Raw genomic sequence first — 112,054 nt, 5'->3', positions numbered from 1 at the left:
GGCAGCAGCCGGCGACGCGGCGGAGGTGGGGGGCATGGCATCAAGTCTACGGTGGCCGGATGTCGCGGTAGGTCGGCGTGATCGCGCTGGGCGCAGGCGGCCCGCCGGCCGGACGATCGAGGCATGAGCAGAGCACTTCTCGTCATCGACGTCCAGGAGTCGTTCCGGCAGCGCCCACTCTGGGAGCTGATCTCCGACCCGGACGTGGCCGGCAAGGTCGCCCGGCTGGTCGAGCACGCCCGCGACCAGGGCGACCTCGTCGTCTGGGTGCTGCACACCGAGCCGGGCAGCGGCGGCGCCTTCGACCCGGAGCTGGGGCACGTCCGGCTGCTGCCCGGCCTGGACCCAAGGCCCGGTGAGCCGGTGCTGACGAAGACGTCGCACAACGCGTTCACGACGACCGGCCTGCAGCAGCTGCTGACCGAGCGCGGTGTCAGCGAGGTGGTGGTCAGCGGCCTGCGCACCGAGCAGTGCTGCGAGACGACGGCCCGGCTGGCGTCCGACCTGGGCTACCGGGTGACGTTCGTCATCGACGCGACGGCGACGAACCCGATCGAGCACCCGGAGGCGCCGGCCGGGCGGAGCAACGCGGAGATCCTGGCCGACCCGCGCACGCTCGGCGTCGACGAGATCCTGACCCGGACGGAGTACGCGCTGGCCCGCCGGTTCGCCACCGTGGTGCGCGTCGACGAGGTGGTGGGGGCGCCGACGCTGGCAGGCTAGGGGCATGGACAGTGCTCGGGTCACAGCCTGGATCGAGTCCTACGAGCGCGCCTGGCGCACGCCGGGCGTCGAGTCGCTCGACGAGGTGTTCGCCGCCGGCGCGACCTACCAGCAGAGTCCCTACCAGGACCCGGTCGTCGGCCTGACGGCCATCGAGCGGATGTGGGAGGCCCAGCGCGACGGCCCGGACGAGGTGTTCCGCATGGTCACCGAGGTCGTCGCGGTCGACGGCGACACCGCGGTCGTGCGGGCCGAGGTCTGGTACGGCGACCCGGTCACCGAGGAGTTCCGCGACCTGTGGGTCGTCCGCCTCGACGACGACGGGCGCTGCACCTGGTTCGAGGAGTGGCCGTTCGCCCCACCCGGCCGGCGGGCCATGGCCTAGCCGTCGGCCTCGGGCTCGGGCTCGGCCTGGACCGGGCGGAAGATCTCGCGCACGTCGCGCGGCTCGAACGTCTCGTGCGTCGGCTGCGCGGCGGAGACGTGGTCGAGCTGGAACCAGCGGCCGGCGTCGGCCTCGCGGCTCCAGGCCAGCACGAACCAGGCGCCGCGCGAGTGCGCGAACCCGAGCGGCTCGACCTGCTCGGTCAGCGTCTCGGTGGTGGCGGCGGGCGTGTGGTCGAGGAGGACGACGCGGTGGTCGCGGATGGCGTCGGTGAGGACGGGGCGGACGGCGTCGTCGTGCGGCGGCTCGGGCTCGCCGGGGCGGATCCAGATGCGCTCGGCGACGGCGGTGACGTCGGCGCGGCGGTCGGGCGCGACCGCGCGCAGCACCTTGGCCGCGGCGGCCGAAGCGGCGGCGGCGAACGGCTGGTCGGGCACTGACTGCAGCCCGACGACGATGGCCAGCGCCTCGTCGGGGGTGAGGCTGAGCGTGCGCTGCCCGGCCTGGTCGATGACGTAGCCGCCCTGCGGGCCGCTGGACGCGCGGATCGGGATGCCGGCCTGCTGCAGCGCGATGACGTCGCGCTTCACCGTGCGGGCGGAGACGCCCAGCCGCTCGGCCAGCCACGACGACGTGCGGCCCTGGCGGCCGGCGGCGTGCAGCTCGCGGGCCAGGCTGTCGAGGCGGGTGCTGCGGCTGGCCCGGCCGGTGGCGTCGCCGGAGCCGGGCCGGACGTCGCCGCCGGACGGCCGCGGGCCACCGGGCGCGCGCCGGGGCGCCGACGGGGTGTCCGCCGGCCGGCGCATGCGCGGCAGCCGGGTCGGTGCGTCGGTGGTCTCGTGCTGAGCCGTCGCCTGGCCCTGGCTGCCCATCGCCGGTCCTCCCCGAGCCGGACTCCTTCGGCCCGGCCGCACCCCCATGATCGATCGTGTTGTCATAGCAAAGCACGCTGCGGCCCCGCAGGCGTGGCGCTCGCCCGGCGTGGCTCGGGAATGCCTCGCCGGGGTCCGGTCGGTTACCGTCTACCTGTGGATGCGAGGCCGGCCGAACTCACCCACATCGGCCCGTACCGGGTGGTCCGTCAGCTCGGTGAGGGCGGCATGGGGGTCGTGTACCTGGCGACCGCTCCTGACGGCCGCCCGGTCGCGGTGAAGACCCTGCGCCCGTGGCTGGTCGGCGGCACCGACGGCCGCCGCCGGTTCGAGCGCGAGGTCGCCACGCTGGTCCGGGTGCGCGGCGACCGCGTGGCCGAGGTGCTCGACGCCGACGTGTCCGCGGAGCCGCCGTACATCGTCACCCGGTTCGTCGACGGCGTCCCGCTGAGCGCGTGGGTGGCCGAGCACGGCCCGCTGGCCGCCGCCGATCTGCGCATCCTGGCGCGCGGTCTGCTCGAGGCGCTGACCTCCGTGCACGCCGCCGGGGTCGTGCACCGCGACATCAAGCCGGGCAACGTCATGCTGGCTGCCGGCGGGCCGGTGCTCATCGACTTCGGCATCGCGCACGCCACCGACGACACCCGGCTCACCGCCACCGGCCTCATCTCCGGCACGCCGGGCTACTTCGCGCCCGAGACCGTCCTCGGCCGCGACCCGACGCCGGCCACCGACGTGCACGCCTGGGCGGCGACGCTGACCTACGCCGCGGCCGGCCGGGCTCCGTACGGCGGCGGCCCCGACCTCGCCGTCGTCGACCGCATCCGGCGCGGCGAGCACGACCTCTCCGGCGTCGAGCCGTGGCTCGCGACGGTGCTCGACGCCGCGCTGCACCCCGACCCCGCCCGCCGCCCCGGCGTCCCGGCCCTGGTGCACGCGCTCGGCTCGGCCGAGCCGCCCACTGTCGCCGTCCCACCGCCGGCGCTCGACGACACCGCGGTCATCGCGCCGGTGCCGGCGCCGCCCCCGCTGCCGGTCACGCCCGCGCCGCCGCCGTACGTCCCGCCGACCCAGGTGCAGCCGCCGCCGCTGCCGGTCCACGACCGGCGCCAGCAGCGCCCCCAGCAGCCGCCGCCGAAGCCGTCGCCGCTGGCCGTCCCGCCGCCGCGGCCGGGCGGTGAGTCGCTGGCGCCGGGCAGTTGGCGGTCCCGGCTGGCCATCGGCCTGGGCGGGCTGCTGCTGGTGTTCCTCATCGCGGCCGCGCCGTGGGCCGGCGGTGCCGCGGCGCTGCTGATCCTGCTGACCGGCCGCATCGTCTGGCGCATCCAGCGGCGGCTGTTCGAGCGGCGCGAGGTGCGCGGCGCCCAGCGCAACGACTCCGTGGTGGCGGCGCTGGCCGCGCCGTGGGACGTCGTGGCCGCGGCGGTGCCGTGCCTGGCCCAGCTGCTGGTGGCGGCGCTCGGCGCACTGCTGGTCGGCGGCCTGCTGGACCTCATGGACGTCGGCGGCACGCGCACGCCGTCCATCGCGGCCGCCGTGGTGGCGACGTGGCTGGTGTGGCGCGGCCCCGGCACGGTGCGCAGCCGGCACGGCATCCGGGCGATCCTGGCGCCGCTGGACCGGTCCCGCGACCTCGCGTGGGTGGTGCTCGGCGCGCTGTTCCTCCTGGCCTGCGGAGCGGTGCTGATCTTCGACTCGTTCGGCGGCGGCTGGTGGCCGGGCGACCTCTCGTTGAACGACCTCAATCGGTGGACCGACTGAAGATCCACAGGTGAACAGCGGGGACGTGTGACACGTCACAGACTGTTCACCGTTTAGCATTCCACCGTTCGCCTCCGTCCGACAGAGGAGTTTCGTGCGCTTATCCCCACGAGACAACGCCTTCTTCGACCTGTTCGCCGCCTCCGCTCGTAACCTGCGCGAAGGCGTGCGGCTGCTGTCCGAGGCGCTCGCGTCCGACGCCGACCGGGCCGGCCTCGCCGTCCGCCTCAAGGAGGTCGAGCACCAGGGCGACGAGCACACCCACGAGATCGTCCGACGGGTCAACTCCACGTTCGTCACGCCGTTCGACCGCGAGGACATCTACCGGCTGGCCGGCGCGCTCGACGACGTGCTCGACGACGTCGAGGCGGCGCTGGACCTCATGGTCCTGTACCGGGTGGGCGACCTGCCGCACGGCGTGGGCGACCTCGTCGACGTCTTGGACCGCGCGGCCGAGCTGACCGCCGACGCGATGCCGCGGCTGCGGACCCCGTCGGAGCTCGCCGACTACTGGATCGAGGTCAACCGGCTGGAGAACCAGGCCGACCAGGACTACCGGCGGCTGCTGGCGCGCATCTTCTCCGGCGAGTACGACGCCCTGACGGTGCACAAGCTCAAGGACGTCGTCGACACGCTGGAGTCGGCGGTCGACGGGTTCGAGACCGTCGCCAACATCATCGAGCAGATCGCCGTCAAGGAGTCGTGAGCGGGTGGAGCTCGCCCTGATCCTGACGGTGATCGTCGTCGCGTTGTCGTTCGACTACACCAACGGGTTCCACGACGCGGCGAACGCCATCGCCACGTCGGTCTCGACCCGGGCGCTGACCCCTCGCGTCGCCCTCATGCTGGCCGCGTCGATGAACCTGGTCGGCGCGTTCCTCGGTACCGGCGTCGCGCAGACCGTCGGCTCCGGCATCATCGCGCCGCCCGACGGCGACAGCGGCCTGCTGGTCGTGCTGGCCGCGCTCGTCGGCGCGATCGTCTGGAACATCCTCACCTGGTGGCTCGGACTGCCGTCGTCGTCGACGCACGCGCTCATCGGCGGGCTGGTCGGCGCGGCCATCGCGTCGGCCAACACCGTGCACTGGTCCGGCGTGTTCGAGAGCGTCGTCATCCCGATGGTGGTGTCGCCGCTGGTCGGGTTCGGGCTGGCGTTCCTCGTGATGACGGCGATCCAGTGGATCTTCCGCCGGGCCCATCCGGGCCGGGTGAACCGCGGCTTCCGGATGGCCCAGACGCTCAGCGCGGCCGCCATGGCGCTCGGCCACGGCCTGCAGGACGCGCAGAAGACCATGGGCGTCATCACGCTGGCGCTGGTGGTCGGCGAGTACCAGTCGGGCTTCGAGGTGCAGTGGTGGGTGATCGTGCTGGCCGCGACGGCGCTCGCGGCGGGCACGTACGCCGGCGGCTGGCGGATCATGCGGACGCTGGGCCGCCGGATCGTGCACCTCGACCCGCCGATGGGCTTCGCCGCGGAGTCGGTGGCGGCCAGCGTGCTCTACACGACGGCGTTCGCCTACCACGCCCCGATCTCGACCACCCAGACCATCACGTCCGCCGTCATCGGTGTCGGCTCGACCAAGCGGCTGTCGGCGGTCCGCTGGGGCGTCGCCGGCAACATCCTCAGCGCCTGGGTGCTGACGATTCCGATGGCCGGTCTCGCGGCCGCCCTCAGCTACGGCGTCCTCCACCTCCTGCCGGGCCTCCGCTCACTCTGACGCCCGCCCCATGATCATGGGGCGGGGCTTGACAGCACTGGGCCGGCACCGACACTCTTGTCGCGGTAAGCGCTTTCCGATCGTCCTGACCCCCGCATGGACGGAGTCCCGAATGCGCCGATCCAGCCTGCTCTCAGCCCTGTCCGCCGTTGTTCTGACGGCCGCTCTCGCCGGCGCGCCGCCGACGGCGGCCGCACCCGATCCGCCACCCGCCGTGGACGCGGACCCGCAGTTCCGCGCCCTCGTGTTCTCCAAGGTGACCGGTGAGCCGCACGCGTCGGTCGCCGCGGGTGCGGCGCTCATCCAGGAGCTCGGGGCGGAGCACGACTTCGAGGTGGTCGTCGACGACTCCACCACGCTGTTCACCGACGCTGACCTGGCCGGGTTCGACGTCGTCGTCTTCAACAACACCTCGTCGACGGCCGACGCCGCGCTGCTCGACGAGGAGGAGCGGGCCGCGTTCACCCGCTACATCCAGAACGGCGGCGGCTACGTCGGCCTGCACGCCGCGGCCGAGTCCGAGCCGGACTGGGAGTGGTACGGCGGCCTCGTCGGCGCCCGCGTCTCCGGCCACCCCGACCTCGGCGCGGCCGGCGAGACGCTGCCCGGCCGCATCGAGGTGCTGGACCGGGTGCACCCGTCGACCAGCGAGCTGCCGCAGCTGTGGGAGCGCTCGGAGGGCTGGGTCAACCTCGACGCCGACCCGACCGGTGACGTGCACGTGCTGGCCGAGCTGAAGCTGCGCGACGGCATCCCGGGCCTGGACTCCGGGCTGAACCATCCGTTCTCGTGGTGCCAGGTCTACGACGGCGGCCGGTCCTGGTACACCGCCGGCGGGCACGACGCCGCCGCGTTCGCCGAACCGGAGTTCGCCGGGCACCTGCTCGGCGGCCTCACCTGGGCGGCCGGCGCGGTGCCGGGCGACTGCGGCGCCACCGACGCCGAGAGCTTCGCCGTCACGCAGCTCACCGACGAGCTCGCCGACCCGTTCGAGATCGAGGTACTGCCCGATCGCCGGGTGATGTACATCCAGCGCACCGGGCAGTTCAAGCTGATCGACCAGACGACGCTCGAGGTCACGACCGTCGGCGACCTGGAGCTCGGCCTCAGCACCGCCCGGCACTCCGACGGGCTGACCGGCTTCGCGCTGGACCCGGACTTCGGCGAGAACGGCTGGGTCTACGCGATGTACTCCGACCCGGAGGTCGCGCGGATCAACATCTCGCGGTTCACCTTCGACTTCGAGACGTCGCTGCTGGACATCGAGTCCGAGAGCCGGCTGCTGGACTTCCCGACCTGGCGCGACATCGGCCTGGCCAACGTGCACATGGGCGGCGCGGTCGAGTTCGGGCCGGACGGCAGCCTCTATGCCTCGATGGGTGACAACACCGACTTCTCGCAGTCGAACAACTACGCGCCGATCGACGAGCGGCCCGACCGCGCCGCCTGGGACGCGCAGGCGACGTCGGCCAACACCAACGACCTGCGCGGCAAGGTGATCCGGATCGTCCCGACCGACGACGGCGGCTACAGCATCCCGGAGGGCAACCTGTTCCCGCCGGGCACGGATCGGACGCGGCCGGAGATCTACGCGATGGGCTTCCGCAACCCGTTCCGGATGACCGTCGACCAGCAGACCGGCGACGTGCTGGTGGCTGACTACGGGCCGGACGCCACCCAGGCCAACCCGGCGCGCGGGCCCGAGGGCCTGGTGGAGTGGAACGTCGTCAGCGAGGCCGGCAACTACGGCTGGCCGCACTGCGTCGGGAACAACATCCCCTACATCGACTTCGACTTCGCCACCGGCACGTCCGGCGAGCCGTTCGACTGCGCCGGCGGCCCGGTCAACGACTCGCCGCACAACACCGGGCTGCAGCAGCTGCCGCCCGTGCAGGAGGCGTTCGTCTGGTACGGCTACGGCACATCGCCGAACTTCCCCGAACTGGGCAGCGGCGGCGCGGCACCGATGAGCGGCCCGGTCTACGACTACGACCCGGACCTGGAGTCGGACACCAAGTTCCCCGAGTACTACGACGGCAAGTGGTTCGTGTTCGAGTACGCCCGGAACTGGTACAAGACCATCACCAGGGTCGACGCGGACCAGTCGTTCGAGGACGAGCGGTTCGACCCGGTGGCGGCCGGCGACCTGATGTCGATCAACCCGGTGTTCGGCGACACCACGTTCCGGGGACCGTTCGACGCGACGTTCGGGCCGGACGGCTCGCTGTACGTCGTCGACTTCGGCTCCGGCAGCGGCGCCGGGCGCGGCGACGTCAACGAGGGCGCCGGCATCTACCGCATCGACTACGTGGGCGGCGACCGGCCGCCGACCCCGAAGGCGTCCGGCACCCCGACCTCGGGGCAGCTGCCGCTCACCGTGCAGTTCTCCAGCGAGGGCACCGAGCACTCCGCCGGCCTGCCGATGACCTTCCACTGGTCGTTCGGCGACGGCGCCACCTCGGACGAGCCGAACCCGTCGCACACCTACACCGAGGCGGGCAACTACACCGCGCTGCTCACCGTCACCGACAGCCGGGACCGCAGCTCGGTGGCCGCGGTGCGGATCTCCGCCGGCAACACCCGGCCGGAGGTCGGATTCAGCTGGCCACCGCACGGCGGCTTTTTCGACTGGGGTGACGAGGTCGCCTACGACGTGGCGGTCGCCGACGTCGAGGACGGCAGCATCGCCGGCGGCGAGATCGAGTGCGACGCGGTGACCGTCGGGGCGCTGCTCGGCCACGACCAGCACGCGCACCCGCTGGACAACTATCCGCACTGCACCGGGACGATCCCGACCATCACCGACGGCGGGCACGGCCAGGAGACCAACCTGTACTACGTGCTGGAGGCCAGCTTCACCGACGCGGGCGCACCGGGCGTCGAGCCGCTCACCGGCGGCGACGCGGTCAGGCTCAACCCGAAGCGGCGCGAGGCCGAGCACTACGCCGCGAGCGAGGGCGTCCAGATCTTCGAACGGCCACTGGCCAGCGCGCGGGCGCGGGTCGGCAGCATCTCGCACGGCGACTGGATCAGGTTCGACACGGTGAACCTGACCAACATCGAGTCGCTCACCGTCGGCGCCTCGTCGGCCGCGCACGGCGGCACCATCGAGGTGCGCCGCGACGCGCCCGACGGCGAGCTGCTGGGCTCGGTGGACGTGCCGGTGACCGGTGGCGTCGACACCGTCGTCGAGCGGACCACCGACCTGGCCGACCCGGGCGAGACGTTCGACGTCTACCTGGTCTTCCGCAACGACGACGTCGGGGCCGGCGGGCCGGACCTGATGGCGTTCGACTGGCTGCGGTTCAACGGCGACGGCGTCAGCGTCCCGGCGCCGCCGTGCGAGGACGGCGGGGTGGACGAGTTCGACGGCGACGCGCTGGACCTGTCCTGCTGGCCGTCGATCGTCCGCCACCACCCGGACGACTACCACGTCGCCGACGGGCACCTCGTGCTGCCGACGGCGCACGGCGAGCTGACCGCCGCCCAGTCCGACGCGACCAACCTGGTCATGCGGCCGGCGCCGGACGGCGGCTGGACCGCCACCACCCGGGTCACCGCCGACGTCAGCACCGCGTTCCAGCAGGCCGGTCTGCTGTTGCACGCCGGCGACGACGACTTCGCCAAGGCGGTCGTCATGGCAAGGCCGGACGGTAGCCGGCGGATGTCGTTCTTCACCGTCGCCGGCGGGCAGGAGCGCAACACCGCCGCCGACTACGTCGCGCTACCGGCCGACTTCCCCGACACGTTCGAGCTGCGGCTGGTCAGCGACGGGCTGGAGGTGACGGCGCAGTACTCGGCCGACGGCGGGCAGTGGCTGCCGGTGGGCCGTCCGTACGGCCTGGGCACGGCGTCGTCGTGGAACGTCGGCGTGGCGGCGCTGTCCGGCGGCAACGGCGACCCGAACATCCCGGTGGTCGACGTCGCGTTCGACCGGTTCGAGCTGACCGAGACCGAGCCGCAGGTGTGCCCGGACCCGGAGCCCGACGCGGGCTTCACCGCCCTCTGGGACGGCGAGACGCTGGACGGCTGGGAGATGGTGGGCAACGGGTCGTTCACCGTCACGTCGGACTGCACGCTGCTCAGCCGCGGCTCCGGCGGCCTGCTGTGGTACACGCCGCAGGCCTTCGGCGACTTCCACCTGCGGCTGCAGTACAAGATGAACAACCCGGCCGACAACTCCGGGGTGTTCATGCGCTTCCCGGCGCCGCTGGACTGGGAGGGCCCGTGGGTCCGTCAGCCCGACGACAGCGTGCGGGGCTACGAGGCGCAGCTGCACGACGACCCGGGTGGCGGCGACCCGCAGAAGACCGGGTCGATCTACAACTTCGCCACCATCACCGACCTGCTGGCGAACCCGATCGGCGAGTGGAACACCTACGAGATCCGGGCCGTCGGGCAGACCTACACGGTCTGGCTGAACGGCGAGCTGGTGAACACCTATACCGGCGACGGCAGCCGGGCGCTCGAGGGCCATATCGGGTTCCAGAACCACCACGACGGCTCCGACGTCGAGATCCGCGACGTGTGGATCGCGCCGGTGGAGGCGGCCTGCCCGCAGCCGGACCCGCGGGCGACGGTCGTCGTCGGGGCGGTGGACAGCGGGGTGGCGAACCGCGCGGCCGCCGACGGGTGCACCGTCAACGACCTCATCGAGGAGGACCGGGACTGGGGTTCGACCGGCGCGTTCCTCCGTCACGTCGGTGAGGTGCTGGACCGGCTGGAGGCCGAGGGGGTCGTCGACGCCCGGGAGGCCGCCGCGATCCGCCTGGCCGCGATGCAGTCAGGCGTCGGGCGGGCAGGAGCGGTCGCCATGCGCTGACGCCCTGCCGACGCGAGCCGCGCCCGCCACGGAACCTCGTGGCGGGCGCGGTCTGCTGTGCCGGAGAGTCAGCCGAAGCGGCCGGAGACGTAGTCCTCGGTGGCCTTCACGCTCGGGTTGGTGAAGATCTTCGTGGTCTCGTCCATCTCGATCAGCTTGCCGGGCTTGCCGGTGCCGGCGATGTTGAAGAACGCCGTGCGGTCGCTGACCCGGGCAGCCTGCTGCATGTTGTGGGTGACGATGACGATCGTGTAGCTCTGCTTCAGCTCGGCGATGAGGTCCTCGATGGCCAGCGTCGAGATCGGGTCGAGCGCGGAGCAGGGCTCGTCCATCAGCAGCACGTCGGGCTGCACGGCGATGGCCCGGGCGATGCACAGCCGCTGCTGCTGACCGCCGGACAGGCCGGAGCCGGGCTTGTCAAGGCGGTCCTTGACCTCGTTCCACAGGTTCGCGCCCTGCAGCGACCGCTCGACGACCTCGTTCGCCGTGGACTTGCTCATGCGGTTGCTGTTGAGCTTCATGCCGGCCAGGACGTTGTCGCGGATGGACATCGTCGGGAACGGGTTGGGCCGCTGGAAGACCATGCCGACCTGGCGGCGGACGGTGACGGGGTCGACGCTGGAGCCGTAGAGGTCCTCACCGTCGAGCAGCACCTTGCCCTGCACCCGCGCGCCGGGGATGACCTCGTGCATGCGGTTGAGGGTGCGGATGAAGGTGGACTTCCCGCAGCCGGACGGGCCGATGAAGGCCGTGACCGAGCGGGGCTCGATGGCCATCGAGACACCCTCGACGGCCAGGAAGCTGCTGTAGTAGACGTTCAGATCGCCGACGTCGATGCGCTTGGACATGGTGGCGGTTCCCTTGCTCTAGCGGCCGGTCTTCGGGGCGAACAGGCGGGCGATGAGTCGGGCGACCAGGTTGAGCAGCATGACGATCAGGATGAGCGTCAGCGCCGCGGCCCAGGCCCGGTCGAAGCTCGGCTGTGGCGACGAACCCGACAGCGGACGCATCGCTTGACTGTAAACGTATGCGGGTAGCGACATCATCCAGTCGGAGAACGGGTTGCTGTTGATCGACGCCGTGAAGCCTGCGGTGACGATCAGCGGCGCGGTCTCGCCGACGACGCGGGCGATGGCCAGCGTGACGCCGGACGCGATGCCGGAGATCGCCGTCGGGATGACCACCCGGACGATGGTGCGCCACTTCGGCACGCCTAGGGCGTAGGCCGCCTCGCGCAGCTCGTTCGGGACGATCTTCAGCATCTCTTCGCTGGACCGCACGACCACCGGGATCATCAGCACCGACAGCGCGACGGCGCCGGCGAACCCGTTGCGGGTGCCGACGCCGAACAGCACCGCGAACAGCGCGGCGGCGAACAGGCCGGCCACGATGGACGGGATGCCGGTCATGACGTCGACGAAGAACGTGATGGACCGGGCCAGCCGGCCGCGGCCGTACTCGACCAGGTAGACCGAGGTCATCAGGCCGATCGGCACGGAGATGATGGTGGCAAGGCCGGTGATGAGGAAGGTGCCGAGGATGGCGTGGTACGCGCCGCCGATGAACGGCGCGGTGCCCTCGAGCGCCTCCTGGTCGTTGAGGCCGGTGACGTTGCGCATGGACGTCGTCAGGAAGTCGATGCTGAACCGGTCGAGGCCGTTGTCGAGGACCGACCAGATGACCGAGATCAGCGGGACCAGGGCGATGCCGAACGCGGTGTAGACGAGGCTGGTGACCAGCTTGTCGACGGCCTTGCGGCGGCCCTCGACCACGGCGGACAGCACCGCGTTGACGACCACGAAGACCAGCACCGACAGGACGGCGAACGACACGACCGAGAACCCGCCCCACAGGGCGGACAGGCCGGCGCCGACCGCGATGGAGGCGACCAGCACGATCTGCGTGGTGAAGCGCGGCAGCTGGTTCTGGGCCAGGGTGCTCGGGGCCGGGCTGCCGGCCGGCGGCAAGGTGTCGACGGACATCAGTTGGCCCCCGAGAACTCACTGCGGCGCGAGACGATCCACCGGGCGAACATGTTGACGGCCAGCGTGATGGCGAACAGCACCAGTCCGGCGGCGATGAGCGTGTTGGTCTTGAGCCCCGACGAGTCGGGAAAGTCCAGCGCGATCTCCGCGGCGATGGTGCTGTTGCCGCTGGTGACCATCGACCAGGTGAAGCCGCCGGTGGAGAGCACCATGGCGACGGCCATCGTCTCGCCCAGCGCGCGGCCGAGGCCGAGCATGATGCCGGAGATGATGCCGGGCCGGCCGAACGGGATGACCGCCATGCGGATCATCTCCCAGCGCGTGGCGCCCAGCGCCAGCGCGGCCTCCTCGTGCAGCGTCGGCGTCTGCAGGAACACCTCGCGGGAGATCGCGGTGATGATCGGCAGGACCATGACGGCGAGCACCAGGCCGGCGGTCATCATCGTGCGGCCGGTGGCCGACGCGGGGCCGGAGAAGATCGGGATGAAGCCGAGGTTGTCGGCCAGCCACGTCCAGGCCGGCTGCACCTGCGGCGCCAGCCACTGGATGCCCCACAGGCCGAAGACGACGCTGGGGATGGCGGCGAGCAGGTCGACGATGTAGCCGAGACCCTGCGCCAGGCGGCGCGGCGCGTAGTGCGAGATGAACAGTGCGATGCCCAGCGCCAGCGGCGTCGCCACGACCAGGGCGATGATCGCCGCGGCGAGCGTGCCGAAGACCAGCGGCCAGACGTAGGAGAAGAAGCCCTCGCCGCCGTCGATCTCGGACGGGTCGGCGGAGAACGTCGGCGCGGCCTCGACGACCAGGAACGCGGCGACCCCGGCCAGGATGACCAGGATGAGGATGCCGGCGAGCTGCGCGGACCTGGAGAAGATGCGGTCGCCGGGGCGAGCCTTCGCCCGCGGCGTGACTGGTGCGGGTGGGGTCGGCGGCGGTTTCGCGGTGGTGGTCACGGGGTCAGCTCCGGCTCGTGGAGGTCTCGCGGGTCAACCGGCGGGTCGTGCGGACGCCGGGCGGTCCGTCCTGATGGGGACGAGCCGCCCGGCGACGTGGAACTTCGTGCACAGGATAGGACTCAGCCGACCTCGATGGCCTCGACCACGGCCTGGACCTCGGCCTGCAGGTCCGGCGAGATCGGCGCGGAGCCCGCGGCGTCGGCCGCGGCCTGCTGGCCCTCGCTGCTGGCGACGTAGCCGACGTAGGCCTTCACCAGGTCGCCGACCGCCGCGTCGGAGTACGCGGTGCAGACGATGGTGTACGAGACCAGCACGATCGGGTAGGAGCCCGACTCGGTGGTGTCGCGGGCCAGCTCGAGCGCGATGTCGTTCTCGGCCCGGCCCTCGGCGCGCGGCGAGGCGTCGACGACCGCGGCGGCGGCCTCGGCGGAGTATTCGACGAACTCGGCGCCGACGCCGATGGCGGCGGTCTGGAGCTCGCCGACCGCGGCGGCGCTGGCGTAGCCGATGGTGCCCTCGGCGGCCTGGACCGCGGCGATCAGGCCGGAGGTCTGGGCGCCCGCCTCACCACCGAGCTCGGGCGGGAAGACACCGTCGGGCTCGTACGGCCACTCCGCCGGCGCGACGGCGACCAGGTACTCGGTGAAGTTCTCCGTGGTGCCGGAGTCGTCCGAGCGGTGCACCGGCGTGATCGTGGTGTCCGGCAGCTCGGCGTCGGGGTTGTCCGCGGCGATGGCCGGGTCGTTCCACGTGGTGATGGTGCCGTTGAAGATGTTCGCCAGCGTCACCGGACCGAGCTGCAGCCCGTCGACGCCCGGCAGGTTGTACGCGACGGCGATGGGGTCGATGAACAGCGGCAGGTCGACAGCCGGGGAGCCACACGCGGTCTCGGCGGCGGCCAGCTCCTCCTCGTCGAGGGCGGCGTCGGAGCCGGCGAACGCGACCGCGCCGGAGGCGAACTGCTCGCGGCCGGCGCCGGAGCCCTCGGGCGAGTAGTTGATGGTGACGTCGGGGTTCTCCTGCTGGAACCCGGCGATCCACGCCTGAACCGCGGACTCCTGCGAGCTGGCGCCCGCGCCGTTCAGCGTGCCGGACAGGGACTCGCCACCGTCGGGCTCCTCGGAGTCCGAGCCGCTCTCGCTGCCCGAGGTCTCCTCGTCGGAGGCGTCGTCGGTGTCGGGGTCAGAGCCGCAGGCTGCCAGCACGAGGGCGGCCGCGCTGGCGACGGCTACTGGTGCCAGCGTGCGGCGCACGATGCTGAGGTTCACGTCTGGTGTCCTTCCTGGACATTTCTCGTCCTTGCGTATCGCCTCGAAGGTAGGTTTCGGAGGTGACGCCGTTCCCCGCTGAGAGTGAACGGGGAATGAACGCCTGGCGCAGAGAAGGCGTCAGATCGCTGACCTTGTGATGGCCGTCACGTGAACGGGCCGCGTGGCCGATTGCGGGACGATCACGACCCGCCGTTGAGGGCGGTCACAGGTCGATAACCGGGGCCGGACCCGCCCCGCGCGGCCGGTGCCGCTCGACCGCCACGACGTGGCCCTGATCGTGGTGCAGGACGGCGAAACCGCCCGGCTCCAGCCCGCGGCCGGGGTCGGCGCCGGCCGCCCGGAACAGGAGCGGAAGCACCAGGCGGTGCGAGCACACCATGGCGGGACCGTCACGCAGCAGCGACCGGATGATCGCCTCGGCCGGGTGGCGGTCGTGGGGCACCCGCATGCTCTCCTCGGACAGGTGCGGCTCCAGCTCGGCCACCAGCCCCTGCTTGCCGGCGAACACGCGCACGGTCTCGGCGCACCGGACGGAGTCGCTGGACAGCACGCGCCGCAGGCCGAGCGTGCCGAGCGCCTCGCCGAGCGGTTCGAGGTCGGCGGCGCCCTCGGGCGTCAGCGGCCGCTCGACGTCCGGGCCGGGCCAGGCCGCCCGCGACACCGCCTTGGCGTGGCGCAGCAGCGCCAGCGGGGTGGTGCGCAGCGGTCCGCGCAGCGCCTCGCGGACCAGTTCGGCGTCGCGCTCGTAGCTCAGCTGCCGGACCGCCTCGCCGGCCGGCAGGAAGACCACCTCGTCGACCTCGTGGTCGGGCACCCGCTCGGCCGCGTGCGGGTCGGCCTCGGCCAGCCAGTAGCGCACGATCTTGGGGCGGCCGGCGACGGTGTAGTGCTGCGGCTGCAGCGGCCGGCCGAGCGTCACCCGGTGCCCGGTCTCCTCGAACACCTCGCGCACCGCGCAGACCAGCAGCGACTCGCCGTCCTCCAGCTTGCCCTTGGGCAGCGACCAGTCGTCGTACCGGGGCCGGTGCACCAGGCAGAGCTCGACCCGGCCGTCCGGAGCGTCCGGCTGCTGGCGCCATAGGACGGCGCCGGCGGCGAGGACCGGGCCACGTCTGGACCTCACGTCTCCATCCATCGGCGCCACTTCGCCCGTCGCACATGCGGCCAGGTATCGGCGAACGCGGCCCGCGCCGCGTGCACGTACGCGCGCTCGTTGGAGGCCAGCACACCGAGCGCGAACGCGACGTCGGTGGAGGCCGGCTCGGCGTTGGCCAGCTCGCGGGCCTTCGCGGCGGCCATGGCGGCGTCCTGGTGCTCGCCCAGGATCTCGGTGACCTTCTCGACCTGCTTGGCGAACGCCTTCGCGTCGCCGCCGAGCACCGGGGCGACCGCCTCGGCGGCGTAGCGGGTGCGCTTCGCGGCCAGGCGGGCGGCGTGCCACTCGTCGTCGGGCGCGTCGTCGGTGAGGTCGTCGGCGGCGCCGTCGAGCTTCGCCCAGGCCTTCTCGACCAGCGCGGGCAGGACGTCGCGGGCCGGCCGCTCGGCGTCGGGGGCGGTCCTCGGCCTGGCGACGGCGCGGACCAGGCGGTCGTGCAGGGCGAGGTAGCGGTCGTCGTCGAGCAGCTCGCCGACCCGGGTCCGGGCGTCGGCGACCGTGCCGCCCAGCACGTCGGCGAGCAGCTGCTTCACCTCGGCGGCCGGCAGGTCCGGCGGCAGGTCGGCGCAGTGGCGGTCCAGCCGCTCGCGCAGCACGTCGCCCTCGCGCAGCTCGCCGAGCGCGCGGGCGAACCAGGCCAGCTCGGCGCGCAGCTCCTCGGCCCAGGGCCGGTCCAGCAGCGGCCGGAACGTGCGCAGCCCGCTGCGCAGCCGGCGCGCCGCCACCCGCAGCTGGTGGACGGCCTCGGGGTCGGCCGGCTCGCGGCGGAACGCGACGTCGGCCGCCCGCAGCGCCCGCACATGCAGCGACAGGTAGGCGACCAGCGTGTCGTGGGCCGGGTCCTTCGGCTTGGGCACCGGCAGCTCCGGCACCTCCGGCGGGGCCGCGGCGTTGGGCCCGAGCGCGCGGACCACCTTGGCGACGAACTCACCGCCGACCGCGCCGGCCTCGGTCAGCGCCGTGGCCACCGTGCCGATCAGCGGGCCGCCGTCGCGCTCCTCGAGCTCCAGTTCGCGAAACCGGGCGGCCACGGCGCCGTCGGAGCCGACGACGTGCACGGTGTCGTCGACCAGCTCGCCGGCGTCCTTGCCGTCGGACCGGATCAGCTGCCGGGCCCGGGTGGTGCGCAGCGTCGAGACCAGCCGCAGCGGCTGCGTCCGCGTGATCACCCGGACCAGCACCGCCAGCGCCGCCGGCGGCGCGTCGCGGTCGTCCAGCGGCAGCCGCAGCTCGTCGCGGGTGCCGACGGCGCCGGCCGGGAGCTTCAAATGCCAGCCCTCATCGTCGCCGGTGCGCCGGCGCAGCGTGATGCCCTCGCGGGCCAGCCGGAGGTCCTCGGTGTCGTAGTAGGCCGACTCGAGCTCGACGACGCCCAGGTCGTCGACGGCGGACACCCCCGCGAGTGTGGAGAGGTCGGGGATGCGGAACAGTCCGTGCACGCGGAACTTCTGCTCGACCTCACGGGCGCTGTGTGGTCGGGCGGCCTGCTCCGCACGGCTCACGTGGTGGACCTCCGGCGCTGCTTGCGTTCGATGAGCACCTGTTGCATGTCGGTCAGCGGTTCGCCGTCGGGCCCCGTGTACACGCGGTCCCACGTGCCGTCGGGGCGCAGGTGCCAGGACGCGGTGCCGGGGTCGAAGGCGAGGTCGTACAGGCCCTCGACCTCCTGCCGGTGCTCCGGCCGGCGCAGCAGCACCAGCGCCTCGACCCGGCGGTCGAGGTTGCGGTGCATGAGGTCGCCGGAGCCGATCCAGTGCTGCGCGTCGCCGCCGTTCTCGAACGAGTAGATGCGCGAGTGCTCGAGGAACCGGCCGAGGATGCTGCGCACGCGGACGTTCTCGGACAGCCCCGGCACGCCGGCCCGGATGCTGCAGATGCCGCGCACCCAGATGTCGATCGGCACGCCGGCGCCGGACGCCTCGTACAGCGCGTCGATGATCGCCTCGTCGACGATGCTGTTCATCTTGAACCGGATGCGGGCGGGGCGGCCCGCGCGGTGGTGCTCGATCTCGCTCTGGATGCGCTCGATGATGCCGGTGCGCAGCGAGTGCGGCGCCACCAGCAGCCGCCGGTAGTCGGACTCCAGCGAGTAGCCCGACAGCGTGTTGAACAGGTGGTTGAGGTCCTCGGCGACGTCGGGGTCGGCGGTGAGCAGCCCCATGTCCTCGTAGATGCGGGCCGTGCGCGGGTGGTAGTTGCCGGTGCCGATGTGGCTGTAGCGCCGGATGCCGCCGGACTCGTCGCGCACCACCAGGCACAGCTTGCAGTGCGTCTTCAGCCCGACCAGGCCGTAGACGACGTGCACGCCCGACTGCTCCAGCTTGCGCGCCCAGGAGATGTTGGCCTGCTCGTCGAACCGGGCCTTGATCTCGACGACGGCGAGTACCTGCTTGCCCGCCTCGGCGGCGTCGATGAGCGCGTCGACGATGGGGGAGTCGCCGCTGGTGCGGTACAGCGTCTGCTTGATGGCCAGCACCCGCGGGTCGGCCGCGGCCTGCTCGACGAAGCGCTGCACGCTGGTCGAGAAGGAGTCGTACGGGTGGTGCACCAGCACGTCGGCCTTGGAGATGGCGGCGAACATGTCCGCCGGCGAGGCGGACTCGACGTCGCGGAGATCGCGGTGGGTGGCCGGCAGGAACGGCCGGTAGCGCAGCTCGGCGCGATCGAGGTCGGCGATGGCGGTGAGGCCGGTGAGGTCGAGCGGGCCGGGCAGCGAGAACGTCTCGCCGTTGCTGACGCCGAGCTCGCGCTGCAGCAGGTCGAGCACGTGCGGGTCGACGGTCTCCTCGACCTCGAGCCGGACCGCCGGGCCGAACCGCCGCCGCATGAGCTCGCGCTCCATGGCGGTCAGCAGGTTCTCGGCGTCGTCCTCCTCGACCTCGACGTCCTCGTTGCGGGTGACCCGGAACATGTGGTGCTGCAGGACGTCCATGCCAGGGAACAGCTGCGACAGGTGCGCGGCGATGACGTCCTCGAGCGGCACGAACCGCTGTTCGGCGACCGGCAGGAAGCGCGGGAAGTTCGGCGGCACCTTGACCCGGGCGAAGTGCTCGGTGCCGTTGCGCGGGTTACGTACCACGACGGCGAGGTTCAGCGACAGCCCGGAGATGTACGGGAACGGGTGCGCGGGGTCGACCGCCAGCGGCGTCAGCACCGGGAAGATCCGCTCGCTGAACAGCCGCCGCAGCCGGCCGTGCTCGGCGTCGTCGAGGTCGTCCCAGCGGGCGATGTCGATGCCCTCTTTGACCAGCCCGGGCAGGACGTCGCTGCGGAAGCACTGGGTCTGCTGGGCCATCAGCTCGCGGGTGCGCTCGAGCGTGCGCTCCAGCACCTCGCGGGGCATCATGCCGCTGACGGACGGGAATGCGACGCCGGCCGCGATGCGCCGCTTCAGCCCGGCGACGCGGATCATGTAGAACTCGTCGAGGTTGCTGGAGAAGATCGCCAGGAACCGGGCCCGTTCCAGCAGCGGCACATCGGGATCCTCGGCCAGCTCGAGCACCCGGGTGTTGAAGGCGAGCCACGACAACTCGCGGTCGAGGTAGCGCTCTTCCGGCTTCGTCGGCTCCGCCATGTCCCCATGCTGACACGCGCGAGTGAACACTGGGTAGCAAGGGAGCGGCCGGGCCTGCTCGGATTCGCCGCGAGGGCGACCGCCGTCAGGACCGCAGGTAGGCGAGCACGGCGAGGACGCGGCGGTGGCCGGTGTCGCCCTGGGCCAGGCCGAGCTTGGCGAAGATGTTGCGGATGTGCTTGCTGACCGCGGTCTCGGTGACGACGAGCCGGTCGGCGATGTCGGGGTTGGCCAGGCCCTCGGCCATCAGCGCCAGTACCTCGCGCTCGCGCGGGGTGAGGGTGCGGACGGGGTCGTCGGAGCGGCGCCGGACCATGAGCTGCGACACCACTTCGGGGTCCATGACGGTGCCGCCGGCGACCACCCGGTGCAGCGCGTCGAGGAACTGCTCGACCTTGCCGACGCGCTCCTTGAGCAGGTAGCCGACGCCGTCGGCGCCGCCGGCCAGCAGCTCGGTGGCGTAGCTGTCCTCGACGTACGCGGACAGCACGAGGACGGGCAGGCCGGGCCGTTCGCGCCGGGCGGCCGCGGCCGCGGCGATGCCCTCGTCGGTGAAGCCGGGCGGCAGGCGGACGTCGACGACGGCGGCGTCGGGCCGCTCGGCGCTCACGGCGGCGAGGAAGTCGTCGGCGTTGTCGACGGCGGCAGCCACCTCGATGCCCTCGGTGCCCAGCAGCAGCACCAGACCCTCGCGGAGCAGGGTGTCGTCCTCGGCGATCACGACGCGCACGGGATCACCGCCCGCACGACCGTCGGCCCGCCGGCGGGGCTGGTCACCTCGGTGCTGCCGTCGAACGCGGCGACCCGGCGGCGGATGCCGGCCAGCCCGCTGCCGCCGGACTCGTCGGCGCCGCCGTGGCCGTCGTCGCGGACCTCGATCACCACTGCCTCCTCGTCACCCGGCTCGGGCGGTGGCCGCAGCGTCACCGTCACCTCGACCTGCTCGGCGCCGCTGTGCTTCGCGGTGTTGGTCAGCGCCTCGGCGACGACGAAGTACGCGGCGGCCTCGAGCGCCGCGGGCAGCCGGCGCAGCCCGCCGGCGCGCAGCGTGCACGGTACCGGGCAGCGGGCGGCCAACGCCGCCAGCGCGCCGTCGAGCCCCCGCTCGGCCAGCACCGGCGGGTAGATGCTGCGGACGACGTCGCGCAGCTCGCCCAGCGCGTCGGCGGCCTGGTTCTGCGCCTTGAGCAGCAGCGGGAGCGCGGACTGCGGGTCGCGGCGCAGCGCCCGCTCGGCGATGCCCAGGTGCATGATGACGCCGACCAGGCGGTTCTGGGTGCCGTCGTGCAGGTCGCGCTCGATGCGCCGCAGCTCCGCGCCGTGCGCCTCCAGCGCGGCCGCACGAGTGGCCGTCAGCTCGGTGACCCGCTCGCTCAGCCTGGCGTCGCGGGTCGGCCGCAGCAACCCGCGGGCCGCGCCGGCCTGCCACCGGGCCATCAGCGGCACCAGCAGCAGGGTCAGCACGAGCCAGCCGAGGCCGAGCGGCAGCATGCCGAGCGCGCCGAGCCAGGAGGTCACAGGGTAGGGCGACTGGACCGGCTCGTCGCTGGGCACCGCCCACCAGTACACCGGGACCACGGCGGCGTTGACCACGCTCAGCGGCAGGAGCAGCGCCAGGAGGCCGACGACCAGGCCGGTGAGACCGTGGAACGCGAGCCAGCCGAGGTCGCGCCGGGTGGCCGGCTCGGCCAGCAGCTCCCTGGCCGGGACGGCGGGCCCGCCGGGCGCGCCGTGCGCGCCGAGCGCGTCGGGTTCGGCCGGCGGGTCGTACGGCGGCGGGACCGGGCGGCCGGTGTAGCCGGCGACCCGGCGGCGCTCGCCGGCGGCCCAGCGGCGCACCGACCGCACTGTCGACGGGATGGCCAGCCAGCCCACGCCGATCATCGTGAACACGGCCACCAGCAGCACCCGGATCAGCAGGACCAGTGCCACCGCGGAGCTGGCCAGGCCGCGCAGCAGGAACGGCAATGCACGCCGGGTGTCACCGGCCGCCGCGCGCACTCTGCCGATCATCTTGGTTCCCTTGCTCGTGGGACTCTCCGCTGCCTTGGACCTCGCCGGTGGGCATTGGCCTGGCATTCAGCATGCCTGAGCGGCCGCCGCGACGCGGTATACCCAGCACCACCATCGATCCGGGAGTCAGCGGGATCGTTCCAGCGCTCCCCGCTCAATAGCGTCGTTCACAGGTCCTGATGAGGAGGAACGACGTGCACACCATGACGGCTCCCGCGATCCGGCTCGACGCCGTGACCAAGGTCTACGGCACCGGCGAGAACCGCGTGACGGCGCTGCGCGAGGTCGGGGTCGACCTCGCCACCGGCAGCTTCACCGCGGTCATGGGCCCGTCCGGGTCCGGCAAGAGCACGTTCCTGCACTGCGCGGCCGGCCTCGACCGCCCGACGTCCGGCACGGTCCGGCTGGGCGACACCGAGCTGTCCGCGCTGTCCGACGACGAGCTGACCGTCGTCCGCCGCGACCGCATCGGCTTCGTCTTCCAGGCCTACAACCTGCTGTCGTCGCTGACGGTCGAGGACAACGTGTCGCTGCCGCTGCGGCTGGCCGGTCGCGCGATCGACCGCGACTGGATCGCCCGGGTGGCCGGGTCGGTCGGGCTGGGCGAGTACCTGCAGCGCCGTCCGGCCCAGCTCTCCGGCGGTCAGCAGCAACGCGTCGCCATCGCCCGGGCGCTGGTCACGCAGCCCGACGCGGTGTTCGCCGACGAGCCCACCGGCGCGCTCGACACCCGCACCGGGCGCCAGGTGCTCGAACTGATGCGCCAGATCGTCGTCGAGGGCGGTCAGACGGTCATCATGGTCACGCACGACCCGGTCGCGGCGTCGTTCGCCGACCGCGTGCTGTTCCTGGCCGACGGCCGGCTCACCGGTGTCATGGAGGCGCCGACGGCCGAGCTGGTCGCCGAGCGCATGACGAGGCTGGGGGCGTGGTGAGCGGGCCCGCGCAGTGCGGCAGCGCGACGGGAAGTCTGCGCGACATCGCCCGCAAGACCATCAAGGGGCGCAAGGCCGGGTTCGTGGGCGCGTTCCTCGCCGTGCTGCTCGCCTCGGTGCTGGTGACGGCGCTGGGCGTGCTGGTCGAGTCCGGGGTCCGCGGCGGGCTGCCGCCGCAGCGCTACGCCGGCGCCGACGTCGTGGTCAGCGGCGTGCAGGCGCTGCCGGTCGTCGAGGACACCGACTTCGCGCTGTCCGAGCGGGTCCGGCTGCCTGGTGACGTCGTGGGTGCGGTCGCCGACGTGCCCGGGGTCGAGTCCGCGGCCGGCGACATCGGCGTGCCGGTGAGCGTGGTCGCCGACGGCGCGGTGGCCGACTCGTCGCGGCCGGTGGCCGGGCACGGCTGGTCGGCGGCGGCGCTGACGCCGTTCACGGTCGCCGAGGGCGGCGCCGCGCCGGGGCGTTCTGACGAGGTGGCGCTCGAGCAGGACCTCGCGGCCGATCTCGGCCTCGGCGCCGGCGACCACGTCGAGCTGGCCGTCGGCGGGGTCGCGGCTGACTACACGGTCACCGGCCTGGTGTCGCGGGCCGACGGCGACGACGCCCGCGAGTTGGCGGTCTTCTTGACCGACGAGCGGGCCGGCGAGCTGGCCGGGGCTCCGGACCGGTGGGACGCGGTCGGCGTGGTCGCCGCCGACGGCGAGTCCGCGTCGGCGCTGGCCGACCGCATCGCCGAGGCTGTGCCCGACCTGCGTACGTACACCGGCGACGCCCGCGGCCACGTCGAGTTCTTCGACATCGGCCAGGCCCGCGGCGAGCTGACGGTCCTGGCGGCGTCGCTGGCCGGCACGACGGTGCTGATCGCGATGTTCGTCGTGGCCGGCACCTTGGCGCTGTCCATCCAGCAGCGGCGGCGCGAGTTCGCCCTGCTGCGGGCCGTCGGCGCCACGCGCAAACAGGTCCGGCGCCTGGTCGGCGCCGAGGTCATGCTCATCTCGACGACCGCCGCGGTGCTCGGCGCCGTGCCCGGGTATTTGGCGGCGGTGGCGCTGGGCCGGGCGTTCGCCGGGTCCGGGCTGTTGCCCGCCGACTTCCAGCTGGCCATGAGCCCGGTGCCGGGTCTGGCCGCCGTCGTACTGTGCCTGGTCACTGCGCGGCTGGCGGGGTGGGTGGCGGCCAGGCGACCGGCTCGGCTCAACCCGGTCGAGGCGCTGGGCGAGAGCGCCGTCGAGGAGCCGCGGCTGGGTGCCGGCCGGGTCATCTCCGGCGTGCTGCTGATCCTGCTCGGGTTCGCGTCGTCGGGCATCCCGCTGCTGGTGCCGGGCATGGTGGGGGTGGCCGGCGCGGTCATGGGCGCCCTCCTGCTGGCCGTCGGCGTGGCGCTGCTCGGGCCGCGGGTGCTGGGCGCCGCGGCCGGGTTGCTGGGCGGGCCGGTGCGGCGGCTGTCGCCGGTGCACGGCTACCTCGCCACGGCGAACATGCGGGCCAACTCGCGCCGGCTCGCCGCCGCCGTCACCCCCATCGTGCTCGCGGTCGCGTTCGTGTCCGTCCAGGTGTTCAGCCAGAGCACGCTGGCGGCCGCGGCCGGCCGCCAGGCGGTCGACGGCGTCGTGGCCGACCACGTGGTCACCGGTCAGGACGGCGGAGTGGGCGCGGCGGTGACCGACGAGCTGCGCTCCGAGCTCGGCGACGACGCCACCGTCACGCCGGTCGTGCACAGCGAGATCGTCGTCCGCTACGACGAGCTCGGCGAGCCGACCCAGGAGGCGTACGCCGCCCAGGGGCTCGACCCCCGCGGGCTGGAGCGCACCCTCGACCTCGAGGTGCGCGAGGGCGACCTCGGCGAGCTGCGCGACGGCACGGTGGCGCTGAGCCGCACCGGCTCCGCGACGTTCGGCGCGTCCGTCGGCGAGACGGTCGACCTCGTGCTCGGCGACGGCACCGAGATCTCGCCGACGGTGGTCGCCATCTACGGCCGCGGCCTGGGCTTCGGCGACGTCACGCTGCCGCACGACCAGCTGGCGGCGCACACCACGACCGGACAGGACAGCTGGGTGCTGATCGGCGGCGGCGACGCCGACACGGTCGCGCAGGTGGCCGCGGAGCACCCGGGACTGGTCGCCGGCACCGGCGCCGACCTGAGCGCGGCCGGCTCGGCGGAGCGGGCGACGGAGTCGTCCACCACGCTGGTCGCGATCCTCGCGCTGCTCGCCTACCTGGCGGTGTCGGTGGTGAACACGCTGGTCATGGCCACGGCCGAGCGGACCCGCGAGTTCGCCCTGCTCCGCCTGGCCGGCGCCGGCCGGCGGCACGTGCTCGCGATGATGCGGGTCGAGGCGGCCGTCATCGTCGTGGTGTCGGTCGCGGTCGGCCTGCTGGTCGCACTGCCGCCGCTGGTCGGCGTCAGCATCGGCCTCACCGAGTCGCCGCTGCCGTCGATCTCGCCGGCCGGCTTCGCCGGCATCGTGCTCGGGACCGCGCTGCTCGGCTTCCTCGCCATCGGCGTCCCGGCCCGCGCCGCCATGCGCCTCCGTCCGGTCGACGCCATCGGCCTGCGCGAGTAGCCGCCCGCCGCGCGCTGGCGCGACGGCCCCATGATCATCCAGGTTTCGGGGCGTGATCACACCCCAGAACCTGGATGATCACGAGCTGGACGCAGACGCGGTCAGTCGCGGCGGTAGGCGACATCCACGGCGTGGCGGGTGAAGCCCTCGCGTTCGTACAGGCGGACCGCGGCGGTGTTGTCGCCCTCGACGTACAGGGTGACGGTCCGGACGCCGGCGACGTCGGCCAGGTATCGCAGCCCGGCGGTGGTCAATGCGCCGCCGAGCCCGCGTCCGTGCGCCGCGGGCGCGACACCGAGCACGTACACCTCGCCGAGCGGCTCGTCCGCCGAGCCGCCAGGACCATTCGACTCGCGTCCTCGACTGGAAAGCGTGTCTCGGCCGGGGTTCGGGTCGTGCGGGTGCACCTTGGTCCAGTGGAACCCGAGCACTCGGTCGTCGGCGTCGACGGCGAGCAGGAAGCCGGCCGGGTCGAAGTCGGGCGCCGCTTCCGCGGACCGGATGTCGTCGAGGGTCTGGCCGCCCTGCTCGGGGTGCCAGGAGAACGCGGCGTTGTTGACCTCGAGCCATGCCGCCTCGTCGCGGCCGGGCTGGAACGGCCGCAGCCGGACGCCGTCGGGCAGCCGCGGCTCGGGCAGCGCCCCGGGAGCGATCCGGCGGCGCAACTGGAGCAGCTCGCGAGCCCGCACCAGCCCGTGCCGCCGGGCCAGTGCCGCGGCCGCCGGATGATCGCCGTGCGACCACAGCCACAGCTCGCCGGGTGCGGCGGCCAGCAGCTCCGCCAGTAGCGCGCCGCCCAGCCCGCGCCGACGCCGGGCGGGGTCCACGACCAGCTCGGCGGCCAGCCGGTCGCCCTGCCGGGCCGCGTACGCAGCACCCGTCAACGCACCGCCACCGGAGCCTGAGTCGGCGTCGGCGTGGACGGTGAGCGCGACCGTCGTCTCGCCGGAGCGTGCGGCGGGGAACAGGTCGTCGGAGAAGGGGGCGACGCCGTCGGAGGCGCGGGCGCGGTCGGCCAGCGCCGTGACCTCGGCGATCTCGGCCGGGGTGAAGGTGGCGGCCATGTCAGCCGGCGACCAGGTCAGCCGGCGACCGGGGCGCGGCGGACCGGCGCGACCGTGGGCACCGGGTCCTTCGTGAGGAAGTCCAGTACCAGTGCGTTGACGAGCTCGGGCTTCTCCTGCGTCAGGAAGTGCGACGTGCCCGGCACGACCGCCAGCTCGGCGTTGGGCATCGCGCCGTACATCTGGACCAGGTGCGGCAGCGTGACGATGTCGTCGTCGGCGAGCATGAGCAGGGTGCGGTGCGGGACCTTCGCCACCTCGCCGACCGGCAGGTGCGGCTCGCGCTGCGCCAGCTCGCCCACCTTGGTGGCGACGACACGGAAGTGCTCGGCGCCGTCGGGGGAGATCTCGGCGTAGGCCGGGCCGAGGAACTGCTCGAGCAGGTCGACGTCCCAGGGGGCGTCGGGGACGGCTTCGCCCTCTTTGCTGAACCCGCCGCTGATCAGCACCAGCCGGTTAACCAGGTCGGGCCGCTGCAGCGCGACCTGCAGCCACACGAACGCGCCCATGCTGTGCCCGAGCACGTCGGCCGGGCCGTCGACGACCTGCTCGAGGAACGTGATCATGTCGTCGGTGAAGGCCTGGAACGTCAGCGGGCCGTCGACGTCGGCGGTGTGGCCGTGGCCACGCAGGTCGGGCGTGTAGACGGTGAACCGCTCGGCCAGCGCGTCGAGGTTGGGCTCGAACCAGCGCGCGTCGACCAGGCCGCCGTGCAGCAGCACGAGGGGAGCGCCGTCACCCCGCCGGTCGTACCAGGTGCGGGCGGGTCCTACGGTCACATAGTCGGCCATCCGCCGACCCTATCGGCTCAGTCGGACAGCGTGATGCTCATGCCGTCGCGGTCGACGACCCGGGTGGGGACGTCGGCGGGGACGTCGGCCTCAGGAAACGGAACGCTGGCCGCCGGGCGCCCCGAGCGGCCCTGCTGAGGAGGGACGAACCGATAGCCGACGTTGCGGACCGTGCCGATCAGCGACTCGTGGTCGGCGCCGAGCTTGGCCCGCAGCCGCCGCACATGGACGTCGACCGTGCGGGTACCACCGAAGTAGTCGTAACCCCAGACCTCTTGAAGGAGCTGAGCGCGGGTGAACACCCGGCCCGGATGCTGCGCGAGGAACTTGAGCAGCTCGAACTCCTTGTACGTGAGGTCGAGCGTGCGCCGGGCCACCTTCGCGGTGTACGTGGCCTCGTCGATGACGAGGTCGCCAGAGCGGATCTCGTCGGGCGCGTCGTCGCCGGCCGCGGCCAGCCGGCCCTGCGCGAGCCGCAGCCGCGCCTCGACCTCGGCCGGGCCGGCGGAGTCGAGCAGGACGTCGTCGATGCCCCACTCGGCGGTGACGGCGGCCAGCCCGCCCTCGGTGACGATCGCCATCAGCGGGACGTCGATTCCGGTGGTGCGGATGAGCCGGGTGAGGCCGCGAGCCTGGGAGAGGTCGCGGCGCGCGTCGACCGCCACGACGTCGCCGGTGGGCGCGTCGACCAGCGCGGACGCCTCAGCCGGGAGCACCCGGACGTCGTGCAGCAGGAACCCGAGGGCTGGCAGCACCTCCGCCGAGGGCTGCAGCGAGTTGGTCAGCAGGACGATGGTTGCCATGTCGCGACCTCCAGTCGGCCGGGATCCCGCGGGTCCCGCGAACGCAGAAGGGACCTGCCGGCATCATCGCCCAGGTCCCTTGGTGAGAGAGAATAGCTGATATGCCGGACCTCGACATGTCTGGGGCAGACACAGAACCCCGACCGGACGCTTCGCCGAAACGTTCCGGACACTCGCGCCGCCTGCAGGCGGCCGACGGGACGCTGCTGCATGCCCGCTACTTCCCGCGCCGCGACGGCGGCAGCGGCGACCTCGCGGTCGTCGTCGCGCACGGCTTCACCCAGAGCTCGCGCAGCCCGCAGATGAAGCGCATCTGCGGCTGGCTGAGCGAACACACGTCGGTCGTCCTGCTCGACCTGCGCGGGCACGGCCGGTCCCACGGCCACTCGACGCTGGGCTGGCGCGAGGTGCTCGACATGGACGCCGCGGTGAGCTGGGCGCGCGCCCTCGGCTACCGGCGGGTCGCGACGCTCGGGTTCTCGCTGGGCTCCGCGGTCGCGGTCCGGCACGGCGCGCTGCACCGCGGCGTCGGCGCGGTGGCCGCCGTCAGCGTCCCGGGCGAGTGGCACTACCGCGGCACGGCCGCTATGCGGACGCTGCTCAAGCTGATCCTCACCAAGCCGGGCCGCATGCTGCTGCGGCTGCTGCGCCGCACCCGGGTCTCGCCGTCCGGCTGGTCGACGCCCGACCCGATCGACGCGCGGGCGGCGGCGGCCGAGCTGGACGTCCCGCTGCTGGTGGTGCACGGCGACAAGGACGACTACTTCCCGGTGCACCACGCCTGGCAGGTGCACGCCGCCGCGCCTGAGGCGACGCTCTGGCTGGAGCGCGGTTTCGGGCACGCCGAGGCCGGCGCCACCGAAGGACTGGTGACGCGCATCGGCGCCTGGCTCGACGAGCACACTCTCGCGGTCGAGCCCGTGCGGGCATGATGTCCTGATGGCGAAGGTGACGCTGCGGTCCCCTGAAAATGGCGCCGCGATGAGGTTCTCATGGCGAAGGTGACGCTGAGGTACTGGGCCGCCATCCGCGCGGCGGCGGGCATCCCCGCGGAGGTCGTCGACGCCGGCACGCTCGCCGAAGCACTGGCGGAGGCCCGCTCGGCGCACCGCGACAGCCCCCGCTTCGCCGCCGTCCTGGACATCTGCGCCGTCGTCGTCGACGGCACCCCCGCTGGGTCGCGCGACCCCGCCACCGTCGTCCTGCGCGAGGGCGCGGCGATCGAGCTGCTCCCGCCGTTCGCCGGCGGGAGCAGCCCGCTGCCGTTCTATTCCGCGGCCGTGCGGCGGCCGCCGACCAGGTAGTACGTCTCGCCCACCGCGCCCTCCAGGACCGCTATTCCGTAGTCGCCGTCGACGGCGTCGAAGGGCTGCCGCGGCGCCTCGATCGCCGCCGCCTCGCCGCTGGCCAGGTCGATCGTCAGCGACCCGTTCTCGGTCGAGCCGAAGAACGTCTGGTCGTCGATCGCCGTGCCGTAGACGTCGAAGTCGGTCGGCACGCGCGTGACCGCTCCGGACTCGATGTCGATGACCAGCGCCAGCGTCGACCACGAGGCGAACAGGTGGCGCCCGTCAGGCGACAGCAGTGCGGTGGGGTCGGCCATGATGTCGGTCACGACGACGGTCGGCTCGGCGCCTTCGAGGTCGGCCGGGGCCGGCGTGGCGGGCGCGTGCGTGGCGGCGTCGAGCCAGCTCAGCTCGAACGCCGTGTAGTTTTCGTCGGTCGGGGTGATGGTGAGCAGATACGACCCGACGATGATGGCGAACTGGCTGGGGCCCTCGCCGAACAGGCTGTCCTCCTCGTTGGGGGTCGACGTCACCGCGTTCCATGCCTCGGCGCCGTCGGCGGTGCGGGCCAGCCAGCCGACGTAGGTCTCGCCGTCCGACGGGCCGTCGGGCAGCCAGGCGACGCCGCGGACGTAGGAGAGCAGCAGGTCGCCGGACGCCCCGGTGAAGGTCTCCTCCAGGTCGTAGTCGCCCACGAGCATCGGCTCCGGGTCGCGGTTCACCGTGGTGAACTCGCTGGCGTCCGGCGCGAGGAACTGGTCACCGGCCAGAACACCCTGGTCGGTCCAGTAGACGTCCGTCGCCGCGACCTCGGACTGAGGCGCGGTGATGTGCACCTCGGCCTCGAAGCCGGGATCCGCGCTGCCGGCGTCGCCGCCCTCGTCGCCACCCGCGTCGGCCGGCCAGGCCAGGTAGCCCCAGGCCGCCGACGCCTCGGTCAGCGCGTCGCCGGAGTCGTTCTCGGTGACCACGACGGCGACGCCGGGCGCGCCGTCGACCTCGGTGGCCCGCAGCGCCGACACCTCGCCGGGCAGCACCTCGGACTTCCACAGCCGCTCACCGGTCTCGGCGTCGAGCGCGATGATGTGGCGATCCGTCGTGGGGTCGGAGGCGTCGGGCTCGAGGGCGAACACGGTGCCGTCGATCAGCGCCGGGCGCTCCAGGTCGGGGTGGGACCAGCACGCGTCCGGGTCCAGGCCCTCGGGCAGCCGCTCGCCGAGCTCCGGCGGGCAGCTGAACTCCGGCGTGGTCTCCTCCGGGGTGGACGGTTCGTCCGTCGGCGCCTCGCTCGCAGCCTCGGTGCTGGTCTCCTCAGCCGACGGATCCGAGTCGTCGCCGCACGCCGTCAGGGCGACCGCGGCGACGGCCAGCAGCGCCGCGAGGCGGCGGCCGCGTGTGTTGCTCATATCCAAGGGTCCTCTCTATGACCTGCGCGGTGTGCCCGTTCACGTGGAACGATGTGCCATATACCGTAGGGGACGGGGCCGCGTCCAGTGGGCGAGACCGAGATCACGCCGTGCCTCGGGGTCGGCCGGACTGTTGTGGAGTTGTTGTCATTTCGGCGTGGGTGGGCGGTCCGCGTCTGCAAGCATTCAAAGGTGCCCTCCGTTCATGCCTCGCTGGCCGTCGCCGCCCTTGCCGGTGTGCTGGCGCTCGCCTCGGCATCGGGGAGCACCCTCCTGGCCGGTGGCCTCGCCCTGGTCATCGTGATCTTCACGCTCGGCGGCGTGGCCGCGGCGCGGGCCGGTGCGGCGCGCTGGTCGGCCGGAATCGCGCTGATGGCCGGGCTGGGCGCGCTCGGGTGGACGTGGTCCGAGGGCAGCTCCGACCTCACGCCCATGGCGGCGCTGCTGGGCCCGACGCTGGTGGCGTCCATCGTGGTCCAGTTGCTGCGGCGCGACGGCCGGGCCGGGCTGACGACGTCGCTGGCCCTGTCGGTCACCGCGTGCGTACTGGCGGTGCTGCCGGTCGCGTTGCTGGCGCTGCGCGAGTCCCACGACGGCGAGTACCCGGTCGGCCTGGCGCTGCTGGGCGTCGGCGCGGTCGGGCTGGCCGAGTCGCTGCCGATGTCGCGGGCGGTCGGCCGGCTCGTCGGCGTGCTGCTGGCCGCGCTGGGCGCCGGTGCGCTGGTGCTCACCACCGACTGGGTGAGCGAGGCCGTGCCCGCCGTCAGCGCCGTCGTCGTCGCCACGTTCGCCGGCCTGCTGGCGGCCGTCGCGTTCGCCGCCGTCGACCGGCTGGCCGACGAGTTCACGCCGCAGCCCGCACCGGTCGCGGTGCGCGTGGGCGGCGACCCTGCGGCCGGCCCGGGGGCCGAGGCCGGCCCAGGTGCCGGCGCCGAGCCCGCGCCGCTGCCGCGCGGCGCCAGTGCGTTCCTGCCGCTGCGGGTCAGCCTGCCGTTCGTCGCGGCCGCGCCGGTCGCCTACGTGCTGGGCCGCATCTTCGTCAGCTGAATCAGTCCGTTCCGGTGGGAATCGACCGGCGTGGCGGGCGCGTTGTCCCCGGTGTGACAGGACTGGTGGTCGTCGTCGCCGTGCTCGCGGCCGCCACGGCGTTCGGGCTGTGGCGGCGGGCCCGCGACGGCCGGGTGACGGAGGCGAGGGTGGACGACCTGCTGGGCCCCGACGAACTGGGCGCGGCGCTGGGCGAACGGGCCACGCTGGTGCAGTTCTCGACGGCGTTCTGCCAGCCGTGCCGGGCGGCCCGGGCGACGCTGAGGCACGTCGCCGCCGACACCGACGGTGTCGTCCACGTCGAGATCGACGCCGAGCACCACCTCGACCTCGTCCGCCGGCTGAACATCCTGCGCACACCCACCACACTGGTGCTCGACGGCAGCGGCCGGATCGTCCGCCGGGCCACCGGCGCGCCGCGGCTGGCCGACGTCCGTGCGGCGCTTCCTGTCTGATTTGGCCGGATCCCGAGACGGCAGATCTCGTTATTTGATACGACCGGTGACGACGGTGTTTCGTGGCCGTACGCTCGTGCCCATGTTCCGCACAGAGCTCTGGAAGCGCCGCGCCATCGACTTCGGTCGCGCCGCGTCCATGCTCTGTCTGCCCTGACGGGGAACGGTCCCGCCCGCGCGTTCGCTCGGCCGCGCCGTTCCTGACGACTCATCCCGTCTCGTCCACGTCAGGAGGACCATGCCGACTCGCATCGACCCCAGGGGTCCCCGGTTCGCGGCCGCGCTCACCACCGTCGTGCTCGCGGTCGTCCTGGTCACCGGCAGCGCCTGGCTGCTGGCCGTCCAGGGCCTGGTGTTCGCGGCCGGAGCGCTGCTCGGGCTGCCGCGGGCGCCGTACGGGCTGCTGTACGCGAAGCTCGTCCGGCCCCGGCTCGGTCCGCCCGGCGAGCTCGAAGACGCCGCGCCGCCGCGGTTCGCCCAGGCCGTCGGGCTGGTGTTCGCCGTCGCCGGCGTCATCGCCTTCGCCACCGGGCTGACCGTCGTCGCGTACGTCGCCGTCGCGGCCGCGCTGGCCGCGGCGTTCCTCAACGCCGCCTTCGGCTTCTGCCTGGGCTGCGAGATCTACCTCGCCTACCGGCGTCTGTTCCCATCCCAACCCAACACCACGGAGGTCGCGTCATGAGCCGCGAGTCCAGCCTCGTCTCGGCCGACTGGGTCGAGCAGAACCTCGACAACCCGAAGGTGGTGCTCGTCGAGGTCGACGAGGACACCGCCGCCTACGACAAGAACCACATCCGCGGTGCGGTGAAGGTCAACTGGTCGACCGACCTGCGCGACCCGGTCCGCCGTGACTTCGTGACCAAGGAGCAGTTCGAGGCGCTGCTCAGTGGCCTCGGCATCGCCAACGACGACACCGTCGTGCTGTACGGCGGCAACAACAACTGGTTCGCCGCATACGCATATTGGTACTTCAAGGTCTATGGGCACAACGACGTCCGCCTGCTCGACGGCGGCCGGAAGATCTGGGAGCTGGAGAGCCGCGAGCTCGTCGACGCCGTCCCGTCCCGCCAGGGCACGACGTACACGGCGCAGGCCCCGGACAACACGATCCGCGCCTTCCGCGACGAGGTCGTCGCCGCTATCGGCGCGCAGAACCTGGTCGACGTCCGCTCGCCCGACGAGTACGCCGGCCGGCTGCTCGCCCCGGCCCACCTGCCGCAGGAGGTGTCGCAGGTCCCGGGCCACATCCCGACCGCGGCGAACGTCCCGTGGAGCAAGGCGGCCAACGACGACGGCACCTTCCGCTCCGACGACGAGCTGCGCGCCCTGTACGGCGAGGTCGGCGTCGACTTCGGCAAGGACACCATCGCCTACTGCCGCATCGGCGAGCGCTCGTCGCACACGTGGTTCGTGCTGCGCGAGATCCTCGGCATCCAGAACGTCAAGAACTACGACGGTTCGTGGACCGAGTACGGCTCGCTGGTCGGCGTCCCGGTCGCCCTCGGTGACGAGCCCGGGAAGGTCTGAGCGGCATGTGCGGAGCCACCACTGGCGGAGTGTCGTTGGAAGGGGTCGACGTGACCAAGGAAACCGTCATCCAGGGCGTCGTCCAGCGTGACGACGCGCCGCTCGCGGGCGCCTACGTGCGGCTGCTCGACGCGACCGGCGAGTTCACCGCCGAGGTCCCGACCAGCGCCACCGGCCAGTTCCGGTTCTTCGCCGCGCCCGGCACCTGGACCCTGCGCACGCTGGCGCCGGGTGCCGCGACGGTCGACCGCTCGGTCGTCGCCGACGTCGGCATCACCGACGTCGAGGTCCACGTCGGCTGAGGAATTCAACGGTTGAATGATCACGCGCGAACGGGGCCGGCACTCGCCGGCCCCGTTTCGCTCCCTACGGGTCGCCTGCTACCTCAGCAGCGCGACGACCTGGTGCAGGGCGACACCCAGGACGGAGAACGTTCCCACGAGACCCGGCCAAAGATCCCTCAGGATCTGGCCGATGACCTCGGTGTGTTGACGCAACTGTCGAAGCCTGGCCAACGTGGTGCGTTCGTCCCTGTCAGCGCCACTCACTGGGTTACCTCTCTCTCGAGAGCCACCGGTGAGCCGCTGCTAACAGCCCGCCCGGTAGCCCACTTCGGGGCTACGCCGGGCGGGTGCCCGATGTAGTTAGCCTTTCAGGATGACAGCTGGTCAATCAGCCGTCAACGGCGGTACGCTGATTGTGGCTGGGGAAGGTGCTGCTAACACCGTCGATCCCGGCCAGACCCCGGCGCGCTTTCTCACTCACTGGGTTCCCGCGCCGGGGTTTCTGCTGCTCAGCTCTTCAGTAGACGAGGGCTTGGACGCCGTCGGCCATGATCTCCTCGACGAAGGTCGGGGCGCCGGCGATGCGCACGCCGTCGATGACGTCGTCGGGGCCGATGCCGCGGCGGGCCGCGCACTGGGTGCACAGCGTGACCGTCCCGCCGGCCAGCAGCGCGTCCAGCAGGTCGGGCAGCGGCGCGGCGTGCGGCAGCTCGAACTCGGCGGCCCGGCCGGGCAGCGCGAACCACGCCGACTCGCCGGTCAGCCACAGCGACACCGTCGCGCCCGCCGCGAGCGCCGTCGTCGCGACCGTGAAAGCCTGCGAGCACCGTTCCGGTGCGTCCGATCCGGCGGTGACCTTGACCACGAGACGTCGCTCCATGGACTCAGCCTGACATCCCGGTGGGCCGCGTCGTCGTAGGGGTATGGACACCACCGAGATCAGGGCGCTGCTGGACGACCGCTCCGAGGCCATCACGGCGAGGGACCTCGACCGGCTGCTCGCCTTCTACAGCCAGGACGTCGTCTACTTCGACCTCGTACCGCCGCTTTACTACGCCGGGATCGACGCGCTGCGGAAGCGGTTCGCCGACTGGTTCACCCGCTGGTCGAGCCCGATCGGGCAGGACGTCCGCGACGTGCACGTCGCGGCGGGCGGCGACGTCGCGGCGGCGCACATGCTGATCCGGACCAGCGGCACGCTGACGACCGGGACCGAGGTCGGCTACTGGGTCCGCGCGACCGACACCCTGCGCCGGGAGTCCGGCGCCTGGCTGATCGCCCACGAACACGTCTCGCTGCCGGTCGAGTTCCCGGCCGGAACCGCGGCAATGGACCTGCTGCCGCCGGGCTAGACTCGGCGCGTGCTTGAACTCGTCTTCACCAGCATTCTCGTCCTGGTCACGATCGCCGCCGGGCTCATGGGCGTGCTCGTGGTCTACAAGCTGTTCAAGGGTCAGGCTTGATCGAGATCCCGGACGACCTCCACCCGGCCTGCCTGCCGATCGCCTGGCTGCTGGGCCGCTGGGAGGGCGCCGGCCTCGGCGACTACCCGACGATCGAGGCGTTCCGGTTCGGCCAGGAGGTCGAGTTCAGCTACGTGCCGGACAAGCCGTTCCTGTCGTACCGCAGTCGCAGCTGGATCCTCGACGAGGACGGCAACCTGGTGAAGCCGGCGGCGCGCGAGACCGGGTACTGGCGGCCGCAGCAGGACGACGAGATCGAGGTGCTGCTCACGCACCCGACCGGGTTCGTCGAGATCTACATCGGGCAGACGGAGCCGGCCCGCGTCGAGCTGGCCACGCGCGGCGTCCTGAAGACCGAGACCGCCAAGGACTACCGCACCGGTCACCGGCTGTACGGGCTGGTCGACGGCGCGCTCATGTACGTCTACGAGATGTCGGCCATGGGCCACGAGCTGCAGCCGCACCTGTCCGCCGAGCTCAAGCGGGTCACCGGCGCCACCGAGGCGAGGGACTAGTTCGCCCGTTCGCGGTGTTGGATGGGGGTATGGACGTCTACCGCAGCCCGCTGCTGGACCGGCCGGGGGCCGTCGAGGCCACCGAGCCCGACGAGGGCGTCGCCGCGCACTACGGCGACCCGTTCCGCGAGCAGCGCCGCCTCGTCGCCGGCGAGGGCGCGGTCGACCTCTCCCACCGTGGCGTCCTGCGGGTCAGCGGCCCTGAGCGGCTCACCTGGCTGCACCAGATGCTCACCCAGCACGTCGAGCACCTCGAGCCGCACCGGGCCACGTCCGCTCTGTTCCTCGACGCGAACGGCCGGGTCGAGCACGCGCTGTACGGCGTCGACGACGGCGAGGCGTTCTGGTTCCACCTGGAGCGGTCGTCGGCCGAACCGCTGCGCGACTTCCTGGAGAAGATGAAGTTCTGGTCCCAGGTCGAGATCACCGACGTGACGGACGAGTACGCCGTCGTGTGGGAGCCGGCGACGGAGCCGGCGGCCGCGCACCTGAGCCGGGTCACCGTGCGCGGCCGCGACGTGTTCGTCCCGCGCGCCGAGCTGGCCGCGTACGTCACCGAGCCGGCCGGCGTCTGGGCCCACGAGGCGCTGCGCATCGAGGCGCGCGAGCCCCGCCAGGGCCTCGACACCGACGACCGCACCATCCCGCACGAGGTCGGCTGGATCGGCACTGCCGTCCACATGGACAAGGGCTGCTACCGCGGCCAGGAGACCGTCGCCCGGGTGCACACGCTCGGCCGGCCGCCGCGGCGGCTGGTGCTGCTGCACCTCGACGGCTCCGTCGACACGCTGCCCGAGCACGGCGCCCCCGTCGAGCTGGACGGCCGCACCGTCGGCACCGTCGGCTCGGCCGCCCGCCACCACGAGCTGGGCCCCGTCGCGCTCGCCGTCGTCAAGCGGAACACCCCGGTCGACGCCCAACTGCTGGCCGGCGGGGTCGCCGCGGCGCAGGAGGTCGTCGTCGACCCCGAGGCCGGCCTGCACGTACGGGCTCAACTGCGCTGACGCCAGCTGTACTGGGGCTCGTAGCCGAGCACGCGGCGGGCCTTGTCGATCGCCAGCAGCGTGTCGTGCTCGCCGACGTCGCGCCGCCGTTGGACGCCCGGGTAGACCTCGTCGAGCAGCTCGCCGTTCGGCCGCTCCATGACGGTGTCGGCGTTGGCGATGACGAACACGTCGGCGCCGGTCAGCGGCGCCTCCAGCGCCAGCCTGATCGCCTGCGCCGCGTCGCGGGCGTCGATGTAGCCCCACAGGTTCCACTTGCGCTTCAGCGCGTCGTCCTGGAAGGACGGGAACCGCGCGTAGTCCTCGGGGTCCATGACGTTCGACAGCCGCAGCCCGATGATCTTGCGCTCAGGGTCCCACCGGCAGAACTGCTCGGCCATCGTCTCGCCGACCAGCTTCGACAGCGAGTACGCCGACTCCGGCCGGCCCGGGTACTCCTCGTCGACCGGCACGTACGGCGGCGGGGTGTCGAACGGCAGCCCGAGCACCGTCTCGCTGGACGCCCACACGACGTTCTTGATGTCCAGCTGCCGGGCCGCTTCGAACACGTTGTAGGTGCTCAGCGTGTTGACGGAGAACGTGACGGGGTTCGGCGCCAGCCCGGGCGCGCGGATCGCGGCCAGGTGCACGATGCCCGTCACGCCGCCGATGCGGTCGTCGATGCCCGCGAACGCCGCCACCGTCTGCCCGTAGTCGGTGAGGTCGACGCGGCTGTGCCGGACCGACGGGTCGGCCGGCGGCGCGAGGTCCACCGAGGCGACGTCGTAGCCGTGTGCCGCCAGGTCGGCGACGCAGGCCCGGCCGGCTTGGCCGCTGCCACCGGTCACGATGATCATGGGGTGCCCTTCAGGTCTCGAGGATGAGTGTCACCGGGCCGTCGTTGACCAGGCTGACCTGCATGTCCGCGCCGAAGACGCCGGTCTCGACGGGCGCGCCGAGCTCGCGCAGCGCGGCGACGAACTCGTCGACGAGCGGCTCGGACACCGGTCCCGGCGCCGCCGCGCCCCACGACGGGCGGCGGCCCTTCGCGGTGTCGGCATAGAGCGTGAACTGGCTGACGACGAGGATCGGCGCGCCGGCGTCGGACGCGGACCGCTCGTCGGCGAGGATGCGCAGGCCCCACACCTTGTGGGCCAGCTTGGCGGCGCTGTCCGGGCTGTCGTCGTGGGTCACGCCGACGAGCACCAGCAGCCCCTGCCCGTCCGGTTCGATGGCGCCGACGACCTCGCCGCCGACCGAGACCGACGCCGACGTCACCCGCTGCACGACCGCTCGCATGTCCGCATCGTCGCACGCGCGTCCAGGCGCCGACGCGGCGGCCGATAGCCGCCAGCATCGCGGTCCCCGCGAGCGGACGATGGAGACATGAACACGCAGACGAGAACCGGGCTCGACGGCAGGGCGGCCATGGTCATCGGCGGTAGCAGGGGCATCGGCGCGGCGGTGGTCCGCCGGCTGGCCGAGGACGGTGCCGACGTCGCCTTCACCTATCTCGCGGACACCGCGGCCGCCGACAAGGTGGTCGCCGCGGTCGAGGAGGCCGGACGGCGCGCGCTCGCCCTGCGGGTCGACAGCGCCGACGCGGCCGCGCTGAGGGCCGCCGTCGACACCGTCGCCGACCGGTTCGGCCGGCTCGACATCCTGGTCAACAACGCCGCGCGCTACCCCGTCGGGCCGATCGAGGAGCTCGGCCTGGACGAGTTCGACCGCACCATCGCGGTGAACGTCCGGGCGCCGTTCGTCGCATCGACGGCAGCGGCCCGGCACATGACCGGCGGCGGCAGCATCGTGACCATCGGCAGCCTGGTCGCCGAGCGCACCGTCTTCCCCGGCTACGGGCTGTACTCGATGAGCAAGACCGCCCTGACCGGTCTGACGAAGGGCCTGGCGCGCGATCTCGGCAGCCGGGGGATCCGGGCCAACATCGTGCACCCCGGCCCCACCGACACCGACCTCAGTCCGGCCGACGGGCCGTACTCCGACGTCGTCCGGTCGCACACGGCGCTCGGCCGGTACGCCGACCCGGCCGAGATCGCCGCCACCGTCGCACATCTCGCCGGCGACGACAGCCGCTACATCACCGGCACGTCGGTGCTGGTGGACGGTGGTTTCACCATCTGACTGCCGGGGCGGCGCGCGGCTCGTGACAGGATCGTCGCACCCTGTTGCGCGGAGAAACGAGGAACGACATGCACGCGGGCGACGCCGTCCTGGTGGCTGAGGTGGTCCGGTCGGGGCTGGTGGAGTCGCGGCACCGTGGCTCGGTTGTCGCACTGGCGGCCGACGGGTCGGTGGCGTTCACCGCCGGCCAGGTGGACGCGCCGATGTACCCGCGCTCGTCGAACAAGCCGGCGCAGGCCGCCGCGATGCTCCGGCTGGGGCTGCCGCTGGACGGTGAGCTGCTGGCGCTCGCGGCGGCCAGCCACTCCGGCGAGCCGCTGCACGTCGACGGTGTGCGGCGCATCCTCGCGCTCGGCGGCCTGGAGGAGTCGGCGCTGCGGAACACGCCGGGCTACCCGATCGACCACACGACGATGGCCGACTATGTGCGCAAGGGCGGCGAGCCGTCGTCGCTGACCGCCGACTGCTCCGGCAAGCACGCCGCGATGCTGCTGACCTGCGTCGTCAACTCCTGGCCGACTGACGGCTATCTGGACCCGGCGCATCCGCTGCAGGTGGCGATCCGCGACACCGTCGGCTCGCTGGCCGGCGCTCCCGTCGCCCACACCGGCGTCGACGGCTGCGGCGCGCCGCTGTTCGCCGTGCCGCTGACCGGGCTGGCGCGGATGTTCCGGTCGCTCGCGCTGGCGCCGTCAGGGACGCCTGACCGGCGGGTGGTGGAGGCGATCCAGGCGCACCCCGAGTACACCAGCGGCACCACGCGCGACGAGGCGCAGCTGATCCGCGGCCTACCCGGCCTGTTCGCCAAGGGCGGCGCCGAGTCCGTCCTCGCCGCCGCCCTCGACGACGGCCGCGCCGTCGCCCTCAAGATCGACGACGGCGGCTACCGCGCCCGCATGCCCGTCCTCGTCGCCGCCCTCCGGCGCCTGGGTGTCGACGCTCCCGTGCTGGACGAGCTCGCCTCCGCCCCCGTCCTCGGCGGCGGCCACCCGGTCGGCGAGATCCGCGCCGCCATCGACTGGCCCGCCTAGCCCCGGCGGCGGAGCAGCAGCCAGCGCACCAGCATGACGGCGGCGAGGACGGCGGCGCCGGCCAGCACGGTGCGCCAGGGCAGCGACACCGCGAGCAGCACGCAGGACACCAGCCCGGCCGCGGGCAGCCAGCGCGGCCACCGGCGCTCCTCAGGCGACAGCCGCCACGACGCGGCGTTGGCGACCGCGTAGTACACGAGCACCGCGAACGCGCTCGCCGCGAGGGTCGTGGCGAGGTCGCCGATCAGCACGAACAAGACCGTCACGACGGCGGAGGCCAGTTCGGCGACGTGGGGGACGTGGCGGCGGGGGTGGACTGCTGCCAGGCGGGCCGGCAGGTCTCCCGACGACGCCATGGCGAACGCCGTCCGCCCGACCCCCGCCTGCAGGGACAGCAGCGCCCCGAGCGCCGCCACCGCCGCGCCGGCCGCCACGACCGGCTCCAGCCAGCCGGCTCCGGCCGCCGCGGCCACGTCGCGCAGCGGCTGCGACGACGCCGCGGTGCCGGACGCGCCGAGCACCAGCAGCACCGTCAGCCCGACCACCGCGTAGAGCGCCAGCGCCGCCGTCAGCGACACCACGACGGCCCGCGGGATCGACCCCGGGTCGCGGACCTCCTCGCTCAGCGTCGCGATGCGCGCGTACCCGGCGAACGCGTAGAACAGCACGGCCGCCGAGCCGAGCACGCCCAGCACCCCGCCCGACGAGGGCCCGGCCGACCACGACGGCGCCACACCTGCCCCGCCCAGCCCCGTCACGACGACCGCCGCCAGGACCGCCACGACCACGGCGACCAGCACCGCGCCCACCCGCGCCGTCTTCGTCACCCCGGCGAGGTTGACCGCCGTCACCACCACGACCGCGGCCAGCGCGACCGGCACCGACCACGACGGCCACAGGTACTCACCCACCGCCAGCGCCGCCGTCGCGCAGGACGCCGACTTCCCGAGCACGAACGCGTACCCCGCCAGCGCCCCCCACGCGTCGCCCAGCCGCAGCCGGCCGTAGTGGTAGGCGCCGCCGGCCTGCGGGTGGACGGCGGCCAGCTGGGCCGTCGACATCGCGTTGCAGAAGGCGACGAACGCGGCGACGGCCAGGCCGGCGAGCAGCCAGGCGCCCGCGGCCTCCGCCGCCGGCTGCCAGGCGACGAAGACGCCGGTGCCGATCATCGCGCCGAGTCCGACAGCGACGGCGTCGCCGGTGCCGAGGCGCCGGGAGAGCCGGGAGTCCGGTGGGGTCACCCGACCATCCTCGCCGCCCGGCCGCCGACTCGGGCGCCAACGGCGGGCGAACGCGTGGCGACCGAACCGTGACCTGGCCGGGAACGTCTGAATGGTCTGGACCACGTACGCTGGTTTCGTGCGATCGTCCCGCCGCCTCAGGTGGCGCATTGGGCTTCCGGCGGTGATCCTCATCATCGCCGCACTCAGCATGGCCCCGTCGCGCGGGACCGTCCTCCCGCTCCGGGCCGACGGCGTCACGGTCGAGCCGGGCGGCGCGGTCGCCACCGTGCCGGCCGCGTCCGGCGCCGCGTTCGTCCCCGGCACCAGCGTGCTCAGCACCGAGGACCGGTCCGACCCCGCCGTCACCGCCCGCATCGACGACGATCGGCGCTGGCTGGCCGACGGCGACATCCCCGGCCACGGCACCCGCTACCACGCGATGTCCGAGCGCGCGCTCCTCGACCTGCGCGCGCTGACGTCGCCGACCGGCGCGCTGATGGCCGCCCCGATCACCGCCTGGCGGCACGTCTGGCCCCGCGACGCCTCGTTCGCGGCCGCCGCCTACGCCGTCACCGGGCACGACGAGGAGGCGGCCGACGTGCTCGGCTTCCTCGCCCGCGTCGCGCCGGCCGACGGCCAATGGGAGGCCCGGTACCTCGCCGACGGCTCCGGCCCGCCCGACGACCGGCCGCAGCAGCTCGACAGCGCCGGCTGGGTGCTGTGGGCGGTCTGGCTGGTGTCGCGGACGGTCGAGCCCGACGTCGCCGCCGAGGTGCTCGAGGAGCTGCGTCCCGCCGTCATCGCCTCGGCCAACGCGATCGTCGACTCCCTCGGCGACGACGGCCTGCCTGAGCCGTCGTCGGACTACTGGGAGAAGGAGGAGACGGAGCTGACGCTCGGGGTGGCGGCGCCGCTCTCGCTCGGCCTGCGCTCCGCCCTGGCGCTGGCGCCGCTCATCGGCGTCGAGGACCCGTACGTCTGGACCAACGCCGCCCGCCGCCTCGACGAGGCCGTCGAGCGCGAGTTCGGCGCCCACGGCTACCCGCGCACCCTGCCCGACGGCGGTGCCGACGCCGCGGTGACCTTCCTAGCGCCCCCGTTCGCCCCGTCGACCCCGGACGTCAGCGAGGCGGTGCGGGCGACGGAACTGGCGCTGCGGGTCCCCAACGGCGGCCACCGCCCCGGCGAGGCCTGGCGCAAGGACGTCGACGTCGCCTGGACGCCCGAGACGGCGCTGCTGGCGCTCGCGCTGGCCGGCAACGGCGACCGCGAGGACGCCGACCGCCTGCTCACCTTCCTCGACAGCTACCGCACACCGCTCGGCTCACTGCCCGAGAAGGTCGACTCCGAGGCCACCCCGGCCTCCGTCGCCCCCCTCGCCTGGACGTCGTCGCTGGTCCTGCTCACGCTCGCCGAGCTGGAGAAGCCGTTGCCGGTGGTACCCGCCGCCGGCTAGCCGTGGGGTTTGCCCAGTTAGCCGTCCCCCTGCTGCCCATCGTCTTAGCCGTGAACGCGCGCCTCAAGTCCGCGCCTCTGCTGGTTGCGGTGGTCTGTGTTGGGGGCTTGGACTTGACCCGCACGTCCCCGGTCTAAGAACGGGCAGCTATCAGGGGGACGGGGGGAGTGTGGCGACGGGCGGGTCCTGGTCTGGCGTTACGTCGTGGTCTGCCGTTACGCGAAACGGCGGATTCGGCGCTCGAGGCGTGACTGGGGACCAGGACGTAACGGCAGACCAGGACCCCGGCCTTACCAACCTGGGTCTGACGCGCGTCCTGGGTGTGAGGCGCGCTTCCGGGCCCGTTTCGCCGTTTCAGCGCGACTCACACCCAGGACGCGCCTCACACCCAAGACGCCAACGCCGCAAATCGGGCGAACTGCACGAATCCGACGGGCTGTGCCCGGTTCTTCCCCGTCCCCCTGATAGCTGCCAGTTCTTAGGCCGCGGGCCCGCGGGTCAAGCGGTCATCGTCGCGCGAAGCGCCCAAATTGTCCGCTTGAGGCGCGGGTGCGCGGCTAAGACAATGGGCAGCAGGGGGACGCCCAATTAGGCAAACCCCCGGCCCACCAGCCCACTGCTAACCGCCGCTTGCAAATGCTTGCAATAGTTAGCTAACCTCGAAGGCATGACGAAGGCAGGGATCGGCGAGTTCCTCCGCGAGCAGCGGCGCACCGCGCAGCTCTCGCTCAGGCAGCTGTCCGACCTCGCCGGCGTCAGCAACCCGTACCTGAGCCAGATCGAGCGCGGCCTGCGCAAGCCGTCGGCCGAGGTGCTGCAGCAGCTGGCCAAGGCGCTGCGCATCTCCTCCGAGGCGCTCTACGTACGGGCCGGCCTGCTGGACGAACCCAGCGGCGACCACAGTGTCGAGGACGCCATACTGGCCGACCCGGGCCTCGTCGAGCAGCAGAAGCGTGCGCTGCTCGACGTGTACGCGTCGTTCCGTGCGGCCAACACCGCGCGGCGCGGCATCGAGAAAGAAGGGTGACCCCCATGCCTGAGACCACGACCGACCGCAAGCCCCTCTACGCCGCCGCCGGTGCGGCCGACGCCGCCGTGGCCGCGCTGCGCGAGCTGCCGGCCAAGGTCACCGAGGCCGTCAACGACGACAAGCTGCGGGCCGAGTTCCGCACTCGCTTCAACGACCTGCCGGCCGACGTCCGGGCGTTCCGTGACGGCCTGCCCGACCTGCTGCTGTCGGCGCAGGCGAAGGCCGCCGACCTGCCGCAGAAGGTGCGTGACCTGCTGGCCGACGCCGGTCGCGAGGCCGGCAAGGCCTACGAGGGCTTCGCCACTCGCGGCGAGGGCGTCGTGTCCAAGCTGCGCCAGGAGTACGGCCCGGCCGTCGAGACCGCCGTCGCCGGCGTGCGCGGCCGGGTGGCCGACGCCGCCGACGACGTCGCCGAGATCACCGAGAAGGCCGCCGACGACCTCAAGACCAAGCACTGACCTGGGTTGATCGGCAGCGGTTCGGCCGTTCTGGGGCCGCTGCCGATCACGTACAGTGGGATGGGTGAACATGTTCGGGGATTTCCAGTCCTGGATCCTGATCCTCTTGGGCATCGGCGCTCTGGGGCTGAAGGGGTACGCCTTCATCGACGCGCTCCGGGTCCCCACGCAGGCGTTCCCGGCCGCGGGCAAATGGTCCAAGCCGATCTGGCTGTCCATTCTCGGCGTCGCGCTGCTGGTCGAGATCGCCCTGTTCCCCACCCCGCTGTTCTTCGTGAACCTGCTGGGTGTGGTCGGTGCCGCGGTCTATCTCGTCGACGTCCGCCCGGCGGTGCGCCAGTTCGGCGGCGGCCGCCGCAACGGCAACACCCACGACGGGCCCTACGGTCCCTGGTGACCTGAGAGCAGCGCGAACGCGTCCTCGCCCAGTGCGAAGAACGCGTCGTGGTCGGCCAGCGCGACCGCGTCCGGCGCCGCCGCCTGCATGACGAAGACGTAGCGCTCGCCGTCGGCCCGCTCGGCGTACCACGACGCCGTCACCACGCCGGGCGCGCTGCCACCCTTGAAGCTGACGTACGGCCATGCGGCCTCGTCGATGGTCACGCCGCGGCTCTGCCCGAGCACGGACCGCAGCACCTCGTCCGACGGGTCCGCGTGCAGCGCCGCCTGCGCAGCGCAGACGTCCAGCGTGGACCCGAACCAGTCGATCCCGGACGTCCAGGCCGGGTCGTCGATGTCGACGCCGCTCACCCGCAGCGGCCCGCCGGGCAGCGCCGCCAGGATCCGGGTCCGCGACGTCGCGCCCGCCCGCGCCCAGTCGTCGCGCAGGTCCAGCGGCCCCCAGCCGAGGGTGAAGAACTCGCGCGTCGTGAGGAACGGACGGTTGAGGTCCGGCCGCGAGTGCCCCAGCGCCGCCATCGCGTCCTCGACGGCGGCCCGCCCGACCCGGTCCATCAGCAGCTCCGACGCGGTGTTGTCGCTGATCGCGATCATCGCCGCCGCCGCCCGCTGGACCGTCACCGGGGTGCCGTCGGGCTCGGCCTGCAGCTCACCGGACGGCAGGCTGCGCAGGCCGCCGCTGACGGTCAGCACGTCGGTCCACGACAGCGAGCCGGCGTCGACGGCGGCGGCAACGGCGCCCAGCACGTAGAGCTTGAAGATCGACGCCATCGGCCGCGGCGTCGCGGGGTCGAGTTCCGCCACCGGCTCGCAGCCGCCGTCCGCCCCGACGCGGGCCGCCACCATGCCGACGTCGGCGTCCAGCGCCTCCAGCCGGTCGCGCAGCTCGGCCCACGACCCGGCCGGCGCGGGCGCCGTCGACGGCGGGCTCGACGGCGGGCTCGACGGCGGGCTGGACGAGGTCGATGTCGGGCCGGACGACGTGGGCGGCGCCTCCGCGGCACCCGTCCCGCAGGCCGCGACCAGGGCCAGAACCGCCGCGAGAGAGACGGCGGTGCGGCGCATCCGGCCACTCTACGGAACTTCGCCCGCAGCGAACTCGGGGGTCAACAGGCTCATCGAGTGGAACATCGGGTACCCGGCGTGGTGTTCTTGCAGGCACAGTAAGTACGAAGGATCCGCCGCCATCGTCTCGTTCCAGGACCACCGCGGAGTGAGAGGCGGCCGGCGGATATAGCATCGAATGGTCAGATGTGGGGTCCCCGTCCCTACAGCCGACCGCTCGGCAAGGAGCGCCACTGATGTTCGAGAGGTTTACCGACCGCGCGAGGCGTGTTGTCGTCCTGGCCCAAGAAGAGGCCCGGATGCTCAACCACAACTACATCGGCACCGAGCACATCCTCCTCGGGCTCATCCACGAGGGTGAGGGTGTGGCGGCGAAGGCGCTCGAGAGTCTCGGCATCTCGCTCGAGGCCGTGCGTCAACAGGTCGAAGAGATCATCGGCCAGGGCCAGCAGGCGCCGAGCGGGCACATCCCGTTCACGCCGCGGGCCAAGAAGGTGCTGGAACTGAGCCTGCGCGAGGCGCTGCAGCTCGGCCACAACTACATCGGCACCGAGCACATCCTGCTCGGCCTCATCCGTGAGGGCGAGGGCGTCGCGGCCCAGGTGCTGGTGAAGCTCGGCGCCGACCTCAACCGCGTCCGCCAGCAGGTCATCCAGCTGCTGTCGGGCTACCAGGGCGGCAAAGAGGCGGCCACCGCCGGTGCCGGCCCGCAGGGTGAGGCGCCGTCCAGCTCGCTCGTTCTCGACCAGTTCGGCCGCAACCTGACCCAGGCCGCCCGCGAGGGCAAGCTCGACCCGGTCATCGGCCGCGAGAAAGAGATCGAGCGGGTCATGCAGGTGCTGTCCCGCCGCACCAAGAACAACCCGGTGCTCATCGGCGAGCCCGGCGTCGGCAAGACGGCCGTCGTCGAGGGCCTCTCGCAGGCCATCGTCAAGGGCGAGGTGCCCGAGACCCTGAAGGACCGGCACGTCTACACGCTCGACCTCGGCGCGCTGGTGGCGGGCTCCCGCTACCGCGGTGACTTCGAGGAGCGGCTGAAGAAGGTCCTGAAGGAGATCCGCACCCGCGGCGACATCATCCTGTTCATCGACGAGATCCACACCCTCGTCGGGGCGGGTGCCGCCGAGGGCGCCATCGACGCCGCGTCGATCCTGAAGCCGATGCTGGCCCGGGGCGAGCTGCAGACCATCGGCGCCACCACGCTCGACGAGTACCGCAAGTACGTCGAGAAGGACGCCGCTCTCGAGCGCCGGTTCCAGCCGATCCAGGTGCAGGAGCCCACGCTGGCCCACACCATCGAGATCCTCAAGGGTCTGCGCGACCGCTACGAGGCGCACCACCGGGTGTCCATCACCGACGGCGCGCTGGTGGCGGCCGCACAGCTGGCCGACCGCTACATCTCCGACCGGTACCTGCCCGACAAGGCGATCGACCTCATCGACGAGGCCGGCGCCCGGCTGCGCATCCGTCGCATGACGGCGCCGCCGGACCTGCGCGAGTTCGACGAGCGCATCGCCGAGGTCCGTCGCGAGAAGGAGTCCGCGATCGACTCGCAGGACTTCGAGAAGGCCGCGTCGCTGCGCGACAAGGAGAAGCAGCTCATCGCGCAGAAGATCGAGCGCGAGAAGCAGTGGAAGGCCGGCGACCTCGACGTCGTCGCCGAGGTCGACGACGAGCTGATCGCGGAGGTGCTGGCGTTCTCGACCGGCATCCCGGTGTTCAAGCTCACCGAGGAAGAGACCTCGCGCCTGCTGCACATGGAGGACGAGCTGCACAAGCGGATCATCGGCCAGGAGGACGCCATCGCGGCGCTCTCGAAGTCGATCCGCCGCACCCGCGCCGGCCTGAAGGACCCGAAGCGTCCTGGTGGCTCGTTCATCTTCGCCGGCCCGTCCGGTGTCGGTAAGACCGAGCTGTCCAAGACACTGGCCGAGTTCCTGTTCGGCGACGAGGCCGCGCTCATCCAGCTGGACATGAGCGAGTTCTCCGAGAAGCACACCGTCTCGCGGCTGTTCGGCTCCCCGCCCGGCTACGTCGGGTACGAAGAGGGCGGCCAACTGACCGAGAAGGTGCGCCGGCGTCCGTTCTCCGTCGTGCTCTTCGACGAGGTCGAGAAGGCCCACCCCGACATCTTCAACTCGCTGTTGCAGGTGCTCGAGGACGGCCGGCTCACCGACGCGCAGGGCCGGGTCGTGGACTTCAAGAACACCGTGATCATCATGACCACGAACCTGGGGACCCGCGACATCGCCAAGGGCGTCAACCTCGGCTTCTCGGCCGCGGACGACGGCGGCGGCAGCTACGACCGCATGAAGGCCAAGGTCACCGAGGAGCTCAAGCAGCACTTCCGGCCCGAGTTCCTCAACCGTGTCGACGACATCGTCGTGTTCCACCAGCTGACCCAGGACGAGGTGCTGCGCATCGTCGACCTGCGCATCGCTGAGCTGGACGTGCGGCTGAAGGACAAGGACATGGGGCTGGAGCCGACTCAGGCGGCCAAGGAGCTGCTGGCCAAGCACGGCTTCGACCCCGTGCTGGGCGCCCGGCCGCTGCGCCGGACCATCCAGCGCGAGATCGAGGACACCCTGTCCGAGAAGATCCTGTTCGGCGAGCTCAAGGCCGGCGAGATCGTCGTGGTCGACGTCGAGGGCGAGGGCCCCGAGGCGAAGTTCACCTTCACCGGCAGCCCGAAGTCCGAGCTGGACGCCGAGGTGGCCGCGCCGGTCGCCGCCGGTGCCGCCAGCGGGACGGCCGCCGCGACGAAGCGCGAGAAGACGACGTAACGACGTCACGACGTCACATGGGAACGGCCCCGGAGCACGTGCTCCGGGGCCGTTCCGCGTCAGTGCGCCGGGTGAGCGGCTCAGCTGATGTCGATGTCGCACTCGTCCTGGGCGTGCTGGCCGATGTTCTCCATCGCCGTCATCGCCGCCTCGGGGTCCTGCGCGGCCGCGGCCTCCGGGTCGTTGATGGCCTCCTGGAAGGTCTCCCAGTCGCCCCGGATGTCGTCGGGAGCGGCGTCGACGACCTCCTGGATGCGGCTGTCGAGCTCCTCCATCGCCTCCGGGTCGCTGGGGTCGGCGTCGGCGAACGAGGAGTCGTCGTCGCTGAGCAGGTCGCAGTACTCCGAGTCGCTGCCGCCACAGGCGGACAGGCTGAGGACCAGGGCGGCCGCCGCGCCGAGCATCGTGGCGGTTCGGGTGGAACGAGTCATGGCTATGTACTCCTGTGAGTGTCGTGAATTGTCAAACCCCGGCGAGATTACCCGATGTGCCCGGCCGCAGGGGTTCGCTCACGTTACACCCTAGAGTGGTGGCGTGAGCGACCGTGAGATCGAGTGCTGGCTGACCGACATGGACGGCGTCCTCGTGCACGAGGACCGCGCGATCCCTGGGGCCGCGGACTTCCTGCGCCGCCTCGTCGACCGTGAGCGCCGCTTCCTGGTGCTGACGAACAACTCCATCTACACGCAGCGCGACCTCGCCGCCCGGCTGGCGCGCTCCGGCCTCGACCTGCCGGAACAGTCGATCTGGACGTCCGCGCTGGCGACGGCGCAGTTCCTCGACGACCAGCATCCGGGCGGCACGGCGTACGTCATCGGCGAGGCCGGGCTGACCACGGCCCTGCACGAGGTCGGCTACGTGCTGACCGACACCAAGCCCGACTACGTGGTGCTGGGCGAGACCCGCACGTACTCGTTCGAGGCCATCACGAAGGCGATCCGGCTGATCGGCGAGGGCGCGCGGTTCATCGCCACCAACCCCGACGCCACCGGGCCGTCGCAGGACGGCCCGCTACCGGCCACCGGCGCGGTCGCCGCCATGATCACCCGGGCGACCGGCCGCGACCCGTACTACGTGGGCAAGCCGAACCCGATGATGTTCCGCAGCGCGATGAACGCCATCGAGGCGCACTCCGAGATGACGGCCATGGTCGGCGACCGCATGGACACCGACGTCGTCGCGGGCATGGAGGCGGGGCTGCGCACCTACCTGGTGCTCACCGGCTCCACGGCCCGCGCCGACATCGGCCGCTTCCCGTTCCAGCCGAACCACGTCATGAACTCGGTGGCCGACCTCATCGACCTGATCTGACCCAGCCGTCGGCCACGAACCGGTCCGGGTGCCGCTCGCCGTCGAACACCGGCTTGCCGCGGGTGCGCACCTTGACGTCGTCGACGTAGACGCCACGGCCCTGGTAGAGCGCGTCGGTGACGTAGCGCCAGCGCAGGATCGTGTCGCCGTCGCCGGGCAGGCCGGCGCGCACCGTCCACCACTGCCGGCCCTGGTAGCCGCTGACGACGCCGCCGGTGGCGTCGATGCGGTCCCGTCCGGCGCGGGCCGTGAACGGCACCGGCGTCCAGGTGGCGCCGTCGTCGGTGGACCGCTCGAGGGTGAGCCGGTCGGTCGTCTCGGTGTCGACGAACAGGTCGAACATCAGCGTCGAGCTGCCGGACAGCTCGACCGGCAGGCTGAGCGTGGACGTCGTCGCGTCGGCCTCGTGCGCCTGCCAGGCGTCGTCGCCGGCGCGCGGGTCGACGGCGAGCGCGTAGGCCAGCTCGTGCGCGACAGCGCGCCGGGCCGGGTTGATGGTGCCCCAGTTGCGCGACGGGTGCACCCGGTTGGTCAGCAGGATCACGAACGAGCGCGACTGCGGATCGATGACCATGCTCGTTCCGGTGAAGCCGGTGTGCCCGGCCGTGTTCGGTGCCGTCAGCGCGGCCATCAGCCAGCGCTGGTTGAGCTCGAAGCCCATGCCGTGGGCGTTGCCGGGGAACTCGGTGTTCACGTCGGTGATCAACGCCTCGACCGACTCCGGCCGCAGGATCCGCTCGCCGCCGTAGGCGCCCCCGTTGAGGATCGCCTGCGCCAGGCGGGCGAGGTCCTGCGCCGTGCCGAACAGCCCGGCGTGCCCCGCGACCCCGTTCAGCGACCAGGCGTTCTCGTCGTGCACCTCGCCGTGGACGATGCCGCGCGGCGGTGCGGACTGGAACTCCGTCGCCGCGATGCGGTCCAGCTGCTCCGCCGGCGGGTTGTACCCGGTGTCGGTCATGCCGAGCGGCTCGGTGATGCCGTCGCGGACCAGTGCGTCGAGGGCCTGACCGGTGACCTCCTCGGCGATCATCCCGGCGGTGATCATGTTGAGGTCGGAGTAGAGGTACGTGGTGCCGGGCGGCTTGGCGGGCGTCGTGGTCATGACGGCCTCGAGTCGCGCCTCCGGGGTGGGCCAGCGGCTCCACAGCGGCAGCCACGAGACCAGCCCGCTGGTGTGCGTCAGCAGCTGCTCGACGGTGATCTCGCTCTTGCCGTTCGCGGCGAACGCCGGCAGGTACTCGACGACGGGCGCGCTCAGGTCGACCCGGCCGGCCTCGACCTGCTGCATCACGACGATGGTGGTGAACAGCTTCGACACCGAGGCGAGGTCGTAGATCGTGTCGGTGCCGGCCGCGATCCACTGGTCCTGCGGCAGCTCGGCGCCGGCGCCGTCGGCGAACCGCAGCGCCCAGCCGGCCGCGTCCTCGGCGACGACCCGGCCGCCGTGCGCGGCCAGCACCGTCATGCCGGAGTAGAGCGGATGCGACGTGCCCGGCGGGGTCTCGGTGTACGACGCGGCGGCGTCGACCAGCGCCTCGATGCGGTCCGGGTCGAGGCCGACGTCGGCCGGTGCGGCCGCGCGCAGCGTCGTGCGCGGCGACATGAAGTCGTCGTGCCGGCGGTCGAAGCGGCCGGCGTCGTCGTCCGCGCTCGCCGGGACGCCCGCGCCGAGCAGAGAGGCGGCGAGCACGGACACGAGGACGATGCCGCGCGCCGTCATCGCCGGCCCCGGTAGAGCAGGTACGGCTGCCGTCGACGGTCGAACTCGGCCAGCTCGTCCTGCCACGAGGCCACGATATCGTCGGCCGACGCGCCTGCGTCGACCATGATCCGCAGCCGGTCCGAGCCGTGCAGCAGGTGGATGAAGCCGTCGCTGGTGCCGCCGCCGCGCCACGAGAACGCGGTCGGGTACAGCCGCTTCGCCGCGACGACCATCGCGACGCCGGTGCGCACCGGGTCGAACTCGTCCGGGTCGGTGACGTGCAGCTGGACGCCGCCGCAGACCTTGCCGACGTGCTTGCTGAAGGTCGGCACGAAGTACGCCTCGCGGAAGTCGACGCCCGGCAGCCCGGCCGCGTTGAGCTCATCGGACCAGTGGTAGGTGCCGTAGGGCGCGCCGATCAGCTCGAACGGCCGCGTGCTGCCCCGGCCCTCCGACGCGGCCGTGCCCTCGAACAGGCAGGTGCCCACGTAGACCTGCGCGGTGTCCGGCGTCGGCATGTTCGGGCTGGGCAGCACCCACGGCAGCCCGGTGTCGGCGTAGCGGGAGTCCGGCCGCCAGCGGCGCATCGTCACGACCTCGAGGTCCTCGACGGAGGCGCCGGCGTCGTCGGGCAGGAACTCGGTGTTGAAGAACCGGGCCAGCTCGCCGACGGTCATGCCGTGCTGCTGGACGATGTAGCGCTGCCCGATGCCCGACTCGAACCCGGGGAACAGCATCGGGCCGGACGCCGTCCCGCCGACCGGGTTGGGCCGGTCCAGCACGACGAACTTCAGGCCCATGCGGGCGGCCGCGCGCATCGCCGACCACATGGTCCAGATGTAGGTGTAGAACCGGGCTCCGACGTCCTGGATGTCGAAGACGACGACCTCGACGTCGGCCTCGGCGAACATCCGCATGAAGCCGGCCTCCTGCGCGCCGTACGCGTCGTAGACCGTGACGCCGGTGCGCGGGTCGATCGTCGTCTCCTCCGCCTCGCCGGCCTGCGCCGAGCCGCGGAACCCGTGCTCCGGGCCGAACACGCCGGCGATGTTCACGTTGCCGGAGGCGACCATGCTGTCGACGATGTGCGAGGCGTCGGGCAGGATCCCGGTCGGGTTCGAGATGACCCCGACGCGGTGGCCGGACAGCGCCGTCCAGCCGTCGTCGGCCAGCCGCTTCGCGCCGGTGAGCACGGCGCGCGCGGGGTCGCTCCCGCCCGATGCGAAGGCGACCGACGGTGCTGCGACGGCGCCTGCCGCGGCGCCGGCGGCGGCCGCTCCGGAGGCGATGAACGTGCGGCGGTCCATGGGGGCTCCTCGGGATCTGCGGGCGGGGGTCACCAGGTGAGGCCGTGGCCGATCGGGTAGAGCACGGTGCCGTCGGCGGCCGGGATGACGACCGGCAGCCGTCCTTCCGGTGCGATGGCGCCGGTGAGCACCTTCGCGACGCTGCGCATCGACACCGTCGTGGACGAGTAGGCGGCCAGGAAGCCGGCCGTCTCGGGCAGGTAGGCGACGTCGTAGGCGTTGCGCGCGGCGACCGCGACGACGGGGTCCCCGGTGGCGGCCAGCTCGGCGACCAGCCGGCGCTGCCGGCCCTGCGGATCCGTCGTGACGATGTCCCAGGCGTTCGACGTGATGACGACGGTGAGGTCATGTGCCGGCGCGGCCTGGACGGCGGCCGCGATCGCGGCGTCGCTCGGCCTGGTGCCGACGGCCTGCACGGTCGCCGTCCCGCCTTGGGCGCGCAGAGCGGCGGCGAGGTCGTTGCCGGCCGCGGTGTTCGTCGTGACGACGTTGACGCTGCTGGTGGGCGCGACCGGGAGGATGGCCGCGCCGGTGGGGTCGGTGTTGCGCAGCGCCGTGACGGTCGGGTCGGTGATCCGCTGCGAGGCGATCTGGTGGGCGCGGACGCCGACGGTCCGGGCGACCCGGTCGACGTCGACCTGCTCGTCGCCGGTGATGCCGCGCTTCCACTTCAGCTCCAAGACCCGCTCGACGCTCTGTTCCAGCCGGTCCTCGCTGATCTCGCCGTCGCGGACGGCCTGCAGCACCGCCTGGTACATGACGTCCATGTCGCCGTCCTTCGGCACCAGCAGCTGGTCGACGCCGGCCAGCAGCGCGAGGACGGGGACCCGGGCCGGGCCGAAGCCCGCGCGGACGCCCTCCATGTTCAGCGCGTCGGTGATGACGAGGCCGTCGAAGCCGAGCTCGTCACGCAGCAGCCCGGTGATGATCGGCTCGGACAGCGTCGCCGGCACCCCGGTCGGGTCCAGGCTGTCGACGACGATGTGCGCCGTCATGATCACGTCGATCCCGGCTTCGATCGCGGCCCGGAACGGCGGCGCGTCGATGGTCTCCCACTCCTGGCGGGTGTGGTCGATCTCCGGGACGCCGTAGTGGCTGTCGGTCGTGGTGTCGCCGTGGCCGGGGAAGTGCTTGGCGGCCGCCGCGACGCCCTCGCCGGCCTGGTAGCCGGCCACCTGCGCCGTCACGTAGTCCGCGGCCATCGTGGGGTCGGAGCTGAAGCTGCGCACGCCGATGACCGGGTTCTCGGCGTTGACGTTGACGTCCGCGACCGGCGCGAAGTTCTGGTTGATGCCGACGGCGCGCAGCTCGCGGGCGGTGATCCGGGCCGCTTCCCGGGCGGCGTTCGTGCTCTGGGCGGCCGCCAGGGCCTGGGCGCCGGGGAACTGCGTCGCAGGCGCGGGCATCCGGGCGACGATGCCGGTCTCCTGGTCCGCCGAGATCAGCAGCGGCGGCCCGCCGGACGCCGTCGCGGACTGTTGGAGGGCATTGGAGAGCTGCGCTATCTGCTCCGGCCGGTCGACGTTGCCCGCCCACGCGAAGTAGATGACGCCGCCGAGGTGATACTTCTCCACCACGTCGGCGGGGGTGTCGACGCCGTAGGCGGCCCGGTTGCTGGTCCGCTGCGCCGCCGTGACCGTGTGCGCGTCGGCCCCGTACACCTGGACGACGAACAGCTGGCCGACCTTCTGTTCCAGCGTCATGCCCGCCAACCGGGCGGCGACCCACTCCGCGCCCTCGTCCTCGTCCGCCGCCGCACGCGGGGCGATGAGCACGACGGCGCCGGTCGCCGCGACGGCGCGGAGAAAGCTGCGACGGCGAATCACGGGCATGTGGGCCTCCGGGGGACGGGCGGTTGCCGTTTTCAGCGAGCCAGCTTGTGGCGGAACGTAGCGAAATGATTACCGCCGGTCAAGGGTGGTCACGCCGGGCGGTGTCTTGTGGCGCTGCGCCGGCGGGGTCTGCTTGCGGGGTCGGAGGGGGCGGCGGGTGCTGCGCCGGCTCCGCTTCGCGGCGGTGAAGCATGCCGCGTGCGCTCTTGACGCCGGCTCCGCACCCGCCGTCCCCTCCTCATGGTCGTGCGCACCGGGCCGCCAGCTCCGCGCCCGCCGCACGGCCAGGGCTATCCCACTTGACCGGCGGGCGGGGGAGAGGTGGGGAGGCGGAAGAGGTCGCCGTCCAAGGGTTCGATGAGGCCGTCGGCGACGAGGGTGTCGAGGGCGCGTTCGCGTTGGGCGGGGTCGGGCCAGGTGGCCTCGAGCAGGTGTTTGGGCACGGGGGTGGTCGAGTCGCGGAGGATTGCCATCAGGCGGCCGCGGACCTGGCGGTCGGTGCCGTGCCAGGGCTGGCCGCGGCGTGGGGGACCGTCGTCGGGAGGGGAGCCGGCGAGGCGCCAGGCGCACTGGTCGGCGATGGGGCAGGCCGAGCAGCGCGGCGAGCGGGCGGTGCAGACCAGCGCGCCCAGTTCCATGACGGCGACCGCCCAGCGGGGCGCGGTGTCGCCGTCCGGCACCAGGTCCAGCGCCAGCCGCCGCTCGGCGGACGTCGGCGCGACGGGTGCGTACTGGGTCCCGGCGACGGCGCGGGCGAGCACCCGGCGGACGTTGGTGTCGAGGACGGCGTGCCGGGCGCCGAACGCGAACGACGCGACCGCCGCGGCCGTGTAGTCGCCGATGCCGGGCAGCGCGATCAGCTCGTCGTACGTCCCCGGCACGTCACCACCGTGCCGCGCGACGATCGCCCCGGCCGCCGCGTGCAGCCGCAGCGCCCGCCGCGGGTAGCCCAGCCGTCCCCACGCGCGGATCGCCTCGCCCGGCTCCTCGGCGGCGAGATCGGCCGGCCGCGGCCACCGTCGCATCCACTCGTGCCACACCGGCTCGACCCGCACGACCGGGGTCTGCTGCAGCATGATCTCGCTCACCAACACGCCCCAGGGCGTCCGGCCGGGCGCGCGCCACGGCAGATCGCGCGCGTGAGCGGAGTACCAGGACAGGACGGTGGCGTGCATCAGCGTCGAGTCTAGGCCCGGCGGCAGCGGGTCACAAAGGGCCAAAAAGGACACCGGAAAATATCCGCCGACGACGTTTCGTCATGGTCATTGACTCATGATCAGTCTCGTAGTTAGCGTCTCTGACGCGTGATCAATTCTGCACGCACGGATAAATCCGGACTTTGTCCCCATCGAGGCCGGAAAAGGGTAGTGGAGAAGGAGCAAGTATGACTCTGGAAGCGACTGACCGGCGGCGTGTGCGTCGTGGTGCGGTCAAGGTGGCAGCGGGCGTGGCCGGCGCGGCGCTGGTCTGCTCGGCCGCCGGGCTGCAGGCACAGGCCACCGAGTCCGGCACGGCCGCCGAGCCGGACCAGCGCTCCGGCGAGTTCAGGATCGCAGCGGACGGCTACTACGCCACCGCGCAGGTGAGGACCGGCGCCGAGGCGCCCCTCCCGGTGGAGGTGCCGGAGCTCGACGCGCACGTCACCGTCGGGCAGATCGAGTCCGAGGCGAACTCGGCCGGCGTCGAGGGCGAGGACGAGGGCGTCTTCTCCCGGGCGTTCGGGATCATCGCCAGCGTCGGCGGCGCGGGCGCCGAGTTCGACGTCCCGTACCTGGTCGAGCAGGTCGCGTTGCCGGAGGAGGCCGACACGGCCACCTACGGCCTGCACGGCCTCGAGGTGCCGATCCTCGGCAACCTCGACGCGATCTCCGGCGAGGTCAAGGCCAACTGGAACGACGACCTCGTCACCGAGGGCGGCGCAGGCGGCGTGCTGACGTCGCTGTACTCGGGTGTCGGCGAGGTCGACCTGATCGACATCGCGGACCTGGGTGGGGTCGCGGACATGCTGCCGATCGAGCTGCCGGCCGGTAGCCCGGTCGTCACCGTCGGCGCCGGCCAGCTGCTGCAGGAGACCGGCACGTTCCCGAAGGACGACGGCTCGCTGGGCGCCTACGCCGAGGTCAGCGGCCGGTTCGCCGACCTGAGCGTCCTGGGCGGGGCGGCCAACGGCGGCATCTCGCTCGGCCTGGCGGGCTCCGACGACGGCGAGACGCCGAACGCGTGGGGCCGGCTCGCGGCGACCGGTGAGCCGGGCGGCGCGGCGTTCGACTACGAGCTGCCGGCCCTCGAGCTGCACGTCGGTGACAACGACGTCATCCACGTCGAGCCGGGCTTCGACGAGACGTTCGACCTGGGCGGCCTGTCGGTGAACCTGAACTTCGCCGACTACCGCGACTCCGACACCGTCCTCGCCGAGGACGGCACGGTCGCGTCCGCGTCGGGCGGCGGCCTGTCGGTGCGCGTGACGGTGACCGTCCCGGTCCCGGTCGTGGGCGACGTCGAGGTGGCCAGCGCCGAGGTCGGCCTGCTGAGCTTCCCCGAGCTGAGCGTCGAGGTCCCGCAGGGCGGCATCACCGGCGAGGCCGTTCCGGCCGACGCCGCGCGCTCGCTCTGAGAGCAGCCGGGCTCCGGCCCGGCGATCGAGCACGGCGGTCCCACCCGCCGCCGTGACACGAAATGAGATGAACCTCGTGGGTCCGGCGCCTTCGCGAGAGGGCGGCGGGCCCACGAGTCATGTACGCGACAATGCGTCGGTGACGACGCTGCTGCTGGTCCACGGTGGGCTCTGGGAACCGGGCATGGACGCCGACGCCTTCTGGCGGCGGCCGGGCGTCATCGACGCGCTGGAGGGTCGCGGCTTCGACGTGCTCGCGCCGGATCGGCTGACTCGCGCGACGTCGTGGGCGGCCGAGGCAGATCACCTGGCTCGGACGCTGCCCGGGGAGCCGGTGGTCGTCATCGCCGGGTCGAACGGCTGCTCGGCGGCGGTGCGGCTGGCGCTGGCCAGGCCGGACACGGTCGCCCGCCTGCTGCTGGCCTGGCCTGCTGCCGGCGGACCCGCCGAACCCGTTCCACCAGCGCCGGGCGGTGGACGCGCTGGCCGCGCTCGTGCCGGGTGCGGTCGTGCTGCCGGGCTGCACGGAGCCGCCGCGGCCGGACTTCGCCGCGGACCTCGACCGGTTCGCCGACGCCGTCGCTGCCTTCGCCAGCTGACGAGTGCGGTGTCCGGTTCGCCCGAACTGTGCGTTCGTGTGCCTGAGTTCGGTCCCCGCCCGGTTGGGAGGGTGCCCACCCTACGGGCGGGCGCTGACAACGTTCGTTCGCACGACGTTCGTCCGCGACGACGCTGGTCAGACGTAGCGTTCGAGGATGCTGGACTCGGCCAGCCGGGACAGTCCCTCGCGGACGCTGCGGGCGCGGGACTCGCCGACGCCCTCGACGGCTTGGAGATCGTCGACGCTGGCGGCGAGGAGCTTCTGCAGGCCGCCGAAGTGCTCGACCAGGCGGTCGATGACGCTGTCGGGCAGCCGCGGCACCCGGGCCAGCAGCCGGAACCCGCGCGGGCTCACCGCGGCGTCGAGCTGCTCGCCGCCGCCGGGGAAGCCGAGCGCCCGGGCGACCGCGCCGAGGTCGAGCAGGTCGGTGCCGGACAGTGTGTCGAGCGCGCTGATGGCCTCGCCGAGGCTGCGCTTGCGGCGTCCGGACGGTGCCGGCAGGTAGTCGCGGATGACCAGCTCGCGGTCGGAGTCGACGCCGGCGACGAGCTCGTCGAGCTGCAGGCTGAGCAGCCGGCCGTCGGTGCCGAGCTCGACCACGTAGCCGTCGATCTCGACCGAGATGCGCCGCACCATCTCCAGCCGCTGCGCCACCGAGACGACGTCGCGGACGGTGACGAGGTCCTCGATCTCCAGCGCCGACAGCGTGCCGGACACTTCGTCGAGGCGCAGCTTGTAGCGCTCGAGCGTGGCCAGCGCCTGGTTGGCCCGCGACAGGATCTGCCCGGCGTCCTCGAGCACGTAGCGGATGTCGTCGACGTAGATGGCGACGATGCGCATGGACTGGCTGACCGAGATGACCGGGAAGCCGGTCTGCTTGGCCACGCGCTCGGCGGTGCGGTGCCGGGTGCCGGACTCGGTCGTCGGGATGGACGGGTCGGGCACCAGCTGGGTGGCCGCCTTGAGGATCTTCGTGCAGTCGCGGTCGACGACGATGGCGCCGTCCATCTTCGCCAGCTCGCGCAGCCGGGTGGCGCTGAACTCGACGTCGAGGCTGAAGCCGCCGGTGGACATGGCCTCGATGGTCTTGTCGTAGCCGAGCACGACCAGGGCGCCGGTGCGGCCGCGCAGGATCCGCTCCAGGCCCTCGCGCAGCGCCGTGCCGGGCGCCACAGCTGCCAGAGCCAGGCGCAGCTTCGCGTCGGCGCCGGCTCGATCGATGCCTTGCACGTGACCCCTGTCGTGACCCGAACGGCTTCTCGTTGATGAACAGTGTACGTTTGCGCGGCGCCGTCCCGGCGAGGGACAGCCGACGGCGCGGATAGAACAGTCTAGGGCGTGATGTGCCGGTGTGTGGCGTCGTTGACGTCAATACCACGCAACGATTCAGGTGCGCTGGGGCGAATCCGCCGCCAACCCGGCATTGCGACCGGCCGCCGCCAGCGCCTGGCCGACGTCGGCGACCTCGACGACGCGGATGCCGCCGGGCACGGGGCCGGGGTCGCCCGGCACCAGCGCCGTCGTGAACCCCATGCGCTCGGCTTCGGCCAGCCGCCGCTGCAGGCCGGACACGCGGCGGATCTCGCCGGCCAGCCCGACCTCGCCGAGCGCCGTCAGCCCGGCCGGCAACGGAGTGCCGGACGCCGCGCCGGCCACCGCCAGCAGCAACGCGAGGTCGGTGGACGGCTCGGACAGCTTGGCGCCGCCGACGGTGGACGTGTAGACGTCGCTGTTGCTGAGCCGGACCTGACCGCGACGCTCGAGCACGGCCAGCACCATGGCGACGCGCGAGGAGTCGAGCCCGCTGTTCGCCCGCCGCGGCGTGGCCAGCGCGGACGTCGCCACCAGCGCCTGCACCTCGCCGAGCAACGGGCGCCGCCCCTCCAGCGTGACGGTGACGCAGGTGCCCGGCACCGGTGTGGCGTGGCGCGACAGGAACAGCCCGGTGGGGTCGGCCAGCGAGCTGATGCCGGTGTCGGTGAGGTCGAAGCAGCCGACCTCGTCGGCCGGCCCGAACCGGTTCTTCACCGTGCGCACCAGCCGCAGCCGGGAGTGGCGGTCGCCCTCGAAGTGCAGCACGACGTCGACCAGGTGCTCGAGCACGCGCGGCCCGGCGATGCTGCCGTCCTTGGTGACATGGCCGACGAGGATGGTGGCGATGCCGCGGTCCTTGGCCAGGCGGATCAGCGACGCGGCCACCTCGCGCACCTGTGTGACGCCGCCGGCCGCGCCGTCGACGGCCGCGCTGGACACCGTCTGGACGGAGTCGAGCACCAGCAGCGACGGCTGGACCTCGTCGATGTGCCCGAGGACGGCGGACAGGTCGGTCTCGGCGGCGAGGTAGAGATGGTCGGCGACGGCGTCGATGCGCTCGGCCCGCAGCCGCACCTGGGCCGCGGACTCCTCACCGGTGACGTAGAGCGCCCGGCCGGCCTCGTGCGCCCACCGTGCGGTGACGTCGAGTAGGAGTGTTGACTTGCCGACGCCCGGCTCGCCGGCCAGCAGGATGACGGCGCCCTGGACCAGCCCGCCGCCCAGCGCGCGGTCGAACTCGCCGACGCCGGTGGGCCGGGAGCGGGCGGCCTCGATGGCGACCGAGCCGATCGGCTGGGCCGCCTCGGTGACCGGGCCGGCCGCCGTGACGCCGGCCTTCGCCGTGCCGGCCTGCTCGACCGTGCCCCATGCCTGGCACTCGCCGCACCGGCCGACCCACTTGGCCGTGGACCAGCCACACTCGGAGCACCGGAAGACCGGGGCCGTCGTCTTCGCCTTCGCCATGACCAGAACCGTAGACGGCCGGTCCGACAACCGTGCGTCAGAAGCGGCGCCAGAACAGGTTGACGGCGTAGTCGACGGAGGCGGCGTCGTGCTCGGTCAGGATCGCCTCGGCGTTCTCGGGGTCGAACTCGATCCGCACGACGGCTTCGAACGCGGCGCGGTCGGGCAGCTCCCAGCGCATCGTCAGCGGCTCGCGCTGCCAGCCCTGCCGGGCCCAGAACCGCTCCACCGCCTCGGCGTCGTACGACGGCAGCGCGGTGCGGAACCAGCGGCCGAACGTCGACCGGGTGGCGTCGTTGTCGATGACGAACGCGGTGCCGCCGTGTCGCAGCACCCGGCCCAGCTCGGCCAGCCCCGGCTCGCTGCCGGGTCCGAAGAAATAGGACCAGCGGGCGTGCACGACGTCGACCGACGCCGGCGGGAGCGGCAGCTGCTGCGCCTTGCCGCGCAGGACGGTGATGCGCGAGCGGACCGCGGCCGGCAGCGCCGCCACCCGCTGCTGAGCGCGTCGCACCAGCGGCGGGTGCGGCTCGACGCCGACGACGCGGCGGGCGGACGCCGCGAACCGGGGGAGATGGAACCCGGTGCCGCAGCCGACGTCGAGGAGGTCGAGCCCGGCCCAGTCGTGGATGCGCAGCATCGCGGCCTCGAGAACGCCGCCGGGGTCGACGCCGCGGTTCTCGATCTCGTAGACGTCCGGATAGTGCCAGATGTTCGGACTCGGTATGACGTCGCGGCGCACGTCCACATTATTGCAGACGCTCTTCACGAATTCGGACAGAAAGGGCTTCGAAAAGTGCTGTCGCCGGTATGTCACCTAGATGATTGACCTTTTGTAGAGTACCTTGACACCCCTGGCCAGTGGGTCGAATGTACTCCCTGGCGGGCACCCAGAAAACAGGTTGCCTGGGAAACACCTTTCGAATGATTTGAGGAGAATTGTGTTGAAGACAGTGCTGCGTGGCGCCGTTGTGGCCGGCGCTGCGCTCGCCGCCTGTTTCGCTATGAGCGTGCCGGCGGCCACGGCCGAGGAGAGCAAGGGGGTTGAGCTCCCCAACGAGATCACCAGCGTCGAGGAGGCCAACGGCCTGCTCGACACCCTCGGCCTCGGCGACATCGAGGTCGGCAACAGCCTGTGCGCACTGCCCTGGCTGTGGCAGGGACCGTTCAACATCTTCGTCGGCGGCCAGGAGGCCTTCTACGAGGCTTGCAACGGCAACACCGGCATCGCCATCGGCGACGGCATCAACGTCCTGAACAACAATGCCGACTCCTACGGCGATGGCATCAACGTCCTCAACAACGCCTGCGCGGCGCCCTGGCTCTGGCAGGGTCCGGCCAACGGCGGCGTCGAGGACCAGTCCGCCTACTACGTGGTCTGCAACACCGAAGAGACCACCTACGGCGACGGCATCAACGTGCTCAACGGTGCCTGCGCACTCCCGTGGCTCTGGCAGGGTCCGGCGAACGTGTTCGTCGAGGGCCAGGAGGCCACGTACGTCGCGTGCAACAGCGACGGCACCACCTACGGCGACGGGCTCAACGTTGGCAACAACGTCTGTGCGCTGCCGTGGCTGTGGCAGGGCCCGGTCAACGGGTTCAACGACGGTCAGTCCGCGCACTACGCCGCCTGCAACAACGACGGCACGCTGACCGGCGACGGTGTCAACCTGCTGAACAACGCCTGCGCCGCGCCGTGGCTGTGGCAGGGTCCGATCAACGCGGTGCTGGGCGAGCAGTCGGCCCACTACACCGCCTGCAGCGGCGCTGACGCGCCGTCGACGGACCTGCTGAGCAGCCTCGTCGCAGCACCTGGCGAGGACGGCGGCAGCATCGACATCCTCAACGATGCCTGTGCGCTGCCGTGGCTGTGGCAGGGTCCGCTCAACGCCCTGATCGGCAGCCAGGAGGCCTACTACCAGGCCTGCGATCGCGCCGAGGCTGAGACCGAGGTCGATGGGACCGAGGTCGAGGGCACCGAGGTCGAAGGTACCGAGGTCGAGGGCACCGAGGTCGAAGGTACCGAGGTCGAGGGCACCGAGGTCGAGGGCACCGAGGTCGAGGGCACCGAGGTCGAGGGCACCGAGGTCGAGGGCACCGAGGTCGAAGGTACCGAGGTCGAGGGCACCGAGTCGAGGGCACCGAGGTCGAGGGCACCGAGGTCGAGGGCACCGAGGTCGACGGGACCGAGGTCGACGGGACCGAGGTCGACGGCACTGACGACGGCGCCGAGGACGGCTCCGACGACGGCGCCGCTGACGGTGCCGACGACGGTTCCGGTGACGGCGAGTCGCTGCCGGACACCGGTGCGTCGAGCCAGCTGCTGTTCGTTGCCGTCGGCCTGCTGCTCGCCGGTGCGGCCGCCGCGTTCGCGGTGAACCGCCGCCAGGTCCAGCAGTAACAGCAACTCCCCTGTAGAGGCCGCCGGCCCGACCGAGAGGTTCGGGTCCGGCGGCCTCTCGCTGTCCGGTGCCGGACCCGGCCCCGCCCACCCCGCCCCGCCCCCAAGTTGATCTTGGAGTAGTTCGGCCATCAATCGGACAATTCGCCCAGTAATTGGCGAACAACTCCAAGATCAACTTGGGGTGGGCGGGGGACTCAGTCCGGCGGGTTCGCCGCCGCCGTCGCCGGGTGCACCAGCAGCGGCAGCTGGGCGGCGAGGAACGCCTCGCAGTGCTCGGCCAGCTGCTCGTAGGCCTTGTCGCCGACGAGCGCCCGCAGCTCCGGCTCGTTCGACCGGTAGACCGGCTCGCGCCCGACGTGCGCCTCGGTCGCCGTGGTGCAGTACCAGTTCATGTCGTGGCCGCCGGCGCCCCAGCCGGCGCGGTCGTACTCGCCGATCGAGATCTCGAGGTACGTCGTCCCGTCCGGCCGCTCGGCGTCGCGGTAGGACCGCCGGATCGGCAGCTGCCAGCACACGTCGGGCTTGGTCTCCAGCGGGTGCTGCCCGGACGCCAGCGCGAACGCGTGCAGCGCGCAGCCGGTGCCGCCGGCGAACCCGGGCCGGTTCAGGAACACGCACGCGCCGTCGACGACGCGGGTCTTGTGCTCGCCCTCGTCGTCGATCTCGACGACGCCGCCGCGCAGCCCCTCGTCGCGCAGCTGCCAGACCTCGGGGCCGAGCCGGCTCGCGTAGCCGCGCACGCGCTTCTCGTCGTCGTCATCGGAGAAGTGGGCGCCGTGCGTGCAGCAGCCGTCGTCGGGCCGGTCGGCGTAGATGCCGGGGCAGCCCTGCCCGAAGATGCACGTCCACCGGGACGTCAGCCAGGTCAGGTCGCAGCGCAGCACCTGGCCGTCGTCGGCCGGATCGGTGAACTCCACCCAGGCTCGCGCTCCGTGTGTCCGCAGCTCCACCCCACGAGTATCGTCTTTTTCGTGCGCATGGGTGTGCTCGACGTCGGTTCCAACACCGTCCATCTGTTGCTGGTCGACGCCCACCGGGGCGCGCGTCCGCTGCCGGCGTACAAGCAGAAGACCGATCTGAGCCTGGTCGAGCTGCTCGACGACTCCGGCTCCATTAGCGGCGAGGGCGCCGACCGGCTGGTGCAGACCTGCCGCGACGCGGTCGAGGCGGCCGAGGACAAGGGCGCCACGTCCATGCTGGCGTTCGCGACGTCGGCGCTGCGCGAGGCCGTCAACGGCACCGCCGTCCTGGACCGCGTGCGCGACGAGGCCGGCGTCGACCTGCAGATCCTGTCCGGCGAGGACGAGGCGCGGCTGACGTTCCTCGCGGTGCGCCGCTGGTACGGGTGGTCGGCGGGGCGGCTGCTCAGCGTCGACATCGGCGGCGGCTCGCTCGAGCTGGCCGCCGGCGGCGACGAGAACCCCGACGTCGCGGTGTCGCTGCCGCTCGGCGCCGCCCGGCTGACCCGCGCGTGGTTCACCGGCGACCCGCCGTCGAAGGACGAGGTGCGGGCGCTGCGGCGGCACGTCCGGGCCGAGATCGCCTCGATCATCGGCGGCGTCAACCGGTACGGCACCCACGACCGCGCGGTCGCGTCGAGCAAGACGTTCCGGTCGCTGGCCCGGGTGGCCGGCGCCGCGCCGTCCGGCGACGGCCCGTACGTCCGGCGCACGCTGAGCCGCTCTGACGTGCAGGAACTGGTGAAGAAGCTGGCCGCCATGACGACCGCCGAGCGGGCCAAGCTGCCCGGCGTGTCCTCCGGCCGGGCCGCGCAGCTGCTGGCCGGCGCGGTCGTCGCCGACGCCGTCGTCGACCTGTTCGAGGTCGACGAGATCGACATCTGCCCGTGGGCGCTGCGCGAGGGCATCATCCTGCGCCGGCTGGACCAGTTCGAAGGGGGCGAGTTCGGGGAGGCCGTCGAAGCCGGCCGCGAGGTCTGACGTCAGTCCTTATGGAAAATTGGACGAATCGGGTTAGAGTCATCTGGCCGTTATCGTCTCGTGATCTCCCGGAGGACCGCCGCTCGTGCCCAACGCTCGTCACAAGCGGCGCCACTCTGCCCGCCTCCGCCGGCTCGCTCTGCCCTTCGCGGGGGTGGGCGCGGCCGCCGGCGCCGCCGTCGGCGCCACGACGCTCACGGCCGCCCCGGCCCCGACGGCCGCCATCGCCTCGCTCTCGCCCGCCCCGTTCGACGTCGGCGAGCTGCGCGAGGACGCCGCGGCCGGCCCCGACCGCGGTGACAACGGCGCCCCGTCGCCGCTGGCCGGCAGCGTCGGCACCCCGTCCGCCACGCCGGCGCCCACCCCGTCGGCCCCGGTGACCGCCGCGCCCGCCCCGGCGCCCACGGCCGTCGCGCCGGTGCCGACGCCCACGCCGACCCCGGCCGGCTTCCCGCCGGTGGCCGGCTGCGACGCCACCATCCCCGACGACGACATCGGCAACGGCGAGCTCGGCTCCGATCACCTGTGCGGCATCGGCAGCGGCCAGCAGCTGCGCCCCGATGCCGCCGCCTCGTTCGTCGCGCTCGACGCGTTCTACCGGGCCGAGACCGGCGAGGGCCTCATCGAGTGCGTCACCGACTCGTACCGCAGCTACGAGGCTCAGGTCGACGTCGCCGACCGCAAGCCCGGCCTGGCCGCCGAGCCCGGCACCAGCCAGCACGGCTGGGGCCTCGCCGTGGACGTCGGCTGCGGCGCCAACTCCTTCGGCGGCGAGCTCTACGCCTGGCTCGACGACAACGCCGGCGACTTCGGCTGGGACAACCCCGACTGGGCCCGGCCCAGCGGCAGCACGCCGGAGCCCTGGCACTGGGAGTTCGCGCCCGAGTCGTGAGCCGAGCCCGGCGCCGGCGCGTGGCCCGGCGGCTTACCCTTGAGAGCGTGTCCGAACTGCGCCAGAGTGCCTCCGGGGTACTACGGGTCCCCGAGTCGCCCGTGGGGCTGTCCACCGCCGCCACCTACCCGCAGGGGGCCGCCACGGCGTTCGAGATGGCCGCGGAGCTCGGCTACGACGGCGTCGAGGTGATGGTGTGGACCGATCCGGTCAGCCAGGACATCGACCAGATCGAGAGCCTGGCCGAGCGGTACGGCATGCCGGTGCTGTCCGTGCACGCGCCGTGCCTGCTCATCACCCAGCGCGTGTGGTCGCCCGATCCCACGGTGCGGCTGACGAAGTCGCTCGAGGCGGCCCGCCGCCTGGGCGCGTCGACCGTCGTCGTGCATCCGCCGTTCCGGTGGCAGCGCGAGTACGCGCGCGGCTTCGTCGAGCTGGTGGCCCGGCTCGAGGAGGAGTTCGGCATCGCCGTCGCGGTGGAGAACATGTACCCGTGGCGGGCGGCCGGCCGTGAGGTGGCCGCCTACGCGCCCGACTGGGACCCCACCGACGAGGCGTACGAGCACATCACGCTCGACCTCTCGCACGCGGCCGTCGCCGGCATGGACTCGCTGAAGATGTCCGAAGCGATCGGCGACCGCCTGGCCCACCTGCACATGACTGACGGCACCGGCTCGTCGCGCGACGAGCACCTGATCCCCGGCCGCGGCAATCAGCCGTGCTCGGCGGTGCTGGAGCGGCTGGCCCGCATCGAGTGGTCCGGGTCGGTGATCCTCGAGGTCAGCACGCGGCGGGCGCGCAACACGGCCGAGCGCGAGGCCGACCTCGCCGAGGCGCTGGCCTTCACCCGGCTCAACCTCGCCGCCTCCGTGCAGACGGCGTTCGCGGTGGGCGCCGACGGGACGGCGGAACTGGTCGCCCGCGGTGGCTCGGCGGGCTGAGTCCCGGCGCCAGGATCGACGCCGGGAACCACGAAAGGCGCCGAGGGCGGTCGCCCTCGACGCGAGTCGTCGTACAACACCGAGCAGCACGGGGGAGATTGCCGCAGGAGAACTGGCAATCTCCGCCCCGTGCCCTCAGCTCAGGACGCTCAGCCCTGCGGCAGCAGCTGCGTGCCCTCGGGGAGCAGCTCCAGCAGCTCGCTCTCGGTGAGGTCCTCGGGAGCGACACCCTCGGGCAGCATGCTCTGCAGCTGCTCCTGGACGTCGGCCGGGATCTCCTCCGAGCCGTTGCAGGCCGCGTAGTCGCCGGCCTGGCTGCCCAGCAGGACGTTGAACGGACCCTGCCAGAACCAGGGCAGGATGCAGGCGTTGTTGCCGATGCCGCTGCCTTCGCCGTCCTCGGCCGCACCGTTACAGGCCGAGTACGAGCCGTACTGGTCCTCGACCATGAAGTTGACCGGGCCCTGCCAGAACCAGGGCAGGATGCAGGCGTTGTTCAGGATGTCGATCTCCGGAAGGGAGTCGGCACCCGGAACCTCCGGAGCCGCGGAGGCCGTGGCCCCGATGCCCATGGAGGCTGCGAACGCCACACCAGCGACGAGGGCGCCGCGCAGTACGTTCTTCACCAGAATACTCCTTGATCACGCGTTGTCTTGCGGTCGGATGGTGCATTGATGCGCATCAGCACGAAAGCTTTGACTGGCGGGCGAGCTATGTCAAGTGTGTTGTCGGAGAGTCACCCGATTGATGTGACCAAGTGCCGCACACCCTCCTGTTCAGGCGTTTCGTGGTGGTGCCGGACTATTTCGTCCGAGTTTTCGACACTTCTCGTACATCGCCGAAAGAATGCGACAACAGGGCACATGTCAGCCGTATAGGCACGGCGGCAGTGGGCGGCCGGCCGAGTTCGTGGATAGGATGCCGGAATTGTGGGAAAGGTTCTGAGGGCGCGGTCCGGGCGGCGTCGCGGCGCACCGGACACCAAGGGCGAGATCCTGGCCGCCGCTCGCGAGGTGTTCGGCGAGCGCGGTTACGACGGCGCCAGCGTGCGCGCCATCGCGGCCGCCGCCGGCGTCGACCCTGCGCTCGTCCACCACTACTTCGGGACCAAGGAGAAGCTGTTCCTGGTCGCGATGGAGATCCCGTTCGACCCGGCCGTCATCGCCGACGCGATCGCGGACGACAGCGGCGATGCGGGTGTCGGCGAGCGGGCCATGCGCACGTTCCTGAGCGTGTGGGGTCAGCCGTCCGGGCGCGCGCCGATGCTCGCGCTGCTCCGCTCGGCCCTGCAGCACGAGACCGCCGCCCGGCTGCTGCGCCAGTTCGTCACCCGGGCGCTGCTCGGCCGCGTCCTGGTCGCCTTCGAGGGCGTGCCCGACGGCGCGCTGCGGGCCGAGGCGATGGTGTCGCACATGATCGGCATCGCGATCATCCGCTACGTGGTCAAGCTGGAGCCGATGGCGTCGGTGTCCGACGAGGAGCTGGTGGCGCTGGTCGCGCCGGTGCTGCAGCGGTACTACGACGGCGCCTTCGAGCAGGACTAGCTCACCCCGAAACCCGCCCGCCGCTTGACGGCGGCTCGCTCACGGCCGCATTATTCAACACATGATGAATTCTGCCGTACGGATCCGCGGGCTGCGGGTCGTGCGCGGTCCCGTCACCGTCCTCGACGACTTCGATCTGGACATCCGCGCCGGCAGCCTGACCGGCCTGCTCGGCCCGTCGGGCTCCGGCAAGTCGACGCTCATGCGGGCCGTCGTCGGCGTCCAGAAGGTGGCCGGCGGGACCGTCGACGTCCTCGGCCGCCCCGCCGGCGACAAGAGCTTGCGCGACCGCGTCGCCTACGTGACCCAGGCGCCGAGCATCTACGCCGACCTCACCGTCCGCCAGAACCTGCGCTACTACGCTCGCGTCCTCGGCGCGCCGATGAGCGACGTCGACCGCGCGATCGAGCAGGTCGACCTCGGCTCGCGGGCCGACCACCTGGTGGGCCGGCTGTCCGGCGGGCAGGAGTCGCGGGTGTCGCTGGCGACGGCGCTGCTCGGGACGCCGGAGGTGCTGGTCCTGGACGAGCCGACGGTCGGGCTGGACCCGGTGCTGCGCGTGCAGCTGTGGGAGCTGTTCAACCGGCTCGCCCAGGACGGCGTCACGCTGCTGGTGTCGAGCCACGTGATGGACGAGGCCGAGCGGTGCGAGCGGCTGATTCTGCTCCGCGAGGGCCGGCTGCTGGCCGACGACACGCTGCCGGCGCTGCTGGCCCGCACGGGCGCGGCCGACGCCGAGGGCGCGTTCTTGGAACTGGTGGAGAAGGCCGAGCAGGAGGTGGCGTCATGACCCCGCGGATCACCCTGGCCACGGCCGCACGGGTGCTGACCCAGCTGCGGCACGACCCGCGCACCATCGCGCTGATGCTGGTGGTCCCGAGCCTGCTGCTGTCGCTGCTCTGGTGGGTCTACGACGGCGGCGCGCTGTTCGACCGGATCGGGCCGGCGCTGCTGGCGATCTTCCCGTTCCTGGTGATGTTCCTCGTGACGTCGATCGCGACGCTGCGTGAGCGGACGTCCGGGACGCTGGAGCGGCTGCTGTCGATGCCGACCGGCAAGTTCGACTTCCTGGCCGGCTACGCGCTGGCGTTCGGGTCGGTCGCGCTGCTGCAGGCGCTCATCACCGCGTCGGTGGCGATCGGTCTGCTCGACATGGACACCGCCGGGCCGGCCTGGCTGCTCATCGCCGTCGCGGTGTTCGACGCGCTGCTGGGCGTGGCGCTCGGGCTGTTCGTCAGCGCGTTCGCGTCGACGGAGTTCCAGGTGGTCCAGTTCATGCCGGCGCTGATCCTCCCGCAGTTCCTGCTCTGCGGGCTGCTGGTGCCGCGCGACCAGCTGCCGGACGTCCTCGAGGCGATCTCCGACGTGCTGCCGCTGTCGTACGCCGTCGACGCGATGAGCGAGGTCCAGGCCAACACCGACCCGGAGGTGTGGGGCCAGATCGGCGTCGTGCTGGGGTTCTCGGTGGCGCTGCTGGCGCTCGGCGCGGCCACGCTGCGTCGCCGCACTCCGTGACCTCAGGTGCCGTACCCTGGCGGAGTCCGGCTACCGCGAGGAGAGGGCACCGCATTGGCATTGGGGAAGGTTGGTAGCCGACCGCAGGGTCTGGCGCCAGCCCGGATGATATTTCGTTCGGCCCTGCTGGGCGCGTCGCGGAGCGAGCGGCTGCGGCACACGGTCGAGCGTCTCCCGCTGGCCCGCGGCGTCGTCGCGCGTTACGTCGCCGGCCCGGAGCAGAGCGACGTCGTGCGGGTGGCCGGCGAGCTGACCGGTGAGGGTCTTGCGGTCACCATCGACCACCTGGGCGAGGACACCCACGACCGCGCCCAGGCCACGCGCATCGCGCAGGTCTACGTCGCACTGCTCGAGGCGCTCGAGAAGGCCGAGCTGACCACCGACGTCGAGGTGTCGGTGCGGCTGTCGGCGGTCGGGCAGGCGCTGCCGGCCGACGGCCCGGCCATCGCGCTCGAGAACGCGCAGCAGATCTGCCAGGCGGCCGCCGACGCCGCCACCACGGTGACGCTGGACATGGAGGACCACACCACCACCGACGCCACGCTGGACGTCCTGCGCGACCTGCGCACCGACTTCCCCAGCGTCGGCGTGGTGCTGCAGGCCCAGCTCAAGCGCACCGAGGCCGACTGCCGCGACCTCGCCCACGAGGGCTCGCGGGTGCGGCTGTGCAAGGGCGCCTACGACGAGCCCGAGAGCGTCGCCTTCCGCGACCGCGGCGACGTCGACCGCTCGTACGTGCGCTGCATGAAGGTGCTGTTCGCCGGCGACGGCTACCCGATGATCGCCACGCACGACCCCCGGCTGGTCGAGATCGCCGGGTCGCTGGCCGCCCGGCACCGGCGCGAGCAGGGCAGCTACGAGTACCAGATGCTCTACGGCCTGCGCTCGCGCGAGCAGGTCCGGCTGGTCCGGGCCGGCGAGCGGGTCCGGGTGTACGTCCCCTACGGACCTGAGTGGTACGCCTACCTGGTCCGCCGGCTGGCCGACCGGCCGGCCAACCTCGGATTCCTCCTGCGATCGGTGGCGAGCTCCAAATGACCGTGGCGATCCTCGGCGCCGGCGTGATGGGTGAGGCGCTGCTCTCCGGCATCCTGCAGGGCGGCCGGCCCGTCTCCGACGTGCTGGTCGGCGAGAAGCGGTCCGACCGCGCGGCGGAGCTGACCGAGCGGTACGGCGTCGAGGTGCTCGACAACGCCGAGGCCGTGAAGCGCGCTGACACCGTCCTGCTCGTGGTGAAGCCGCACGACGTCGGGCCGCTGCTCGACGAGGTCGCGGTCTCGGCCCGGCCCGGGCAGCTGTTCGTGTCGCTGGCGGCCGGCATCACGACGGCGTTCGTCGAGGCGCGGCTGCCCGGCGGCGTCGCCGTCGTGCGGGTCATGCCGAACACTCCGGCGCTGGTCGGCGAGGGCATGGCCGCCATCTCGGCCGGTGCGAACAGCGACGAGACGCACTTGCGCGAGGCCGAGGACCTGCTGCGCTCCACCGGCCGGGTGGCCCGCGTCCCGGAGAAACTGCAGGACGCCGTCACCGCCGTCTCCGGCTCCGGCCCGGCGTACGTGTTCTACCTGGTCGAGGCGATGATCGAGGGCGGCGTCCACCTGGGCCTGCCGCGCGCCACCGCCACGGAGCTCGTGGTGCAGACGCTGGCCGGCTCGGCCCAGCTGCTGCGCGATACCGGCGAGCACCCGAGCGTGCTGCGCGAGCGGGTCACCTCGCCCGGCGGCACGACGGCGGCGGCGCTGCGCAAGCTCGACGACGGCAAGGTCCGCGCCGACGTCCTCGCCGCCATGGAGGCCGCCCGCGACCGCTCCCGCGCGCTGGCGTCCGGCGAGTCGGGCTGACGCCACCATGCACACGGTGCACGTCGCCTGGTCCGACGCCCTGACCGGCTACGACTTCGGCCCCGGGCACCCGCTGAACCCGGTCCGCGTCGACCTCACCATCCGGCTGGCCCGCGAGCTGGGCGTCCTCGGCGGCGACGGCGTGCACGTCGAGGCGCCCGATCTCGCCGACGACGCCACGCTGCGGACGGTGCACACCGCCGGCTACCTCGACGCCGTCAAGGCCGCCAGCGCCGACCCCGACACCGTCGACCTCGTGCACGGCCTCGGCACCACCGACGACCCGTGCTTCGCCGGCATGCACGAGGCCAGCGCGCTGGTGGCGGGCGGGACGATCGCGGCGGCGCGGGCGGTGTGGTCGGGGGCGGCGCTGCACGGGGTCAACGTGGCGGGCGGGCTGCACCACGCGATGCCGGCCAGCGCGTCCGGGTTCTGCGTCTACAACGACCCCGCGCTGGGCATCAGGGCACTGCTCGACGCCGGCGCCGAGCGGGTCGCGTACGTCGACGTCGACGTCCATCACGGTGACGGCGTCCAGACCGTCTTCTACGACGACCCGCGGGTGCTGACCATCAGCCTGCACGAGACGCCGCGGACGCTGTTCCCGGGCACCGGCTACCCGAGCGAGACCGGCGGGCCGGGCGCCGAGGGCAGCGCCGTCAACGTCGCTCTCCCGCCGGGCACGTCCGACGCCGGCTGGCTGCGCGCCTTCCACGCCGTCGTCCCGCCCCTGCTGCGAGCGTGGCGGCCGCAGATCCTGGTCAGCCAGCACGGCTGCGACAGCCACCTCGAGGACCCGCTGGCGCACCTGGCGCTGACGGTCGACGGCCAGCGCGAGTCCTACCGGCTGCTGCACGACCTCGCCCACGAGCTCTGTGACGGCCGCTGGGTCGCGACCGGTGGTGGCGGCTACGCCCTCATCGAGGTCGTCCCTCGGGCCTGGACCCACCTCCTGGCCATCGCGGCGGAGCGCCCGCTTCCGCCGGAGACCGAGACGCCGTCCGGCTGGCGCGCCCACATCGAGGCCCGCTACCACCAGACGGCGCCGCTGCGCATGACCGACGGCGCCCGGCCGACGCACTCCGACTGGTCCACCGGCTACGACCCCGCCGACCCGCTGGACCAGGCGATCCACGCGACCCGGACGGCCGTCTTCCCGGCGCACGCCCTCGACCCCACCTACTGACGACGCCGGCAGCGGCGGGGCGCCGCAAAGGTCACGAGACAGGACCAATCCGTCCCACGATCCGATTCACTTCTCGATCCCCCTTTCCCATCCGTCACATCCGCCACTACCATCAAGCAATGACGACCAACGGGCCCGAGGCACCACTCGGAGAGGTGCGGTTCCTCACTGTCGCCGAGGTGGCGACGGCGATGAGGGTGTCGAAGATGACGGTGTATCGCCTCGTCCACGCGGGCACGTTGCCGGCGGTCCAGGTGGGCCGGTCGTTCCGCATCCCGGAGAGCGCGGTGCACGAGTACTTGCGCGAGTCGTACGTCCGCGGGATGGAAGCCGGTTAAGGGGTACAGGCCGATTGGACGACGCCCCCGGTCAGCCGGGTAGGCTTGGCCGGTCGCGCGGCTGTCGCGCGGTCAATCGACGTGCGAGTGAGGGTGCCCCGTGGGCTCTGTGATCAAGAAGCGCCGCAAGCGGATGGCGAAGAAGAAGCACCGCAAGCTCCTGCGCCGTACGCGCGTGCAGCGTCGCCGCATGGGCAAGTAAGTCACTCCGGCGGCCGTGCGAGAGTGGTGTCTTGCGCGGCCGTGCTTAGGGGAGAGCGGGACACGAGTGTCCAGGGTTGTCATGGTGGTGGGGGTCGCCCGGTATCTGGGCGCCCGGCTGGCTGAGCGCCTCTCGGCCGAGGCCGGGGTGAGCCGCGTCGTCGGCGTCGATCTCCTCGAACCCACGCAGAGCATCGGGGGCGCGGAGTTCGTGCGCGCCGACATCCGCACGTCCGACATCGGGCGCGCGATCGACCGCGTCGCGCCCGACACCGTCGTGCACATGAACATCCTGGCCACGCGCGCCGACGCCGGCGGCCGCACGCCGCAGAAGGAGATCAACGTCATCGGCACCATGCAGCTGCTGGCGGCGTGCCAGCGCTCGACGTCGGTGCGCAAGGTCGTGGTGAAGTCGTCCACGACGGTGTACGGGTCGGGGCCGCAGGCGCCGGCGCTGTTCGCCGAGGACATGGTGGCGGGGGCGCACTCGCGGCGTGGCTACGAGAAGGACGCCGGCGAGGTCGAGGCGTACGTGCGCGGCTTCTCACGGCGCCGCCCCGACGTCGGCGTGACGATCCTGCGGTTCGCGAATGTGCTGGGCCCGGAGATCCGCACCGGCCTGTCCGAGTACTTCGTGCTGCCGCTGGTGCCGGTCGTGCTGGGCCGCGACCCGCGCTTCCAGCTGGTGCACGAGCAGGACTGCGTCGAGGCGCTGCGGCTGGCGACGGTCGAGCACCGGCCGGGCATCTTCAACGTGGCCGGCGACGGGTTCATGGTGCTCAGCCAGGCGCTGCGGCGAGCCGGCCGGCCTGGGCTGCCGCTGCCGACGCTGGGCTCGCCGTTCGTCGGCGGCATCCTGAAGCGCAGCGGCATCGTCGACATGGACTCCGCGCTGGTGCGGTTCCTCACCTACGGCCGCGGCGTCGACACCACCCGCATGCGCACCCAGCTGAAGTTCGACCCCGTCTACAACACGGTCGCGACGTTCGACGCGTTCGCCGACGCGCGCACCCGCGGCGGGCTGCTCGACCGCGACCGCATCCGCGCCGTCGAGCACACCGTCCGCGAGGTCCTGACCGGGGAGGACCCCCGTGGCCGATAGCCCGCTGCCCGGCCTGCTGGACCGCGTCGCGTCGGCGGCCGGCCGGGCGCTGCGCGACCGCCTGGGCGTCGACGGCGATCGGCTGGACCAGCTGGTCGCGTTCGCCGGGCGCCGGCTGACGGGCGAGTTCGAGGTCGACCCGTTCGGGTTCGACCCCGAGCTGACCGAGTCCGTTCTGCTCCCGGCGCTGCGCCCGCTGTACAAGCACTGGTTCCGGGTCGAGGTGCGCGGCATCGAGAACATCCCCGACACCGGTGCGGCGCTGGTGGCGGCGAACCACTCCGGCACGCTGCCGGTCGACTCCCTGATGACCCAGCTGGCCGTCCACGACACCCATCCGAAGGCCCGGCACCTGCGCGCCCTCGGCGCCACGCTGGTCTTCCAGCTGCCGGTGGTCGCCGACCTCGCCCGCAAGAGCGGCACCACGCTGGCCTGCAACGAGGACGTCGAGGCGCTGCTCGGCGGCGGCGAGCTGGTCGGCGTCTGGCCCGAGGGCTTCAAGGGCGTCGGCAAGCCGTTCTCGCAGCGCTACAAGCTGCAGCGGTTCGGCCGCGGCGGGTTCGTGTCGGCGGCGTTGCGCACGAAGGCGCCGATCATCCCGTGCTCGATCGTCGGCGCCGAAGAGATCTACCCGATGATCGGCAACGCCGAGTCGCTGGCCCGGCTGCTCGGGCTGCCGTACTTCCCGCTGACGCCGACGTTCCCGTGGCTCGGGCTGCTCGGGCTGGTGCCGCTGCCGTCGAAGTGGATCATCGAGTTCGGCGAGCCCATCCGCACTGACGACTACCCGCCCGGCGCGGCCGACGACCCCATGGTGGTGTTCGAGCTGACCGACCAGGTGCGCGACACCATCCAGGCGACGCTCACCGAGCTGTTGGAGCTGCGCGGCCCCGCCTTCGGCTAGTGGTTGCGGCCGGGCGGCGGGGCGGAGGATGCTGCGCCGGCTCCGCTTCGCGGCGGTGAAGCATGCCGCGTGCGCTCTTGACGCCGGCTCCGCATCCTCCGCCCCGCCGCCCTCGGCTGTCGTCGAGCGGTCCGCGCGCTGCAGGCTCGGCACGGTCCGCGGTTGGTGGCGGCACCTGGCGGGAGCGAGGCGGGTTAGCGGCGTTTGCGGGCGGCGACGATCCCGACCGCGGCGCCGGCGACGGCACCCGTGCCGGCCGCGATGCCCAGCGTGGTGTTGCGCCGCCGGGCCCGGTAGTCGCGGATCCGCCAGCCGCGTTTGCGGGCGTGACGGCGCAGCTTGCGGTCCGGGTTGACCGCGCACGGGAAGCCGACCAGCGAGAGCATCGGGATGTCGTTGGCGGAGTCGCTGTAGGCCGAGCAGCGGCGCAGGTCCAGGCCCTCGCGCACGGCCAGCGACGTCACCGCCGCCGCCTTGTCCGCGCCGTGCAACAGGTCGCCCACCAGCCGGCCGGTGTAGTAGCCGTCGACGTGCTCGGCGACGGTGCCCAGCGCGCCGGTCAGGCCGAGCCGCCGGGCGATGATCGTCGCCACCTCGACCGGCGCCGCCGTCACGAGCCACACCCGCTGGCCCTGGTCGATGTGCAGCTGCGCGATCGCCTGCGTGCCGGGCCAGAGCTTGTCGGCCATCAGCTGCTCGAAGATCTCCTCGCCGACGCGCGACAGCTCCTCGACCGACCGGCCGGCGATGAACGACAGCGCCGCCGCCCGCGCCTCGACGATGTGGTCCGGGTCCTCGGCGCCGAGGGCGAACTGCAGCTGCTGGCGGCCGAACCGGAGGATGTCGCTGGTGCGCAGCAGCCCGCGCTGGTACATCCCGCGGGCCAGATAGAACAGCGAGGCGCCGCGCAGGACGGTGTTGTCCAGGTCGAAGAAGGCGGCCGCCCGGGCGTCGGACGGCAGCTCGATGCCGGCGATCGCCTCGGCGGTGCTGGCCGCGACGTCGGCCCTCGCCCGTTCCGACGCGGCCCCGGTCCGTTCCCTGCGCAAGCGCAAACCCGGCATGGTCGCCAAGAGTAACGGCGCATCGTCCACCCCGACGCCCGGCAAGGCATCCTGCGGCAGGACGTACGGTGGCCTTTGCAATGAGCACGTATACGCACCGGTGCGTATTGGTGCTCATTGCAAAAGCACGCGGAAGGGGACTCTCCATGAGCGAATCGCCGCGGGTGCTGCTGCTCGGCCGGCCGGGCTGCCACCTGTGTGAGGACGCCCGCGTCGTCGTCGAAACCGTCTGCGCCGAGCTGGGCGTCGGCTGGGCCGAACAGAGCATCGTCGACGACCCGGAGCTGGAGCGGCGCTACGGCGAGCAGATCCCCGTCACGTTCGTCGACGGCGCTCAGCACGACTTCTGGCGGGTCGACGCCGACCGGCTGCGCCGCGCTCTCACCGGCGCCTTATAGAACATCCAGCCCAGAACAGCAACTTTGTGCACACGTTCACAAGCGTCTAGGCTGGGGCGCATCGTAAGTCTTGCCGGTTCGGGTCCGTCACCCGGCCCCCGGATGTCGCCTTCCGCGCCGGCCGACCGGGGAGTGTCGTGACCCGAAACAGCCGTCCGTCGTCCACGCCGACACCAGCCGCAGCAACGCAGCGCGGCGTGCCGGAGGCGACGGTCGCGCGGTTGCCGCTCTACCTGCGGGCGCTCACCAATCTGGCCGAGCGGGGCGTCGCCACGGTCTCGTCCGAAGAGCTGGCCGCGTCGGCCGGAGTGAACTCCGCCAAGCTGCGCAAAGACCTCTCCTACCTGGGCTCCTACGGCACCCGCGGGGTCGGCTACGAGGTCGACTTCCTGCGCCACCAGATCACCCGCGAGATCGGCCTCACCACCGACTGGGCGGTCGTCATCGTCGGCATCGGCAACCTGGGCCACGCGCTGGCCAACTACGGCGGGTTCGCGTCGCGGGGCTTCCGCATCGCCGCGCTCGTCGACGCCGACCCCAGCCGGCTGGGCGAAGAGGTCGCCGGGCTCAACGTCCGGCACGCCGACGAGCTCGAGCAGATCGTTCAAGACCTCGGCATCGCCATCGGCGTCGTCGCCACGCCGGCCCGGGCCGCTCAACTGGTCTGCGACCGCCTGGTCGCGGCCGGGGTCACCAGCATCCTCAACTTTGCACCGGCCATCGTGCAGGTGCCCGAGGGCGTCGACCTCCGCAAGGTCGACCTCTCCACCGAGCTGCAGATCCTCGCCTACCACGAACAGCGCAAGAACGGCGCCGCGCTGGCCCTGACCGCCGAGCAGGCGGCCGAGCTGGCCGAGGCGGTGAACGGATGAGCGTGCTGGCCATCGGCGTGTCACATCGAAGTGCGCCGGTCGAGGTGCTCGAGAGCGTCGCGCTGGACCGCGCGGCGGTCGCGAAGCTGCTCGACGAGGTCCCGTCGTCGCACCAGATCGCCGAGGCGGTGGTCGTCGCCACCTGCAACCGGCTGGAGCTGTACCTCGACACCGCCACGTTCCACGGCGGCATCGACGAGGCCAGCGCCCTGCTGTCGCAGCACACCGGCGCGCCGATCGAGTTGCTCACGCCGTACCTCTACGTGCACTACGGCGACCGCGCGGTGTCGCACCTGTTCCACGTGGTCAGCGGCCTCGACTCCATGGTGGTCGGCGAGACGCAGATCCTCGGCCAGGTGCGTGACGCGTACCGGCTCGCGCAGACCTCCGGCGCCACCGGCCGGGTGCTGACGGAGCTGTTCCAGACGGCGCTGCGGGTCGGCAAGCGCGCGCACGCCGAGACCGGCATCGACGCCGCCGGCCGCTCGCTGGTGACGCTCGGGCTGGCTCGGGTGCTGCCCGCGGTCGCGGCCGAGGGCTGGTCGTCCGGCCGGGTCGCCGGCGCGTCCTGGCGCGAGCTGCTGCCCGGCACGTCGGCGCTGGTCGTCGGCGCTGGCTCGATGGCGTCGCTGGCCGCGGCCACGCTGCAGCGCGAGGGCGTCGACGTCGTCGTCGCCAACCGCACGCGCGAGAACGGCGCCCGGGTGGCCGACGCGGTCGGCGGCCGGGCGGTCCCGATGACGGCGCTGCCGCGGGTGCTGCGCGAGGTCGACCTCGTCATCTCCTGCACCGGCGCGGCCGGCGTGGTGCTCCCGTACGAGACGGTCGAGGCGGCGGTCGCCGAGCGCGGCGGGCGGCCGCTGGGCATCGTCGACCTCGCGTTGCCGCGTGACGTCGACGCCGGCGTGGCCGACCTCCCCGGCGTCGTGCTGGCCGACCTCGCCCGCCTGAGCGAGGCCGCCGACGAAGACGTCGCCGACGCCCGCACCATGGCCGGCGACGTCTCCGCCGTCCGCTCGATCGTCACCGACGAGGTGGCCGCGTTCGCCACCGCGCGCCGCGCCGCCCAGGTGGCGCCGACCGTCGTCGCGCTGCGCAGCATGGCCGACGACGTCGTCGACGCCGAGCTCAGCCGCATGACGAGCCGGCTGCCCGACCTCGACGAGCGAACCCGCGCCGAGGTCGCCCGCACGGTGCGCCGCGTGGTCGACAAGCTGCTGCACCAGCCGACGGTGCGGGTCAAGGAGCTGGCCGCGCAGCCCGACGGCGCCTCCTACGAGGCCGCGCTGCGCGAGCTGTTCGCCCTCGACCGCCGCTCCATCGACGCCGTCGCCAAGCCCGACGGGACGGTGCCGACATGACGACCACCCCGCTGCGGCTGGGCACCCGGCGCAGCGCCCTCGCGCTGGTCCAGGCCGGCTACGTCCGCGACCGCCTGAGCGCGCTCGGGCACGAGGTCGAGCTGGTCGAGATCACCACCAAGGGCGACGTGTCCATGGCGCCGCTGGACACCATCGGCGGCACCGGCGTGTTCGTCACGGCGCTGCGTGAGGCTCTGCTCGACGGCCGGGTCGACCTCGCCGTCCACTCGCTCAAGGACCTCCCGACCGCACCCGCCGACGGCCTGGTGCTGGCCGCGGTCCCCGAGCGCGAGGACCCGCGCGACGTGCTGTGCGCCCGCGACGGCTACAAGCTGTCCGATCTCCCGGTCGGCGCGCGCGTCGGCACCGGGTCGCCGCGGCGCGAGGCCCAGATCCGGGCGCTCGGGCTGGGCATCGAGATCGTCGGCCTGCGCGGCAACGTCGACACCCGGCTGGGCAAGGTCGCCGACGGCACGCTCGACGGCGTCGTGCTGGCCCGGGCCGGGCTCGCGCGGCTGGGCCGGCTGGACTCCGTCACCGAAGTGCTCGACCCGATGCAGGTCCTGCCCGCACCGGGACAGGGCGCGCTCGGCATCGAGTGCCGCGCTGCCGACACCGAGCTCGTCCAGACGCTGGGCGCGCTCGACGACCCCGCCACCAGGGCGGCGGTCACCGCAGAACGGACCCTTCTCGCCGTGCTCGAGGCCGGTTGTACGGCGCCCGTGGGCGCCTACGCCGAGGCGGCGGAGGGCGAAAGTGGCCTCGAGCTGTACATCCGGGCCGTCGTGGCAGCACGCGACGGCTCGGTGAGTATCCGCAAGTCAGCCACCGGACCCCTCGGGGGGGCGGAGCAGATCGGGCGCGACCTCGCGCACGAGCTTCTCGCCGACGGGGCCGGGGCAGTCGTCGACGCCGCTGGGCCGGCGTCGAAGGAGGAATAGACACGTGACCACTCCGCGAGGTGCGCAGAAGCGCGCCGATGAAGGTGGCGTCGCGTTCGTCGGCGCCGGTCCCGGCGATCCGGGACTGCTCACCCTACGGGCGGTCGAGGTGCTCGGTGGGGCCGACGTCGTCGTCATCGACGACCCGGCGCACCGCATGATGCTCGCGTACGCACCCGGCATAGTCGAGATCGTCGACGTCAGCGTCGACGATGAAGGCGTCACCCTGACCGCGCCCGCGCGCGGGCGTCGTGTCGTCCAGGTCGCCAAGGGGGGCCGGCGCGTCGTGCGCCTGCTCGGCGGCGACCCGTTCACCCACGCCACCGGTGCCGACGAAGCGCTCGCCTGCGCCAAGGCCGGCATCCCGTTCGAGGTGGTCGCGGGCGTCGCCACGGCCACGTCCGTCGCCACGCATGCCGGTATCCCGCTGGTCACCGGCCGTCGCCGCAGCGTCGAGATCTTCGACGTCGGCGGCAAGATCGACCTGCGGTCCTGTACGGCCGACACCGTCCTGCTGACCGGCGTCACCGAGCAGCTCGGCCACCTCGCCGACGCGCTCGTCGACGCCGGCCGGGTGCCGTCCACGCCGGTCGCCGTCGTGACGTCCGGCAGCACCGTCGAGCAGCAGACCGTCGTGTCGACGCTCAGCGGCGTCGCGGCCGACGCTCGCGCGGCCAAGCTCGAGGGGCCGTACGTCGTCATCGTCGGCGACGCCATCGAGCACCGCGACACCCTCTCGTGGTTCGAGACCAAGGCGCTGTTCGGCTGGCGGGTCCTGGTGCCGCGCACCAAGGAGCAGGCCGGCGCGTTGTCGGTCGCGCTGCGCCGGTCCGGCGCCGTGCCCGAGGAGGTCCCCACGATCTCCGTCGAGCCGCCGCGCAACCCGCAGCAGATCGACAAGGCCGTCCGCGGCATGGTCGAGGGCCGCTACGAGTGGATCGCGTTCACCTCGGTCAACGCGCTACGGGCGGTCAAGGAGAAGCTGACGGCGTACGGTCTCGACGCTCGCGCGCTGTCCGGCCTCAAGGTCGCGGCGGTGGGCGAGAAGACCGCCGAGGCGCTGCGGTCGTGGGGCATCGAGCCCGACCTCGTCCCGTCCGGCGAGCAGTCCGCCGTAGGGCTGCTGAACGACTGGCCGCCGTACGACGAGGTGCTCGACCCGATCAACCGGGTGTTCCTGCCGCGGGCCGACATCGCGACGGAGACGCTGGCGGCCGGGCTGACGGAGATGGGCTGGGAGGTCGACGACGTCACCGCGTACCGCACGGTGCGCGCCGCGCCGCCGCCGGCCGAGACCCGCGACGCGATCAAGACCGGCAAGTTCGACGCGGTCGCCTTCACGTCGTCGTCGACGGTGCGCAACCTCGTCGGCATCGCCGGCAAGCCGCACGCGTCGACCGTCGTCGCCTGCATCGGGCCGCAGACCGCGAAGACCGCTGAGGAGCACGGCCTGCGGGTCGACGTCCTCGCGCCTGAGCCGTCGATCGAGGCGCTGGCCGAGGCGCTCGCGCAGTTCGGCCTGACCCGGCGGGTGGCGATGGTCGAGGCGGGCGAGCCGGTGCTCAAGCCGTCGCAGCGGCGCCGGGCATCCGCCCGGCGCAAGAACGCCCAATAGGGGAAGATACGCACCATGGGGTATCCGGAGATCCGGCCGCGGCGGTTGCGCACCACGCCGGCCATGCGGCGGCTGGTCGCCGAGACGTCGTTGGAGCCGCGGCACCTGGTGCTGCCGATGTTCGTCCGCGAGGGCGCCACCGAGCCGCGGCCGATCCCGTCCATGCCCGGCGTCGTGCAGCACACCATGGAGTCGCTGCGCAAGGCGTCGCTGGAGGCGGCCGAGGCCGGGGTCGGCGGGCTGATGCTGTTCGCGATCCCGTCGCGGAAGGACGCCACCGGCTCCGGCGGCGTCGACCCCAAGGGGCCGCTCAACGCCGCCATCCGCGAGGTCGTCGCCGAGGTCGGTGACGCCACCGTCGTCATGGCCGACCTCTGCATCGACGAGTTCACCGACCACGGCCACTGCGGAGTGCTGGCCCCCGACGGCTCCGTCGACAACGACGCGACGCTCGAGGTCTACGGCCGCATGGCCGTCGCCCAGGCCGAGGCCGGCGTCCACGTCGTCGGGCCGAGCGGCATGATGGACGGCCAGGTCGGGGCCGCGCGGTCCGCGCTCGACGCGGCCGGGTACACCGACGTCGCCATCCTCGCCTACGCGGTCAAGTACGCGTCGGCCCTCTACGGCCCGTTCCGCGACGCCGTCGAGTCGTCGCTGGTCGGCGACCGCAAGACGTACCAGCAGGACCCCGCCAACGGGCTCGAGGCGCTGCGCGAGACCGCCCTCGACATCGACGAGGGCGCCGACATGGTCATGGTCAAGCCGGCGATGTCCTACCTCGACGTGCTCGCCCGCGTCCGCGACGTCGTCGACGTCCCCGTCGCCGCCTACCAGATCTCCGGCGAGTACGCGATGATCCAGGCCGCCGCCGAGCGCGGCTGGATCGACCGCGACCGCGCCGTTCTGGAGACGCTGACGTCCATCCGCCGGGCCGGCGCCGACATCGTCCTCTCCTACTGGGCGGTCGAGGCCGCCCACTGGCTGCGCGCTGCCCACTGAGCTCAGCGATGCACCCGCGCGAGGAAGTCGCGGGTCAGCCGCACCAGGTCGCCCAGGTGCGTCTCGATCAGCCAGTGGCCGGCGTCGGGCAGCACGTGCAGCTCGGCGTCGGGCAGGTCGGCGAGGTAGGCATGCGCCGCCTCGGCCGGCATGTAGCCGTCGTGCGGTCCCCACACGATCAGTGTCGGCGGCCGGTGTTCGCGCAGGTACGCCTGGTATGCCGGGAACAGGGCCACGCTGTCCTGGATCTGGGCGAACAGGTCGACCATGATCGCCCGGTTCTCCGGCTCCCGCATCCGGGCCCAGGCCTGCTGCCACAGGTCCGGTGAGATGCGCTCGACGACGTGCGGCGGCACCTCGCCCTGGACCTCCTCGCGCAGGCCCTGCTCGGTGACCGCCTCCTCCAGCCGGGCCCGCAGCTCCGGCGTCGGCGCCGCCCAGTAGCGGCGCAGCAGCTCGTACTTCGGGCCGAGCGTGTGCTCGTAGGCGTCGCCGTTCTGGATGACCAGGGCGGCGACGCGCTCAGGCCGCCGCATCGCCAGCTGGAGGCCGACCTGCGATCCGTAGTCGAACAGGTACAGCGCGAACCGCTCGATGCCCAGCTTCGCCAGGAACGCGTCGAGCACGTCGGCGTAGCCGGCGAAGGTGTAGTCGAACTCCGTCCGGGGCGGCTGCGAGCTGTAGCCGAAGGCCGGATAGTCCGGCGCGACCAGCCGCCACCGGTCGCCGAGCGCGGCCATGAAGCCGCGGTACTGGAACGACGACGACGGGTAGCCGTGCGGCAGCAGGAACACCGGCGCGTCCGGCGGCCCGGCCTCGCGGTAGAAGATCTCCAGACCGTCGATCGAGACGGTCCGATGGGCCACGGGAACCAGGGTCGTCGACACCGCGTCACCTCCGCACCGGAGTCGTTCCCCTAGACCAGGAGGACAAACGCCTGGAATCGGACGCTTACTTGACTCATTCCAGAAAGCGTCAGAGGATCGGGTTATGGCCACCGACGAGGAAGGGCTACTGCGGCCCGCCGCCGGGCGTCAGGGGGAGAAACTGCGTGATGACGCGGCTTCGCGGTTGCGGGCGGCCGGGCTGCGGGTCACCGCGCCCCGCGTGGGCGTCCTCGTCGCGTTGGAGCGCGAGTCGCACGCCGACGCCGACACCGTCGCGCGGCATGTCCGGGCCTCGCTCGGCGCCGTCTCCACCCAGGCCGTCTACGACGTGCTGCACGCGCTGACCGAGGCCGGGCTGCTGCGCCGCATGGAGCCGGCCGGGTCCACCGCGCGGTACGAGACGCGGGTAGGCGACAACCACCACCACCTGATCTGCCGGGGCTGCGGCGTCATCGTCGACGTCGACTGCCCCGGGGCGGCGCCGTGTCTGGCGCCGGCGCACACGCACGGCTTCGTGCTCGACGAGGCCGAGGTGACCTTCTGGGGGCTCTGCCCCGACTGCAAACCAGCGAACGAGGAGATTACATGAGCTCTACGCCGCACACGACCACCAACTCCGGCGCCCCGGTCGCCAGCGACGCCCACTCGCAGACGGTCGGGCCGGACGGGCCGATCGTGCTGCACGACCACTACCTGGTCGAAAAGCTGGCCCAGTTCAACCGCGAGCGCGTGCCGGAGCGGGTGGTGCACGCCAAGGGCGGCGGCGCGTTCGGCGTCCTCGAGGTCACCGAGGACGTCAGCCAGTTCACCAAGGCGGCGCTGTTCCAGCCGGGTGCCCGCACCGAGGCGCTGGCGCGGTTCTCGTCCGTCGCCGGCGAGCAGGGCAGCCCCGACACCTGGCGCGACCCGCGCGGCTTCGCGCTGAAGTTCTACTCGCCCGAGGGCAACTACGACCTCGTCGGCAACAACACCCCGGTGTTCTTCCTGCGCGACACCATCAAGTTCCCCGACTTCATCCGCTCGCAGAAGCGGCTGCCGGGCTCGCACCTGCGCGACCACGACATGCAGTGGGATTTCTGGACGCTGTCGCCGGAGAGCGCGCACCAGGTGACCTGGCTGATGGGCGACCGCGGCCTGCCGCGCACCTGGCGCAATATGGACGGCTTCGGCTCGCACACGTACCAGTGGATCAACGCCGGCGGCGAGCGGTTCTGGGTGAAGTACCACTTCCGCACCGACCAGGGCCACGAGTTCCTGACGCAGGCCGACGCCGACCGCATCGCCGGTGAGGACGCCGACCACCACATCCGCGACCTCTACGACGCCATCGCCCGCGGCGACGCGCCGTCGTGGACGGTGCACGTGCAGGTCATGCCGTACGCCGACGCCGCGAGCTACCGGTTCAACCCGTTCGACCTCACCAAGGTGTGGCCGAAGGGCGACTTCCCGCTGATCAAGGTCGGCACGCTGCGGCTGGACCGCAACCCGGAGAACTACTTCGCGCAGATCGAGCAGGCCGCGTTCGAGCCGAGCAACTTCGTGCCCGGCATCGCCGCCAGCCCGGACAAGATGCTGCTCGGCCGCATCTTCTCCTACGCCGACGCGCACCGGTACCGCATCGGCACCAACTACAACCAGCTGCCGGTCAACGCGCCGAAGAACGAGGTCCACTCGTACTCCAAGGACGGCGCCATGCGGTTCGACTTCGCCGCGGCGAACCGGCCGGTCTACGCGCCCAACAGCCACGGTGGCCCGGCGGCCGAGCCGTCGCTGGTCGGCGACGCCGGCTGGGAGTCCGACGGCGAGCTGGTGCGCGCCGCCGCCACCCTGCACGCCGAGGACGACGACTTCGGCCAGGCCGGCACGATGGTCCGCGAGGTCCTCGACGACGCCGCCCGCGACCGGCTGGTCGGCAACATCGCCGGCCACGTCGGCCAGGTGAAGAACGACGAGCTGCGCCAGCGCGTCTTCGCCTACTGGCGCAGCGTCGACGAGACCCTCGGCAAGCGGGTCGAAGAGGCCGTCGGCCGCTGACGACGCGAGCCTGACGCCGTCCCCGCCCACCCGTGCGCACCAGGGGCGGGGGCGGCGTCCGGCCTGATCGTGCAGCTTGCGAGAATGACGCGGTGACCAACGACGACGTGCCGCGCAGTGCGGAGCTCTTCGACCGCGCGCGGGCCGTCACGCCCGGCGGGGTGAACTCGCCGGTGCGGGCGTTCCGCGCGGTGGGCGGAACGCCCAGGTTCATCCAGCGCGCCACCGGACCCTACCTGTACGACGTCGACGGCCGCGAGTACGTCGACCTCGTCGGCTCGTGGGGGCCGATGATCCTCGGCCACGCCCACCCGGCGGTCGTCGAGGCGGTCCGCGCACAGGTCGCGCTGGGCACGTCGTACGGCACGCCCACCCAGCCCGAGGTCGAGCTGGCCGAAGAGATCGTCGCCCGCACCAGCGTCGAGCAGGTCCGGCTGGTCTCCAGCGGCACCGAGGCCACCATGAGCGCCATCCGGCTGGCCCGCGGCGCCACCGGGCGCAGCAAGGTCGTGAAGTTCGCCGGCCACTACCACGGGCACGTCGACGCCCTGCTGGCGCAGGCCGGCAGCGGCGTGGCGACGTTCGCGCTGCCCGACACCCCCGGCGTCACGGGCGCCAGCGCGGGCGACACCATCGTCGTGCCGTACAACGACACCGGCGCGGTGAAGGCGGCGTTCGCCGAGCACGGCGAGCAGATCGCCTGCGTCATCGCCGAGGCCGCCGCCGGCAACATGGGCGCCGTCGCACCGGCCGACGGCTTCAACGCGTTCCTCCGCGACACCGCCCACGAGCACGGCGCGTTGCTCGTCCTCGACGAGGTGATGACCGGCTTCCGGGTGTCCCGCTCCGGCTGGCACGGCCTCGACGGCGTCACGGCCGACCTCACGACGTTCGGCAAGGTCATGGGCGGCGGCTTCCCGGCCGCGGCGTTCGGCGGGTCGGCCGAGGTCATGGGCCTGCTGGCGCCGGCCGGGCCGGTCTACCAGGCCGGCACGCTGTCGGGGAACCCGGTCGCGACGACGGCCGGCCTCGTCACGCTGCGGCTGGCCGACGCCCAGGTGTACGCGCATCTCGACGCCACGGCACAGCGCGTCGGCGGGCTCGTCGGCGCGGCGCTGACGGCCGCGGGCGTGCCGCATCGCGTCCAGTACGCCGGCAACCTGTTCAGTGTGTTCTTCACCCCCGACGGCGCGCCGGTCACCGACTTCGCCGCCGCCAAGCGCACCAGCACGAAGCGGTTCGGCGCGTTCTTCCACTCACTGCTGGAATCGGGCGTGTACCTGCCGCCGTCGGCCTTCGAAGCATGGTTCGTCAGCGCCGCCCACGACGGCCGCGCGGTCGACCGCATCGCGCAGGCGCTGCCCGCGGCGGCTGCCGCGGCTGCCGCGGCCGGGACGGAGGCGGCATGAGCGAGCTGACCCGAGTGCACCTGCTGCGCCACGGCGAGGTGCACAACCCGACGAAGGTGCTCTACGGCCGGCTCCCCGGCTACCACCTGTCCGACCTCGGCCTGGCCATGGCCGAGCGGGTCGCCGGCGCGGTCGCCGAACGCGACGTCGCGGTGCTGGTCAGCTCGCCGCTGGACCGCGCCCGCGAGACCGCCGCTCCGCTCGCCGACGCGCTCGGCCTCGAGGTCCGCCTCGACGACCGCCTGCTCGAGGCGCTCAACGTCTTCGAGGGCCTGACCTTCGGCGTCGGCGACGGTTCCATCCGCCACCCCCGCCACTGGCGCAGCCTGCGTAACCCGTTCAAGCCGTCGTGGGGCGAGCCGTACCGCGAGATCGCCGACCGCATGCTGGCCGCCATGAGCGACGCCCGCCGCGACGCCGCCGGCCACGAGGCCGTGCTGGTCTCGCACCAGCTGCCGATCTGGACCGTGCGCAGCTTCATCGAGGGCCGCCGGCTCTGGCACGACCCGCGGCGGCGCGAGTGCGCGCTGGCCAGCCTCACCACCGTCACGTACGAGGACGACACCATCGTCTCGGTCGCCTACAGCGAGCCGGCCGGCGACCTGCTGCCGCAGTCCGGCAAGCCGTTCTCGGCAGGTGCGTGATGCGCCGGACGGTCTTACTGGCGGCCGCGGCGGCACTGCTGCTCGCGGGCTGCTCCGACGGCCAGGTCGAGCGCAGCGACAACGCGAACCAGGCCGGCTACGTCGCCGGCGACGGCACCATCAGCATCTACGAGGCGGCCGAGCGCGAGACCGCACCGGAGTTCGGCGGCGAGCTGCTCGACGGCGGCGACTTCCAGCTGGCCGACCAGCTCGGCGACGTCGTGGTGCTGAACATCTGGGGCTCGTGGTGCCCGCCCTGCCGCAAGGAGGCGCCGGACCTGCAGGCCGCCTTCGAGACCCTCGAACCCGAGGGCGTGCAATTCATCGGCGTCAACGTGCGCGAGCCCAACGGCACGCGGCCGGCGCAGCAGTTCGAGGACGAGTTCGGCATCACCTACCCGAGCATCTACGACCCCAAGGCCGACGCGTTGCTCGCGTTCCGCGACACCATCCCGCCCGCGGCCATCCCGAGCACGCTGGTCATCGACCGCGAGGGCCGCATCGCCGCCCGGGTCCTCGGGCCGCTCGGCGAGACGACGCTGACCGACCTCGTCCGCGAGGTCGCAACCGAGGCACCCCCGCCGGAGGGCACCGCTGAGACATCGTGAGTTCCTTCGGCGAGACCGTCCTGACCGGTTCGCTGGCGCTGGCCGTGCCGGTGGCGGCGCTGGCCGGGCTCGTCTCGTTCCTGTCGCCGTGTGTGCTGCCGCTGGTCCCGGGCTACCTGGGCTACGTCACCGGGCTGTCCGGCGCGGAGCTGGCGTCCGGGCGGCGCGGCCGGCTGGTGCTGGGCGTGCTGCTGTTCGTGCTCGGGTTCAGTGTGGTGTTCGTCTCGTACGGGCTGCTCTTCGGCGGGCTGGGGACGCTGCTGCTGGAGCACAGCGAGACGATCATGCGGGTGCTGGGCGTCGTGACGATCGGGCTCGGCCTGCTGTTCGCCGGCTGGCTGCCGGGGCTGTCGCGCGACTGGCGCACGGAGGCGCGGCCGGCGGTCGGGCTGGCCGGGGCGCCGCTGCTGGGCGCGGTGTTCGGCATCGGCTGGACGCCGTGCATGGGCCCGACGCTGGCGGCCGTGCAGGCGCTGGCGTTCACCGAGGCCAGCGCCGCGCGCGGCGCGCTGCTGTCGTTCGCGTACTGCCTGGGGCTGGGCATCCCCTTCCTGCTGGCGGCGCTGGCCTACCAGCGGGCCAGCCGGTGGTTCCAGTGGGTGCGTCAGCACCAGCAGGCGGTCATGCGCGCCGGCGGCGTCATGCTGATCGTGCTCGGCGTCCTGCTGGTCACGGGGTTGTGGAACGAGCTGATGGTGTCGATGCAGGGCTGGATCGGCGGCTTCGAGGTGGCGGTGTAGTGGTGGACACACGATGACGACGGGCATGGACACCCGCCCGCCGGTGGACAACCGGCCACCCCCGCTGGGCGGCCTGGAGCTGGCCCGGTGGGCCTGGCGGCAGCTCACCTCGATGCGGGTGGCGCTGATCCTGCTGTTCCTGCTCGCCGTCGCCGCCATTCCGGGCTCGATCATTCCGCAGAGCGACGTCAACCCGCTCAACGTCCGCGACTTCCGCGCCCGCAACCCCACGCTGTCGGAGTGGTACGACCGCCTCGGCCTGTTCGACGTCTTCTCCGCGCCTTGGTTCGCCGCCATCTACCTCGCGCTGCTGGTGTCGCTGGTCGGCTGCATCCTGCCGCGCACCTGGCAGCACTGGAAGGCGATCCGGGCGCAGCCGCCGAAGGCCCCGCGACGGCTGACGCGGATGCCGGCGTACCGGAAGGTCGAGGTCGACGCCGCGCCCGGCGAGGTGCTCGCGGTGGCCCGGGCCGAGCTGCGGTCGCGGCGCTTCCGCCTTCGTCGTCCCGCCGAAGGCGAAGAGGACGCCGTCGCCGCCGAGGCCGGGCACCTGCGCGAGACCGGCAACCTGGTGTTCCACCTGTCCGTCGTGGTGGTGCTGCTGGCCGTGGCGCTGGGCGGGCTGTTCAGCTACCGGGCGACGGTGCTGGTGCCCGAGGGCGCGGGCTTCTCCAACCAGGTGATCCAGTTCGACAGTCTCTCCGCCGGCGCGCTGTTCGACACCGCCGACCTGCCGCCGTTCTCGATGGACATCGACGAGTTCCGCATGGAGTTCGTCGAGGCCGGCAACCAGATCGGCCAGCCGTCCGAGTACGAGGCGACGGTGACGCTGGTGCGCGAGCCGGGTGCCGCGCCCGAGACGCACACGATCAGGGTCAACGAGCCGCTGAGCATCGACGGTACCTCGGTGCACATCATCAACCCCGGCTACGCGCCCGCGTTCACCGTCCGGGCGGCCGACGGCGAGACGATCCTCGCCGAGGGGCCGGTGCCGTTCCTGCCCGAGGACACCAGCTTCACGTCCACCGGCGTGGTCAAGGTCGAGGTGCCGCCGGAGTTCGGCGACGACATCGGCATCCAGGCCAGCTTCCTGCCGACCGCCGTGCTGGACCAGAACGGGCCGCGGTCGATCTTCCCGGGCGCCCGCAACCCGGCGGTGTTCCTGACCGCCTGGCACGGTGACCTCGGCCTCGACGACGGCCAGGCGCAGTCGGTGTACCGGCTCGACACCACCGACATGGAGCAGTACGAGGAGAACGGCGAGCCGTACCGCCAGCAGCTCGTCGTCGGCGACACCGTCGAGCTGCCCGACGGCCGCTTCATCACCTTCGACGGCTACGTGACCTGGGTGAACCTGCAGATCGGCCGCAACTCCGGGCGCGAGCTGGCGCTCGTCGGCGGGGTGCTCGCGGTGGTCGGGCTGATGGGGTCGCTGTACGTGCGGCGGCGGCGCGCCTGGGTGCGTGCGAGCGTCGGACCCGAGGGGCGTACCGTGGTCGAGGTCGCGGGGCTGCACCGGGCTGAGGGCTCGGCAGCCGACCGCCTCGTCGACGAGATCGGCGCCATCACTGACGGGCTATTGCTGCGCCTGGGCGGCGCGGATGAGAAGAAGGAGGACTGATGGACCTCGACGCCGTCGCCGAGTGGAGTCGCTACGTCGTCGTCGTGGCCGTCCTCGGCTACCTGGCGGCCTGGCTGGCGTTCTGCGCCGAGGCCGGCATCCACAGCCGCCGTCGCCGGGCCCTGACGGCCGCCGCGCCTGAGCGCGAGCTGGTCGGCGCGTCCACGGCGTCGTCGTCCGTCGATGCGCCCGTGGGGCCGGCCGGTCCGGAGGACGCCGAGCTCCAGCAGCGCGCCGACCGCATGGGCGGCATCGGCCGCGGGCTGTTCGCCCTGGCCACGCTGGCGCTCGCCGTCGGCGTCGTCATGCGCGGTCTCGGCACCGAGCGGGCGCCGTGGGCGAACATGTACGAGTTCTCCATCACCGGCGCCCTCGTCGCCTCGATCGTCTTCCTCGTCCTCGCCCGCACCGTGGTCGGCCGCGTCGTCGCCGTCTGGGCCGTGCTGCTGATCTTCGTCACCGTCGGCCTCGCCTCGACGGTCCTCTACGTGTCGCCCGGCCCGCTGCAGCCGGCGCTGCAGTCCTACTGGCTGGTCGTCCACGTCGGGTGCGCCGTGCTCGCATTCGGCCTGTTCACCGTCGGCGCCGTGGTCAGCGCCTTGCAGATCGCCTCCGAGCGGGCCGCCGACCGCGGCCGCACGAGCGGCTTCGGCGCCTCGCTGCCCGACTCCGTCTCGCTGGACCGGCTCGCCTACCGGCTCATCGCCATCGCGTTCCCGATCTGGACCTTCGGCCCGCTCATCCTCGGCGCCATCTGGGCCGAGGTGTCGTGGGGCCGGTACTGGGGCTGGGACCCCAAGGAGGTCTGGGCGCTCATCACCTGGCTGGCCTACGCCGCCTACCTGCACGCTCGCGCCACGGCCGGCTGGAAGGGCTCGAAGGCCTCCGTGGTCGCGCTCATCGGGTACGCGACGGTGCTGTTCAGCTACTTCGGCGTGAACATCCTCTTCAACGGCCTGCATTCCTACGGCGGCCTCTGATAGTCCCGCCGGGGGTTGCCGAGTTGGCCGTCCCCCTGCTGGCCATGGTCTTGGCCGCGAGGGCGCGCCTCAAGTCCGCGCCTCTGTGGTGATTGTTGGCTGTGGTGGGGGCTTGGACTTGACCCGCACCCTCGCGGCCAAGAACGGGCAGCTATCAGGGGGACGGGGGGAGTGTGGCGACGGCTGGGTCGTCGATGCCGGTCCTGGCCATTGAGGACGACGGGGCGGGTCCTGGTCTGGCGTTACGTCGTGGTCTGCCGTTACGCGAAACGGCGGATTCGGGGCTGGTGGCGTGACTGGGGACCAGGACGTGACGGGAGACCAGGACCCCGGCGCTCACCAACCTGGGTGTGAGGCGCGTCCTGGGTGTGAGGCGCGTTCACGGGCCTGAAACGGCCGATCGGCGCGCGTGAGACCCAGGACGCGCCTCACACCCAGGAAGCCAAACGCGCAATGTCGGGCGAACTGCACGAATCCGACGGGCTGTGCCCGGTTCTTCCCCGTCCCCCTGGTAGCTGCCAGTTCTTGGCCGCGTGCGCGCGGGTCAAGCGGTCTCGTCGGCGCGAAGCGCCCATCAGTCCGCTTGAGGCGCGGGTGCGCGGCTAAGAGAATAGGCAGCAGGGGGACGCCCAACTCGGCAACCCCCGGCGAACCGAGGGGCTTAGCGGGAGTCGTCCTCGTCGTCGGTGCGCTGGCGGGCCTCGTCCTCGCGCTTGCGGGCCTCGGCCTGCTTGCGCCGCTCGACCTCCTCGGCAGCGGCACGCTCTTCGGCGTCCTTCGCGGCCTTGGCCTCGGCCTCGCGCTTACGGAGGTCGGCCTCCCACTGGTTGAGCATCTGCTCGTGCTTGGTGTCGATGTCGCGCAGGTGCCGCAGGAACTCGGGGTCGTCGTCAGGCGCGACCGGCCGTGGGGGCGGGCCGGCGGGCCGCTGCGGACGCGTCCGCAGCTTGCCCAGGACCAGCCAGAGGACCGGCCCGATGATCGGGACGAGCACGATGATCGCCACCCAGGCGACGCGGTTGAGCGACCGGAACCGGGCGGAGTCGGTCTGCAGGCAGTCGATCAGCGCATAGACGAGCAGCGCTATGGCGACCACGATTGGTAGTACCCGACCCACCGTGTGACCTCCCTGGTCGAGCTGTGCTCTTCCCTCCAGCCTAGGCGCTGCGCCGGGCGTGACGCACCTCGGACCGGAATCCGCTTGTCAGAGCAAGCGTCAGGCCGATCCGAGGGCGCCACGACCAGGGGCCGGGGGCGGGCCCTCGAAGGCGTCCGGCCGGGCGGGGCCGGACGCGTGGTCGTCGGTCAGGAGAAGAGGCGACGGCGCGGGCGGTGACCGGCGCGAAGGACGGCAGCCTGGCGCGCCCTCTCGGCCTCCCGACGCAGGTCGTCGATGCGAGTCTGGGCGTACTCCAAGCTGTACAACGTCACTCCCTGTAGCGAACTTCAATCAAATCAAAGGTCAAGAGCGCCTCTGTACCTATGATTCTAAGTTACGGGAAGGTCACGGAACAATCTCGAACCGGGTGATCCCCACCACGTTGCCGGCGTCCCGCGGGGCGCTGCGAGGATGGAGCGCCATGGACACCGTCGATGCGAGTCTTGTCGCGGCGTTGCGGGCCAACGGCCGGGCGTCGTACGCGGAACTGGGGAGGCTGGTGGGCCTGTCCGGACCGAGCATCCAAGAGCGGGTGCGCCGGCTCGAGGAGCGCGGGGTCATCACCGGCTACCGCGCCACCGTCAACCAAGCGGCCGTGGGTCTGGGGCTGACGGCGCTGATCGGGCTGGTGCTGTCCGACTCGGCCGGCCACGAGGAGGTCGGCGCCCGGCTCGAGGGCGTCGCGGAGGTCGAGGACTGCTGGTTCATCGCCGGCGACGAGGCGTACATGCTGAAGGTCCGCGTCGCCGACGTCGAAGGGCTGGAGCGGCTGCTCGGCCGCCTCGTCCGCATCGAGGGGGTCGCGCGCACCCGCACCACGCTGGTCATCTCGACGCGGTTCGAGGACCGCCAGGTCGAGCCGGCCGCGGCCGAACTGGTCGGCAGCTGATGGCGGCGAACGGCCTGGTGACCCTCGACGACGTTCGCGCGGCGGCGGCGCGCCTCGACGGCGTCGCCGTCCGCACCCCCCTGATCCCGGCCGCGTGGGCCGGCGGCGAGCTGTGGCTGAAGCCGGAGGGGCTGCAGGCGACCGGCGCGTTCAAGCTGCGCGGCGCGTTCAACGCCGTCGCCCTGCTCGACGACGACGCCCGGGCGCGCGGCGTCGTCACGCACTCCAGCGGCAACCATGCACAGGCGCTGGCCTGGGCCGCCCGCGAGCAGGGCATCGCGGCCACCGTCGTCATGCCCGACGCCGCAACGCCGGTGAAGGTCGAGGCGACGCGGGCGCTCGGCGCCGAGGTGCTCATGGTGCGGCCGGCCGAGCGCGACAGCCGGGTCCGCGAGCTGGTCACCGAGCGCGGGCTGACGTTCGTCTCGCCGTTCGACGACGCCCGGGTCATCGCCGGCGCGGGTACCGTCGGCCTCGAGATCGCCGCCGACCGGCCCGACGCCGGCACCGTCCTCGTCCCCGTGGGCGGCGGCGGGCTGATCTCCGGCATCGGCGTCGCCGTCAAGGCGCTGGCGCCCGGGACGCGCGTCGTCGGCGTCGAACCCGAGCTGGCCGCCGACGCCCGCGACAGCCTGGCCCGCGGCGAGCGGGTCGCCTGGGACCCCGCCGACACCTACCGCACCATCGCCGACGGCGTCCGGCTCCCGGTGATCGGCGAGCTGACCTGGGAGCACATCCGCCGCTACGTCGACGAGATCGTCACCGTGCCGGAGGACGCGATCCTGGCCGCGATGCGGCTGCTGGCGGTGCGCGGGCGGATCGTGTCCGAGCCGACGGGCGCGCTGACGACGGCCGCATTCCTGGCCGAGCCGGAGCGGTTCGGCCGGGCGGTGGCCGTCGTGTCGGGCGGCAACGCCGACCCGGCGCTGCTGGCCCGCGTGCTCACGTCGTCCGGAGTGTGAAGCCCTCGTCGAGCCAGCCGGTGACGCCGCCGATCATCTTCTTGACCGGACGGCCCAGCCGGGCCAGCCGCAGTGCGGCCTTGTCGGCGCCGTTGCAGTGCGGCCCGGCGCAGTAGACCACGAAGGCCGTGCCGGCCGGCCACCGGGCGAGATTGCGCTCGACGATGCGTCCGTGCGGCAGGCTGACGGCGCCCGGCACGTGCCCGGCGGCGTACAGCTCCGGGCTGCGGACGTCGAGCAGCACGAAGTCGGCGGTCCCGGTGGTCAGCGCGTGGTGGACGTCCCAGCAGTCGGTCTCGAACGCCAGCAGGGACGCGAAGTGCGCGGCGGCCTCGTCCGGCGGCGCGATCGAGTTCGTCATCGTCATGGGTCGACGGTAGATCGGCGGCCTGCGCTGCTGGCAGGGCCGATCGGGGGTCTTGGGCGGCCGTGCGGCGGGGAAACCCCGGTATCGTCGCGCCATGGCCGACGATTCCGCCTCGACCCTCGACCGCGTCGACTGGCAGCTGCTCGAGCACCTCCAGCGCGACGGCCGCGTCGCCGTCGCCGAGCTGGCCCGCCGCGTCAATCTCGGGCCCACCGCGACCGCCGACCGTATCCGCCGGCTCACCGACCTCGGCGTCATCGCCGGCTTCCGGGCGGAGCTGGACCTCGAGCGCGTCGGCTACACCGTCATCGCCTACGTCCGGCTGCGCTACCCGTCCGGCAACTACCGCGCGCTGCACGCCGAGCTGGACCGCACCCAGGAGCTGCTGGAGTGCCACCACGTCACCGGCGACGACTGCTTCGTGATCAAGGTCGCCGCACGGTCCATGCGGCACCTGGAGGAGCTGGCCGGCCGGCTGGCCACGCTCGGTAGCGTCACGACCTCCGTCGTGTACTCGTCGCCGCTGGTTTCGCGGGTGATCACGCAACCGCAACCCTGACGTGTCAGCGTCGAACGGTGACGGCACTGCTGGTGCTCTTCGTCCTGGTGGTCGTCGGCGGCATCGGCTCGGCGATCGCGGTGAACGTCGTCGACCGCCGTCCCCGCCCCGATGAGGCCCGCTACGAGATCGGCCGCAGCTTCGACCGCACCGACACCGCGTTGGTCAGTGGCGGCGTCGCCCGCGCCATCGACGTCACCGTCCTCGAGCTCGTCGACCGCGGGCTGGTACTCGCCGAGGACGGGAAGCTCACCGTCAGCGACGAGGTCGACCGGCTGCTCGACACCCCGATGGACAGCCCTGAGTACAAGCCGCCCTACGCCACCGACGAGGGCTGGATCCTGGTCTCGGTGCGGGCCAAGGGCCGCCAGGGGCTGGACGCCGTCCGCCGTGACGTGCTGAAGATGCGGCTGCGGACTCGGTTGCGCACGCTGGCCGACCGCGGCTTCCTGGTGACGCCGCTGCGCCGCCAGTGGGGCCCGGCTGTCGTGTGGGCGCCGACGCTGGCCGGCATGTTCTTCTGCTCGATGGGGCTGATCACGTCGTACAACCCGCTCGAGGACAGCGATGCGCCGGCCGCGATCACGATCTTCGCATGGTTCCCGGTGACGCTGCTGACGGCGTTCATCTGGAGCCGTCGCCCCGGCTACCACGGCCCCGACCCGCGGACCGCGCGCGGCCGCGACATCGTCGACCTGCTGCGGGCCGAGCTGCCCGACGACGCCCCGCAGGCGCAGCGGGTCGCCGTCGGCGGGTTCGCCGCCATGACGGACGACGCGCTGCGCCGCCAGGTCCAGGGCCGGGCCGATGAGTCACGGTGGAGCATCATGCGCCGCGGCCGCGCCGGCCACTACGGCGTCAACGCCGCGCTCGCCGCCGACTCCGGCATGACCAGCGGCGACGGTGGCGACGGTGACGGAGGCGGCGACGGCGGTGGCGGGGACTGAGCGTCGTCGATCAGGTGAGCGCCGGGACGACCTCGCGCTCGAACAGCTCGACGCCGCTGAGGTCGTAGGCGGCCTCCGGGAAGTAGCCGATGGCGTAGCTCATGCCGACGTCCTTGAACCGCTGGATCGCCTCGGCGACCTGCTCAGGCGTGCCGACCGTCGGGCTCTCGCGGAACGGCTGCATCTTCTCGGCCACGACGTCGGGCGTCATGAACCGGCCGTAGATCTCCTCGATGCGGGCCAGCTTGGAGTCGACCTCGGCCTGGTCACTGCCGATGACGACGTTGAAGTTCATCGTCCGCGTGATGGAGTCGTAGTCGGTGCCGAGGTCGCGGCAGTGACCCGCCAGCACCTCGGACTTGTGCGCGAAGACCTCCGGCGTGCCGCTGAAGTTGGTGTACGCCGTGTAGCTGCGCGAGCCGGTGTACTCCGGGCCGCGGGCGTGCTTGGCCGCGATGCGCAGCGTCACCTTCTCGCCGCCGCCGGCGATCCACAGCGGGATGCCGTCCTCCTGCAGCGGCAGCGGCCGGCAGATGGCGCCGTCGACCTGGTAGTGCTCGCCGGCCAGGGTCGCGACCCCGTTCGTCCACGCCTGCCGCATGATGTCGACGCCCTCGTCGAGCATCGCCAGCCGGATGCCCGCGCGCGGGAAGCCGAAGCCGTAGGCGCGCCACTCGTGCTCGTACCAGCCCGCGCCGATGCCCATCTCGACCCGCCCGCCCGAGACGACGTCCGCCGTGGCGGCGACCTTCGCCAGGTAGGCCGGGTTGCGGTAGGCCATGCACGTGCACATCTGGCCGAGCCGCACCCGCTGCGTCGCGGCGCCGAACGCCGCCATCAGCGTCCACGCCTCGTGAGTGGCCTCCTCGGTGGGAACGGGAACTGTGTGGAAGTGGTCGTAGACCCAGATCGACTCCCAGGGGCCCGCATCGGCGTGCTGGGCGACCTTCAGCATGGCCGGCCACTGGTCGGCCGCCTTGATGTCGACGAGGTCCAGCCGCCAGCCCTGCGGGACGAAGAGTCCGAACTTCATGGGGGAAGTGGTCATACCTCACACGTTAGATCAAGGATGTGAACGGCCGGAGACGAGCCTCCGCTTCGCCTCTACGAGGTGATCCAGCCGCAGCCCCTTGAAGATCGCGTGGCGGCGTCGGCGGACCGGCTTCGCGGCCGCCGCAGGGGCTAGGCTGCGGCGATGGGCTGGTTCAAGAGGTCCGCACCACAGGCGGCGCCGACCGGGCCGGTGATCACCGACCTGCGCGACGCGGAGCGGGCGTGGGTGGCCGAGTGCCTGGCGTCGCTCGACGGTGCCGAGGCCGACATCGTCGCGCTCGGCACGGCCTATGACGAGGCGCTGCGTGGTTGGACGGCTACCGCACCGGATCCGGAGCACCGGCCTGACCCGAACGTCCTCATCAACCGGCTGGGTGTCGGATTCGGCGAGCACGTCCGGTTACGCACCGGGATGTCGTGGGTGGTCGCCAGCGACGAGTACGGCACCGAGCTGGCATTGCATGGGCAGCCCGGCGACGTTCTGCTGTATCCGGCGAACCTGGTGGCCAAGCGCTGGGTTGCCGGCGAGGCCGGCGTGCTGCCCGAGTTGGCCGCCGCGCTGATCGAGCGGGTCACGCACATCCGCGAGCAGCGATGAACGACGACGAGCTGATCGCCTCGGCCGCCGCCTACCTCAACCCGCGCCGGCTCGACGACCGGCTGATCGGCGACGTCGCGTCGACGCTGGTCACGGACCGTGGCAACGCCTACCACGGGGTCTGCATCGACACGGCGTCCGGCACGGGGTTCTGCGCCGAGCACAGCGCGATCGCCGCCATGGTGACCGGCGGCGAGGAACGCATCGAGGCGATCGTCGCGGTGTGGCGGGACGAGAACGGCGCGCTGTACGTGCTGCCGCCGTGCGGCCGGTGCCGCGAGTTCATCCGGCAACTGCACCCGGACAACCTCGGCACTCGGGTCGTCCTGGGCCGGGACCGGGCCGTGCCGCTGCGCGAGCTGCTGCCCGAGCACGAGTGGCCGGCGTCGCTGGACTGAGTCGCCGGAACCGGTTGACGCTCGAACACCTGTTCGATAGTGTCGTCGCATGGTCCTTCCGAACACCACACCGGCGGCCGGCTACGGGCAGCGGCCGAGCCGCCCCTCCAGGCCACCACCCTCCCCGGGGTGATCGGCAGGGGCCGTCGCCCGGGCTTCCCCCGACTCGCGGGCGGCGGCCCTGCCGATCACTGGGCGGCGTAGAATCCGTCAGGTCATGGCCGTTCTTCGATACACCCTGTTGCGCGCGCTGGTGTTCGCCATCGCCACCGCGCTGCTCTGGCTCGTCGGCTTGCGCGGGCTGGTGCTCGTGGCGCTCGGGCTGGTGCTCTCCGGACTGGTCAGTTTCTTCGTGCTGCGCGGCAGCCGCGACAAGGTCTCCATCGCCTGGGACCGTCGGCTGCGCACCATCCGCGAGCGCACTGCCGCCGAGGACGCGTGGGACGACGAGCAGCGCTCCCGCGCCGAGGCGGACGTCCAGCAGCCCAACCGCACGGACGGGCCGCGCGAGGCCTAGCAGGCCTGGCACGACGCCCACGCGGGCGCACCCGCGACCGTGACGAGAGCCGTCACGCCGTCGCCATGCTCGGCATGCCCGAGCCTCGAGACGAGCGCTGACCAACTATCGAGAAGAAATCTTGACAGGGCGCGTCATGATCCGGCCGTCCCTCTGTCTTGTGGGTCAGACGGCCGCCGCGAGGAGCCGTCCTCACACAGGAGGTTCACATGATGACCGACGAATACGAGCGGGCCGCCGAAGACGCCAAGCGGGCCAAGCGCGGCCGGCACCGCGGCGAGAGCCAGTCGCTGCTGCAGGACCTGCGGGCGGCCATCGTCGCGCGGATTCCTGCCGAGGACCGCGGCTACAGCGGCCCGCGCCGCGCTCGCCGGCACGCCTGAGGTGCGGGCGGGAGCACCAGCACCGTTATCCGACTTGCGGACGGCCGCAACCAGCGGTCCCGCCCGACGGCGAGCCGGCCACCAGCCGGTTCGCGACCCCGGCCCGGCCCCAAGTGTCCTCGGCGAACGGGTGGGAGCTCGCGATCACGACCTCGGCCTGGCGCGTGGGCGAACCCCTCAGCCCACCGCCAGGCCGACGGTCAGCAGCACCGCGAAGGCCAGCTCGGTCATTCCGGTCCGCTTCAGCACCGGGATGAGGTCCCGGCCGGTCGCCCGCCGGACCACCGGCAGCGCGGTCACCACGGCCAGTGGGGCGCACAGCAGCGTGAGGGCGCCCCACGGCCGTCCGGTGACGGCCAGCGCCGCCACGATCAGGAACGGCGCCGTCATCAGCAGCACGTAGAGCATCCGGCTGCGTTGTTCGCCGAGCGTCACCGCCAGCGTCCGCTTGCCGCTCTCAGTGTCGGTGCCGATGTCGCGGATGTTGTTGACCAGCAGCAGCGCACACGCCAGGCAGCCGATCGCCACCGCCGACACCAGCGACGTCCACGTCAGCTCGTCGGCCTGCACATAGGTCGTCCCGGCCACGGCCACGAGCCCGAAGAACACGAACACCGAGATCTCGCCGAGCCCGCGGTAGCCGTACGGGTTGCGGCCGCCGGTGTAGAACCAGGCCGCCGCTATCGCCAGCGCCCCGACGGCGAACAGCCACCAGTGCCCCGACCACGCCACCAGCGCCGCACCGGACACCCCGGCCGCCGCGAAGCTCCACAGCGCCGCCGCCTTCACCGCCGCCGGCCGCGCCGCACCCGATCCGACCAGCCGGAACGGGCCGACCCGGTGCTCGTCGGTGCCGCGGATGCCGTCGGAGTAGTCGTTCGCGTAGTTGACGCCGATCTGCAGCGCCAACGCGACCACCAGCGCCAGCAGCGCCTTGCCCAGGTGCGCACCGTCGGCGGCCGCGGCGGCCCCCGTACCCACCAGCACCGGCGCGACGGCGGCCGGCAGGGTCCGCGGCCGGGCGCCCTCGACCCACTGCCCGGGCGTCGCCATCAGGCGTCCGCCCGTCCGAGCCGGGCCGCGAGCGCGCGGCGGTCGGTCTTCCCGCCGGGCAGGGTGGGCAGCGCTTCGAGCACGTGCAGCTCCTTGGGGGCGTAGGCGACGGGGTGCCGCTCGCGGACGTGGGCACGCACGGAGTCGAGCGACGGCGGGCGCGCGGCGTCGGCGGGCACGACGGCGACGACGACCCGCTCGCCCCACTCGGCGTCGGGGACGGCGACGCTGAGCGCCTCGGCGACGTCCGGGTGCGAGGCGACGGCGAGGTCGACGGCGGCCAGCGGGACGTTCTCGCCGCCCGACACCGCGACGTCATCCGCCCGGCCGAGCACCGTCAGGCGGCCGTCGGCGTCGAGTGAGCCGAGGTCGGACGTGGTGAACCAGCCGCCGGCGAACGACGGCGCGAGGTCGGGGCGCAGCCGGTAGCCCGACGCCAGCATCGGGCCGGCCAGCCGGATCCGTCCGTCGGCCGCCAGCTCGACCCGCACCCCGTCCAGCGGGACGCCGTCGTACACGCAGCCGCCGCAGGTCTCCGTCATGCCGTAGGTCGTGACGATCTCGACGCCGGCCTTGCGGGCGCGGTCCAGCCGCGCGTCGTCGGCCGCGGCGCCGCCGACCAGCACGGCGTCGTAGCCGGTCAGCGCCGAAAGCGGCGCCCCGCCGGCGTCCAGCAGTGCGCTGAGCTGCCGCGGGACCAGCGCCGTGTAGCGGCGGCCGTGGCCGGCGAAGACCTGGACGCTGGCGGCCGCGAACAGCTCCGGGTCGAACCCGTCGCTGAGGTCGACGGCGACCGGTTCCGTCCCCGCGACCACGGACCGCGCCAGGACCATCAGGCCGGCGATGTGGGTGGCGGGCAGCGCGAGCAGCCAGCGGCCCGGCCCCCCGAGCCGCTCCAGCGTCGCCTCGGCGGACGCCCGGACGGCGGCGGCGCTCAGCAGCGCGCCCTTCGGCCGCCCCGTCGACCCCGACGTCGGCACGATGAACGCGACGCCCTCCTCGAGCGGCCGGCGCGGCGCGAACTCCGTCATGAGCTCGTCGCGCACCGCCGCCGGCGACGACGGCAGCGGCAGCAGCGCGTCCCCGCCGGCCAGCGCCCCGGCGACGGCGGGCAGCAGCCGCTTCACGACCGCCGGGCGCAACGGCACCTCGACCGTGGTCAGGGTGCGGCGGCCGGTGGGGCCGGAGGGCTGGGTCGGCGTCTGCATCGCGCCTCCACCCTAGATGCCGGCCCGTTGCCGACCGCCGACGGCTCGGCTGCCCGCGAGGAACGCCGACTCCCCGGGTGGCGGGGAGCGACCTCATGCGGCAATGGCTGGAGGAACGGCCGGAGGCGCCTTCCGTCGGCTAGTCTCCGAACCTCTTGCGGTCCATCGTCTTGAAGTACCCCTTCTTCAGGGCGCGTTCGGCACTGTCCTTCGGGGTGGAGAAGAAGTCGCGCTCGGAGCTGGACAGCCCGTCCGTCTCGATCTTCTTGCGCAGTAGCGCAAGCGTGCAGCAGAGGTCGGCAGCCTGGAACAAGCTGTAGCCCGACGGGACGACCTTCCGAACCTCGACGTTGGTCAGGTGTGCGTTGAAGACACTGTTGACGAGGTTCGTGATTTCCTTCTGCCCGTTGTCGTAGTAGATGACGACTCGATCCCATGAGCTGAAGTACTGGTGGTTCGATCGGATCAGCGCGCCGAGCTCGCGAGACATGGCGCTCACGAGTCGGTCGGTACCGCTGTGCTCCCGCTTGCTGAACACCTGGGAGTGGTGGGTCACGTCGCACGTACGGACGAAGTCCACCAGGACGCGAAATATAGATCGACGAGCCGGCAGGTCCAGCCAGCGGTAGTCGTGCTCCCGGCGGATCAGCGGTGCCGTGTGGATCGCATGACTCGCTGACAGCCCGCGTGCTTGGAGTGCCTCATGGATCTTGTCGAGGTGGCGTGTGATGTCGTCACTCTGATCGTGGAAGACGAGGCTCAAGATGTAGAACGGCGAGTGCTTCTGCAAGGGGCCGAAGTCGCCGGACTCATCGATGAAGATGCTGAGCTCCCGCAACAGCACTTCCCGGAAATGCATTTAGGCGGGGGATGTCCCCGCCTAAGGTTGGACCAGGGCCTCTCGGCCAGCCCAGATACTCAAGATTAGCACGGCATCCAGCCCCAAGCGTAGCCACTGGCTACCATCGATCGGGCGGCCTCTGAGCTGCGCAAACGCCTTGAATCAAAAGTACCAGGGGAAGGGCGACCAGTCGGGCGGCCGCTTCTCCAGGAACGCGTCGCGGCCCTCGACCGCTTCGTCGGTCATGTAGGCGAGCCGCGTCGCCTCGCCCGCGAAGACCTGCTGGCCGACCATGCCGTCGTCGATGGCGTTGAAGGCGAACTTGAGCATCCGCTGCGCCGTCGGGCTCTTGGCGTTGATCTTCGCCGCCCACTCCAGCGCCACCTCCTCAAGAGAGGCGTGCGGGACGACGGCGTTGACCATGCCCATGCGGTACGCGTCGGCGGCGGAGTACTCGGAGCCGAGGAAGAAGATCTCGCGGGCGAACTTCTGCCCGACCTGACGGGCCAGGTAGGCCGACCCGTAGCCGCCATCGAAGGAGCCGACGTCGGCGTCGGTCTGCTTGAAGCGGGCGTGCTCGGCGCTGGCCAGCGTGAGGTCGCTGACGACGTGCAGGCTGTGGCCGCCGCCGGCCGCCCAGCCGGGCACGACCGCGATGACGACCTTCGGCATGAACCGGATCAGCCGCTGCACCTCGAGGATGTGCAGCCGCCCTGCTCGCGCGGCGTCGACGGTCTCAGCGGTCTCGCCGCTGGCGTACTGGTAGCCGGAGCGGCCGCGGATCCGCTGGTCGCCGCCGGAGCAGAACGCCCACCCGCCGTCCTTTGGGGACGGCCCGTTGCCGGTCAGCAGCACGCACCCGACGTCGGGTGTCATGCGGGCGTGGTCGAGTGCGCGGTACAGCTCGTCGACGGTGTGCGGCCGGAAGGCGTTGCGCACCTCGGGCCGATCGAAGGCGATGCGGACGGTGCCGCGGTCGCGGTCGTCCTCGACGTGGCGGTGGTAGGTGAGGTCGGTGAAGTCGAAGCCCTCGACGGGGCGCCAGCGGGACGGGTCGAAAGGTGCGGTCGTCACGACCGTTACGCTAGTGGGGCGGCAGCCCCGGGCGCTCGGATAGGGTCCGCGCCATGGCATCGACCCGATGCCGACGCACGAGGGGTAAGCATGCGCAGGTACGGCTGGTGGAGCATCGTGGTGGCGTTCGTGGCGGTCTCCGTCGCGGGATGCGGCGAGGACGAGCCGGCCGACGAGCCGTACGACTCGGCACCGGCCGGGTGGATCGCCGTCACTGACGCGCCGAGCGGGGTGACTGTGGCGCTACCGGAGGCGGTGGAGGCGCAGGAGTTCTCGGGCCCGGCGCTCGATGGCTCGACCATGGAGGGCCGGTTCTACATGGTCGAGGACGAGACCGGAGGCGTCGCCTTCGGCATCTACGACACGCCGCCCGAGGCGTACAGCCTGCAGGTCGGTATCGCGGGGGCGGCCGAGGGCATGGGCGGCACTCTCGAGAACTCGGATCCGATCGAGATTCAGGGCCGCACCGGGATCGAGGGCGAGATCTCGTTGGCTTCGGGCTCGGGGCTGGTTCGGCACATCCTGCTCGACGAGCACGTCTTGACCTTGGTTGCGTACGGACTCGGCGCCGATGCGGACCAGGTCGAAGCCGACATGCGGCTGCTCACCGAATCGGCAGACCTTGGCTGACGGTAGGAAGAGGGAAATCGAGGGAACGAACCGGCCCATTCGGTCGTCTCAGGGATGTGGGAGCACCGGGTCGTGGCCGCCATGCGCCGGTGGCCATGGAAGATAGAGGCATGAAGTACCGCGCGATGGCTGTAGTCGGCGTCCTGGCCCTCCTGGTGGCGGCGGTGTTCGCCGTCCTCAGCGCCACGAGCGACGACGACCCGACAGCGAGCGGCGGGCCCGAGGCGACGATCGTCCAGGCAGCCGCGTCGCCGGCGCCCGAGCAGGTCGCCGCCGCCGTCGCCGCCGAGCCGCCGGCCGCGGCCGACGACCTGCCGCTGGTCCTGACGGCACCGGCTGAGGCCCGGCCGGGTGTGGCCATCACGTTCGGCGCCAGCTGGATCACGCCGTCCGGCGAGGCCGTCAGCGGCGAGGTCGACCTCCAGCGCATCGAGGGCAACTCCTGGGTCACCGTCACCACGGTCCCGGTCGAGAACGGCGCCGGCGACGTCGAGGTGCAGGTGCAGTCGTCGGGCATCTACCGGCTCGCGTACGGTGGCGGCCCCGAGGTCGAGGCGGTCGCGTCGCACGAGATCGTCATCACGGCCGGCTCCCCGCTGGTGTCGCGCATCACCGCCACGGCGGAGCGGGCCGACGACGGCGTGGGCGTCACCGCCGCGTGGACCACCGACGGCGGCGTCCCGATCGTCGGCGAGATCGGGCTGGAGCAGCAGGCCGACGGCGAGGAGTGGGCCGCGCTGTCCGCCCTCACGACGACGGCCGAGGGCACGGCGGTCGCCGAGGCCACCGCCGAGCACACCACGCGGTTCCGGTTCAGCTACGCCGGCGGCAGCCGGTTCGGCGCCGTCGTCAGCGAAGAGGCCATCGCGCTCGGCGACGACGTCCGCACCATCCCGGTCGAGACCTGCGACGACGACGTCGACATCGACAACCTCGGCAACGGCGTCGGCTGCCACTACACGCCGGTCGAGTCCGGCACGTTCGTCGTGGCGCACGACTACCTCGGCAACTCGTGGTGGAACTCCATCCCGACCGGCACGTTCGTCCAGCTCGAGGGCGAGTTCACCGGCCTGTACGAGGTCGTCGACCGCGTCATCGCGCAGGGCCGCGGCTCCGCGCTCGGCTCCGCGTCGAACTGGACCTGCGGCGACGAGTGCGACATCGTCCTGCAGACTTGCCAGGGCAGCAACACCGGCTTCACCTGGCTGCGGCAGGTCTCCGAGGACGAGGCGCCGCCGGCCGAGCAGCCGCAGACTTGACGGCCGGCGCGCGGTCAGCCGGTCCGCGACAGCCGGGCGGCCTCGTCGATCGACGCGAGCCGGCGCACCGGCGAGAACGCCACCCACAGCGTCGCCAAGGCCATGCCGAACGCGCCGGCCACCATCGCCGTCCGCCCGTCCGTGACGCCGGCCAGCACGCCGCCGAGCGACGCGCCCACCGGGATCGCGCCCCACGAGATCAGCCGGTACGCCGCGTTCACCCGGCCACGTAGCGACTCCGGCAGCGCCGCCTGGCGCAACGTCACCGCGTGCACATTGGCGATGCCGATCCCGACGCCCATCACCACGAACACCGCGCAGAACAGCACCAGGACCCCGACGACGTCAGTGCCGGTCAGTGCGACCAGCGCGGGCGCGGTGTTGCCGAGCACCAGCGTGATCAGCAGCACCCGCCCGTAGCCGAACCGGCCGGTCACCCGCGACCCGAACCAGGCGCCGAGGAACGAGCCGACCCCGCCCGCGGTGAACACGATGCCGAGCTGCACCGGACTGAGCCCGACCTCGCGCACCGTGAACAGCATCAGCCCGAGGATGAAGACCTCGTTGAACAGGTTGAACGTGGTCGCCTCGCCGAGCAGGGAGCGGATGAACCGGTTGCGCAGCGCCTCGCGCAGCCCCGCCGTCACCTCGGCCCACGACGGGCGGGACGACGCCGGCGGGCGGGCCGTCTCGACGACCGCGATGCCGCGCAGGCTGAGCGCCGACACCAGGTACGTCAGCGCGTTGACCAGCATCGCGACCGGCCCCGAGGCCGCCTGCACGAGCAGCCCGCCGAAGCCGCGGGCGCCGATCTCGTTCGCCGACTGCGCCGCCGCCAGTTTCCCGTTCGCGTCGACCAGCTGGTGCGGCGTCACGATCTCCGGCACGAACGCGAAGTCCGCGACCTGGTACAGCACCGTCAGTACGCCGGCCAGGAACATCACTCCGTATAGCAGCTCGATCTGCGCGAATCCGGCCCAGACCGCGATCGGGATGACGAGGATCAGCGCGAACCGGCCGACGTCGGCGCCGATCATCAGCGGCAGCCGGCGCCGACGGTCCACCAGCAGCCCGAGCGGCAGTGTGGCCAGCAGGAACGGCAGGAACTGGGCCGTCCGCAACGCGCCCAGCTCGCCCGGCGTCGCCGCCAGCACGCCGATCGCCAGCAGCGGCACGGCCAGCTCCGCGACCTCGGAGCCGAACGTCGACGCCGCCGAGCCGGTCCAGAGCCGGCGGAAGTCGCGGCTGTCCCAGGCGCCTCGACTAGCCGTAACCGCTGTCATGAATTCACAGGTTAGGGAGTAACCAATGAATTCCGCAAGAGGGTTATGCTCGGTGACATGTCCGGAGCCACCACGCCGGCGCCCGGCCGGCTCGAGACGGTCCGGCGCTTCGTCAACACGCTCGACGTCGACGCGGCGACGGACGCGCTGGCTACGCCGGGCGACCTGGTCGAGTGGCTGACCAGCGCGGACCTGCTGGACGATGCGGGCCCAGGAGTGGGCGCCGGCCCGGCCGAGCTGGCCCACGCGGTCGCCGTCCGCGAGGCGCTGCGCGAGACGCTGGCCGCCAACCACGACGGCGACCCGATCCCGGCCGCCGCTCTCGCCGTCCTCAACGAGGCGGCCGGCCGCGCCCGGCTCACCGCGACCCTCACCGCCCGCGACGGCTGGCGGCCGCGTCCGTCGGCCGGCGGGGTCGACGGCGCGATCGGCGGGCTGCTCGCGCTGGTCGGCGACGCGATGGCGGACGGGACGTGGTCGCGGCTCAAGGTGTGCGTCGACGACACCTGCCGGTGGGCGTTCTACGACGAGTCGCGGGCGCGGTCGGGCAAGTGGTGCTCCATGCAGGTCTGCGGCAATCGGGCCAAGCAGCGGGCGTGGCGCGACCGCAGGGCAGAATCGAGTACGTGAACCCCTCGACCTGGGCGGCCCGCACGCTGGTCACCGAGCTGGTCCGGCACCGCGTCAGGCACGTCGTGCTGGCCCCGGGCTCGCGGTCCGCACCGCTCGCGCACGCGCTGGCGACGGCGTCCGCGCGCGGCGACCTGCGGTTGCACGTGCGCGTCGACGAGCGGGTCGCCGCGTTCACCGCGCTCGGGCTGGCCCGGGTGGCCGGGCCGGTCGCCGTCGTCACGACGTCCGGCACCGCAGCGGCGAACCTGCACCCCGCGGTGCTGGAGGCGTCGCACTCGGGGGTGCCGCTGCTGCTGCTCACCGCCGACCGGCCGCACGAGCTGCGCGGCACCGGTGCCAACCAGACCACCGACCAGGTGCGGCTGTTCGGGTCCGCGGTCCGGTTCTTCGCCGACGTGCCCGCCTCGTACGGACGCGCGGGGGAGGACGCCGACCTGCGGGCGCTGCTGGCCCGCGCCGTCGCGGCCGCGGTCGGTACGCGCTCGGGCTTCGCCGGCCCCGTCCACCTCGACCTCGCCTTCCGCGAGCCGCTCGTCCCGGACGACGACGCGTCCTGGCCGGCGTCGTCCGACGGCGCCGTGGACGTGGCCGCTGCCGGACCGGCGGGGGAGCCGTCGGTGCTGGACGCTGGGCCGCGGACGGTCGTGGTCGCCGGCGACGGTGCGGGTACGGACGCGCGGACGTACGCCGAGGCGGCCGGTCTACCCCTGCTCGCCGAGCCGTCGTCGGGCGCCAGGTCCGGCACGAACGCCGTCGGCCCGTACCGGCTGCTGCTGGAGCGGCCCGAGCTCGGCGGCCTCGTCGAGCGGGTCGTCGTGTTCGGGCACGCGACGCTGTCGCGGCCGGTCAGCGCGCTGCTGGCACGGGAGTCGGCCGAGGTGGTCGTCGTCGCCGCGCGTGGTCCGGACTGGATCGACCCCGGCCGCCGGGCGGCGCGGGTGGTCCCGGCGGTCGCGGCTGACGCTCACGCCGACGACGGGGAGTGGCTGACGTGCTGGCAGCGGGCCGCCAAGGCCGCCCAGGACGCCGTCGACGGGGTCCTGACGGCCGGGCCGCTGTCCGGACCGGCCGTGGCCGCGCTGGTCTGGGCGGCGCGGCGGCCGGGCCAGACCCTGGTCGCGGGCTCGTCGAACCCGATCCGCGACCTCGACCTCGCGGCGGCACCCGCCTCCGCCGTTGACGACGCCGGGCCCGTGCTGGCCAACCGCGGCCTGGCCGGCATCGACGGCACCCTGTCGACGGCGACCGGCGTGGCGCTGGCGACCGGCGCGCCCGTCCGCGCGCTGGTCGGCGACCTCACCTTCCTGCACGACATCGGCGGCCTGCTCATCGGCCCGCTGGAGGACCGGCCCGACCTGCAGATCGTCGTCGTCAACGACGACGGCGGCGGCATCTTCGCGCTGCTCGAACACGGCGACCCGGCGCACGCGGACCGGTTCGAGCGCGTCTTCGGCACCCCGCACGGCGCGGACCTCGCGTCGCTGTGCGCCGGCTATGGGGTCGCGCACCGCCGCGTCACCGACGGCGCGTCGCTGGGGTCGGCCCTGGCCGAGCCGGTGACGGGGCGCAGCGTGCTCGAGGTGCCGGTCGCTCGCGCCGCCCTGCGCGACCTGCACGCCCGCCTCCGTGACGCGGTCGCCGCCGCCCTCGGCTGAACCCCACGCCGAAGTTGATCTTGGAGTTCTGCGGGTATCTATCCGGCAAATCGGACCGCGATTGCCGAAGAACTCCAAGATCAACTTGGGATGGTGGGGGTCAGGAGGAGAGGGCGTCGCGCATGGGGACCAGCTTGGCGACGCTCTCGGCGAGCTCGGCGGCGGGGTCGGAGCCGGCGACGATGCCGCAGCCGGCGAAGAGGCGCAGCCGCGAGCCGGACACCTCGGCCGAGCGCAGCGCGATGCCCCACTCGCCGTCGCCGCGGGCGTCCATCCAGCCGACGGGGCCGGCGTAGCGGGCGCGGTCGAGGCCCTCGATCTCGAGGATGACCTCCAGCGCGACGTCCGTGGGGGTGCCGCCGACCGCCGCCGACGGGTGCAACGCGGCGGCCAGCGCCAGCGACGACGCGTCGGAGTCGGTGACGCCGGCGAGGTCGGTGGCGAGGTGCATGACGTTCGGCAGGTGCAGCACGAACGGCGACTCGGGCACGTTCATGCTGGAGCAGAACGGTGCCAGCGCGTCGGCGACGGAGCGGACGGCGTACTCGTGCTCCTCGAGGTCCTTGCTGGACCGCGCCAGCGACGCGGCCAGCGCGAGGTCGTGCTCGTCGTCGCCGGTGCGGCGGATGGTGCCGGCGAGGACGCGCGACGTGACGAGGCCGCGCTCGCGCCGCACGAGCAACTCGGGCGTCGCGCCGATCATGCCGTCGACGCTGAACGTCCAGCAGTGCGGGTAGCCGTCCGACAGCCGCCGCAGCGGCCACCGGATGTCGATCGGCGACGGGCTCTCGGCGATGAGGTCGCGCGCCAGCACGACCTTCTCCAGCTCGCCTGCGGTGATGCGGCGCACCGCCTCGGCGACGATCGCCTCCCACTCGCCGCCGCTGTGCCCGCCGTCGGCGTACGCGACGTCGACGGGTCGCCGCGCCGGTGAGACGGGGGGCAGGGCCGCTCCGCCGGGCAGGTTGCCGGTGACGTCGATCGTCGTCACCCACCAGCGCCCGGAGCGGTGCCCGACGACGGTGTCAGGGAGGACCAGCGACGACGAGCCGGGGACGTCGGCGAAGGCGAACGAGCCGAACGCCACTGGGCCGGTGCCGGGCAGCCGCACCTCGTCGCGGACGACGGCGGTGCCGACCATGCGCCGCCACCACCGGTCGGCGGCGACGAACCGGTTGGCGCCGATGGTGTCGAACCGGGCCGCCTGCCCCCACCCGACGACGCCTTCACCGCGCCGGACCCAGGCCATCGGGGTGTCCTCGGGCAGCAGCTCCAGCAGCGGCCCCGGGTCGGGGACCTCCGTGGTGCGCACGACCATCGGCGCGGAGGCGGGCAGCGTCGTCACGACCACCAAGCGTACGGCCGGCCCGACGTCGTACCGCGGTCTACCGCGTCACACTGCGTCACACCGCGTCCGACTAAAGTAGCGAGCGTGACCCGGGCCTCCTTGGACAAGCAGCCGCACGAGGTGGCGGCGATGTTCGACGACGTCGCCGAGAAGTACGACCGCACCAACGACGTGCTCTCGCTCGGCCAGGACCGCGCCTGGCGGCGGGCCGTCGTCGCGGCGGTCGGGGCCGGTCCGGGCGAGCGGGTGCTCGACCTCGCCGCCGGCACCGGCACCTCCAGCGAGCCGTTCCGGGCCCGCGGCGCGTTCGTCGTGCCGTGCGACTTCTCCCTCGGCATGCTGCGGACCGGACGGCGCACGCGTGCCGACCTGCCGTTCGTGGCCGGTGACGCCACCCGGCTCCCGTTCGCCGGCGACGCCTTCGACGCGGTGACGATCTCCTTCGGCCTGCGCAACGTGCACGACCCGGTCGCGGCGCTGCGCGAACTGCTGCGCGTCACCCGGCCCGGCGGCCGGCTCGTGGTCTGCGAGTTCAGCCACCCGGCGTTCGCGCCGTTCCGCAAGGTCTACGTCGAGTACCTGATGCGCGCGCTGCCGCCGGTCGCCCGCCGCGTGTCCAGCAGCCCCGACGCGTACGTCTATCTGGCCGAGTCCATCCGCGCCTGGCCGGACCAGGCCGGCCTGGCCGAGTGGCTGGGCGAGGCCGGCTGGTCCGACGTCCGCTGGCGCAACCTCAGCGCCGGCATCGTCGCGCTGCATCACGCCGTGAAACCCTGACGGCATGGCCGGGGGCCGGGGTCGGGCCTTGGCACGGCTGGCCATCGCCTTGGCACGGCTGGTCACCGTCCCGACGCCCGGAATGCACGATTCCGAGCGGTGACCAGCCTTACCAAGCTGTGCCCAGCCAGGGTGGTGCGTCGGGACGGTGACACGGCCGCTGACCGGGCACGTCGCCACCTCGGTGCCCTGGTCGTCGGCAGGCGCCGGCCGAAGCGAATTACGCAACGTTGTTGCTGCGTAAATCCGCAGGTCAGAGGGGGTGACCCGGGGTGAGTGACACGACAGGCAACCCCTACACTTGGGATCGAGTGTGCGCTCGTGAACGAATTCACGAGCGTGCCGCCACGAACCGAACAGTGACACGCACACCGAGGATCCGTCGATGAGCCAGCGCACTGGTCGCACCCGACCGAGCGCCCCGACCCGCACCGCCGGCGAGGCCGACGTCATCGTCGTCGGCGCCGGGCCGGCCGGCTCGACCACGGCCTACCACCTGGCCCGGTCCGGGCTGGACGTGCTGCTCCTCGAGAAGGCGTCGTTCCCGCGCGACAAGGTCTGCGGCGACGGCCTGACGCCGCGCGCCGTCCGGCAGCTGGTCCGCATGGGCGTCGACACCAGCGCGCCGGGCTGGATCCGCAACCAGGGCCTGCGCATCATCGGCGGCGGCATGCGGCTGCACCTGCCGTGGCCGGAACTGGCCAGCTACCCCGACTACGGCCTGGTCCGCACCCGCACCGACTTCGACGAGCTGCTGGCCCGGCACGCCGCATCCGCCGGCGCCCGGCTGCACGAGCGCATCAACGTCATCGCGCCGGTGCTCGACGACCGCACCGGCCGCATCGTGGGCGTCACCGCGAAGCCGCTGGACGAGCGCGGACGGGCCGCCGGCGACGCCGTCACCTATCGCGCCCCGCTCGTGGTAGCCGCCGACGGGACGTCGTCGCGGCTGTCGACGGCGATGGGCATCCACAAGCGCGACGACCGCCCGATGGCCGTCGCCGTCCGCACGTACTACAAGACGCCGCGCCACGACGACGACTGGATGGAGTCCTGGCTGGAGCTGTGGGCCGAGAACGACGCCGGCGGGCGCGATCTGCTGCCCGGCTACGGCTGGATCTTCGGCACCGGCAACGGCACCAGCAACGTCGGCCTCGGCATCACCAACACCTCGAAGGCGTTCGGGCGGGTCGACTACAAGGACATGCTGCGCCGCTGGGCGGCGCAGACGCCGCCGGAATGGGGCTTCACCGACGAGAACCAGGTCGGTGACATCCGCAGCGCGGCGTTGCCGATGGGATTCAACCGCCAGCCCCACTACAGTCGTGGGCTGCTCCTGGTCGGCGACGCCGGCGGCATGGTCAACCCCTTCAACGGCGAAGGCATCGA

At 72.5% G+C, this 112,054-nt stretch carries 111 protein-coding genes (2 of these 111 only partly in view); 70 read left to right on the top strand and 41 right to left on the bottom strand.

Going from position 1 to position 112,054, the window contains the following annotated elements:
* Positions 1-36, bottom strand: partial view of a peptide chain release factor 3 gene (locus BLV05_RS00825; RefSeq protein WP_046768319.1) — the 5' portion only. Its footprint begins 1,566 nt before the window's first position; only the first 36 of its 1,602 coding nucleotides appear in the window; it begins with the start codon at positions 34-36; its stop codon lies beyond the left edge, outside the window.
* Between the two features lie 87 nt (positions 37-123).
* On the opposite strand from BLV05_RS00825, the gene BLV05_RS00820 reads away from it, so the two are divergent.
* A complete protein-coding gene (locus BLV05_RS00820) occupies positions 124-723 on the top strand; it encodes an isochorismatase family protein (protein WP_046768318.1) in 600 nt (199 codons plus the stop codon).
* 4 nt (positions 724-727) lie between these two features.
* Positions 728-1,108 (top strand): nuclear transport factor 2 family protein, encoded by a 381-nt coding sequence (locus tag BLV05_RS00815; protein ID WP_046768317.1) that lies wholly within the window; start codon positions 728-730, stop codon positions 1,106-1,108.
* On the opposite strand, the gene BLV05_RS00810 is transcribed toward BLV05_RS00815, so the two are convergent.
* Positions 1,105-1,980, bottom strand: a complete 876-nt coding sequence (locus BLV05_RS00810) for a helix-turn-helix transcriptional regulator (RefSeq protein ID WP_052762368.1) — start codon at positions 1,978-1,980, stop codon at positions 1,105-1,107. The genes BLV05_RS00815 and BLV05_RS00810 overlap by 4 nt on opposite strands.
* Positions 1,981-2,136: 156 nt before the next feature.
* Here BLV05_RS00810 and BLV05_RS00805 point away from each other — a divergent pair, with 156 nt between their 5' ends.
* From BLV05_RS00805 to BLV05_RS00790, 4 genes are all read left to right on the top strand, one after another.
* The gene (locus tag BLV05_RS00805) at positions 2,137-3,741 is read left to right on the top strand and encodes a serine/threonine-protein kinase (protein ID WP_052762367.1); all 1,605 of its coding nucleotides are present in this window, start codon (positions 2,137-2,139) and stop codon (positions 3,739-3,741) included.
* Between the two features lie 94 nt (positions 3,742-3,835).
* The gene (locus tag BLV05_RS00800) at positions 3,836-4,447 is read left to right on the top strand and encodes a DUF47 domain-containing protein (RefSeq protein WP_046768316.1); all 612 of its coding nucleotides are present in this window, start codon (positions 3,836-3,838) and stop codon (positions 4,445-4,447) included.
* 4 nt (positions 4,448-4,451) lie between these two features.
* Complete coding sequence (locus BLV05_RS00795) at positions 4,452-5,459, top strand: inorganic phosphate transporter (RefSeq protein ID WP_046768315.1); 1,008 nt, start codon at positions 4,452-4,454, stop codon at positions 5,457-5,459.
* 112 nt (positions 5,460-5,571) lie between these two features.
* Positions 5,572-10,281, top strand: coding sequence for a ThuA domain-containing protein (locus BLV05_RS00790; RefSeq protein ID WP_082155159.1), 4,710 nt, complete (start codon positions 5,572-5,574; stop codon positions 10,279-10,281).
* Between the two features lie 68 nt (positions 10,282-10,349).
* Here the strand turns inward: BLV05_RS00790 and pstB are convergent, their stop codons facing one another.
* The 9 genes from pstB to BLV05_RS00745 all read right to left on the bottom strand — a co-directional run bounded on the left by pstB (position 10,350) and on the right by BLV05_RS00745 (position 21,236).
* Positions 10,350-11,129, bottom strand: coding sequence for a phosphate ABC transporter ATP-binding protein PstB (pstB, locus tag BLV05_RS00785; protein ID WP_046768314.1), 780 nt, complete (start codon positions 11,127-11,129; stop codon positions 10,350-10,352).
* Positions 11,130-11,147: 18 nt separating this feature from the next.
* A complete protein-coding gene (gene pstA, locus BLV05_RS00780) occupies positions 11,148-12,263 on the bottom strand; it encodes a phosphate ABC transporter permease PstA (RefSeq protein WP_046768313.1) in 1,116 nt (371 codons plus the stop codon).
* On the bottom strand, positions 12,263-13,141 hold the full coding sequence (gene pstC / locus BLV05_RS00775; protein WP_046768396.1) for a phosphate ABC transporter permease subunit PstC: 879 nt from the start codon (positions 13,139-13,141) through the stop codon (positions 12,263-12,265). Before pstC ends, pstA begins: the two co-directional genes overlap by 1 nt.
* A 200-nt stretch (positions 13,142-13,341) precedes the next feature.
* Complete coding sequence (gene pstS / locus BLV05_RS00770; protein WP_046768312.1) at positions 13,342-14,490, bottom strand: phosphate ABC transporter substrate-binding protein PstS; 1,149 nt, start codon at positions 14,488-14,490, stop codon at positions 13,342-13,344.
* A 205-nt stretch (positions 14,491-14,695) separates the two neighbouring features.
* Positions 14,696-15,616: an NUDIX hydrolase gene (locus tag BLV05_RS00765; protein ID WP_052762366.1), complete on the bottom strand. Its 921-nt coding sequence runs from the start codon at positions 15,614-15,616 to the stop codon at positions 14,696-14,698.
* A complete protein-coding gene (locus tag BLV05_RS00760; protein ID WP_046768311.1) occupies positions 15,613-17,151 on the bottom strand; it encodes a CYTH and CHAD domain-containing protein in 1,539 nt (512 codons plus the stop codon). The genes BLV05_RS00765 and BLV05_RS00760 overlap by 4 nt, the downstream gene beginning before the upstream one ends.
* Positions 17,148-19,223: an RNA degradosome polyphosphate kinase gene (locus BLV05_RS00755; RefSeq protein ID WP_052762365.1), complete on the bottom strand. Its 2,076-nt coding sequence runs from the start codon at positions 19,221-19,223 to the stop codon at positions 17,148-17,150. Before BLV05_RS00755 ends, BLV05_RS00760 begins: the two co-directional genes overlap by 4 nt.
* An 85-nt stretch (positions 19,224-19,308) precedes the next feature.
* Positions 19,309-19,953: a response regulator gene (locus tag BLV05_RS00750; RefSeq protein WP_046768309.1), complete on the bottom strand. Its 645-nt coding sequence runs from the start codon at positions 19,951-19,953 to the stop codon at positions 19,309-19,311.
* On the bottom strand, positions 19,941-21,236 hold the full coding sequence (locus tag BLV05_RS00745) for a sensor histidine kinase (RefSeq protein ID WP_046768308.1): 1,296 nt from the start codon (positions 21,234-21,236) through the stop codon (positions 19,941-19,943). The genes BLV05_RS00750 and BLV05_RS00745 overlap by 13 nt, the downstream gene beginning before the upstream one ends.
* 179 nt (positions 21,237-21,415) lie before the next feature.
* On the opposite strand from BLV05_RS00745, the gene BLV05_RS00740 reads away from it, so the two are divergent.
* Positions 21,416-22,171 carry an ABC transporter ATP-binding protein gene (locus tag BLV05_RS00740; protein WP_046768307.1) on the top strand — a complete coding sequence of 252 codons (756 nt, stop codon included), beginning with the start codon at positions 21,416-21,418 and terminating at the stop codon, positions 22,169-22,171.
* Positions 22,165-24,735: an ABC transporter permease gene (locus tag BLV05_RS00735; RefSeq protein WP_197683485.1), complete on the top strand. Its 2,571-nt coding sequence runs from the start codon at positions 22,165-22,167 to the stop codon at positions 24,733-24,735. Before BLV05_RS00740 ends, BLV05_RS00735 begins: the two co-directional genes overlap by 7 nt.
* A gap of 101 nt (positions 24,736-24,836) precedes the next feature.
* On the opposite strand, the gene mshD is transcribed toward BLV05_RS00735, so the two are convergent.
* Genes mshD through BLV05_RS38370 form a run of 3 tightly spaced genes read right to left on the bottom strand, consistent with a single transcriptional unit; the run spans position 24,837 to position 27,393 of the window.
* Positions 24,837-25,799, bottom strand: a complete 963-nt coding sequence (gene mshD / locus BLV05_RS00730; RefSeq protein ID WP_046768306.1) for a mycothiol synthase — start codon at positions 25,797-25,799, stop codon at positions 24,837-24,839.
* A gap of 17 nt (positions 25,800-25,816) precedes the next feature.
* Positions 25,817-26,590 (bottom strand): alpha/beta fold hydrolase, encoded by a 774-nt coding sequence (locus BLV05_RS00725; RefSeq protein ID WP_046768305.1) that lies wholly within the window; start codon positions 26,588-26,590, stop codon positions 25,817-25,819.
* A 17-nt stretch (positions 26,591-26,607) separates the two neighbouring features.
* Positions 26,608-27,393: a response regulator transcription factor gene (locus BLV05_RS38370; RefSeq protein ID WP_082155154.1), complete on the bottom strand. Its 786-nt coding sequence runs from the start codon at positions 27,391-27,393 to the stop codon at positions 26,608-26,610.
* A gap of 116 nt (positions 27,394-27,509) precedes the next feature.
* Between BLV05_RS38370 and BLV05_RS00715 the strand changes: the two genes are divergently transcribed.
* Both BLV05_RS00715 and BLV05_RS00710 read left to right on the top strand, forming a co-directional pair.
* A complete protein-coding gene (locus tag BLV05_RS00715) occupies positions 27,510-28,325 on the top strand; it encodes an alpha/beta hydrolase (protein WP_197683484.1) in 816 nt (271 codons plus the stop codon).
* Between the two features lie 60 nt (positions 28,326-28,385).
* The gene (locus BLV05_RS00710) at positions 28,386-28,697 is read left to right on the top strand and encodes a MoaD/ThiS family protein (protein ID WP_046768304.1); all 312 of its coding nucleotides are present in this window, start codon (positions 28,386-28,388) and stop codon (positions 28,695-28,697) included.
* Here the strand turns inward: BLV05_RS00710 and BLV05_RS00705 are convergent.
* On the bottom strand, positions 28,661-30,085 hold the full coding sequence (locus BLV05_RS00705) for a TolB-like translocation protein (protein WP_046768303.1): 1,425 nt from the start codon (positions 30,083-30,085) through the stop codon (positions 28,661-28,663). The two genes, BLV05_RS00710 and BLV05_RS00705, sit on opposite strands and share 37 nt — an antisense overlap.
* A gap of 192 nt (positions 30,086-30,277) precedes the next feature.
* Here BLV05_RS00705 and BLV05_RS37450 point away from each other — a divergent pair, with 192 nt between their 5' ends.
* From BLV05_RS37450 to BLV05_RS00680, 5 genes are all read left to right on the top strand, one after another.
* Positions 30,278-31,132 (top strand): hypothetical protein, encoded by an 855-nt coding sequence (locus BLV05_RS37450; protein ID WP_152690704.1) that lies wholly within the window; start codon positions 30,278-30,280, stop codon positions 31,130-31,132.
* Between the two features lie 53 nt (positions 31,133-31,185).
* A complete protein-coding gene (locus BLV05_RS37445) occupies positions 31,186-31,587 on the top strand; it encodes a thioredoxin family protein (RefSeq protein ID WP_046768301.1) in 402 nt (133 codons plus the stop codon).
* A gap of 238 nt (positions 31,588-31,825) precedes the next feature.
* Positions 31,826-32,269 (top strand): DUF4395 domain-containing protein, encoded by a 444-nt coding sequence (locus BLV05_RS00690; RefSeq protein WP_046768300.1) that lies wholly within the window; start codon positions 31,826-31,828, stop codon positions 32,267-32,269.
* Positions 32,266-33,114: a sulfurtransferase gene (locus BLV05_RS00685; RefSeq protein WP_046768299.1), complete on the top strand. Its 849-nt coding sequence runs from the start codon at positions 32,266-32,268 to the stop codon at positions 33,112-33,114. Before BLV05_RS00690 ends, BLV05_RS00685 begins: the two co-directional genes overlap by 4 nt.
* Positions 33,115-33,119: 5 nt before the next feature.
* Complete coding sequence (locus tag BLV05_RS00680; protein WP_046768298.1) at positions 33,120-33,416, top strand: DUF1416 domain-containing protein; 297 nt, start codon at positions 33,120-33,122, stop codon at positions 33,414-33,416.
* A 499-nt stretch (positions 33,417-33,915) separates the two neighbouring features.
* Here the strand turns inward: BLV05_RS00680 and BLV05_RS00675 are convergent, their stop codons facing one another.
* The gene (locus BLV05_RS00675) at positions 33,916-34,278 is read right to left on the bottom strand and encodes a DsrE family protein (RefSeq protein ID WP_046768297.1); all 363 of its coding nucleotides are present in this window, start codon (positions 34,276-34,278) and stop codon (positions 33,916-33,918) included.
* A gap of 43 nt (positions 34,279-34,321) precedes the next feature.
* Here BLV05_RS00675 and BLV05_RS00670 point away from each other — a divergent pair, with 43 nt between their 5' ends.
* The 3 genes from BLV05_RS00670 to ygfZ all read left to right on the top strand — a co-directional run bounded on the left by BLV05_RS00670 (position 34,322) and on the right by ygfZ (position 36,380).
* Positions 34,322-34,750 carry a YybH family protein gene (locus BLV05_RS00670; protein WP_046768296.1) on the top strand — a complete coding sequence of 143 codons (429 nt, stop codon included), beginning with the start codon at positions 34,322-34,324 and terminating at the stop codon, positions 34,748-34,750.
* 107 nt (positions 34,751-34,857) lie between these two features.
* Positions 34,858-35,376, top strand: coding sequence for an FABP family protein (locus tag BLV05_RS00665; protein ID WP_046768295.1), 519 nt, complete (start codon positions 34,858-34,860; stop codon positions 35,374-35,376).
* A gap of 29 nt (positions 35,377-35,405) precedes the next feature.
* Positions 35,406-36,380 carry a CAF17-like 4Fe-4S cluster assembly/insertion protein YgfZ gene (ygfZ, locus tag BLV05_RS00660; RefSeq protein ID WP_046768294.1) on the top strand — a complete coding sequence of 325 codons (975 nt, stop codon included), beginning with the start codon at positions 35,406-35,408 and terminating at the stop codon, positions 36,378-36,380.
* Here the strand turns inward: ygfZ and BLV05_RS00655 are convergent.
* Both BLV05_RS00655 and dtd read right to left on the bottom strand, forming a co-directional pair.
* Positions 36,368-37,216: an NAD-dependent epimerase/dehydratase family protein gene (locus BLV05_RS00655; RefSeq protein WP_046768293.1), complete on the bottom strand. Its 849-nt coding sequence runs from the start codon at positions 37,214-37,216 to the stop codon at positions 36,368-36,370. The two genes, ygfZ and BLV05_RS00655, sit on opposite strands and share 13 nt — an antisense overlap.
* A 10-nt stretch (positions 37,217-37,226) precedes the next feature.
* The gene (dtd, locus tag BLV05_RS00650) at positions 37,227-37,658 is read right to left on the bottom strand and encodes a D-aminoacyl-tRNA deacylase (protein ID WP_046768292.1); all 432 of its coding nucleotides are present in this window, start codon (positions 37,656-37,658) and stop codon (positions 37,227-37,229) included.
* A gap of 87 nt (positions 37,659-37,745) precedes the next feature.
* Here dtd and BLV05_RS00645 point away from each other — a divergent pair, with 87 nt between their 5' ends.
* Positions 37,746-38,501: an SDR family NAD(P)-dependent oxidoreductase gene (locus BLV05_RS00645; RefSeq protein WP_046768291.1), complete on the top strand. Its 756-nt coding sequence runs from the start codon at positions 37,746-37,748 to the stop codon at positions 38,499-38,501.
* Positions 38,502-38,569: 68 nt separating this feature from the next.
* Entirely contained in the window at positions 38,570-39,532 is a 963-nt protein-coding gene (locus BLV05_RS00640; RefSeq protein WP_046768290.1) for an asparaginase, read from the top strand.
* Here the strand turns inward: BLV05_RS00640 and BLV05_RS00635 are convergent.
* On the bottom strand, positions 39,529-40,773 hold the full coding sequence (locus BLV05_RS00635; protein WP_046768289.1) for an APC family permease: 1,245 nt from the start codon (positions 40,771-40,773) through the stop codon (positions 39,529-39,531). The genes BLV05_RS00640 and BLV05_RS00635 overlap by 4 nt on opposite strands.
* A gap of 163 nt (positions 40,774-40,936) precedes the next feature.
* On the opposite strand from BLV05_RS00635, the gene BLV05_RS00630 reads away from it, so the two are divergent.
* The 4 genes from BLV05_RS00630 to BLV05_RS00615 all read left to right on the top strand — a co-directional run bounded on the left by BLV05_RS00630 (position 40,937) and on the right by BLV05_RS00615 (position 44,096).
* Positions 40,937-42,211: a glycoside hydrolase family 15 protein gene (locus tag BLV05_RS00630; protein WP_052762364.1), complete on the top strand. Its 1,275-nt coding sequence runs from the start codon at positions 40,937-40,939 to the stop codon at positions 42,209-42,211.
* A 667-nt stretch (positions 42,212-42,878) separates the two neighbouring features.
* Positions 42,879-43,238 carry a helix-turn-helix domain-containing protein gene (locus tag BLV05_RS00625; protein ID WP_046768287.1) on the top strand — a complete coding sequence of 120 codons (360 nt, stop codon included), beginning with the start codon at positions 42,879-42,881 and terminating at the stop codon, positions 43,236-43,238.
* A 5-nt stretch (positions 43,239-43,243) separates the two neighbouring features.
* On the top strand, positions 43,244-43,699 hold the full coding sequence (locus tag BLV05_RS00620; protein ID WP_046768286.1) for a hypothetical protein: 456 nt from the start codon (positions 43,244-43,246) through the stop codon (positions 43,697-43,699).
* A gap of 70 nt (positions 43,700-43,769) precedes the next feature.
* Positions 43,770-44,096, top strand: coding sequence for a DUF2516 family protein (locus tag BLV05_RS00615; RefSeq protein WP_231948892.1), 327 nt, complete (start codon positions 43,770-43,772; stop codon positions 44,094-44,096).
* Here the strand turns inward: BLV05_RS00615 and BLV05_RS00610 are convergent.
* On the bottom strand, positions 44,081-45,163 hold the full coding sequence (locus BLV05_RS00610) for a serine hydrolase (RefSeq protein ID WP_052762362.1): 1,083 nt from the start codon (positions 45,161-45,163) through the stop codon (positions 44,081-44,083). The genes BLV05_RS00615 and BLV05_RS00610 overlap by 16 nt on opposite strands.
* 236 nt (positions 45,164-45,399) lie before the next feature.
* On the opposite strand from BLV05_RS00610, the gene BLV05_RS00605 reads away from it, so the two are divergent.
* Positions 45,400-47,946 carry an ATP-dependent Clp protease ATP-binding subunit gene (locus BLV05_RS00605; RefSeq protein ID WP_046768285.1) on the top strand — a complete coding sequence of 849 codons (2,547 nt, stop codon included), beginning with the start codon at positions 45,400-45,402 and terminating at the stop codon, positions 47,944-47,946.
* Positions 47,947-48,026: 80 nt separating this feature from the next.
* Here the strand turns inward: BLV05_RS00605 and BLV05_RS00600 are convergent, their stop codons facing one another.
* Positions 48,027-48,377 (bottom strand): hypothetical protein, encoded by a 351-nt coding sequence (locus BLV05_RS00600; protein WP_152690703.1) that lies wholly within the window; start codon positions 48,375-48,377, stop codon positions 48,027-48,029.
* 139 nt (positions 48,378-48,516) lie between these two features.
* Here BLV05_RS00600 and BLV05_RS00595 point away from each other — a divergent pair, with 139 nt between their 5' ends.
* Positions 48,517-49,257, top strand: a complete 741-nt coding sequence (locus BLV05_RS00595; protein WP_046768389.1) for an HAD-IIA family hydrolase — start codon at positions 48,517-48,519, stop codon at positions 49,255-49,257.
* On the opposite strand, the gene BLV05_RS00590 is transcribed toward BLV05_RS00595, so the two are convergent.
* The 4 genes from BLV05_RS00590 to BLV05_RS00575 all read right to left on the bottom strand — a co-directional run bounded on the left by BLV05_RS00590 (position 49,241) and on the right by BLV05_RS00575 (position 55,273).
* Entirely contained in the window at positions 49,241-50,977 is a 1,737-nt protein-coding gene (locus tag BLV05_RS00590) for a serine hydrolase domain-containing protein (protein WP_046768283.1), read from the bottom strand. The two genes, BLV05_RS00595 and BLV05_RS00590, sit on opposite strands and share 17 nt — an antisense overlap.
* The gene (locus BLV05_RS00585; protein WP_046768282.1) at positions 50,974-52,266 is read right to left on the bottom strand and encodes an exo-beta-N-acetylmuramidase NamZ family protein; all 1,293 of its coding nucleotides are present in this window, start codon (positions 52,264-52,266) and stop codon (positions 50,974-50,976) included. Before BLV05_RS00585 ends, BLV05_RS00590 begins: the two co-directional genes overlap by 4 nt.
* A 29-nt stretch (positions 52,267-52,295) precedes the next feature.
* A complete protein-coding gene (locus BLV05_RS00580) occupies positions 52,296-54,098 on the bottom strand; it encodes a glycoside hydrolase family 3 protein (RefSeq protein ID WP_046768281.1) in 1,803 nt (600 codons plus the stop codon).
* Positions 54,099-54,388: 290 nt separating this feature from the next.
* Complete coding sequence (locus tag BLV05_RS00575) at positions 54,389-55,273, bottom strand: HhH-GPD family protein (protein WP_046768280.1); 885 nt, start codon at positions 55,271-55,273, stop codon at positions 54,389-54,391.
* Positions 55,274-55,482: 209 nt separating this feature from the next.
* Here BLV05_RS00575 and BLV05_RS00570 point away from each other — a divergent pair, with 209 nt between their 5' ends.
* A complete protein-coding gene (locus BLV05_RS00570; protein ID WP_152690702.1) occupies positions 55,483-56,712 on the top strand; it encodes a hypothetical protein in 1,230 nt (409 codons plus the stop codon).
* Between the two features lie 473 nt (positions 56,713-57,185).
* Positions 57,186-57,311: a hypothetical protein gene (locus BLV05_RS38075; protein ID WP_267884860.1), complete on the top strand. Its 126-nt coding sequence runs from the start codon at positions 57,186-57,188 to the stop codon at positions 57,309-57,311.
* A gap of 137 nt (positions 57,312-57,448) precedes the next feature.
* Here BLV05_RS38075 and disA read toward each other — a convergent pair whose 3' ends face one another.
* From disA to BLV05_RS00550, 3 genes are all read right to left on the bottom strand, one after another.
* Entirely contained in the window at positions 57,449-58,543 is a 1,095-nt protein-coding gene (gene disA / locus BLV05_RS00560) for a DNA integrity scanning diadenylate cyclase DisA (protein WP_197683483.1), read from the bottom strand.
* A 156-nt stretch (positions 58,544-58,699) separates the two neighbouring features.
* Complete coding sequence (radA, locus tag BLV05_RS00555; protein WP_046768278.1) at positions 58,700-60,091, bottom strand: DNA repair protein RadA; 1,392 nt, start codon at positions 60,089-60,091, stop codon at positions 58,700-58,702.
* A 37-nt stretch (positions 60,092-60,128) separates the two neighbouring features.
* A complete protein-coding gene (locus tag BLV05_RS00550) occupies positions 60,129-60,833 on the bottom strand; it encodes a class I SAM-dependent methyltransferase (protein ID WP_197683482.1) in 705 nt (234 codons plus the stop codon).
* A gap of 1,551 nt (positions 60,834-62,384) precedes the next feature.
* Here BLV05_RS00550 and BLV05_RS38455 point away from each other — a divergent pair.
* Complete coding sequence (locus tag BLV05_RS38455; protein WP_083421474.1) at positions 62,385-62,492, top strand: LPXTG cell wall anchor domain-containing protein; 108 nt, start codon at positions 62,385-62,387, stop codon at positions 62,490-62,492.
* Positions 62,493-62,689: 197 nt separating this feature from the next.
* Here BLV05_RS38455 and BLV05_RS00535 read toward each other — a convergent pair whose 3' ends face one another.
* Positions 62,690-63,508: a hypothetical protein gene (locus BLV05_RS00535; RefSeq protein WP_046768386.1), complete on the bottom strand. Its 819-nt coding sequence runs from the start codon at positions 63,506-63,508 to the stop codon at positions 62,690-62,692.
* Here BLV05_RS00535 and BLV05_RS00530 point away from each other — a divergent pair.
* The 3 genes from BLV05_RS00530 (at position 63,467) to BLV05_RS00520 (ending at position 66,268) form a co-directional block, all read left to right on the top strand.
* Entirely contained in the window at positions 63,467-64,435 is a 969-nt protein-coding gene (locus BLV05_RS00530) for a Ppx/GppA phosphatase family protein (protein WP_046768276.1), read from the top strand. The two genes, BLV05_RS00535 and BLV05_RS00530, sit on opposite strands and share 42 nt — an antisense overlap.
* Before the next feature lie 85 nt (positions 64,436-64,520).
* A complete protein-coding gene (locus BLV05_RS00525; protein ID WP_082155151.1) occupies positions 64,521-65,327 on the top strand; it encodes a M15 family metallopeptidase in 807 nt (268 codons plus the stop codon).
* 47 nt (positions 65,328-65,374) lie between these two features.
* Complete coding sequence (locus BLV05_RS00520; RefSeq protein WP_231948680.1) at positions 65,375-66,268, top strand: sugar phosphate isomerase/epimerase family protein; 894 nt, start codon at positions 65,375-65,377, stop codon at positions 66,266-66,268.
* A gap of 149 nt (positions 66,269-66,417) precedes the next feature.
* Here BLV05_RS00520 and BLV05_RS00515 read toward each other — a convergent pair whose 3' ends face one another.
* Complete coding sequence (locus BLV05_RS00515) at positions 66,418-66,894, bottom strand: hypothetical protein (RefSeq protein WP_052762359.1); 477 nt, start codon at positions 66,892-66,894, stop codon at positions 66,418-66,420.
* A 300-nt stretch (positions 66,895-67,194) separates the two neighbouring features.
* Between BLV05_RS00515 and BLV05_RS38070 the strand changes: the two genes are divergently transcribed.
* The 10 genes from BLV05_RS38070 (at position 67,195) to BLV05_RS00465 (ending at position 74,899) form a co-directional block, all read left to right on the top strand.
* Complete coding sequence (locus BLV05_RS38070) at positions 67,195-67,812, top strand: TetR/AcrR family transcriptional regulator (protein ID WP_407716993.1); 618 nt, start codon at positions 67,195-67,197, stop codon at positions 67,810-67,812.
* 61 nt (positions 67,813-67,873) lie between these two features.
* Positions 67,874-68,602, top strand: a complete 729-nt coding sequence (locus tag BLV05_RS00505) for an ABC transporter ATP-binding protein (protein ID WP_046768275.1) — start codon at positions 67,874-67,876, stop codon at positions 68,600-68,602.
* Complete coding sequence (locus tag BLV05_RS00500) at positions 68,599-69,327, top strand: ABC transporter permease (protein WP_046768274.1); 729 nt, start codon at positions 68,599-68,601, stop codon at positions 69,325-69,327. Before BLV05_RS00505 ends, BLV05_RS00500 begins: the two co-directional genes overlap by 4 nt.
* Before the next feature lie 108 nt (positions 69,328-69,435).
* Positions 69,436-70,365 carry a proline dehydrogenase family protein gene (locus BLV05_RS00495; protein WP_046768381.1) on the top strand — a complete coding sequence of 310 codons (930 nt, stop codon included), beginning with the start codon at positions 69,436-69,438 and terminating at the stop codon, positions 70,363-70,365.
* Positions 70,362-71,168, top strand: coding sequence for a pyrroline-5-carboxylate reductase (gene proC / locus BLV05_RS00490; RefSeq protein WP_046768273.1), 807 nt, complete (start codon positions 70,362-70,364; stop codon positions 71,166-71,168). Before BLV05_RS00495 ends, proC begins: the two co-directional genes overlap by 4 nt.
* A gap of 7 nt (positions 71,169-71,175) precedes the next feature.
* Positions 71,176-72,354 carry an acetoin utilization protein AcuC gene (locus BLV05_RS00485; protein ID WP_046768272.1) on the top strand — a complete coding sequence of 393 codons (1,179 nt, stop codon included), beginning with the start codon at positions 71,176-71,178 and terminating at the stop codon, positions 72,352-72,354.
* Between the two features lie 119 nt (positions 72,355-72,473).
* Entirely contained in the window at positions 72,474-72,692 is a 219-nt protein-coding gene (locus BLV05_RS00480) for a helix-turn-helix domain-containing protein (RefSeq protein ID WP_046768271.1), read from the top strand.
* 100 nt (positions 72,693-72,792) lie between these two features.
* Complete coding sequence (locus BLV05_RS00475; protein ID WP_074946526.1) at positions 72,793-72,894, top strand: 30S ribosomal protein bS22; 102 nt, start codon at positions 72,793-72,795, stop codon at positions 72,892-72,894.
* 81 nt (positions 72,895-72,975) lie between these two features.
* A complete protein-coding gene (locus BLV05_RS00470; protein WP_046768270.1) occupies positions 72,976-73,995 on the top strand; it encodes an NAD-dependent epimerase/dehydratase family protein in 1,020 nt (339 codons plus the stop codon).
* A gap of 49 nt (positions 73,996-74,044) precedes the next feature.
* Positions 74,045-74,899: a lysophospholipid acyltransferase family protein gene (locus BLV05_RS00465; RefSeq protein WP_046768380.1), complete on the top strand. Its 855-nt coding sequence runs from the start codon at positions 74,045-74,047 to the stop codon at positions 74,897-74,899.
* A 194-nt stretch (positions 74,900-75,093) separates the two neighbouring features.
* On the opposite strand, the gene BLV05_RS00460 is transcribed toward BLV05_RS00465, so the two are convergent.
* Positions 75,094-75,963, bottom strand: a complete 870-nt coding sequence (locus tag BLV05_RS00460; protein WP_052762382.1) for an HAD family hydrolase — start codon at positions 75,961-75,963, stop codon at positions 75,094-75,096.
* Positions 75,964-76,109: 146 nt separating this feature from the next.
* Between BLV05_RS00460 and BLV05_RS00455 the strand changes: the two genes are divergently transcribed.
* The 6 genes from BLV05_RS00455 to hemB all read left to right on the top strand — a co-directional run bounded on the left by BLV05_RS00455 (position 76,110) and on the right by hemB (position 82,149).
* Positions 76,110-76,361, top strand: a complete 252-nt coding sequence (locus tag BLV05_RS00455; protein WP_046768269.1) for a glutaredoxin family protein — start codon at positions 76,110-76,112, stop codon at positions 76,359-76,361.
* 137 nt (positions 76,362-76,498) lie between these two features.
* Entirely contained in the window at positions 76,499-77,233 is a 735-nt protein-coding gene (locus BLV05_RS00450; protein WP_046768268.1) for a redox-sensing transcriptional repressor Rex, read from the top strand.
* The gene (locus BLV05_RS00445; protein ID WP_046768267.1) at positions 77,230-78,594 is read left to right on the top strand and encodes a glutamyl-tRNA reductase; all 1,365 of its coding nucleotides are present in this window, start codon (positions 77,230-77,232) and stop codon (positions 78,592-78,594) included. Before BLV05_RS00450 ends, BLV05_RS00445 begins: the two co-directional genes overlap by 4 nt.
* On the top strand, positions 78,591-79,535 hold the full coding sequence (hemC, locus tag BLV05_RS00440) for a hydroxymethylbilane synthase (RefSeq protein ID WP_046768266.1): 945 nt from the start codon (positions 78,591-78,593) through the stop codon (positions 79,533-79,535). Before BLV05_RS00445 ends, hemC begins: the two co-directional genes overlap by 4 nt.
* A 4-nt stretch (positions 79,536-79,539) precedes the next feature.
* Positions 79,540-81,150 (top strand): bifunctional uroporphyrinogen-III C-methyltransferase/uroporphyrinogen-III synthase, encoded by a 1,611-nt coding sequence (locus tag BLV05_RS00435; protein WP_046768265.1) that lies wholly within the window; start codon positions 79,540-79,542, stop codon positions 81,148-81,150.
* A 15-nt stretch (positions 81,151-81,165) separates the two neighbouring features.
* Positions 81,166-82,149 carry a porphobilinogen synthase gene (hemB, locus tag BLV05_RS00430; protein WP_046768264.1) on the top strand — a complete coding sequence of 328 codons (984 nt, stop codon included), beginning with the start codon at positions 81,166-81,168 and terminating at the stop codon, positions 82,147-82,149.
* Between the two features lie 2 nt (positions 82,150-82,151).
* Here hemB and BLV05_RS00425 read toward each other — a convergent pair whose 3' ends face one another.
* The gene (locus BLV05_RS00425; protein ID WP_152690710.1) at positions 82,152-83,024 is read right to left on the bottom strand and encodes an alpha/beta fold hydrolase; all 873 of its coding nucleotides are present in this window, start codon (positions 83,022-83,024) and stop codon (positions 82,152-82,154) included.
* A gap of 115 nt (positions 83,025-83,139) precedes the next feature.
* Here BLV05_RS00425 and BLV05_RS00420 point away from each other — a divergent pair, with 115 nt between their 5' ends.
* The 8 genes from BLV05_RS00420 (at position 83,140) to ccsB (ending at position 91,072) form a co-directional block, all read left to right on the top strand.
* Positions 83,140-83,625 carry a Fur family transcriptional regulator gene (locus BLV05_RS00420; RefSeq protein ID WP_082155149.1) on the top strand — a complete coding sequence of 162 codons (486 nt, stop codon included), beginning with the start codon at positions 83,140-83,142 and terminating at the stop codon, positions 83,623-83,625.
* Entirely contained in the window at positions 83,622-85,070 is a 1,449-nt protein-coding gene (locus BLV05_RS00415) for a catalase (RefSeq protein ID WP_046768262.1), read from the top strand. Before BLV05_RS00420 ends, BLV05_RS00415 begins: the two co-directional genes overlap by 4 nt.
* A 92-nt stretch (positions 85,071-85,162) precedes the next feature.
* A complete protein-coding gene (gene hemL, locus BLV05_RS00410) occupies positions 85,163-86,479 on the top strand; it encodes a glutamate-1-semialdehyde 2,1-aminomutase (RefSeq protein WP_046768261.1) in 1,317 nt (438 codons plus the stop codon).
* Positions 86,476-87,123: a histidine phosphatase family protein gene (locus tag BLV05_RS00405; RefSeq protein WP_046768260.1), complete on the top strand. Its 648-nt coding sequence runs from the start codon at positions 86,476-86,478 to the stop codon at positions 87,121-87,123. Before hemL ends, BLV05_RS00405 begins: the two co-directional genes overlap by 4 nt.
* The gene (locus BLV05_RS00400; RefSeq protein WP_046768259.1) at positions 87,123-87,731 is read left to right on the top strand and encodes a TlpA family protein disulfide reductase; all 609 of its coding nucleotides are present in this window, start codon (positions 87,123-87,125) and stop codon (positions 87,729-87,731) included. The genes BLV05_RS00405 and BLV05_RS00400 overlap by 1 nt, the downstream gene beginning before the upstream one ends.
* Entirely contained in the window at positions 87,725-88,471 is a 747-nt protein-coding gene (locus BLV05_RS00395; RefSeq protein WP_046768258.1) for a cytochrome c biogenesis CcdA family protein, read from the top strand. Before BLV05_RS00400 ends, BLV05_RS00395 begins: the two co-directional genes overlap by 7 nt.
* A 13-nt stretch (positions 88,472-88,484) precedes the next feature.
* On the top strand, positions 88,485-90,092 hold the full coding sequence (gene resB / locus BLV05_RS00390) for a cytochrome c biogenesis protein ResB (RefSeq protein WP_046768257.1): 1,608 nt from the start codon (positions 88,485-88,487) through the stop codon (positions 90,090-90,092).
* Positions 90,092-91,072 carry a c-type cytochrome biogenesis protein CcsB gene (gene ccsB / locus BLV05_RS00385; RefSeq protein ID WP_046768256.1) on the top strand — a complete coding sequence of 327 codons (981 nt, stop codon included), beginning with the start codon at positions 90,092-90,094 and terminating at the stop codon, positions 91,070-91,072. The genes resB and ccsB overlap by 1 nt, the downstream gene beginning before the upstream one ends.
* 661 nt (positions 91,073-91,733) lie before the next feature.
* Here the strand turns inward: ccsB and BLV05_RS00380 are convergent.
* Positions 91,734-92,168 (bottom strand): PLD nuclease N-terminal domain-containing protein, encoded by a 435-nt coding sequence (locus BLV05_RS00380; RefSeq protein WP_052762357.1) that lies wholly within the window; start codon positions 92,166-92,168, stop codon positions 91,734-91,736.
* A 484-nt stretch (positions 92,169-92,652) separates the two neighbouring features.
* On the opposite strand from BLV05_RS00380, the gene BLV05_RS00375 reads away from it, so the two are divergent.
* A complete protein-coding gene (locus BLV05_RS00375) occupies positions 92,653-93,120 on the top strand; it encodes an Lrp/AsnC family transcriptional regulator (RefSeq protein ID WP_046768254.1) in 468 nt (155 codons plus the stop codon).
* Positions 93,120-94,082 (top strand): threonine ammonia-lyase, encoded by a 963-nt coding sequence (locus BLV05_RS00370; RefSeq protein WP_046768253.1) that lies wholly within the window; start codon positions 93,120-93,122, stop codon positions 94,080-94,082. Before BLV05_RS00375 ends, BLV05_RS00370 begins: the two co-directional genes overlap by 1 nt.
* On the opposite strand, the gene BLV05_RS00365 is transcribed toward BLV05_RS00370, so the two are convergent.
* Positions 94,063-94,449, bottom strand: coding sequence for a rhodanese-like domain-containing protein (locus BLV05_RS00365; protein ID WP_197683477.1), 387 nt, complete (start codon positions 94,447-94,449; stop codon positions 94,063-94,065). The genes BLV05_RS00370 and BLV05_RS00365 overlap by 20 nt on opposite strands.
* A 94-nt stretch (positions 94,450-94,543) precedes the next feature.
* Here BLV05_RS00365 and BLV05_RS00360 point away from each other — a divergent pair, with 94 nt between their 5' ends.
* The gene (locus tag BLV05_RS00360; protein ID WP_046768252.1) at positions 94,544-95,008 is read left to right on the top strand and encodes an Lrp/AsnC family transcriptional regulator; all 465 of its coding nucleotides are present in this window, start codon (positions 94,544-94,546) and stop codon (positions 95,006-95,008) included.
* A 17-nt stretch (positions 95,009-95,025) separates the two neighbouring features.
* The gene (locus BLV05_RS00355) at positions 95,026-95,955 is read left to right on the top strand and encodes a TIGR04222 domain-containing membrane protein (RefSeq protein WP_046768251.1); all 930 of its coding nucleotides are present in this window, start codon (positions 95,026-95,028) and stop codon (positions 95,953-95,955) included.
* Between the two features lie 10 nt (positions 95,956-95,965).
* Here BLV05_RS00355 and BLV05_RS00350 read toward each other — a convergent pair whose 3' ends face one another.
* Positions 95,966-96,988 carry an LLM class F420-dependent oxidoreductase gene (locus BLV05_RS00350; protein ID WP_046768250.1) on the bottom strand — a complete coding sequence of 341 codons (1,023 nt, stop codon included), beginning with the start codon at positions 96,986-96,988 and terminating at the stop codon, positions 95,966-95,968.
* 162 nt (positions 96,989-97,150) lie between these two features.
* Here BLV05_RS00350 and BLV05_RS00345 point away from each other — a divergent pair, with 162 nt between their 5' ends.
* The 4 genes from BLV05_RS00345 (at position 97,151) to BLV05_RS35380 (ending at position 98,904) form a co-directional block, all read left to right on the top strand.
* Positions 97,151-97,606, top strand: a complete 456-nt coding sequence (locus BLV05_RS00345) for a DUF3806 domain-containing protein (protein ID WP_082155148.1) — start codon at positions 97,151-97,153, stop codon at positions 97,604-97,606.
* Positions 97,603-98,004 (top strand): cytidine deaminase family protein, encoded by a 402-nt coding sequence (locus BLV05_RS00340; protein ID WP_046768248.1) that lies wholly within the window; start codon positions 97,603-97,605, stop codon positions 98,002-98,004. Before BLV05_RS00345 ends, BLV05_RS00340 begins: the two co-directional genes overlap by 4 nt.
* 217 nt (positions 98,005-98,221) lie before the next feature.
* Positions 98,222-98,521, top strand: coding sequence for a DUF4229 domain-containing protein (locus tag BLV05_RS00335; RefSeq protein WP_082155147.1), 300 nt, complete (start codon positions 98,222-98,224; stop codon positions 98,519-98,521).
* 209 nt (positions 98,522-98,730) lie between these two features.
* A complete protein-coding gene (locus BLV05_RS35380) occupies positions 98,731-98,904 on the top strand; it encodes a hypothetical protein (RefSeq protein WP_157524172.1) in 174 nt (57 codons plus the stop codon).
* Positions 98,905-99,081: 177 nt separating this feature from the next.
* Here BLV05_RS35380 and BLV05_RS00330 read toward each other — a convergent pair whose 3' ends face one another.
* The 4 genes from BLV05_RS00330 to BLV05_RS00315 all read right to left on the bottom strand — a co-directional run bounded on the left by BLV05_RS00330 (position 99,082) and on the right by BLV05_RS00315 (position 103,080).
* Entirely contained in the window at positions 99,082-99,957 is an 876-nt protein-coding gene (locus BLV05_RS00330; RefSeq protein ID WP_046768247.1) for a 1,4-dihydroxy-2-naphthoate polyprenyltransferase, read from the bottom strand.
* Positions 99,957-101,165, bottom strand: coding sequence for an o-succinylbenzoate--CoA ligase (gene menE, locus BLV05_RS00325; protein ID WP_082155146.1), 1,209 nt, complete (start codon positions 101,163-101,165; stop codon positions 99,957-99,959). Before menE ends, BLV05_RS00330 begins: the two co-directional genes overlap by 1 nt.
* Positions 101,166-101,304: 139 nt before the next feature.
* Entirely contained in the window at positions 101,305-102,024 is a 720-nt protein-coding gene (locus BLV05_RS00320) for a DUF3800 domain-containing protein (protein WP_052762355.1), read from the bottom strand.
* A gap of 144 nt (positions 102,025-102,168) precedes the next feature.
* Positions 102,169-103,080 (bottom strand): 1,4-dihydroxy-2-naphthoyl-CoA synthase, encoded by a 912-nt coding sequence (locus tag BLV05_RS00315; RefSeq protein WP_046768246.1) that lies wholly within the window; start codon positions 103,078-103,080, stop codon positions 102,169-102,171.
* Positions 103,081-103,170: 90 nt separating this feature from the next.
* On the opposite strand from BLV05_RS00315, the gene BLV05_RS00310 reads away from it, so the two are divergent.
* Together BLV05_RS00310 and BLV05_RS00305 are read left to right on the top strand one after the other, a co-directional pair.
* Positions 103,171-103,710, top strand: a complete 540-nt coding sequence (locus BLV05_RS00310; RefSeq protein ID WP_046768245.1) for a hypothetical protein — start codon at positions 103,171-103,173, stop codon at positions 103,708-103,710.
* A 110-nt stretch (positions 103,711-103,820) separates the two neighbouring features.
* Entirely contained in the window at positions 103,821-104,969 is a 1,149-nt protein-coding gene (locus tag BLV05_RS00305) for a hypothetical protein (protein WP_046768244.1), read from the top strand.
* Positions 104,970-104,983: 14 nt separating this feature from the next.
* On the opposite strand, the gene BLV05_RS00300 is transcribed toward BLV05_RS00305, so the two are convergent.
* Positions 104,984-106,252: an MFS transporter gene (locus tag BLV05_RS00300; RefSeq protein ID WP_046768243.1), complete on the bottom strand. Its 1,269-nt coding sequence runs from the start codon at positions 106,250-106,252 to the stop codon at positions 104,984-104,986.
* Between the two features lie 57 nt (positions 106,253-106,309).
* Between BLV05_RS00300 and BLV05_RS00295 the strand changes: the two genes are divergently transcribed.
* Positions 106,310-106,882 carry a CGNR zinc finger domain-containing protein gene (locus tag BLV05_RS00295; RefSeq protein ID WP_160312734.1) on the top strand — a complete coding sequence of 191 codons (573 nt, stop codon included), beginning with the start codon at positions 106,310-106,312 and terminating at the stop codon, positions 106,880-106,882.
* A complete protein-coding gene (gene menD / locus BLV05_RS00290; RefSeq protein ID WP_046768241.1) occupies positions 106,879-108,540 on the top strand; it encodes a 2-succinyl-5-enolpyruvyl-6-hydroxy-3-cyclohexene-1-carboxylic-acid synthase in 1,662 nt (553 codons plus the stop codon). The genes BLV05_RS00295 and menD overlap by 4 nt, the downstream gene beginning before the upstream one ends.
* A 100-nt stretch (positions 108,541-108,640) precedes the next feature.
* On the opposite strand, the gene BLV05_RS00285 is transcribed toward menD, so the two are convergent.
* Positions 108,641-109,858, bottom strand: a complete 1,218-nt coding sequence (locus BLV05_RS00285) for an isochorismate synthase (protein ID WP_046768374.1) — start codon at positions 109,856-109,858, stop codon at positions 108,641-108,643.
* A 114-nt stretch (positions 109,859-109,972) separates the two neighbouring features.
* On the opposite strand from BLV05_RS00285, the gene BLV05_RS00280 reads away from it, so the two are divergent.
* Together BLV05_RS00280 and BLV05_RS00275 are read left to right on the top strand one after the other, a co-directional pair.
* Entirely contained in the window at positions 109,973-110,665 is a 693-nt protein-coding gene (locus tag BLV05_RS00280; RefSeq protein ID WP_046768240.1) for a demethylmenaquinone methyltransferase, read from the top strand.
* 385 nt (positions 110,666-111,050) lie between these two features.
* On the top strand, positions 111,051-112,054 hold the 5' portion of the coding sequence (locus tag BLV05_RS00275; protein ID WP_046768239.1) for a geranylgeranyl reductase family protein. The gene runs 322 nt beyond the window's last position; the window shows 1,004 of its 1,326 coding nt (coding positions 1-1,004); the start codon lies at positions 111,051-111,053; its stop codon lies beyond the right edge, outside the window.

Source organism: Jiangella alkaliphila, from assembly GCF_900105925.1.
In the GTDB taxonomy this organism is placed as follows: domain Bacteria; phylum Actinomycetota; class Actinomycetes; order Jiangellales; family Jiangellaceae; genus Jiangella; species Jiangella alkaliphila.
This window is presented reverse-complemented; position numbering and strand designations above follow the sequence as displayed.

Bases quoted from the DNA above. Each gene is read 5' to 3' on its own strand.
- BLV05_RS00820 (WP_046768318.1), top strand. From the start codon at position 124: ATGAGCAGAGCACTTCTCGTCATCGACGTCCAGGAGTCGTTCCGGCAG.
- BLV05_RS00815 (WP_046768317.1), top strand. From the start codon at position 728: ATGGACAGTGCTCGGGTCACAGCCTGGATCGAGTCCTACGAGCGCGCC.
- BLV05_RS00810 (WP_052762368.1), bottom strand. From the start codon at position 1,980: ATGGGCAGCCAGGGCCAGGCGACGGCTCAGCACGAGACCACCGACGCA.
- BLV05_RS00790 (WP_082155159.1), top strand. From the start codon at position 5,572: ATGCGCCGATCCAGCCTGCTCTCAGCCCTGTCCGCCGTTGTTCTGACG.
- pstB (WP_046768314.1), bottom strand. From the start codon at position 11,129: ATGTCCAAGCGCATCGACGTCGGCGATCTGAACGTCTACTACAGCAGC.
- pstA (WP_046768313.1), bottom strand. From the start codon at position 12,263: ATGTCCGTCGACACCTTGCCGCCGGCCGGCAGCCCGGCCCCGAGCACC.
- BLV05_RS00755 (WP_052762365.1), bottom strand. From the start codon at position 19,223: ATGGCGGAGCCGACGAAGCCGGAAGAGCGCTACCTCGACCGCGAGTTG.
- BLV05_RS00745 (WP_046768308.1), bottom strand. From the start codon at position 21,236: ATGATCGGCAGAGTGCGCGCGGCGGCCGGTGACACCCGGCGTGCATTG.
- BLV05_RS00740 (WP_046768307.1), top strand. From the start codon at position 21,416: ATGAGGAGGAACGACGTGCACACCATGACGGCTCCCGCGATCCGGCTC.
- mshD (WP_046768306.1), bottom strand. From the start codon at position 25,799: ATGGCCGCCACCTTCACCCCGGCCGAGATCGCCGAGGTCACGGCGCTG.
- BLV05_RS00725 (WP_046768305.1), bottom strand. From the start codon at position 26,590: ATGGCCGACTATGTGACCGTAGGACCCGCCCGCACCTGGTACGACCGG.
- BLV05_RS38370 (WP_082155154.1), bottom strand. From the start codon at position 27,393: ATGGCAACCATCGTCCTGCTGACCAACTCGCTGCAGCCCTCGGCGGAG.
- BLV05_RS00715 (WP_197683484.1), top strand. From the start codon at position 27,510: ATGTCTGGGGCAGACACAGAACCCCGACCGGACGCTTCGCCGAAACGT.
- BLV05_RS00710 (WP_046768304.1), top strand. From the start codon at position 28,386: ATGGCGAAGGTGACGCTGAGGTACTGGGCCGCCATCCGCGCGGCGGCG.
- BLV05_RS00705 (WP_046768303.1), bottom strand. From the start codon at position 30,085: ATGAGCAACACACGCGGCCGCCGCCTCGCGGCGCTGCTGGCCGTCGCC.
- BLV05_RS00690 (WP_046768300.1), top strand. From the start codon at position 31,826: ATGCCGACTCGCATCGACCCCAGGGGTCCCCGGTTCGCGGCCGCGCTC.
- BLV05_RS00685 (WP_046768299.1), top strand. From the start codon at position 32,266: ATGAGCCGCGAGTCCAGCCTCGTCTCGGCCGACTGGGTCGAGCAGAAC.
- BLV05_RS00680 (WP_046768298.1), top strand. From the start codon at position 33,120: ATGTGCGGAGCCACCACTGGCGGAGTGTCGTTGGAAGGGGTCGACGTG.
- BLV05_RS00675 (WP_046768297.1), bottom strand. From the start codon at position 34,278: ATGGAGCGACGTCTCGTGGTCAAGGTCACCGCCGGATCGGACGCACCG.
- BLV05_RS00670 (WP_046768296.1), top strand. From the start codon at position 34,322: ATGGACACCACCGAGATCAGGGCGCTGCTGGACGACCGCTCCGAGGCC.
- ygfZ (WP_046768294.1), top strand. From the start codon at position 35,406: ATGGACGTCTACCGCAGCCCGCTGCTGGACCGGCCGGGGGCCGTCGAG.
- BLV05_RS00655 (WP_046768293.1), bottom strand. From the start codon at position 37,216: ATGATCATCGTGACCGGTGGCAGCGGCCAAGCCGGCCGGGCCTGCGTC.
- dtd (WP_046768292.1), bottom strand. From the start codon at position 37,658: ATGCGAGCGGTCGTGCAGCGGGTGACGTCGGCGTCGGTCTCGGTCGGC.
- BLV05_RS00645 (WP_046768291.1), top strand. From the start codon at position 37,746: ATGAACACGCAGACGAGAACCGGGCTCGACGGCAGGGCGGCCATGGTC.
- BLV05_RS00640 (WP_046768290.1), top strand. From the start codon at position 38,570: ATGCACGCGGGCGACGCCGTCCTGGTGGCTGAGGTGGTCCGGTCGGGG.
- BLV05_RS00625 (WP_046768287.1), top strand. From the start codon at position 42,879: ATGACGAAGGCAGGGATCGGCGAGTTCCTCCGCGAGCAGCGGCGCACC.
- BLV05_RS00620 (WP_046768286.1), top strand. From the start codon at position 43,244: ATGCCTGAGACCACGACCGACCGCAAGCCCCTCTACGCCGCCGCCGGT.
- BLV05_RS00615 (WP_231948892.1), top strand. From the start codon at position 43,770: ATGTTCGGGGATTTCCAGTCCTGGATCCTGATCCTCTTGGGCATCGGC.
- BLV05_RS00610 (WP_052762362.1), bottom strand. From the start codon at position 45,163: ATGCGCCGCACCGCCGTCTCTCTCGCGGCGGTTCTGGCCCTGGTCGCG.
- BLV05_RS00605 (WP_046768285.1), top strand. From the start codon at position 45,400: ATGTTCGAGAGGTTTACCGACCGCGCGAGGCGTGTTGTCGTCCTGGCC.
- BLV05_RS00600 (WP_152690703.1), bottom strand. From the start codon at position 48,377: ATGACTCGTTCCACCCGAACCGCCACGATGCTCGGCGCGGCGGCCGCC.
- BLV05_RS00595 (WP_046768389.1), top strand. From the start codon at position 48,517: ATGGACGGCGTCCTCGTGCACGAGGACCGCGCGATCCCTGGGGCCGCG.
- BLV05_RS00590 (WP_046768283.1), bottom strand. From the start codon at position 50,977: ATGACGGCGCGCGGCATCGTCCTCGTGTCCGTGCTCGCCGCCTCTCTG.
- BLV05_RS00585 (WP_046768282.1), bottom strand. From the start codon at position 52,266: ATGGACCGCCGCACGTTCATCGCCTCCGGAGCGGCCGCCGCCGGCGCC.
- BLV05_RS00580 (WP_046768281.1), bottom strand. From the start codon at position 54,098: ATGCCCGTGATTCGCCGTCGCAGCTTTCTCCGCGCCGTCGCGGCGACC.
- BLV05_RS00575 (WP_046768280.1), bottom strand. From the start codon at position 55,273: ATGCACGCCACCGTCCTGTCCTGGTACTCCGCTCACGCGCGCGATCTG.
- BLV05_RS00570 (WP_152690702.1), top strand. From the start codon at position 55,483: ATGACTCTGGAAGCGACTGACCGGCGGCGTGTGCGTCGTGGTGCGGTC.
- radA (WP_046768278.1), bottom strand. From the start codon at position 60,091: ATGGCGAAGGCGAAGACGACGGCCCCGGTCTTCCGGTGCTCCGAGTGT.
- BLV05_RS00535 (WP_046768386.1), bottom strand. From the start codon at position 63,508: ATGGACGGTGTTGGAACCGACGTCGAGCACACCCATGCGCACGAAAAA.
- BLV05_RS00505 (WP_046768275.1), top strand. From the start codon at position 67,874: ATGATGAATTCTGCCGTACGGATCCGCGGGCTGCGGGTCGTGCGCGGT.
- BLV05_RS00500 (WP_046768274.1), top strand. From the start codon at position 68,599: ATGACCCCGCGGATCACCCTGGCCACGGCCGCACGGGTGCTGACCCAG.
- proC (WP_046768273.1), top strand. From the start codon at position 70,362: ATGACCGTGGCGATCCTCGGCGCCGGCGTGATGGGTGAGGCGCTGCTC.
- BLV05_RS00485 (WP_046768272.1), top strand. From the start codon at position 71,176: ATGCACACGGTGCACGTCGCCTGGTCCGACGCCCTGACCGGCTACGAC.
- BLV05_RS00480 (WP_046768271.1), top strand. From the start codon at position 72,474: ATGACGACCAACGGGCCCGAGGCACCACTCGGAGAGGTGCGGTTCCTC.
- BLV05_RS00470 (WP_046768270.1), top strand. From the start codon at position 72,976: ATGGTGGTGGGGGTCGCCCGGTATCTGGGCGCCCGGCTGGCTGAGCGC.
- BLV05_RS00460 (WP_052762382.1), bottom strand. From the start codon at position 75,963: ATGCCGGGTTTGCGCTTGCGCAGGGAACGGACCGGGGCCGCGTCGGAA.
- BLV05_RS00455 (WP_046768269.1), top strand. From the start codon at position 76,110: ATGAGCGAATCGCCGCGGGTGCTGCTGCTCGGCCGGCCGGGCTGCCAC.
- BLV05_RS00445 (WP_046768267.1), top strand. From the start codon at position 77,230: ATGAGCGTGCTGGCCATCGGCGTGTCACATCGAAGTGCGCCGGTCGAG.
- hemC (WP_046768266.1), top strand. From the start codon at position 78,591: ATGACGACCACCCCGCTGCGGCTGGGCACCCGGCGCAGCGCCCTCGCG.
- hemB (WP_046768264.1), top strand. From the start codon at position 81,166: ATGGGGTATCCGGAGATCCGGCCGCGGCGGTTGCGCACCACGCCGGCC.
- BLV05_RS00420 (WP_082155149.1), top strand. From the start codon at position 83,140: ATGGCCACCGACGAGGAAGGGCTACTGCGGCCCGCCGCCGGGCGTCAG.
- BLV05_RS00415 (WP_046768262.1), top strand. From the start codon at position 83,622: ATGAGCTCTACGCCGCACACGACCACCAACTCCGGCGCCCCGGTCGCC.
- BLV05_RS00405 (WP_046768260.1), top strand. From the start codon at position 86,476: ATGAGCGAGCTGACCCGAGTGCACCTGCTGCGCCACGGCGAGGTGCAC.
- BLV05_RS00400 (WP_046768259.1), top strand. From the start codon at position 87,123: ATGCGCCGGACGGTCTTACTGGCGGCCGCGGCGGCACTGCTGCTCGCG.
- resB (WP_046768257.1), top strand. From the start codon at position 88,485: ATGACGACGGGCATGGACACCCGCCCGCCGGTGGACAACCGGCCACCC.
- ccsB (WP_046768256.1), top strand. From the start codon at position 90,092: ATGGACCTCGACGCCGTCGCCGAGTGGAGTCGCTACGTCGTCGTCGTG.
- BLV05_RS00375 (WP_046768254.1), top strand. From the start codon at position 92,653: ATGGACACCGTCGATGCGAGTCTTGTCGCGGCGTTGCGGGCCAACGGC.
- BLV05_RS00370 (WP_046768253.1), top strand. From the start codon at position 93,120: ATGGCGGCGAACGGCCTGGTGACCCTCGACGACGTTCGCGCGGCGGCG.
- BLV05_RS00365 (WP_197683477.1), bottom strand. From the start codon at position 94,449: ATGACGATGACGAACTCGATCGCGCCGCCGGACGAGGCCGCCGCGCAC.
- BLV05_RS00360 (WP_046768252.1), top strand. From the start codon at position 94,544: ATGGCCGACGATTCCGCCTCGACCCTCGACCGCGTCGACTGGCAGCTG.
- BLV05_RS00350 (WP_046768250.1), bottom strand. From the start codon at position 96,988: ATGAAGTTCGGACTCTTCGTCCCGCAGGGCTGGCGGCTGGACCTCGTC.
- BLV05_RS00345 (WP_082155148.1), top strand. From the start codon at position 97,151: ATGGGCTGGTTCAAGAGGTCCGCACCACAGGCGGCGCCGACCGGGCCG.
- BLV05_RS00340 (WP_046768248.1), top strand. From the start codon at position 97,603: ATGAACGACGACGAGCTGATCGCCTCGGCCGCCGCCTACCTCAACCCG.
- BLV05_RS00335 (WP_082155147.1), top strand. From the start codon at position 98,222: ATGGCCGTTCTTCGATACACCCTGTTGCGCGCGCTGGTGTTCGCCATC.
- BLV05_RS35380 (WP_157524172.1), top strand. From the start codon at position 98,731: ATGATGACCGACGAATACGAGCGGGCCGCCGAAGACGCCAAGCGGGCC.
- BLV05_RS00330 (WP_046768247.1), bottom strand. From the start codon at position 99,957: ATGGCGACGCCCGGGCAGTGGGTCGAGGGCGCCCGGCCGCGGACCCTG.
- menE (WP_082155146.1), bottom strand. From the start codon at position 101,165: ATGCAGACGCCGACCCAGCCCTCCGGCCCCACCGGCCGCCGCACCCTG.
- BLV05_RS00320 (WP_052762355.1), bottom strand. From the start codon at position 102,024: ATGCATTTCCGGGAAGTGCTGTTGCGGGAGCTCAGCATCTTCATCGAT.
- BLV05_RS00310 (WP_046768245.1), top strand. From the start codon at position 103,171: ATGCGCAGGTACGGCTGGTGGAGCATCGTGGTGGCGTTCGTGGCGGTC.
- BLV05_RS00305 (WP_046768244.1), top strand. From the start codon at position 103,821: ATGAAGTACCGCGCGATGGCTGTAGTCGGCGTCCTGGCCCTCCTGGTG.
- BLV05_RS00300 (WP_046768243.1), bottom strand. From the start codon at position 106,252: ATGACAGCGGTTACGGCTAGTCGAGGCGCCTGGGACAGCCGCGACTTC.
- BLV05_RS00295 (WP_160312734.1), top strand. From the start codon at position 106,310: ATGTCCGGAGCCACCACGCCGGCGCCCGGCCGGCTCGAGACGGTCCGG.
- BLV05_RS00285 (WP_046768374.1), bottom strand. From the start codon at position 109,858: ATGGTCGTGCGCACCACGGAGGTCCCCGACCCGGGGCCGCTGCTGGAG.